The 110,000-nt window shown below is 63.1% G+C and carries 103 protein-coding genes, 1 tRNA gene, 2 rRNA genes and 9 pseudogenes (1 of these 115 running past the window's edge); 43 read left to right on the forward strand and 72 right to left on the reverse strand.

Annotation, left to right across the window (positions count from 1 at the left end):
- The 7 genes and pseudogenes from AUC69_RS06135 to AUC69_RS06165 form a co-directional block, all read left to right on the forward strand.
- Nucleotides 1-3,027: error-prone DNA polymerase (locus AUC69_RS06135; protein WP_069441380.1), on the forward strand; the 3,027-nt coding region annotated here is incomplete at its 5' end.
- Between the two features lie 278 nt (nt 3,028-3,305).
- A pseudogene (locus tag AUC69_RS06140) lies at nt 3,306-4,729 on the forward strand (gamma-glutamyltransferase family protein).
- 156 nt (nt 4,730-4,885) lie between these two features.
- The gene (locus tag AUC69_RS17890) at nt 4,886-5,893 is read left to right on the forward strand and encodes an FAD-dependent oxidoreductase (RefSeq protein ID WP_069441381.1); all 1,008 of its coding nucleotides are present in this window, start codon (nt 4,886-4,888) and stop codon (nt 5,891-5,893) included.
- Nucleotides 5,871-6,068: a sulfur carrier protein ThiS gene (thiS, locus tag AUC69_RS17895; RefSeq protein WP_069441382.1), complete on the forward strand. Its 198-nt coding sequence runs from the start codon at nt 5,871-5,873 to the stop codon at nt 6,066-6,068. The genes AUC69_RS17890 and thiS overlap by 23 nt, the downstream gene beginning before the upstream one ends.
- Nucleotides 6,068-6,856: a thiazole synthase gene (locus tag AUC69_RS06155; RefSeq protein WP_069441383.1), complete on the forward strand. Its 789-nt coding sequence runs from the start codon at nt 6,068-6,070 to the stop codon at nt 6,854-6,856. Before thiS ends, AUC69_RS06155 begins: the two co-directional genes overlap by 1 nt.
- A 31-nt stretch (nt 6,857-6,887) precedes the next feature.
- Nucleotides 6,888-7,517, forward strand: a complete 630-nt coding sequence (locus AUC69_RS06160) for a thiamine phosphate synthase (RefSeq protein WP_069441564.1) — start codon at nt 6,888-6,890, stop codon at nt 7,515-7,517.
- An 81-nt stretch (nt 7,518-7,598) separates the two neighbouring features.
- Complete coding sequence (locus AUC69_RS06165) at nt 7,599-8,579, forward strand: CHAD domain-containing protein (RefSeq protein ID WP_083239157.1); 981 nt, start codon at nt 7,599-7,601, stop codon at nt 8,577-8,579.
- Here AUC69_RS06165 and pqqB read toward each other — a convergent pair.
- The 12 genes from pqqB to AUC69_RS06220 all read right to left on the reverse strand — a co-directional run bounded on the left by pqqB (nt 8,576) and on the right by AUC69_RS06220 (nt 24,714).
- Nucleotides 8,576-9,514, reverse strand: coding sequence for a pyrroloquinoline quinone biosynthesis protein PqqB (gene pqqB / locus AUC69_RS06170; protein ID WP_069441385.1), 939 nt, complete (start codon nt 9,512-9,514; stop codon nt 8,576-8,578). The two genes, AUC69_RS06165 and pqqB, sit on opposite strands and share 4 nt — an antisense overlap.
- A 76-nt stretch (nt 9,515-9,590) precedes the next feature.
- On the reverse strand, nt 9,591-10,568 hold the full coding sequence (locus AUC69_RS06175; RefSeq protein WP_069441386.1) for a PQQ-dependent catabolism-associated beta-propeller protein: 978 nt from the start codon (nt 10,566-10,568) through the stop codon (nt 9,591-9,593).
- Nucleotides 10,569-10,583: 15 nt separating this feature from the next.
- Nucleotides 10,584-11,711: an ABC transporter substrate-binding protein gene (locus AUC69_RS06180; RefSeq protein WP_425283510.1), complete on the reverse strand. Its 1,128-nt coding sequence runs from the start codon at nt 11,709-11,711 to the stop codon at nt 10,584-10,586.
- A 140-nt stretch (nt 11,712-11,851) separates the two neighbouring features.
- Nucleotides 11,852-13,708, reverse strand: a complete 1,857-nt coding sequence (locus tag AUC69_RS06185; protein ID WP_069441387.1) for a quinoprotein dehydrogenase-associated putative ABC transporter substrate-binding protein — start codon at nt 13,706-13,708, stop codon at nt 11,852-11,854.
- Nucleotides 13,709-13,836: 128 nt separating this feature from the next.
- A complete protein-coding gene (locus tag AUC69_RS06190; RefSeq protein ID WP_244500123.1) occupies nt 13,837-15,105 on the reverse strand; it encodes an outer membrane protein assembly factor BamB family protein in 1,269 nt (422 codons plus the stop codon).
- On the reverse strand, nt 15,027-15,767 hold the full coding sequence (locus tag AUC69_RS18380; protein WP_244500124.1) for a PQQ-binding-like beta-propeller repeat protein: 741 nt from the start codon (nt 15,765-15,767) through the stop codon (nt 15,027-15,029). The genes AUC69_RS06190 and AUC69_RS18380 overlap by 79 nt, the downstream gene beginning before the upstream one ends.
- Nucleotides 15,768-16,142: 375 nt before the next feature.
- Nucleotides 16,143-16,838 carry a response regulator transcription factor gene (locus tag AUC69_RS06195; RefSeq protein ID WP_342018540.1) on the reverse strand — a complete coding sequence of 232 codons (696 nt, stop codon included), beginning with the start codon at nt 16,836-16,838 and terminating at the stop codon, nt 16,143-16,145.
- Between the two features lie 6 nt (nt 16,839-16,844).
- Nucleotides 16,845-18,218, reverse strand: a complete 1,374-nt coding sequence (locus AUC69_RS06200) for a histidine kinase (protein ID WP_069441388.1) — start codon at nt 18,216-18,218, stop codon at nt 16,845-16,847.
- Between the two features lie 315 nt (nt 18,219-18,533).
- Nucleotides 18,534-18,788 (reverse strand): hypothetical protein, encoded by a 255-nt coding sequence (locus AUC69_RS06205; protein ID WP_069441389.1) that lies wholly within the window; start codon nt 18,786-18,788, stop codon nt 18,534-18,536.
- Nucleotides 18,789-19,047: 259 nt separating this feature from the next.
- Nucleotides 19,048-21,147, reverse strand: coding sequence for a TonB-dependent receptor family protein (locus AUC69_RS06210; RefSeq protein WP_193427405.1), 2,100 nt, complete (start codon nt 21,145-21,147; stop codon nt 19,048-19,050).
- A gap of 23 nt (nt 21,148-21,170) precedes the next feature.
- On the reverse strand, nt 21,171-21,812 hold the full coding sequence (locus tag AUC69_RS06215; protein WP_069441391.1) for a TonB-dependent receptor plug domain-containing protein: 642 nt from the start codon (nt 21,810-21,812) through the stop codon (nt 21,171-21,173).
- 586 nt (nt 21,813-22,398) lie between these two features.
- On the reverse strand, nt 22,399-24,714 hold the full coding sequence (locus AUC69_RS06220; RefSeq protein WP_141700633.1) for a TonB-dependent receptor: 2,316 nt from the start codon (nt 24,712-24,714) through the stop codon (nt 22,399-22,401).
- 770 nt (nt 24,715-25,484) lie between these two features.
- Between AUC69_RS06220 and AUC69_RS06225 the strand changes: the two genes are divergently transcribed.
- The 4 genes and pseudogenes from AUC69_RS06225 to AUC69_RS06240 all read left to right on the forward strand — a co-directional run bounded on the left by AUC69_RS06225 (nt 25,485) and on the right by AUC69_RS06240 (nt 27,947).
- Complete coding sequence (locus AUC69_RS06225; RefSeq protein WP_244500125.1) at nt 25,485-25,970, forward strand: hypothetical protein; 486 nt, start codon at nt 25,485-25,487, stop codon at nt 25,968-25,970.
- A gap of 77 nt (nt 25,971-26,047) precedes the next feature.
- A pseudogene (locus AUC69_RS18965) lies at nt 26,048-26,705 on the forward strand (MotA/TolQ/ExbB proton channel family protein).
- Complete coding sequence (locus tag AUC69_RS06235; protein ID WP_083239161.1) at nt 26,705-27,160, forward strand: ExbD/TolR family protein; 456 nt, start codon at nt 26,705-26,707, stop codon at nt 27,158-27,160. The pseudogene AUC69_RS18965 and the gene AUC69_RS06235 overlap by 1 nt, the downstream one beginning before the upstream one ends.
- Nucleotides 27,161-27,182: 22 nt before the next feature.
- Nucleotides 27,183-27,947 (forward strand): energy transducer TonB family protein, encoded by a 765-nt coding sequence (locus tag AUC69_RS06240; RefSeq protein ID WP_083239162.1) that lies wholly within the window; start codon nt 27,183-27,185, stop codon nt 27,945-27,947.
- A gap of 16 nt (nt 27,948-27,963) precedes the next feature.
- Here the strand turns inward: AUC69_RS06240 and AUC69_RS06245 are convergent, their stop codons facing one another.
- Both AUC69_RS06245 and AUC69_RS06250 read right to left on the reverse strand, forming a co-directional pair.
- A complete protein-coding gene (locus AUC69_RS06245) occupies nt 27,964-28,830 on the reverse strand; it encodes a hypothetical protein (RefSeq protein ID WP_069441394.1) in 867 nt (288 codons plus the stop codon).
- 2 nt (nt 28,831-28,832) lie between these two features.
- The gene (locus tag AUC69_RS06250) at nt 28,833-29,597 is read right to left on the reverse strand and encodes a hypothetical protein (RefSeq protein ID WP_069441395.1); all 765 of its coding nucleotides are present in this window, start codon (nt 29,595-29,597) and stop codon (nt 28,833-28,835) included.
- 380 nt (nt 29,598-29,977) lie between these two features.
- Here AUC69_RS06250 and AUC69_RS06255 point away from each other — a divergent pair, with 380 nt between their 5' ends.
- The 5 genes from AUC69_RS06255 (at nt 29,978) to AUC69_RS06275 (ending at nt 35,001) form a co-directional block, all read left to right on the forward strand.
- Nucleotides 29,978-31,573 (forward strand): sensor histidine kinase, encoded by a 1,596-nt coding sequence (locus AUC69_RS06255; protein ID WP_069441396.1) that lies wholly within the window; start codon nt 29,978-29,980, stop codon nt 31,571-31,573.
- A complete protein-coding gene (locus tag AUC69_RS06260) occupies nt 31,570-32,250 on the forward strand; it encodes a response regulator transcription factor (RefSeq protein ID WP_069441397.1) in 681 nt (226 codons plus the stop codon). The genes AUC69_RS06255 and AUC69_RS06260 overlap by 4 nt, the downstream gene beginning before the upstream one ends.
- 603 nt (nt 32,251-32,853) lie before the next feature.
- A complete protein-coding gene (locus tag AUC69_RS06265) occupies nt 32,854-33,495 on the forward strand; it encodes an ABC transporter substrate-binding protein (RefSeq protein ID WP_244500148.1) in 642 nt (213 codons plus the stop codon).
- Nucleotides 33,496-33,554: 59 nt separating this feature from the next.
- A complete protein-coding gene (locus AUC69_RS06270) occupies nt 33,555-34,289 on the forward strand; it encodes an ABC transporter permease (RefSeq protein ID WP_069441569.1) in 735 nt (244 codons plus the stop codon).
- A gap of 25 nt (nt 34,290-34,314) precedes the next feature.
- A complete protein-coding gene (locus AUC69_RS06275) occupies nt 34,315-35,001 on the forward strand; it encodes an ABC transporter ATP-binding protein (protein WP_244500126.1) in 687 nt (228 codons plus the stop codon).
- A gap of 19 nt (nt 35,002-35,020) precedes the next feature.
- Here AUC69_RS06275 and AUC69_RS06280 read toward each other — a convergent pair whose 3' ends face one another.
- The 3 genes from AUC69_RS06280 to AUC69_RS06290 all read right to left on the reverse strand — a co-directional run bounded on the left by AUC69_RS06280 (nt 35,021) and on the right by AUC69_RS06290 (nt 38,275).
- The gene (locus tag AUC69_RS06280) at nt 35,021-35,839 is read right to left on the reverse strand and encodes an ABC transporter permease (protein ID WP_069441399.1); all 819 of its coding nucleotides are present in this window, start codon (nt 35,837-35,839) and stop codon (nt 35,021-35,023) included.
- Nucleotides 35,836-36,615 (reverse strand): ABC transporter ATP-binding protein, encoded by a 780-nt coding sequence (locus AUC69_RS06285; RefSeq protein WP_069441400.1) that lies wholly within the window; start codon nt 36,613-36,615, stop codon nt 35,836-35,838. The genes AUC69_RS06280 and AUC69_RS06285 overlap by 4 nt, the downstream gene beginning before the upstream one ends.
- A 268-nt stretch (nt 36,616-36,883) precedes the next feature.
- A complete protein-coding gene (locus AUC69_RS06290) occupies nt 36,884-38,275 on the reverse strand; it encodes a porin family protein (RefSeq protein WP_069441401.1) in 1,392 nt (463 codons plus the stop codon).
- Between the two features lie 598 nt (nt 38,276-38,873).
- On the opposite strand from AUC69_RS06290, the gene AUC69_RS06295 reads away from it, so the two are divergent.
- The 3 genes from AUC69_RS06295 to AUC69_RS06310 all read left to right on the forward strand — a co-directional run bounded on the left by AUC69_RS06295 (nt 38,874) and on the right by AUC69_RS06310 (nt 41,490).
- Nucleotides 38,874-39,260 carry a response regulator gene (locus AUC69_RS06295; protein WP_069441402.1) on the forward strand — a complete coding sequence of 129 codons (387 nt, stop codon included), beginning with the start codon at nt 38,874-38,876 and terminating at the stop codon, nt 39,258-39,260.
- A 643-nt stretch (nt 39,261-39,903) separates the two neighbouring features.
- A complete protein-coding gene (hemA, locus tag AUC69_RS06305) occupies nt 39,904-41,136 on the forward strand; it encodes a 5-aminolevulinate synthase (protein WP_069441404.1) in 1,233 nt (410 codons plus the stop codon).
- A 147-nt stretch (nt 41,137-41,283) separates the two neighbouring features.
- A complete protein-coding gene (locus AUC69_RS06310) occupies nt 41,284-41,490 on the forward strand; it encodes a hypothetical protein (protein WP_069441405.1) in 207 nt (68 codons plus the stop codon).
- 21 nt (nt 41,491-41,511) lie between these two features.
- Here the strand turns inward: AUC69_RS06310 and AUC69_RS17750 are convergent, their stop codons facing one another.
- Nucleotides 41,512-41,673 (reverse strand): hypothetical protein, encoded by a 162-nt coding sequence (locus AUC69_RS17750; protein ID WP_193427406.1) that lies wholly within the window; start codon nt 41,671-41,673, stop codon nt 41,512-41,514.
- Nucleotides 41,674-41,893: 220 nt separating this feature from the next.
- On the opposite strand from AUC69_RS17750, the gene AUC69_RS06315 reads away from it, so the two are divergent.
- Nucleotides 41,894-42,649 (forward strand): LOG family protein, encoded by a 756-nt coding sequence (locus AUC69_RS06315; protein ID WP_244500127.1) that lies wholly within the window; start codon nt 41,894-41,896, stop codon nt 42,647-42,649.
- A gap of 104 nt (nt 42,650-42,753) precedes the next feature.
- Here the strand turns inward: AUC69_RS06315 and AUC69_RS06320 are convergent, their stop codons facing one another.
- A complete protein-coding gene (locus AUC69_RS06320; RefSeq protein ID WP_069441407.1) occupies nt 42,754-43,671 on the reverse strand; it encodes a DUF4339 domain-containing protein in 918 nt (305 codons plus the stop codon).
- A 131-nt stretch (nt 43,672-43,802) separates the two neighbouring features.
- On the reverse strand, nt 43,803-45,233 hold the full coding sequence (locus AUC69_RS06325; protein ID WP_069441408.1) for an FAD-dependent oxidoreductase: 1,431 nt from the start codon (nt 45,231-45,233) through the stop codon (nt 43,803-43,805).
- A gap of 184 nt (nt 45,234-45,417) precedes the next feature.
- Between AUC69_RS06325 and AUC69_RS06330 the strand changes: the two genes are divergently transcribed.
- The 3 genes from AUC69_RS06330 (at nt 45,418) to AUC69_RS06340 (ending at nt 50,473) form a co-directional block, all read left to right on the forward strand.
- The gene (locus tag AUC69_RS06330) at nt 45,418-46,185 is read left to right on the forward strand and encodes an SDR family NAD(P)-dependent oxidoreductase (protein WP_069441409.1); all 768 of its coding nucleotides are present in this window, start codon (nt 45,418-45,420) and stop codon (nt 46,183-46,185) included.
- 4 nt (nt 46,186-46,189) lie between these two features.
- The gene (locus tag AUC69_RS06335) at nt 46,190-48,049 is read left to right on the forward strand and encodes a glycoside hydrolase family 15 protein (protein WP_069441410.1); all 1,860 of its coding nucleotides are present in this window, start codon (nt 46,190-46,192) and stop codon (nt 48,047-48,049) included.
- Between the two features lie 96 nt (nt 48,050-48,145).
- The gene (locus AUC69_RS06340) at nt 48,146-50,473 is read left to right on the forward strand and encodes a fatty acid cis/trans isomerase (protein ID WP_158008038.1); all 2,328 of its coding nucleotides are present in this window, start codon (nt 48,146-48,148) and stop codon (nt 50,471-50,473) included.
- Between the two features lie 255 nt (nt 50,474-50,728).
- On the opposite strand, the gene AUC69_RS06345 is transcribed toward AUC69_RS06340, so the two are convergent.
- Complete coding sequence (locus AUC69_RS06345; protein WP_069441412.1) at nt 50,729-51,298, reverse strand: TetR/AcrR family transcriptional regulator; 570 nt, start codon at nt 51,296-51,298, stop codon at nt 50,729-50,731.
- A gap of 162 nt (nt 51,299-51,460) precedes the next feature.
- On the opposite strand from AUC69_RS06345, the gene AUC69_RS06350 reads away from it, so the two are divergent.
- From AUC69_RS06350 to AUC69_RS17905, 7 genes and pseudogenes are all read left to right on the forward strand, one after another.
- Nucleotides 51,461-51,844 (forward strand): carboxymuconolactone decarboxylase family protein, encoded by a 384-nt coding sequence (locus tag AUC69_RS06350; RefSeq protein WP_342018543.1) that lies wholly within the window; start codon nt 51,461-51,463, stop codon nt 51,842-51,844.
- The gene (locus AUC69_RS19295; protein WP_342018544.1) at nt 51,841-52,008 is read left to right on the forward strand and encodes a carboxymuconolactone decarboxylase family protein; all 168 of its coding nucleotides are present in this window, start codon (nt 51,841-51,843) and stop codon (nt 52,006-52,008) included. Before AUC69_RS06350 ends, AUC69_RS19295 begins: the two co-directional genes overlap by 4 nt.
- A gap of 31 nt (nt 52,009-52,039) precedes the next feature.
- On the forward strand, nt 52,040-52,417 hold the full coding sequence (locus AUC69_RS06355; protein WP_069441413.1) for an SPW repeat domain-containing protein: 378 nt from the start codon (nt 52,040-52,042) through the stop codon (nt 52,415-52,417).
- An 82-nt stretch (nt 52,418-52,499) separates the two neighbouring features.
- Entirely contained in the window at nt 52,500-53,069 is a 570-nt protein-coding gene (locus AUC69_RS06360; protein ID WP_069441570.1) for a cytochrome P460 family protein, read from the forward strand.
- A gap of 88 nt (nt 53,070-53,157) precedes the next feature.
- Nucleotides 53,158-53,337: pseudogene (locus AUC69_RS19865) on the forward strand (hypothetical protein); the annotation flags it as partial.
- Between the two features lie 119 nt (nt 53,338-53,456).
- Nucleotides 53,457-53,873 (forward strand): annotated as a pseudogene (locus AUC69_RS19870) (glycoside hydrolase family 15 protein); the annotation flags it as partial.
- A 164-nt stretch (nt 53,874-54,037) separates the two neighbouring features.
- A complete protein-coding gene (locus AUC69_RS17905) occupies nt 54,038-55,486 on the forward strand; it encodes a glycoside hydrolase family 15 protein (RefSeq protein ID WP_204377279.1) in 1,449 nt (482 codons plus the stop codon).
- A gap of 8 nt (nt 55,487-55,494) precedes the next feature.
- Here AUC69_RS17905 and AUC69_RS06370 read toward each other — a convergent pair whose 3' ends face one another.
- Nucleotides 55,495-55,884: a YidH family protein gene (locus AUC69_RS06370; protein ID WP_069441414.1), complete on the reverse strand. Its 390-nt coding sequence runs from the start codon at nt 55,882-55,884 to the stop codon at nt 55,495-55,497.
- A 294-nt stretch (nt 55,885-56,178) separates the two neighbouring features.
- Between AUC69_RS06370 and AUC69_RS06375 the strand changes: the two genes are divergently transcribed.
- Both AUC69_RS06375 and AUC69_RS06380 read left to right on the forward strand, forming a co-directional pair.
- Nucleotides 56,179-56,832, forward strand: a complete 654-nt coding sequence (locus tag AUC69_RS06375) for a DUF2189 domain-containing protein (RefSeq protein WP_204377280.1) — start codon at nt 56,179-56,181, stop codon at nt 56,830-56,832.
- 280 nt (nt 56,833-57,112) lie between these two features.
- Nucleotides 57,113-58,615, forward strand: a complete 1,503-nt coding sequence (locus AUC69_RS06380; RefSeq protein ID WP_069441416.1) for a PAS domain-containing hybrid sensor histidine kinase/response regulator — start codon at nt 57,113-57,115, stop codon at nt 58,613-58,615.
- A gap of 45 nt (nt 58,616-58,660) precedes the next feature.
- On the opposite strand, the gene AUC69_RS06385 is transcribed toward AUC69_RS06380, so the two are convergent.
- A complete protein-coding gene (locus tag AUC69_RS06385) occupies nt 58,661-59,338 on the reverse strand; it encodes a response regulator (protein WP_069441417.1) in 678 nt (225 codons plus the stop codon).
- A gap of 273 nt (nt 59,339-59,611) precedes the next feature.
- Here AUC69_RS06385 and AUC69_RS06390 point away from each other — a divergent pair, with 273 nt between their 5' ends.
- From AUC69_RS06390 to AUC69_RS06420, 7 genes and pseudogenes are all read left to right on the forward strand, one after another.
- Nucleotides 59,612-59,929, forward strand: a complete 318-nt coding sequence (locus tag AUC69_RS06390) for a hypothetical protein (protein WP_069441418.1) — start codon at nt 59,612-59,614, stop codon at nt 59,927-59,929.
- Nucleotides 59,930-59,942: 13 nt separating this feature from the next.
- Nucleotides 59,943-60,326 carry a hypothetical protein gene (locus AUC69_RS06395; protein WP_069441419.1) on the forward strand — a complete coding sequence of 128 codons (384 nt, stop codon included), beginning with the start codon at nt 59,943-59,945 and terminating at the stop codon, nt 60,324-60,326.
- Nucleotides 60,327-60,335: 9 nt separating this feature from the next.
- Nucleotides 60,336-60,533: a hypothetical protein gene (locus AUC69_RS06400; protein ID WP_069441420.1), complete on the forward strand. Its 198-nt coding sequence runs from the start codon at nt 60,336-60,338 to the stop codon at nt 60,531-60,533.
- Between the two features lie 5 nt (nt 60,534-60,538).
- Nucleotides 60,539-61,946: pseudogene (locus AUC69_RS06405) on the forward strand (APC family permease).
- Nucleotides 61,943-62,374, forward strand: coding sequence for a universal stress protein (locus AUC69_RS06410; protein WP_069441421.1), 432 nt, complete (start codon nt 61,943-61,945; stop codon nt 62,372-62,374). The pseudogene AUC69_RS06405 and the gene AUC69_RS06410 overlap by 4 nt, the downstream one beginning before the upstream one ends.
- 20 nt (nt 62,375-62,394) lie before the next feature.
- Nucleotides 62,395-63,078, forward strand: a complete 684-nt coding sequence (locus AUC69_RS06415; RefSeq protein ID WP_069441422.1) for a hypothetical protein — start codon at nt 62,395-62,397, stop codon at nt 63,076-63,078.
- Entirely contained in the window at nt 63,062-63,367 is a 306-nt protein-coding gene (locus AUC69_RS06420) for a hypothetical protein (RefSeq protein ID WP_244500129.1), read from the forward strand. The genes AUC69_RS06415 and AUC69_RS06420 overlap by 17 nt, the downstream gene beginning before the upstream one ends.
- 94 nt (nt 63,368-63,461) lie before the next feature.
- On the opposite strand, the gene AUC69_RS06425 is transcribed toward AUC69_RS06420, so the two are convergent.
- The 27 genes and pseudogenes from AUC69_RS06425 to AUC69_RS06535 form a co-directional block, all read right to left on the reverse strand.
- Nucleotides 63,462-63,881 carry a CBS domain-containing protein gene (locus AUC69_RS06425; RefSeq protein ID WP_204377281.1) on the reverse strand — a complete coding sequence of 140 codons (420 nt, stop codon included), beginning with the start codon at nt 63,879-63,881 and terminating at the stop codon, nt 63,462-63,464.
- 47 nt (nt 63,882-63,928) lie between these two features.
- Nucleotides 63,929-64,797: pseudogene (hypB, locus tag AUC69_RS06430) on the reverse strand (hydrogenase nickel incorporation protein HypB).
- Entirely contained in the window at nt 64,797-65,135 is a 339-nt protein-coding gene (gene hypA, locus AUC69_RS06435) for a hydrogenase maturation nickel metallochaperone HypA (protein WP_069441423.1), read from the reverse strand. The pseudogene hypB and the gene hypA overlap by 1 nt, the downstream one beginning before the upstream one ends.
- 7 nt (nt 65,136-65,142) lie before the next feature.
- Complete coding sequence (hypE, locus tag AUC69_RS06440) at nt 65,143-66,210, reverse strand: hydrogenase expression/formation protein HypE (protein ID WP_069441424.1); 1,068 nt, start codon at nt 66,208-66,210, stop codon at nt 65,143-65,145.
- Nucleotides 66,207-67,340, reverse strand: a complete 1,134-nt coding sequence (hypD, locus tag AUC69_RS06445) for a hydrogenase formation protein HypD (protein ID WP_069441425.1) — start codon at nt 67,338-67,340, stop codon at nt 66,207-66,209. The genes hypE and hypD overlap by 4 nt, the downstream gene beginning before the upstream one ends.
- Complete coding sequence (locus tag AUC69_RS06450) at nt 67,324-67,635, reverse strand: HypC/HybG/HupF family hydrogenase formation chaperone (protein ID WP_069441426.1); 312 nt, start codon at nt 67,633-67,635, stop codon at nt 67,324-67,326. The genes hypD and AUC69_RS06450 overlap by 17 nt, the downstream gene beginning before the upstream one ends.
- On the reverse strand, nt 67,605-68,576 hold the full coding sequence (locus tag AUC69_RS19655) for a Kae1-like domain-containing protein (RefSeq protein WP_425283511.1): 972 nt from the start codon (nt 68,574-68,576) through the stop codon (nt 67,605-67,607). The genes AUC69_RS06450 and AUC69_RS19655 overlap by 31 nt, the downstream gene beginning before the upstream one ends.
- A gap of 3 nt (nt 68,577-68,579) precedes the next feature.
- A pseudogene (hypF, locus tag AUC69_RS19660) lies at nt 68,580-70,057 on the reverse strand (carbamoyltransferase HypF); the annotation flags it as partial.
- On the reverse strand, nt 70,054-70,863 hold the full coding sequence (locus AUC69_RS06460) for an NHL repeat-containing protein (protein WP_244500130.1): 810 nt from the start codon (nt 70,861-70,863) through the stop codon (nt 70,054-70,056). The pseudogene hypF and the gene AUC69_RS06460, both read right to left, overlap by 4 nt.
- 409 nt (nt 70,864-71,272) lie before the next feature.
- Nucleotides 71,273-71,932, reverse strand: a complete 660-nt coding sequence (locus AUC69_RS06465) for a NifU family protein (RefSeq protein ID WP_244500131.1) — start codon at nt 71,930-71,932, stop codon at nt 71,273-71,275.
- Nucleotides 71,929-72,141, reverse strand: coding sequence for a hypothetical protein (locus tag AUC69_RS18390; RefSeq protein WP_244500132.1), 213 nt, complete (start codon nt 72,139-72,141; stop codon nt 71,929-71,931). The genes AUC69_RS06465 and AUC69_RS18390 overlap by 4 nt, the downstream gene beginning before the upstream one ends.
- 7 nt (nt 72,142-72,148) lie before the next feature.
- The gene (locus AUC69_RS06470) at nt 72,149-72,364 is read right to left on the reverse strand and encodes a hypothetical protein (protein ID WP_069441427.1); all 216 of its coding nucleotides are present in this window, start codon (nt 72,362-72,364) and stop codon (nt 72,149-72,151) included.
- A 20-nt stretch (nt 72,365-72,384) separates the two neighbouring features.
- Entirely contained in the window at nt 72,385-72,597 is a 213-nt protein-coding gene (locus tag AUC69_RS06475) for a hypothetical protein (RefSeq protein ID WP_069441428.1), read from the reverse strand.
- A 31-nt stretch (nt 72,598-72,628) separates the two neighbouring features.
- Nucleotides 72,629-73,285 (reverse strand): hypothetical protein, encoded by a 657-nt coding sequence (locus AUC69_RS18395; protein ID WP_244500133.1) that lies wholly within the window; start codon nt 73,283-73,285, stop codon nt 72,629-72,631.
- 38 nt (nt 73,286-73,323) lie between these two features.
- Nucleotides 73,324-73,641, reverse strand: coding sequence for a hypothetical protein (locus AUC69_RS18400; RefSeq protein WP_244500134.1), 318 nt, complete (start codon nt 73,639-73,641; stop codon nt 73,324-73,326).
- A gap of 100 nt (nt 73,642-73,741) precedes the next feature.
- Nucleotides 73,742-74,062, reverse strand: a complete 321-nt coding sequence (locus AUC69_RS06485; RefSeq protein WP_069441429.1) for a hypothetical protein — start codon at nt 74,060-74,062, stop codon at nt 73,742-73,744.
- Entirely contained in the window at nt 74,059-74,199 is a 141-nt protein-coding gene (locus AUC69_RS18405; protein ID WP_244500135.1) for a hypothetical protein, read from the reverse strand. Before AUC69_RS18405 ends, AUC69_RS06485 begins: the two co-directional genes overlap by 4 nt.
- On the reverse strand, nt 74,199-74,546 hold the full coding sequence (locus AUC69_RS06490; RefSeq protein ID WP_244500136.1) for a hydrogenase maturation protease: 348 nt from the start codon (nt 74,544-74,546) through the stop codon (nt 74,199-74,201). The genes AUC69_RS18405 and AUC69_RS06490 overlap by 1 nt, the downstream gene beginning before the upstream one ends.
- 49 nt (nt 74,547-74,595) lie before the next feature.
- The gene (locus AUC69_RS06495; RefSeq protein ID WP_069441573.1) at nt 74,596-74,907 is read right to left on the reverse strand and encodes a hypothetical protein; all 312 of its coding nucleotides are present in this window, start codon (nt 74,905-74,907) and stop codon (nt 74,596-74,598) included.
- A gap of 29 nt (nt 74,908-74,936) precedes the next feature.
- Nucleotides 74,937-75,248 (reverse strand): hypothetical protein, encoded by a 312-nt coding sequence (locus AUC69_RS06500; RefSeq protein ID WP_069441430.1) that lies wholly within the window; start codon nt 75,246-75,248, stop codon nt 74,937-74,939.
- Nucleotides 75,249-75,342: 94 nt separating this feature from the next.
- Complete coding sequence (locus tag AUC69_RS18975; RefSeq protein ID WP_280136627.1) at nt 75,343-75,594, reverse strand: nickel-dependent hydrogenase large subunit; 252 nt, start codon at nt 75,592-75,594, stop codon at nt 75,343-75,345.
- On the reverse strand, nt 75,483-76,943 hold the full coding sequence (locus AUC69_RS06505) for a nickel-dependent hydrogenase large subunit (RefSeq protein ID WP_244500137.1): 1,461 nt from the start codon (nt 76,941-76,943) through the stop codon (nt 75,483-75,485). Before AUC69_RS06505 ends, AUC69_RS18975 begins: the two co-directional genes overlap by 112 nt.
- A 57-nt stretch (nt 76,944-77,000) precedes the next feature.
- The gene (locus tag AUC69_RS06510; protein ID WP_069441431.1) at nt 77,001-77,963 is read right to left on the reverse strand and encodes an NADH-quinone oxidoreductase subunit B family protein; all 963 of its coding nucleotides are present in this window, start codon (nt 77,961-77,963) and stop codon (nt 77,001-77,003) included.
- Nucleotides 77,964-78,225: 262 nt separating this feature from the next.
- Nucleotides 78,226-78,822, reverse strand: a complete 597-nt coding sequence (locus tag AUC69_RS06515; protein ID WP_069441432.1) for a HupE/UreJ family protein — start codon at nt 78,820-78,822, stop codon at nt 78,226-78,228.
- 218 nt (nt 78,823-79,040) lie between these two features.
- Nucleotides 79,041-79,544, reverse strand: a complete 504-nt coding sequence (nikR, locus tag AUC69_RS06520) for a nickel-responsive transcriptional regulator NikR (protein ID WP_069441433.1) — start codon at nt 79,542-79,544, stop codon at nt 79,041-79,043.
- Between the two features lie 111 nt (nt 79,545-79,655).
- Nucleotides 79,656-80,888 (reverse strand): sigma-54 interaction domain-containing protein, encoded by a 1,233-nt coding sequence (locus tag AUC69_RS18410; RefSeq protein ID WP_244500138.1) that lies wholly within the window; start codon nt 80,886-80,888, stop codon nt 79,656-79,658.
- A 742-nt stretch (nt 80,889-81,630) separates the two neighbouring features.
- Nucleotides 81,631-82,119: an Lrp/AsnC family transcriptional regulator gene (locus tag AUC69_RS06535; RefSeq protein ID WP_083239166.1), complete on the reverse strand. Its 489-nt coding sequence runs from the start codon at nt 82,117-82,119 to the stop codon at nt 81,631-81,633.
- Nucleotides 82,120-82,254: 135 nt separating this feature from the next.
- On the opposite strand from AUC69_RS06535, the gene ald reads away from it, so the two are divergent.
- On the forward strand, nt 82,255-83,373 hold the full coding sequence (gene ald / locus AUC69_RS06540) for an alanine dehydrogenase (RefSeq protein WP_069441575.1): 1,119 nt from the start codon (nt 82,255-82,257) through the stop codon (nt 83,371-83,373).
- Nucleotides 83,374-83,445: 72 nt separating this feature from the next.
- Here ald and AUC69_RS06545 read toward each other — a convergent pair whose 3' ends face one another.
- From AUC69_RS06545 to AUC69_RS06595, 11 genes and pseudogenes are all read right to left on the reverse strand, one after another.
- Entirely contained in the window at nt 83,446-84,942 is a 1,497-nt protein-coding gene (locus AUC69_RS06545; RefSeq protein WP_069441435.1) for a CoA-acylating methylmalonate-semialdehyde dehydrogenase, read from the reverse strand.
- A gap of 6 nt (nt 84,943-84,948) precedes the next feature.
- Nucleotides 84,949-86,271, reverse strand: coding sequence for an omega-aminotransferase AptA (gene aptA, locus AUC69_RS06550; RefSeq protein WP_069441436.1), 1,323 nt, complete (start codon nt 86,269-86,271; stop codon nt 84,949-84,951).
- A gap of 50 nt (nt 86,272-86,321) precedes the next feature.
- Nucleotides 86,322-87,479, reverse strand: coding sequence for an ABC transporter ATP-binding protein (locus tag AUC69_RS06555; RefSeq protein ID WP_069441576.1), 1,158 nt, complete (start codon nt 87,477-87,479; stop codon nt 86,322-86,324).
- A 75-nt stretch (nt 87,480-87,554) separates the two neighbouring features.
- The gene (locus tag AUC69_RS06560; protein WP_244500140.1) at nt 87,555-88,268 is read right to left on the reverse strand and encodes an ABC transporter permease; all 714 of its coding nucleotides are present in this window, start codon (nt 88,266-88,268) and stop codon (nt 87,555-87,557) included.
- Nucleotides 88,269-88,316: 48 nt separating this feature from the next.
- Nucleotides 88,317-89,186 (reverse strand): ABC transporter permease, encoded by an 870-nt coding sequence (locus AUC69_RS06565; RefSeq protein WP_244500141.1) that lies wholly within the window; start codon nt 89,184-89,186, stop codon nt 88,317-88,319.
- Nucleotides 89,187-89,278: 92 nt separating this feature from the next.
- Complete coding sequence (locus AUC69_RS06570; protein WP_069441438.1) at nt 89,279-90,379, reverse strand: ABC transporter substrate-binding protein; 1,101 nt, start codon at nt 90,377-90,379, stop codon at nt 89,279-89,281.
- Nucleotides 90,380-90,524: 145 nt separating this feature from the next.
- A complete protein-coding gene (locus tag AUC69_RS06575) occupies nt 90,525-91,976 on the reverse strand; it encodes an NAD-dependent succinate-semialdehyde dehydrogenase (protein WP_069441439.1) in 1,452 nt (483 codons plus the stop codon).
- Between the two features lie 12 nt (nt 91,977-91,988).
- Entirely contained in the window at nt 91,989-93,479 is a 1,491-nt protein-coding gene (locus tag AUC69_RS06580; protein ID WP_069441440.1) for an aldehyde dehydrogenase, read from the reverse strand.
- Nucleotides 93,480-93,486: 7 nt separating this feature from the next.
- On the reverse strand, nt 93,487-94,836 hold the full coding sequence (locus tag AUC69_RS06585) for a glutamine synthetase family protein (protein ID WP_069441441.1): 1,350 nt from the start codon (nt 94,834-94,836) through the stop codon (nt 93,487-93,489).
- Nucleotides 94,833-95,570 carry a gamma-glutamyl-gamma-aminobutyrate hydrolase family protein gene (locus tag AUC69_RS06590; RefSeq protein ID WP_069441442.1) on the reverse strand — a complete coding sequence of 246 codons (738 nt, stop codon included), beginning with the start codon at nt 95,568-95,570 and terminating at the stop codon, nt 94,833-94,835. The genes AUC69_RS06585 and AUC69_RS06590 overlap by 4 nt, the downstream gene beginning before the upstream one ends.
- Nucleotides 95,567-96,985, reverse strand: a pseudogene (locus AUC69_RS06595) (aspartate aminotransferase family protein). Before AUC69_RS06595 ends, AUC69_RS06590 begins: the two are co-directional and overlap by 4 nt.
- 281 nt (nt 96,986-97,266) lie before the next feature.
- Between AUC69_RS06595 and AUC69_RS18415 the strand changes: the two are divergent.
- The gene (locus tag AUC69_RS18415) at nt 97,267-97,953 is read left to right on the forward strand and encodes a TetR/AcrR family transcriptional regulator (protein WP_069441443.1); all 687 of its coding nucleotides are present in this window, start codon (nt 97,267-97,269) and stop codon (nt 97,951-97,953) included.
- A gap of 1 nt (nt 97,954) precedes the next feature.
- On the opposite strand, the gene AUC69_RS06605 is transcribed toward AUC69_RS18415, so the two are convergent.
- From AUC69_RS06605 to AUC69_RS06620, 4 genes and pseudogenes are all read right to left on the reverse strand, one after another.
- Nucleotides 97,955-98,031: transfer RNA gene (locus AUC69_RS06605), tRNA-Met, on the reverse strand.
- Between the two features lie 218 nt (nt 98,032-98,249).
- Nucleotides 98,250-99,047 (reverse strand): phosphatase PAP2 family protein, encoded by a 798-nt coding sequence (locus AUC69_RS06610; RefSeq protein WP_069441444.1) that lies wholly within the window; start codon nt 99,045-99,047, stop codon nt 98,250-98,252.
- A gap of 48 nt (nt 99,048-99,095) precedes the next feature.
- Nucleotides 99,096-99,421, reverse strand: a pseudogene (locus AUC69_RS06615) (lipid-A-disaccharide synthase N-terminal domain-containing protein).
- 26 nt (nt 99,422-99,447) lie between these two features.
- Complete coding sequence (locus AUC69_RS06620; RefSeq protein ID WP_069441445.1) at nt 99,448-100,236, reverse strand: glycosyltransferase family 2 protein; 789 nt, start codon at nt 100,234-100,236, stop codon at nt 99,448-99,450.
- A 206-nt stretch (nt 100,237-100,442) separates the two neighbouring features.
- Between AUC69_RS06620 and AUC69_RS06625 the strand changes: the two genes are divergently transcribed.
- A complete protein-coding gene (locus tag AUC69_RS06625) occupies nt 100,443-101,966 on the forward strand; it encodes an ArnT family glycosyltransferase (RefSeq protein WP_069441446.1) in 1,524 nt (507 codons plus the stop codon).
- Here AUC69_RS06625 and AUC69_RS06630 read toward each other — a convergent pair.
- The 3 genes from AUC69_RS06630 to AUC69_RS06640 form a co-directional block, all read right to left on the reverse strand.
- Nucleotides 101,963-102,433, reverse strand: coding sequence for a copper chaperone PCu(A)C (locus tag AUC69_RS06630; RefSeq protein WP_158008039.1), 471 nt, complete (start codon nt 102,431-102,433; stop codon nt 101,963-101,965). The genes AUC69_RS06625 and AUC69_RS06630 overlap by 4 nt on opposite strands.
- Before the next feature lie 216 nt (nt 102,434-102,649).
- Complete coding sequence (locus AUC69_RS06635; RefSeq protein WP_069441447.1) at nt 102,650-104,002, reverse strand: L,D-transpeptidase family protein; 1,353 nt, start codon at nt 104,000-104,002, stop codon at nt 102,650-102,652.
- Nucleotides 104,003-104,259: 257 nt separating this feature from the next.
- On the reverse strand, nt 104,260-104,721 hold the full coding sequence (locus AUC69_RS06640) for an NUDIX hydrolase (RefSeq protein ID WP_069441448.1): 462 nt from the start codon (nt 104,719-104,721) through the stop codon (nt 104,260-104,262).
- A 116-nt stretch (nt 104,722-104,837) separates the two neighbouring features.
- On the opposite strand from AUC69_RS06640, the gene AUC69_RS06645 reads away from it, so the two are divergent.
- On the forward strand, nt 104,838-105,569 hold the full coding sequence (locus tag AUC69_RS06645; RefSeq protein WP_083239195.1) for a cell wall hydrolase: 732 nt from the start codon (nt 104,838-104,840) through the stop codon (nt 105,567-105,569).
- 33 nt (nt 105,570-105,602) lie between these two features.
- On the opposite strand, the gene AUC69_RS06650 is transcribed toward AUC69_RS06645, so the two are convergent.
- The 4 genes from AUC69_RS06650 to AUC69_RS06665 form a co-directional block, all read right to left on the reverse strand.
- Complete coding sequence (locus AUC69_RS06650; RefSeq protein WP_083239169.1) at nt 105,603-106,646, reverse strand: PLP-dependent cysteine synthase family protein; 1,044 nt, start codon at nt 106,644-106,646, stop codon at nt 105,603-105,605.
- Between the two features lies 1 nt (nt 106,647).
- A complete protein-coding gene (locus tag AUC69_RS06655; protein WP_069441450.1) occupies nt 106,648-107,196 on the reverse strand; it encodes a formaldehyde-activating enzyme in 549 nt (182 codons plus the stop codon).
- Nucleotides 107,197-107,658: 462 nt separating this feature from the next.
- A 5S ribosomal RNA gene (gene rrf, locus AUC69_RS06660) occupies nt 107,659-107,773 on the reverse strand.
- Nucleotides 107,774-107,877: 104 nt separating this feature from the next.
- Nucleotides 107,878-110,000 (reverse strand): 23S ribosomal RNA (locus tag AUC69_RS06665); it runs 625 nt beyond the window's last position.

Here is a 110,000-nt window from a genome sequence, read left to right on the forward strand (position 1 = left end):
TGCGACGACGACAACACCCCCACCCGCCCTCCCCCTTCCAGGGGGAGGGAGAATGAGTCACGTACGTTTGAAACTGAACTCCACCGCATCGAAGACAGGCTGCCGCCGCGAACGCCGCTCTATCTCGCCGCCCGCCATGCTTATCGCGGCGATGATCGGGCCCGCATCGAAGCGCTGGCCCAGCTTGCGGTGCGCATGAACACTCCCCTCGTCGCCACCGGCGGCGTGCTCTATCACGCGCCCCACCGCCGGCCGCTGCAAGACGTGCTCACCTGCGTGCGCGAGAAATGCACGATCAACGACGCCGGTCTCCGCCTCGAAGCCAATGCTGAGCGACATCTGAAATCGCCATTGGAGATGGCGCGCTTGTTCAAGGGCCATGAGGACGCACTCCACCGCACCATCGAGATCGCGGACGCCTGCCGTTTCTCGCTGGATGAGCTGAAATACGAATATCCGGACGAGCCGGTGCCGCACGGCAAGACCCCGCAAGCGCATCTGGAGACCCTCACCTGGGAGGGCGCGGCCTGGCGTTTTCCGAACGGCATTCCCGATCATGTGCGCGACACCATCCAAAAGGAGCTCGTCCTCATCGCCGAGCTCGACTACGCGCGCTATTTCCTCACCGTCCACGACATCGTCCACTACGCGCGCAGCCTCGGCATTCTCTGCCAGGGGCGCGGCTCGGCGGCCAACTCCGCCGTCTGCTATTGCCTCGCCATCACCAATGTCGATCCCACCGAGATCGACCTTCTGTTCGAGCGTTTCGTCTCGCCCGAGCGGCAAGAGCCGCCCGACATCGATGTCGACTTCGAGCATGAGCGGCGCGAGGAGGTGATCCAATATATCTACGCCCGCTACGGCCGCGACCGCGCCGGCTTGGCGGCCACCGTCATCTCCTATCGCGGCCGCTCGGCGGTGCGCGAGGTCGGCAAGGCGCTCGGCCTCTCCGAAGACACCGTCGCCGCGCTGGCCACCACCATCTGGGGTTTGAGCAATTCGTCGCTGCCCGAGAAATATGTGCGCGAGGCGGGGCTCGATCCAAGCGACCCGCTGCTCGCCCGCTGTCTTGAACTTGCGCACGAGCTGATCGGCTTCCCCCGCCATCTCTCCCAGCATGTGGGCGGCTTCGTGCTCACGCGGGGACCGCTGTCCGAGGTCGTGCCCATCGGCAACGCCGCCATGGCGGACCGTACCTTCATCGAATGGGACAAGGACGATCTCGACGCGCTGGGGCTCTTGAAGGTCGATGTGCTGGGACTCGGCATGCTCACCTGCATCCGCAAGGCTTTCGCTTTGCTGAAAGCACATTACGGCAAGGACATCGCACTCGGCACCGTGCCGCACGACGATCCCGCCGTGTACGACATGCTGTGCCAGGCCGACTCCATCGGCGTGTTCCAGGTGGAGAGCCGCGCGCAGATGAACATGCTGCCGCGCCTGAGGCCACGATGCTTCTACGATCTCGTCATCGAGGTCGCCATCGTCCGCCCAGGGCCGATCCAGGGCGACATGGTGCATCCTTATCTGCGTCGCCGCTCCGGCGCCGAGCCGGTCGACTTCCCCTCGCCGGACCCGGCCCATGGGCCTGCCGACGAGCTGCATCAGGTCCTCGGCAAGACCATGGGCGTGCCGCTGTTCCAGGAGCAGGCCATGCGGCTCGCCATGGTGGCGGCGAAGTTTTCCGGTCCCGAGGCCAACGAGCTGCGCCGCGCCATGGCCACGTTCCGCCGCCGCGGCACCATCGGCACGCTGCAAGATAAGATGGTCGGCCGCATGACCGCACGCGGCTATCCGGCCGATTTCGCCGAACGCTGCTTCAACCAGATCAAGGGCTTCGGCGAGTATGGCTTTCCCGAAAGCCACGCCGCGAGCTTCGCCCATCTCGTCTATGTCTCGGCCTGGCTCAAATGCCATTACCCGGCGGCGTTCGCCTGCGCCTTGCTCAATTCCCAGCCCATGGGCTTTTACGCGCCGGCGCAGATCGTGCGGTGCGCCCGCGAGCATGGGGTCGAGGCTCGCGAGGCCGACATCAATCACAGCGCCTGGGACTGCACGCTCGAGCCAACTCGTGACGGTGCCTGTGCGCTGCGTCTTGGGCTTCGTCAGATCGACGGCCTGGGCGAGGCGGACGCCCAAAGCATCGTCGCCCATCGCGATGGCGGCGCTCTCTATAGCGATGTGCGCGACCTGTGGCGGCGCGGCGGCATGGGGCGCGCCAGTCTGGAGAAGCTCGCAAGCGCCGATGCGTTCCGCTCGCTCGGGCTCGACCGCCGCCAAGCCTTGTGGGAGATGCGCGGCCTGCCGCAGGACATTCCGCTGCCGTTGTTCGATCATGCCAACGCGGTCGAGACCGGCGAGGAACCGCGCGTCGCCCTTCCCCTCATGCCGCTGTCGGAGCATGTGGTGAACGACTACCGCACGCTTCGTCTCTCCCTCAAAGCCCACCCCATGAGCTTCCTGCGCGCCCGTGCGTCCGCCGCGCGCATCGTCTCTTGCGCCTCACTCAAGCAAGCAAGAGACGGCGCCCGCGTGCATGTCGGCGGCGTCATCCTCGTGCGCCAACGCCCGGGCTCGGCGGCCGGCGTGGTGTTCATGACCATCGAGGATGAGACCGGCGTCGCCAATGCGGTGATCTGGCCCAAAGTGCTGGAGCGGGAACGCAAAGTTGTGATGGGCGCGCGGCTCGTCGTGGTGCATGGCCGCGTGCAGCGACACGAGGATATCATCCATGTGGTGGCGGCCCGGCTGGAAGACCACAGCGATTGGCTGCATCTCCTCAGCGAGGATGGCGAGGCCATGGAGGCGGCGCTCGCCAACGCTGACGAGGTCCGCCGCCCCGATCCCGGCTCTTGGCGTGGCGGCGAACGGTACGATCTACCGCTGCCTCTATCCCCCGCCGATCACGTCAAGCACCCCGAGGGCGGCGATGCGCGCATGAAGGGGGAGCACCGTCATCCGCGCTGGCACCCACGCTGCCATCCGCGCGAGGAGCGCGTCATTCCGAAATCACGCGACTTCCATTGACTGGTGGATGACTGGTCAGCCTGGCGAAACCGGATATGCTGCGCCGCATGTCACGCGCCCCTTTCACCGTCGCGTTTGCCGCCGCGCTCGCGCTGCTTCTGCTGGCTGCGCCCGCAAAAGCCTTCGACATGCCGGAGGGCGAAAGCGGCCTGAACCCCAAGCCTCTGGTCAAGGCGAAGGAGCACATGGTCGTCGCCGCCCACCCGCTCGCCGCGGAAGCCGGGCTTGCCATGTTGCGCAAAGGCGGCTCGGCCATCGACGCCGGCATCGCCACCCAGATGGTGCTCACTCTCGTCGAGCCGCAGTCCTCCGGCATCGGCGGCGGCGCCTTCATGCTCTATTGGGAGGCCGCCACCGACACCCTGACCAGCTATGACGGCCGCGAGACCGCGCCGGCCGGCGTCACGCCACAACTCTTCCTCGACGCGAACGGCTTGCCTCTGTCGCGCGACGCGGCCATGCATAGCGGGCTCTCCGTCGGCGTGCCGGGCGTGCTCGCCGCGCTCAAGCTCGTGCATGACGAATACGGCAAGCTCCCTTGGGCGGCGCTGTTCCAGCCCGCCATCGACCTTGCGCGCGAAGCTTCGCCGTCTCCCCGCGCCTGGCCAAGATGCTTGCGGGCGCCGACCCCCAGACCTTCGCGCCTGCCGCCCGCGCCTATTTCTTCGATGCGGACGGACGCCCCTGGCCCGTCGGCTACAAGCTCAAGAATCCGGCGCTCGCCGAGACCTTCGAGACGATCGCCAGAGAAGGGCCCGACGCCTTCTATGAAGGCGCGCTTGCCGCCGAAATCGCCCAGGCCGTTGCAACCGATCCGCGTGCGCCCGGCACCCTGTCCGAAGCCGACCTCGCGAACTACCGCGCCAAGAACCGCATCGCCGTTTGCGTTCCCTATCGCGGCCGCAAAGTCTGCGGCGCCGGGCCACCGTCCTCCGGCGCGGTGGCCGTCGGCCAGGTGCTGGGCATCGTCGAAGCTTTCGATCTCGGCACGACCACCTTCGAGCCCGAGGCGGCTCACCTGATCGCCGAGGCCGAGCGCCTCGCCTACGCCGATCGGGCGCGCTATCTCGCCGATCCCGATTTCGTGACGGTCCCAGTCGCAGGTCTCCTCGACAAGGACTATCTAGCGACGCGCCGCGCCCTGATCGATCCGACGCGCGCCCAACGTAAGGTGACCGCGGGCACGCCGCGCACCGTGCCGCCCAGCGCCTTCGGCCGCGATCACACCAAGGAGCGTGGCGGTACGAGCCAGGTCTCCGTGGTCGACGCCTGGGGCGACGCCTTCTCCATGACCACCAGCATCGAATACGCTTTCGGCGCCCGGACCATGGTGCGCGGCTTCCTGCTCAACAACCAGCTGACGGATTTCTCGTTTCTGCCGGCCGATGCCGACGGCCGCCCGGTCGCCAATCGCGTCGAGCCCGGAAAGCGGCCGCGCAGCTCCATGGACCCGACCATGGTCTTCGGCGAAGACGGCAAGCTCGATTACGTGCTGGGATCGCCGGGCGGTCCCGGCATCATCATGTTCAACCTCAAAGCCCTGTTCGCGCTCATCGATTGGCGGATGGACGCGGCGCAAGCCGCCGCGCTGGTCAATTTCGGCAGCACCGAGGACGTGCTTCTCCTGGAGCCCGCGCCCGTTTGGGACCCGCTCGCCGAGAAGCTCGTGGCCAAGGGCACGCGGTTCGCCGCCGGGACATGACGAGCGGCCAACACATCATCGCCGTGACGCCCGACGGGCTCGAAGGCGGTGCCGACCCCCGCCGCGAAAGCATGGCTGTCGGCGACTAGCCGCCTTACCTGACAGCGTCACCCTGGGGGCTAGACAGGCGCGGCCGTCCCAGGCACCCAATAGCGCATGAGCCAGCCTCTCTCCATCGCCATCCGCGGCGCCGGCATCACCGGCCTTTGGCAGGCGCTCACCCTCGCCCGCCGCGGGCACACGGTGACGCTTCTCGAGCGCTCCGCCGCGCCCTTCGCGCAGAGTTGCAGCCCCTATGCCGGGGCCATGCTCGCGCCCCGCTGCGAGGAGGAGAGCGCCGAGCCGATCATCCGCGAGCTCGGCGAACGCGGGATTGCCCTGTGGAAGGCGGCCTATCCGGGCCTCATGACCAAGGGCAGCCTCGTGGTCACGCCGCCACGCGACCGCGTGATGCTCGACCGCTTCGCGCGCATGACCCAAGGTGCCGAGCGCCTCGACGGCAACGCGCTGGCCGCGCTCGAACCGGAGCTCGGCCCACGCTTCGGCACCGCTCTCTATTATCCCGGCGAGGCCCATGTGAACCCGAACGCCGCCCTCCTCTTTCTCCTAGGAGAAGTGGAGAAGGCCGGCGTGGACGTGCGGCTCGGCGTGGACGACGTTCCGCAAGGCGCAGATCTCGTGATCGATTGCCGGGGCCTGGCCGCCAAGGATGCGTTGCCCTCGCTGCGCGGCGTTCGCGGCGAACGGATCGTGGTGCGCGCGCCCGACATCGCCATCGCGAGACCCATCCGGCTGCTCCATCCGCGCTTCCCCCTTTATCTCGTGCCCTGGGGTGACGGTCTATTCATGGTCGGCGCCACGGCCATCGAGAGGGAGGATGCGGGACCCGTCACCTTACGCTCCGCACTCGAGCTGCTGAGCGCCGCCTATGTGCTCGACCCCGCCTTCGGCGAGGCGGAGATCCTGGCGCTTGGCGCCGGCGTGCGCCCGGCCTTTCCGGACAATCGACCTAGGATTATCGTCGCGAAGGGCTATATCTACGTCAACGGCCTCTACCGGCACGGCTTTTTGCTGGCGCCGGTCATGGCCGAGCTCCTCGCCGGCTATCTGGAGACCGGCGCCATCGAACCGGAGGTCTTCGTTGCAGATCCTGCTCAACGGTGAGCGTTTCGCCACCGATGCCAGCAATCTCGATGAGCTTTGCGCCACGCTGGGCTTCACCGACGCCAAGGTCGCGACCGCCGTCAACGGCAGCTTTGTGGCCTCCGCCAAGCGTAGCGTGACGCCGCTCGCCGAGGCCGACGAGGTCGAGATCGTGGCCCCGAGGCAGGGCGGCTGATGCTCCAGCTTTACGGACAAGAATTCACCTCGCGGATGCTGCTCGGCACGGCGCAATATTCATCGCCGGATATTCTGCGCCAGGCGGTCGAGGCGTCGGGTGCCGAAATCGTCACGGTCTCGCTGCGCCGGGAATCGGCGCGCGCCCGTACCGGCCAAGCTTTCTGGGGTTTGATCGAGGAGCTCGGCTGCCGCGTGCTGCCCAATACAGCCGGCTGCCACACGGCGAAGGAGGCCATGGCCACCGCGCAAATGGCCCGCGAGCTGTTCGGCACGTCTTGGGTCAAGCTCGAAGTCATCGCCAACGCCGATACGCTACAGCCTGACCTGTTCGGATTGGTCGAGGCGGCCACCGTGCTCTCCGCCGAAGGGTTCGACGTGCTGCCTTACACCACGGAAGATTTGAGTGCCGCCGAGCGCCTGCTCGCCGCGGGCTGCAGCGTCCTCATGCCCTGGGCATCGCCCATCGGCTCGGCGCGCGGGCTCATCAACAAGACCGCGCTTCAATCGATGCGGGCCTATTTCCCCGACACGCCGCTCATCATCGACGCCGGCATCGGGTCGCCCTCGCATGCCGCCGAGGCCATGGAGCTCGGCTATGACGCGGTGCTGCTGAACACGGCGGTCGCCAAGGCGGACGATCCGGTCAAGATGGCGCGCGCCTTCGCACAGGCGATTGAAGCAGGCCGGCTCGCCTTCGAAGCGGGACTTGTCGAGCCGCGCGACATGGCGTCCCCATCCACGCCGGTGGCCGGCACGCCCTTCTTCAAGATCGATCACGCCTCCTGACCGCGCGCCCGACCTTTGAGGTGTGACCGTGATCCATCTCGATCCGTTCTATCCCATCCTTCCCGATACCGGCTGGCTCGCCCGTCTTTTGCCGCAGGGCGTCAAGCTCGTGCAGCTCAGGATCAAGGACCAGGACGCCGAAACAGTCCGCGCCGAGATCGACAAGGCGCTGGCGCTATGCACGGCGCACGATTGCCAGCTCGTGATCAACGATTATTGGCGCGAGGCGATAGCCGCCGGCGCCGACTTCGTGCATTTGGGCCAAGAGGATTTGGCTGCCGCCGACCTACCGGCGATCCGAGCGGCGGGTATCAAGGTCGGGATCAGCACTCACAGCCATGAGGAGCTGGAGACGGCCCTTGCCGCGGGCGCGGACTATGTGGCGCTCGGTCCGATCTACGCCACCACGCTGAAAAAAATGCCCTGGCAACCGCAAGGTCTGCCTCGCCTCGCCGAGTGGCGGGCAATCGTCAAATGCCCTCTCGTTGCCATCGGCGGGATCACCCTTGAGCGGGCGCCGGTCGTGCTCGCGGCCGGCGCCGACACCGTGGCTGTCATAACCGATATTGTGACAAATCAAGACCCTGAGAGCAGAGCAGGAAACTGGGTCGCTGTCACACAGCCGTGGCGCGGCTTATCAACAGGGTTTCCACAAGGTTGAGGGCCCAGTTTGGGGTTGACCCTGTCCGCCCCGGCGGGAATCATGACACGGGGACTTTGAAGAGATTAGAGTGGGGCCGCGATGAGTTACCGGCTTGATCCAGCCTTGCCGATGAGCGAGGCGCTGAGAAGCGCGGCCCTCGCCGAAATTGAGATCGCCCATAGCTCCCTGTCGGCCACGCCCGACCGCCATACCGGCGTCCACAGCGCCCGTAAGTGCTTCAAAAGACTGAGATCCCTCCTTCTGCTCGCGCGGCCGGGCATGCCGGAGCCTGTGTTCAGCAACCTGACCGCGCGCGTCGCCAGTATCGGCAAGGGCCTCGCCGCCGCACGCGATGCTCAGGCGCTGCTTGATGCCGTCGACAAGCTGGAGCGCAATACCCAGCCGGGCGACGGCGAAGGACCGATCCAGTCCGTGCGCGGTTGGCTCCACAAGCGCCGGCAGGCTGCCGAGCAAAATCTCGAGCACAGCACCGCGTCGGACGCCTTGCGCCGGTTGCTCGAGTTGCGACCGGCCTTCACCGGCCTCGCGGTCTATCCCGACGATTTCAACCCGCTCGCCAAGGGCCTTGAGCGCTGCTACCGCACCACGCGCAGGAGCTTCAAGATCGCCGCGGACGTGGGCGAGGCCGACGAGCTGCATGAGTGGCGGAAGGGCGTGCAGCATCACTGGCGGCATATGCAGTTGCTCGCCCCGTGTTGGCCGTCGGAGCTGACTGCCCGCGCCGAAGCCGCGCACGCCTTGTCGCAACTGCTCGGCGACGACCACGACATCGCCATGCTCATCCACCTCGTCTCGACGCCGACCATGACATTCGGCAGTCCCGAGGAGACGCGCGCCTTCATGAAGCGTTGCCGCAAGCGGCACAAGGCGCTGCGCAAAGAGGCGAGGATCAAGGGCGAGAGATTGTTCGTGGAGAAGCCGGGTCCGTTTACCGAGCGGATTCACGCTTATTGGACAACCGCCGCAGTGGGCGCGGACAAGCCGGTCATCCAGCCGCCGCAGCCCGGCAATGTCGTGGCGATCGGCAACGCCCGCACCGGACGCGCCGGCCAGAGCTAGGACGTCACAACCATCCCATCGTAGGAAACTTCCCAACCGGCCGCCTCCACCGCCGCCCGCTCGGGCGAGTCGTCGCGCAGCACCGGGTTGGAATTGTTGATATGGATGAAGATCTTGCGCGCAATGTTGAGCGGCGCGAGCTGCGCGAGCGTACCTTCCGGCCCGGACATATTCATATGGCCGATCCGGTCGCCGGTCTTGCTCATCAGCCCCTGCTCGATCATCTCCTCATTGGTGTAGAGGGTGCCGTCGAAGAACAGGAGCGGCGCCCCTGAGAGACGTGCGCGCAAGACATCGTCGACCCGCGAGCAACCAGGAATAAAGAAGAAGTGCTCGCCACTCGAATCCTCGGTGACTTTCAAGCCGACCGTATCGCCTTCCTCGGTGCCGAAGCTGCCGCCGGTGCCCTTCTCTTCGTCCTCGAGATAAAGCGGAATCTTTCCAGGCACGGTGAAAGCCTCCACCGTGAGGCCAACGGGGCCTTCGGGCCCCACCACGGGGAACGCCTTGCCGAGCGCCATGGGCACGCGCTTGACGAGATCGGGATTGAGCACGTCAAAGATACTATTGCCGGCAAGCACGTCGAGCACGCGGTCGCTGCCATAGACCGTGAAGGGTTGTCCTTCGCGCAAGCACAGCAAGCCTGCGACTGCGTCCACGTCGCCATTGGTGAGCACGACGGCCTTGATCGGGCTATTGCGGGGCGGACCGTCGGGATTGGGCTGCAGTTCCGGCGTCGCGTTGATTTGCTGTCTGAGATCGGGCGCCGCGTTCAGCAGAACCCACTGGCGGCCGTCGGCGCTCACCGCCACCGAGGCCTGCGAGCGCGGGCTCACGGTCGGCACCCCTTTGCGCGCGTCGGCCGAGTTGCGGCCGTTACAGTTCCACTGCGGCAGACCGCCGCCTGCTCCCGCGCCGATGACCTTGATCAACATATGAAGGTCAATGGCTTCTGTGCCCCCGTTCAGTCAAGGCAAAAAGTCCGGTGTTCATCAGTCCCCCGCTCACGACCTATGGCTTGACGGCGACGCCCCATGGCAGACGTCCGACGGGAACGGACTTTTCCGCCTTCAGGCTGGCGGTGTCGATCACCGTCATGTCGTTGGTCAGGCCGTTGGCCACATAGAGCTTGCTGCCGTCGGGCGACATTTCGAGATGCCAGGGCCGCTGGCCGACAAGAATGTAGTCTTTGACCTTGTATGTGGCCGCGTCGATCACCGCCACGCGGTTGGCAGGACCCAGGGCAATGAAGACGAGCTTGCCGTCCTTGGCGAATTCCACACCCAACGGCTGAATGAGCTCGGCGGGCACGCCGGGGATGGCGAAGCCGATCTTCTTCAAGACCTCGAAGCTCTTGGCGTCGATCACCGCGACGGTGCCGCCCACTTCGGCAGAGACCCACACCGTCTTGCCGTCGGGCGCGAAGGTGGCCTCGCGCGGCCGCGTGTCGACAAGAACATTCGCCAGCAGTTCCAATGAGTTGTTGTCGATGAAATGAGCCATGCTGGTGGTCTCGGACGTTGCCACAGTGACCTTGGAATCGGGGCTAACGCTCATGCCCTCCGGCTCCAGCCCAACGGAAACCTCACCTACCGTCTCGCCGCTCTTGCGGTCCACGACCGTGACCAGCGAATCGTCCTCGTTGGCGATATAGAGCCGCTCCCCTTTTGGATCGACGGCCATCAGCTCCGGATCGGGACCCGAGGCGATGCGCCGCGTTACTTCGAGCGTGTCCGTATCGATGACGGCGACCTGCTCGTCGTCACCGAGACAGACATAGACCTCCTTGTGGTCGGGCGAGATGATGACGCCGCGCGGGCGCCGGCCGACCTCGATGGTCTTGACGATCTCCAGCGTATCGCCGTCCACCACGGTGACGGTGTTGTCCCGCTCATTGCTGATGAAAATGCTGACGGCGGATGCCGGTATTGCCGGGATCGCGACGGCGGCGGCAAGGGACAGAACGGCGAAGGCATGTTTCATGATCATGAACTCTCAGTTGTCTCAACTGGCTTTGCCGCCGAAGCGGCATTGACTCTCGGGCTCGTCGAACCCGAGCGTGTCGGTCAGATATTTCGGATGCAGGAACCCCTCTTGCGGTGACATGGAGACCAATGCCTGCGGACCGATGATGAGGAGCGGCTGACGGAGCTGGTGGTTCCAGGGGCGGAAGGTCAACTGCTGACCCTTGAAGCCAGCGACCTTGAAGTCATCGGACAGGATATGCGCGCGGAGGGTGGGGATATCGGTCTCCCGTGTGCGCGTCGCCGCCTCGCCGAAAACACGGACCGCAAGCCACGCCTCGTAATCACGCTCGGTCATGATCCGGTGTGCGGCCTCCTCGAAAGCGTTCTGCAATTGCGTGCCGGCATATTGCTCATAGGCCCGGTGCCACGCCGCCGCCTGTAGTCCTTGTGTCCCCACCACCGGGTCTGCGTCATACGTGCGGAACAGCAGATAGGTGCCGAACGCATCGCCCACATCGGCCGCCCAAACCACGTCATGGGTTGCCGCGCCTTGCGTCAGCTCGGGCATCTTCGTCTGGATCTGCTGGTGGCCGGAATCCGTCCGGCGATAGCCGGCGTCGAAGTCGAAACGTCGCTCCTCGACCACCTTGCCGCCAAACCGCTTGGCGGCGCGTTTCACGGCTGCCGCATAACGCGCGTCCTCGTCGGTCTTGCCCTGGACCAGGAACCACCGGCTCCAGCGCTTCCACACGAGATATTGCGCCAGGGCATCGGCCCGCATCGCGTAGCTCGGCGAGATGTGGAACACGTTACGGCGGCAATCTTGCTCACGCAGCTCGTCGCGGTCGCTGCGGATGTTGAGGATCACCGAGCCGGCGGCCTCGGGCAGGTCGGCCACGGCAAGGAGATCGTCCGGCTCGAGATCGGCGACGATCAGCGCATCGCCGCCTTTCAGAATCTCCTTGGCCTTAGCGACCACATCGCCCTTTTCCGGCACAATCGCTTCCTCGATGACGAAAGCCTGATCGAGGAAATTGCCGGTCGTGTTGTTGTCGCGAATGCCGAGCCTCGCCCCGGCTATGCCTTTGTCGCTCAATGGCTTCTCAAGCAGGGACAAGGGCGGCGGCTCTTTATAGGACTTGCCGAGATAGTAGATGGTGACGATCTCGGGCGCGGCATCGCCGGTCGCCTTGACCGCATGTGCCGAACCGGCAACGCCGGAGACAATGGCGCTGAGAAGGCCCCAGTTCAGTACAAAGGCGGCGAGCCCGAGCCAAATACGGGCCCGCCGGAACGCGTCCATCGTCATTGTCCGACGCCAGGCTGCCCGTTGGGTGTGGTCTTCGTCTCGGCCGCCTGAGGCGATTTTGCCGGTTCGAGCAATTCGAGCTGCTGCACGGCGGCGGCGTTCTGATTAAAGGCGGCGATCTCCAAAGCGGTCTTGCCGTCGCGCGCCTTGGCCGTGACGTCGGCGCCGGCCTGCACCAGAACGCCGATAACCGGCGGGTTGTCGTGCGCCGCCGCCACCATGAGAGGCGTCACGCCCTTGCTGCTCTTGGCGTTCACGTCGGCGCCCCTGTCGATCAACATCCTGGCGATCTCAACCGAGCTCGGCCCTTGACTGAGGCTCGCGGCGCGGCCCTCGACTTGGCGCAGACTGGCGATCAGCATCAGCGGCGTTAGCGCGTCCTCGCCGGACGCCTTGTCGACGGATGCCCCGACGTCAAGCAGACCCTTGGCGGCAAAGAGCTTGCCCTCGGCCAGGGCAATCGACAGCGGCGTGAAGCCGGGCGCCCCCGCATCGACATCGGCGCCGGCGGCGGCAAGCACCTCGATCGAGGGCACATGATTGCGGAACGCGGCATGAGCGAGCGGCGTCCAACCGTCGCTGTCTCGCTCATTGACGTCGGCGCCATGAGCGATCAGGAACTCGATCATGCTGGAGTCCCGCTGACGCGCCGCGCCGTGCAATGGTGCCAAACCCTGAATGTTGCGCTTGTCGATGTCGGCACCCTTGTCGAGCAAAAGTTCGACGCGGGCCTGGTCGGAGGCCAACACCGCGTTGGCAAGCTCCTGGGTTAGATCCGCACCCTCCTCCAGCCAATTCTCGAGCCGCGCGGCCGTGACGATCTGATCGGCGCTCGCTTGATCCTTGTTGATCTGCGAGCGCTCGGCGGAGAGCGGCTCAAGAAACAGCTGGCGGACCGCCTGTCGGCCGCGCTGGAAGTAGCTGCCGTGAGAAGGGATGTCGCCGGGCACCACGCATTTGCTGCATGCCACCAGCGGTACGCCATAGTCAGTTAGAACCTGCTTGATCTCATCCTTCGATTGCTCGAGCGCATCGTCCAATCGGTATTTCAGCACGGCCTCGGTGTTGCGCATCCCGATGGCAAGATCGAACTCGAGTGGGATCTGATCTTCCATCAGATTGGCCGGCTGAATCGCCAGCTTCTCGCCTTTCGTGGTCTTTACGAAACCGGCGAAGGGTCCCCAGACAGCGGCCACATCGAGCTTGCCGTCGACCACCTCCTGCACCTGCCGCCACGGCTGCTTCTCAGGCGAAAGGTCGGCGTCATGGCTGATCACGTGAACACTGACATTGTCACGCACGCCGTGCTTGGCCAGCGCTAGGCGGATGCCGGAATGCTGAAAAGCGCCGACCCGAAGCTCTTTCAGCCGCGGGTCGTCAAAATCCGTAAAGGTGAGATCGTCTCCCTCACGCGTGGCCAGGACATAGGCGCTGCGATAGATCGGGACTGTCGTCAACAGGCCTTGATAGTCCGCGGGCATGTCGAGGAGTACATCGCACTCGTCATTGGCGAAGGTTTCGCGCGTGAGTCCCCGCTCGAGATAAGGGCGCCAGAAATACACCACCTTGGTACTCATGGCCCGGCCCAGAATCTCGATGATCTTGTTCTGGTAGCCCTCACCGTTAGCGCTGGAGAGCGGCATGTTGCCGGGATCGGCGCAGACCCGCAGTTGCCTCAGCTTCGTGCTGCGCGCGAGCGTCTTGGCGACCGTCTTTTCGGCATGGGTGAGTTGATCGAATCCCTTGGTGTTGTCGAAAGTCTTCGTGCCGGCGGCGCTTGCGAGCGAGGCACCAAAGCCAAGACTAACGCAGACGACGGTCAGCGATAGCAGACCGGTTACACGGAATGTCACGTCACCGAACTCCCTAGGTTTTTCTTGTTTGGGCCGCACCAGAGATCTTCGTGGCGGGCAATTGCCTCCTGGAATCGGACGACGCCAGGTGCGAATTCTCGCACCTGACGCCGTTGGACTAGGGAGAACTAGTCTTCGGAGACCCTGAACGTGTAGACGTTGGCACCCTGCGGGATCAGGTTGAGCCCCGCGGCCTTGGCCATAGCGGTGGCGCCGATGGCACCGAACTTGTCGTTCAGGTCCAGACCGGCGGTCACCGGCAGGCCGATCCAGCCACCGATGCCTGAGTGCACCGACACATACTGCTTGCCGCCCACCTTGTAGGTGATCGGGTTGCCGATGATGCCGGAGCCCAGCTTACGGCTCCACAGGATCTTGCCGGAGTTGCGATCTACGGCGCGGAAGTCGCCATTGAGGCTGCCGTAGAACACCAACCCGCCAGCGGTGACCATGCCCCCGCCCCAATTCGGGTACGGGTCCGGAATTTCCCATGCGGTCTTGCCGGTAAGAACATCGAACTTCTTGAACTTGCCGGTGATGCCTGGCTTCTCAGGATACATGTACACGTTGGCGAACACATAGACCGTGCCCTGTTGCGTGTGCGAGCGTTCCTGCGGTTCGTCCTCCATGCACCAGTTGTTGGTGGGGCAATAGAACATGTTCGGCTCGCCGGGATCGACAGCGCAGGGCTGCTGATCCTTGCCGCCCATGGCCGACGGACAAGCCGATGTGTTCACGCCGATGTCGAAGGGCGAATGCGCCTTGACCTTGATGGGACGGCCGGTCTTGAGGTCGACCTTCTCGGCCCAGTCCACGGTCACGAACTTGTTGGCCCGCAGCAGCGTGCCATCCTCGCGATTGAGAACATAGGCAAAGCCATTCCGGTCAAAATGCGTGAGCGCTTTGACCGTCTTGCCGTCGATCTCCATGTCCGTGAGGATATTCTCGTTGACCCCGTCATAGTCCCACTGGTCGAAGGGCGTCATCTGATAGGCCCAAACGACCTCGCCGGTGTCAACCTTGCGGGCGAAGATCGTCATCGACCATTTGTTGTCGAACGGGCCGGAGCCTAGCTTTTCATCATACTCGTTACACTTCTCGTGCGTATGGTCGTCGCCCGTTAGCCCGCAACGAAGACCCGGGCTCCAATGACCGGGATTGCCGGTCGAAGCATAGATCATCCTCAGTTCGGGATCGTAGCTGAACCAGGCCCAAGGAGAACCGCCACCGATCTTCCACTCGTCCTTCGGATAGGTCTTGATGCCGAGATCCTGACCGTAGGTACCGTAATGGGGATTGGCCTTGTTGGACTCGGGCGTCAGGCAGACATCCTTGTCGGAGCCGGTCGAGTGACAGGTCCAGACGAGTTTGCCGGTTTCGATATCGTAGGCGTCCAAGCGGCCCCGCGCGGCGAACTCGTCACCACCAAGCCCGCGATCACCAGATTGTCGGCGATCATGGCCGGCCCGGTATGGGTCTCGCCTTTCTCCGGATACGCATGCTTGACGACCCAGAGTTCCTTGCCGGTCTGGGCGTCGAGCGCGATGACGAAGCCATCAAGCGTATGCATGATGACTTTGCCCTTGGCATAGTTCAGGCCGCGATTGACGGTGTCGCAGCAGGCGCGAGGGATAGCCGACTCGTCACGGTCGGTCTGCTTTACGTAGTTCCAGACCTCTTTCGGATTGTCCGGATCGCTAAGGTCCAAGGCCTGGACCCAATTGCACAAAGCCATACTGGGGCAACCACTGACGAAGAACATCATCGGCTTGCCGCCAACGTCATCGATGACGATGGGTTGACCCTCTTGGCCGCGCAGCGAGTTCATCGACTGCGACCAGATCATCTCCAGCTTATTGACGTTGCCGGTGTTGATGTCCTTCAGCGGGCTGAAGCGCGTGAGCAGATTGTCACGCCCCGGCGCGGGCCACTGGTTGGGGTCTTGCGCCCGTTTGTCGATCTCGGCCGAGGCGGACTCATCCGCCATGACCGGTCCCGACAACATTAATAGAGCGGCGAAAACGCCGCCCGCAAGCAATGCATACTTTTGGAACCTCATCGTTCGCTCCTCCCGAAGGACTGCAAGTGAATGCCTGTTTGGCTTGACCGCTATTGGCGCCAACGGCACGGATTCTGAGGAGGAGTTCCATCGAAGCCGGCAAATCGTACTAACGCGCTTCGTGGCTTGTTGGTGCCGAGACACCGATGAACCACCCTCCACGAGGCCCTGAAGCGGAACTCGATGCATGGGAAGCTAGCTCATGGATTGTTGGAACTGTTACCAAAGCTCGGTGGGAAGTGGTTGCCGCTCTCGCATAGAGGCTAATCAAGCGCGAGGGAGATCGCTTTCCGCTATCGGTACCGTCAAACGGTAAGATCTATTGCAACCGATTTGCGTCAGCCATCACGCGCGGTGCGGGATTCTGCACGGTCGTCAAGACTCGTCGCGCGCGTCCTCCCGCCGCCGATCTTTGATCGCGGCCTCGAGCCTAGCCGTATCCGGCAGGTGTTGGAGGGCAATACGCATCAATTCCGGACGCGTCCGCGCGCCAAGCTTGGCTTTGAGCTGAGTGCAGATATTGGCAACCGTCTTGTAGCTCACCCGCAGTTCCTCGGCGATTTCGCCATAGGGCTTGCCTTCGGCCACCAAGGCGAGAGTTTGCAGCTCGCGGGGTGTCAGGCGGTCGAGCTTGTTCTTGTTGTCCCTAATGCGATTGAAGACCACGTCCGAAGCCAAGTCGTGACTGAGATAGGGTTTGCCATCGCGCACCTTCTCAAATGCCAGGACGAACTCCTCGGGCGGCGCGTCTTTGAGAACATAACCGCTGGCGCCGAGCTCGAGCGCACGGCTTACGACGACCGGATCGCGATGCATCGTCAACACCAGCACCGGGGTCTCCGTATCGATCCGCCGCAAGCGTCGCACAAAGGACAGACCGTTCAGCGCACCCGCCTGCATCGCCAGATCAACCACGATCACGTCTGGCTTACGCCGGCGGTAAAGTCGAAATCCTTCGGACGCACTCTGCGCTTGGTCGACATCGTCGGCGCCGGCGCTTTCCAGCAGCTTCTTGCAGCCCTGTAGGACGATAGGGTGGTCGTCGATGAGAAGAACATGCGTCACGGCCATTGCCCCCTAGCTCAGAGCCAGCGCACGCTGCGCCGTGGCGCGCTTGATCGGAATGTCGATGCGGATCGTGGTGCCCTTGGCCGGCGGGTTCCTGAATGTGTATGAGCCGCCAAGCGCGCGCACCCGCTCGGCCATCGTAGCGAGCGTCAGGTCCTGCGGCTTCGATACGCGAAACCCTTCGCCGTCGCAGCGCAGCGTCAGGCGCAGGATCTGCCGGCTCTCCTTGCGCGCCCCACGGCCGGCGAGCCGCCGCTCCGAGACATCGAGATAGACGGTCTGCGCCTTCCCCGTGCGAATGGTCGCGGTGATTCCCTCTTGAATGCAGCGATAAAGCGTGAGGTCGACGCCCTCCCCGTAGGAACTCGCAAGCTCGCCGATGGTCGCCAATATCTGCGTGTCGGGATGGTTGCGTTGCAGCCCGCTAACGAGCTCGTTGATGAGCTGGGCGAGCTGCACCTGACCGAGCGGCCCTGGCCGAAGCTGCTTCAGAATTGTCCGGTTCATCGTCTTCAGCCGCTCCGCGTTTCCCAGGATCTCTCCGACATGCTCGCCAATCTCGGTGCTGTGCGTTTCATCCAATTGGTTGGCGAAGCTCCGGATCGACGATGCGTTGGCTGACAAGCCGAACAAGCAGGCGCCGGCTTCGTCATGGAGCTCGTGGGCGATTTCGCGCCGGACCTTTTCCTGCGTGGTAATGAGCTGGCGATAGAGCTGGCTGTTCTCCTCCCGCGCTCCGTCGAGACTATGGGCCAGCGCGTTGAAGCGATCGGTGATCAGCGCAATCTCGCGCACCCTGGACGGTTTGAGCCGCGTGGCGTAGCGGCCGCCTTTTAGGCTTTGCATCCCGCGTGCGAGGCTCGCCAGCGGATCGAGAACCCGCCCGAGTACGATGTAAAGGATGACGACGATCAGCGCGTCGAGGGTGATCCAGATAATGGCAAGCGACGAGAAATCCCGCCAAGCCTCGGCGATCTCATCGGCGGGCTCGCCGATAATGATCACGGGATCGGCCCGGCTTGCCGATACGACCCTGATGGACCGGCCGGAGAGTGTCGGGCCAACCAGGGCGGCAAACCATTTAGGCGCCCAACGAGACTCATACTCCTCGCCGGAGCTGGACCGCGGCGACAGCATTGTGAGTTTGCCATCGGCCATAAGCAGGATGCGCACGTGGCGCAGACTCCTGAGCTCTTGGGGCAGCCGTTCGGACAACCACTCCATGCGGCCCTGGCTCGCAAGGTCGCGAATGGTGGTGGTGGCGAAATGTTGCGCGACCTCGAGGGAAGCCTCGATCTCAACACGCGTGGCGGAGCGCGTATTGAGAATCCAAACCGCCCCGGCCGTGGCGGCGGCCAGGAGATTCACGGCCCCGATGATCACAAGGAGCTGAGTCCGAACCGAGCGACCCTGCCAAAGGGTTATCGGACTGAGCATCCTGACGATCTGCCAGGCGCGGCTTTTCCCTGCTTTGAGCATGCGTTTGGGCTCTTGCGTGGTGGGGATAGTAGGTAGCCCAGTTAGGAAACTTGGGCAAACCGCCGGGGGAGCCTTCAGCCCCTGAAATATCCTTCAGCGGCTCATTCCGGCCAAAGCAAAGGGGGTGCAAGCGATGCTGCACCCCCTTGGCCGAACCGGATCATGCTTGCACAAAGGATCTTGACGCCCCCGTAGCAAGCGTATCGCAACGGTGTTCGCCTAGTCTTTGGTGATCACGAAGACTTTGAAGTCTTTGTCGAGACGGAAGTCGTACTGGCCGGACTTGCACTTCACGTCCTCGGCCTCATACACGCCCGTACCCTCGGACTCCTTCTCGTACTCGCCGCCTTCGCAACCCCATTCGGCGACGGCGGCCTTGATCTTGGCGGCCTCGTCGGCGCTCGGATCGTCGTCCGCAATCGCAGGAACGGCAGCGAATGCCAAAGCAACAGCAGCAATTGATAGCCTATTCATAGGATGAGCCTCCTTTGACGATGAGATGAATTGTAGACATTGGTCGCAGTGAACGGCCCGTCCTGGCGTTTCCAAGCGGGAAACTTACCCCTTCGCTGTGGGAGTACGTAGGAAAAATACGACGGGATAACTAGGCAACGATTTTGCCAGCTTCAAAATCTTGTCATGTCGCTGCGAAATTGGAGATCAACTGAAAGGAAGGGGACGAGACGACATGCGCCCCGTCCCCTGAGCTTTGTCACAATACCGGTCGCGACAATCACCACTTAAGCCTGGCACCAGCCATCAAGGTACGGCCCAGGCCAGGCTTCACACCGTCCTCACGGTCGGTGATATACAGCTTGTCGGCAAGGTTCTCACCGGAGACGAAGAACACCAAATCGGCATTGGGCATCAAGTTCTGGGGGACCGTGTAGTTGGCCCGCGCGTTGAGCAGCCAGACGCTCGGCACAAAGCCATTCTCGCCTGAGAAATCACCGCCGTACGGCGTGTTCTGCTCATCGGTGAAGAATCCGCCCCGATAGACCCAGCTCACACTGGCGTTCCAACCCTTCACGCTCTCGATGCCGGCGGTCAGATAGGCCACCTCACGCGAGACTTCCGGGATGAGGTTCCCCACTAGCGAGGTGCCATCTGCATCGGCGCCTTCCGTGATGGTGCCGTCGTTGTAGGTGAAGGTCCCTTCAAGGAACGGATTGAGGTTCCCGCCGATAAAGGGCCTGGTGTCGAGTCGCGCATACATCTCCACGCCGGGGATCTCGACCTGATCGAGGTTTGTGTAGACGTTGTTGCCCGCAGCATCCGTCGACGAGCCCTTTACCTGGAAATTTTCTATCAGCTTGTAGAAGCCCGCGACGTCCAACGTCACACCTTTGATCCCCGTCGAGCGAATGCCGACTTGGTAGTTGTCGCCGAGCTCGCTGGGCGGTGGGAAGCGAACGTTCGACTCACGCAACACGTTCATGGTCAGACCACGGTTATAACCGCCATACATCGTTGTGTGATACGTGGTCTTGGGCAGTTCCAAGGATTTGCCTGTCGGGACGGTATGCTTGCCGAGCAACCCCCATGAGAAGCCGATCCCCGGCAGCACGTGCGTCTCGGTGAACGCCTCGGAGAGAGGATCCCGGTCGACCTCGAACACCGCGCATTCTTCGCCGTCAAAGAATTCCCGGCCACCGATCTCGCATTCCTCGAGTTCCTCGCCCTCACCCTCTTCCTCGGACCCGACCCGGATATCCCGCGAGATGCGGTAATGATCGAGACGCGCGCCCGGCACGATGCTGAGCGCCGGCGTAACCGGGATCGAGGTCTGCAAGAAGAACGACCACGCATCCGCCTGGGTGTCCACATCGAATACGTAAGCGCCCTTCTCATCACCGTCCTCCAGGATCTGCCCCTGCCGCCCGAAGAAGTTGGCATTCGAGAAGTTGTGGTGCTCGTAGCGAACGCCCGCCTGGATGTCCTGCGTAAGACCGAAGGCGAGCGGGCGATTGGCGAACTCCGTCTGAAGCGCCGTGCCCACGAAATTGTAGGTCCGCAGGCGGCCGAGCATCACACCTTCCGGGATGACGACTTCGTCATCAAGGAAGAGCGCGGTGAAATCGCCCTCTGCTGCAGCTGGATTCGCTCCCTCGAAGTTCTGATACCGGTCGCGCCTGTGGTGTTGCCCGTAGATGCGATAGTTCAGGGTCGTGTCGGCGTTGAAATAGTAATTATAGACGCCCTGCAATAGCAACACGTCGGCGTTGTAGGTGTTGTAGCTCGAGCCTGGGTTGTAGCACGTCTTACAGTGCCCGATTTCTTTGAAGAAGGCCTCTTCGACGGTGTCGGAGCGAAAAGACGTTTCCTCCTCCTCCTCAAGCTCTTCGTCCTCGGCCAAGTCGCCGCCTTCCTCGTCGCCGTCTTCTTCTTCCTCTTCAAACTCGAGATTGGCTTCATCGTAATTGTCACGCTGGCGGAAATAGACTGCGGACACGGTCGCGTCCGACTTCACACCCTTCCAACCGAGCGCTGCATAAAAGTCGTTGTAGCGGAGCCGCTCGCTATCCCAAGCGCCTTGCGCATTGGCGCCGGTATAGGACACGACGGTGCCCCAATTGCCCGACGTTTTCCGCGTGTGCACATGCCACTTAGCCGCCGAGCCGGCGTCGTCAAGGCTAGGGCCATCCAACGACACCGCGCCGCCTTCACCCGAGATCACGGTCTCGTCGGGGCCGAACGGCTGGAAGTTGCGGAAGTTGATCGCGCCGAAATTATTGTTCGGTCCGTAGATCACCGAACCACGCACAACCTCGACGGCTTCGAGACGCTCGGGCGGCGGTGTATAGTGCGTCGATGGGTCGAGCCACAGGCTCATATTGATAGGACGCCCGTCTTCCATCACGAGCACCTTGCGCGAACGCCGGGGGGCGATCCACGCACACCGATACCGCCGTGACGCGCCAGTCCGTCGTCGGCGACGATATTGACGCCAGGCACTCGGGTCAGGATATCGTTGGTGGTCAGCGGATCTTGCTCATCGATCTGCTGCCGCGTCACCCGGCTCGCCGCGCTCGAAAAGTCCTGCAGATTCCCCGGCGCGATGCCATTGACTGGATTGATGGGCGACTGAGGCGAATCCATCGCCCGCTCATACGCCGCTTCGCCGCCGGGCGGGCCGTAATAGCCGGGCAAGGGCTGCACGATCTGGTTCGGAATGTCGAACTCGGGCTCGAGGGGTTCCGCAGGCGGAGGAGGAGGCGCTGCCACCACGGGCCGCGGCGCGGGACGGGCACGCGGCTTCGGCGCGGGCTTCGCCTCGGCCTGGGGTACGGGCACCGGTTCCACCTGTGGCTGAATAACCTCGACGGGGGGAATTTCATCGTCGTCGGCGGGCGATCCCCCGGAAGCGGGCTGATCCGTGACGGAAGACGCCGTCCCGTCGACAGTCGACTCGTCTTCGTTCGTTTGTGCGATGCTTTCCCCCGGCGCGAACATCGCCACCCCGAGCGCGAGCGCGCCCCCAAATAAGCGCTTCTTCATGTCAGCCCCCCAAGTCCTCTTTGACCTTCGAACATGCGAAGGCTCATTCCCTGTCGGCGGGGCGATATTTTTTTGGGCGAGAGAGGGAACGCGAGAGAACTGCGCCAGCCGATTCACTTGGTGGAGAGAAGTATGGCTGCCCGTCTTAATGTCCCCGCGCGAATCCCCCGTCTCGTCACTTGCCCCCAAGCGACCCTATTGATCGGAGGGGGCGGGGCGATCCAAAAGGCGCCGGGAACACTTTCCGCCACCGCGTTATCGGGGAGCCGGCTGTGGATTGCGGTCTTCGCTCGAGGCAAAACGGAATCCGTAGATTTCCGCCGTTAGACTCGACCAAACCGGAAAATGCCTCTTGGATTTCTTCCCGGTTTCGCGGAGTGAATCTTTCTCGCCGAGCGTCACTTCGCGGCGGGCTCTCCGTCGAGCGGCGCGCGTATTTCGGTTGCTGCGGCGCATTTGTCACAGAATTGCCACCACCATAAAAAACAGACGACGCGCCAAGAAGGCACGCCGTCTGCGGCAGTTTCAGGGTTTGGAAGAGAGACCGGAATCGCGGGCCCTGGGCACGCGATCCCCTAAGTAGCGTCTACCAGAGCTTCACCTTCACGCCGCCATACGCGACCGTCGGTGGCGCCGGCGTGATGGTGCGCGGGTTGGTGAAGAAGTCGTCTCCGAGCTGAGGATCGGCCGAGGCGCCGGAATTACCGGCAGCCAGATTGAAGAAGGTGCCGAACACGCCGTATTCCCGGTCAAAGACATTGTTGACGAGACCGAAGATCTGGATCCGTGGCGTAAGGTCGTAGCTCGTGTGCAGATCGACGGTCCAATACCCACCGAGTGGATCGTTCAGATTGGCTTCATCCTGGAAGAAATACTGGCTGCTGACAGCAAGAAGGTCGCCGCCGAATTTCCACTTCTTCGTGATCCAATAGTCGAAGCCGGCCTTAAATCGATGTTGCGGAATGCCGGGAATGCGATCGCCCGGCCGCACGAAAATGCAGCGGATCTCTTCCTCTTCGCCTTCCTCGCCGGCCTCGTCCTCGTCGCCGCCGCCACGCTCGAGACATTCGGAGGCACGAGGATTGTCAGGCGCCGCAAGTTCAAGCGGCGACTCGTAGGTCGCATTGATGAAGGCGTAGTTGGCGTAGCTGAAGAAGCGGTCATTGGTATAGGCGACGCTCGCCTCAACGCCCTGACGAAGCGTGTCGCCGCCGTTCTCGAAGACGCCGCGGCCGGCGATCGGCGAGTACACGGTGATGATATCGTCTGTGTTGAGGGTCCGGAACAGGCCGGCACTCCATTGCAGCGATTCATTGCCCCTCTTGTGCTCACCCCTGATACCGGCTTCCCAAGTATGGGACACCACCTGGTCCAGAGGAGGATCGGCGACGAGGAAGCTCTCGATCAGACAGGGGTTCTCCGGATCGGAACAGGCCAGCTCGGCCGCCACCGGCGCGCGGTTGGCTTCAGAGTAACCGCCATAGAGCGATAGACCGTTATTGAGCTGATAGGTGGCACCCGCCGCCGGGTTGAAACGCTCGTACTCGCTGGTACCGTCGAGTTCCGGCGCGTTGCCGCTCAGATCCCCAATTTCGATCGTGGCGTGGTTCCAGCGGCCGCCGGCGGTGACCGCCAACCGTTCCGTGAGATTGAATGTGTCGGAGAAGTAGATGCCGACATATTCGTTCTCCGTGCCAAGCTCCTTGTTTTCCACCTCGGTTGGTGCGGAGAGAACGATACCGGAGCCCTCGACCACGAAACGCGGCTTGAAGAAGCCAAGCTCGCTGGATGCGCCGTAGGTGACATCGCCCTTATCGTAGCTCGCGCCAACCAGGAATTGATTTTCGCGACCGAACAGATCGTTGGTGTTCACAGCCTGAAGCGAGCCGCCCCAGCTATTGGCCTTCTGTCCGGTGCGGTCGATCGAACCGATCGGCATGCGCAAGGAGTCGAACTCGATGGGGTTGCCCGTCTGATCGAGCGCCTCTTCTCCTTCGATACACAGGAAGCCTTCCAGGGTGGGATCTCCCTCGCATTCCTCGGCTTCCGAGATATTGCCGTCGTCGTGGCTTTGCCTGAAGTCTCTATAATAGGCCACACCACCCAGGGTCGTGGTCTCATTCAGCTTTACCGTGCCGTTGAAGGCCGGCATCAGCATCTCGTTCTTCGTCGTTTGCGGCGACGTGAACGTCCGCTGCGGGTCGAGCGCCAGGAGTTGGACCGGCGCCGACGCGGTCACGCCCACGAAATTGTCCGCGCCCGTCAAGTTGAAGTGGAGGTCGACGATGCTGTTCTTGTATCCGAGATCGAAGAACATGCGCTTGACCTCGGACGACGAGAAATCACGGTAGCCATTGTCGGTGATCCGCTCGCCGCCGAAATACACACCCCAGTTGCCGCTCCTCAAACCCGCCTGCACGTCGCCTTCCGCCCGCCCGAATGACCCGGCCGAGAAGACGACTTCACCGCCCTGGTAGGTGAAACCGCTCTTCATGTTGACGACGATGGCGCCGCCGAGGGCATTGAGGCCATAGACCGGGTTGCCGCTGACCACGGCGACGTTGTCGATGGCGATTTCCGGCAAGAAGTCCCAGTTCACGTTGTCGCCGAACGACTCGTTGATGCGCACACCGTTTTGGTAGACGGCGAGGCCCTGCGGCACGCCATTCACCGGCGAGGCCTCGAAGCCGCGATACTGGATATTGGTCTGGAACTCGTTGCCCTGGAGATCGCCGATGATGACGCCGGGAACGCGTTGCTGGAGGATGTCCTGGAACGTGTCGACATAGCCCTGACGCGCGAAATCACCACCTTGGAGAACGCTGACGCCACCCGGCACCTTGGCCAACGGAAGCTCGGCGCCGGGCACTGGCGACACGGGCACGCCGGTGGTCGCCGACATGACGCTGCCGTCGGATTGAAGGCCGAGTGGCGCGATCTCGTCGGCAAAGTTTTGCGGGGCGGGCGGCGCCGGGGGCGGGGCTCGCCTGGCCACGGGCTGGGGCCTGGGCTTGGCTTTCGGTTTGACGGTCTCTGCGACCGGCTTGGGCTTCGGCTGAACCACCTCGACCGCGGGGACCTCCTCTACGGCGTCCTCGGCGCTAGCCCCCGGAACCGCTTCTTCCCCAGTCGCCCCGTCCGCGGGTGCGGCCTCGGTCCCTGTGCTTGATTCGGAAGTGGTCGTGTCTTCTGTCTGTGCGCTGGCCCCGTTTGATCCAAAAAGCACCAAACTGAGCGCCAGCACGCCCCACAGGACGCGAATTGGCATGTTGTAGTCCCCCGTTAACCCCGTCCGTTTTCGGACTTATTAGGAATCTATCCTTGCAGAAGGCTAGCATCTACCCGGGGGCCGATCTACCCGGGGGGATCGTTTCTGCCAGGTACGTTAGTAATGTATTTTTGGCATGCCCATTACCAAAATGTCCGTGGGCAACATGCTTGAATGCACTTCGCCACCACGTTAAATAACCTTCGGCACTTCTAAAAGGGCCAGTTAGTCTTTGGTTTGTAGGTCGGTCCAACTCGTCGAGACGCCAGGTATGGGCCTGGTGCCCGCGCAAGGTGCCTTAAGCCAAGATCGACGAAAAAAGCAGGAGCGGCAAGAGCCGCCGGTAAGCCGTTTGGCAACCGAAACCTGATTATCTCGCGCCGGTTCGCTTAGGGAGGTTTTTTGTGCGCTCAACTGCCAGCAGGGTATCCCGGATCAAGTCCGGGTTCGATCTCTTCAATCTCAGGCACCGCAATATGGCAATGCCGCTTGTCGCCGCGGCGTTGCTGCTTCTGGGTCTAGGCACGGCGGTCGCCGAGGAGGGAAACATCGCCATTGAGCTGAACAAGCTCGAGGCGCATGACAAGGATTGCCGCGCCTATTTCGTCATCGACAACAAGAACGACAATTCCTACGAGACGCTGAAGCTCGACATCGTGCTGTTCCGGCCCGATGGGGTCATCGGCCAAAGATTTGCCGTCGAACTCGCGCCACTCAAGGCCAAGAAGCGCACAGTCAAGCTATTCGACGTTGCCGGGACCGCATGTGACGAGGTCGGCAGCTTCCTCATCAACGAAGTGCTGGAGTGCAAGGCCGATTCCGGCGAGGTGAGCGACTGTCTTCAGGACATCTCCGTTTCCAGCCGCACCGACAATCAATTGACCAAGTAAGGACGCGTTCCGTGGATCAAGAAATCGCAGTGACCGCCGTCGCCGCCGTGCCCGACTATTCGATCTGGGGCCTGGTCATGCAGGCCGACCCTGTGGTCAAGGGCGTGATGCTCATTCTCGTGCTGGCCTCGGTGGCCTGCTGGGCCATCATCTTCGAGAAGCTCGTCCGCATCGCTTGGCTCAATGCCGCCGTGCGCCGCTTAGCGCAAAGCGAGGACGGCAGAGCACGAGGCAAGCTCGCCAGCCGCATTCTGGAGGCTGGAGAGCGCGAACTCGAGACCGAGCAAGAAGACAGCCCCACCGAGAGGCGCTACCGCGTGGAAAACGCCATGCGCTTGGCGCTCAAGACCGAGATCCAGCAGATCGAGGTCGGATTGCCCTTTCTTGCCACGATCGGCTCCGCCGGCCCGTTCATCGGTCTGTTCGGTACCGTATGGGGCATCGTCAACAGCTTCACCGCTATCGCCCAGCAGAAGGACACCAGCCTTGCCCGTCGTGGCGCCGGGCATCGCCGAGGCTTTGATCGCCACCGCACTCGGCCTCGCCGCCGCCATTCCGGCAGTGGTGGCCTATAACCAGATCGCCGTGGCCCTAGGCCGCACATTCGCGCGTGGCAATGCCGCCATCATCGAGATTGCCCGCAGATTCGCCACCGAAGACGATCGCGAGACGCCCGCGGCACGCCGTTCGCGCGGTGCCAATGTCGAGCCGCTTCGCGCCGGAAAGCACTCCTGATGGGAATGGCCCTGGGAAATAACGGTGGCGGCGACGACGCCGAGTACCGGCCGATCTCCGAGATCAACATCACGCCGATGGTCGACGTGATGCTGGTGCTGTTGATCATCTTCATGGTCACGGCGCCGCTTCTCGTCGCCGGCGTTCCGGTGGAGCTACCGAGCACGGCCGCGGCCAAGGTCAGCCAGCCGAAGAAACCGATGATCGTTTCCCTTGCCGCGGACGGATCGATCTACGTGCGCGAGGAGCAGGTCGACGACACCACATTGGTGCCAACCTTGATCGCACTCCGTCAGGCCGAGGGCGACACCGTGGTCTATGTCCGAGGGGACAAGAAGCGCCCCTATGGCGAGGTCATGGAGATTCTGGGCCGGGTTGGCGAGAGCGGCTATTCGCGGGTTTCCTTGCTATCCCAACCGAAAGCCTATGGAAGCGCACCCGGACAGAGCCAGTAGGCATTAGGCAAAGCAAACCCTCATGCTCCGTATCGTAACATGGCTGGTCTCCCTCGGTGTTCACGCCGCCTTTGCGCTCGCCATGCTTCTGCCCGCCGGTGGCGCTGCCCTCGAGGAGGGAACCGGCGAAGACATCATGGTCGTCGAGAAGGGCATCGCCCTTCAAGGCTTCGCCAAGTTGGGCGAGGACTCCGTATCGGTCGAGGCCATCGAGGCGCCGCCCGTGTTGATGGCCGCCGCCCAGCCCCTCGAGCAGGTCGAGGCGATCGAGGAGCAGAAGGAACTTCCGGTCGAGGACGTGCCGGACGTGGAGCCGGTCGAGGATCGGGTTATCGCCTCCGACGCAGGGCCCGCGCAGGAGCTCATCGAGCCCACGCAGAACGAGATGAAGGAAGCCGAGCCCGAGGTGGTCGAGCAGCCCCTCCCTCAGCAAATTGCCACCGTGCAGCAAGAGAGCGTCATCGCCATGCGCGAGAGCTCCGGTGAAGAGAAGAAGGGCGGCGATGCCACGGCCCGCCGCGCGTATCTCGGTAAGCTCAGGACCCATCTCGAGCGCGCCAAGATCAACCCACGCACGAGCATCATCGGCACCGCGGTGGTGCGGCTGACCGTCAAAGCCGACGGCGAACTTCTCTCCCGCAGGATCATCAAGAGTTCCGGCTCGAAGGTCCTCGATAACGCGGCGATGGCGTCCATCGAGAAAGCCTCGCCCTTCCCGCCGATCCCCCAGAATGTCGGCCGCGACACGATCGAGGTCTCGGTCCCCTTCAAGTTCTCGGTTCGCTGACTGCGGGTCTGCCGGATCAGTTGAACTCGTAGCCGATGAACACCTTCAAGGCGACGTCGGAGGTTTCCTTGGTGAGCCCGAACTGCGCCCCGAGGCTGACCGTGAGCTCCTTGCTCTTCGCGTAGACATCGTCGTCCCCACCCTCGTCGTCATCGTCCTTCCCGAACGTGTAGTAGAAGGTCGGACCGATGCTGTGCAGCTGCTCATCGAAGGGCCCGGCATTGGCCATGTCGTCGATCTCACCAAACATCTCCACGGCGAGCCACAGCTTCGAGTCCATCATCTCGTATCGACCCTGCCAGCCATATTCGAAGCCGAACCCCTCCTGATCGGCCATATGCCCCTGCTCCTTGAAGAACAGCGGGTTCAGCACCAACACAAAATTCGACTTAGCCAGCTCGACGATCGGCCCGAAGTGGATGTCCGGGGGCGCCTCATCGCGCGCGGCGAACACCGGCGTCTCCGTGCCGCCCTGAAACGAGAGGCCCAGCCCCTCCCCATTCCGGGTGATGAGCTCCACCTGGCTCTCGAGCTCGATGGCACTCAGCCGGAAGTCGTCGCCGACCGGCTCGTCGAATGCATGGGTGACGGCAATCAGCCAATGGCTGGTGATGCTCATTTGAAGCTCGAACTCGTGACTCTGGTGGAGCGGCGCCTCCTCGTCGTCGGGCAGTACGTCCGCGTCGAGCTCCACCGGCGAAATTCCTGCCGGCAGTCCTGAATGCCAGGCACCGCGATATTGCAGCTGGACTTCGCCTGGATCGATCGTCGATTCCTGGATTTCGAACTCCGCGAGCGCAGGCGCGCCGGAGATGGCGAGGATTGCCGTAGCGCCGAGCAGCCGCCGGCTGCGAGCGAGGCGTTGGTGCAGCCCCCCCGCCATCGTCAGTACTCCACCGCAAAGGTGATGCGGAGGGAGGTGTCAGGCGAGGCGTCGGTCAGGCCGAAAAGCACGCCCGCACCGAGATTCCACTCGCGGTCTGCATCGGGCGCGGAGAACACATAGAGGCTCGGCCCGAGGACGTGACTTTGCGCATCGAAAGGACCGCTATGAACCAGCTCCTCGATCTCGCCGAACATCAGCACGGCAACGCCCCATCGCTCGGTCACGCTGTATCGCGCTTGCGTGGCGTATTCGAAGCCCAGCCACTCTTGGTCGGCGAACTCCCCCAATTGGTCGACGAGACGGGGATTGAACGTCAGCAGCCACGGGCCGGGCGCCAGTTCCATCACCGGGCCAAACTCGAACTCGTCCGGACGACCGTCTGCGACTAAAAATGAGTAAGGGCCGTAGCCTGCCATGAAGGCCAGACCGAAGACGCCATCATGGCGCGGAACCAGCACGAACTGCGTCTCAATGCCGAGCGAGGCCAATTCCAGCTGGTCCCCGGCGACCTGCTCCACATTCGGGGTCAGACGGAGCATCCACCAATCGGTGACCCCGTATTGGAACTCGATCTCGTGACTTTGGCGGAGCGCGTCGAGTTCGCCTTCCCCCGTCTCCTCCGCCGGCGGCAAGCCCCAATGGGAGGCGCCGCGATACTCGGCCTCGATCGCGCCTTTCTCGGCGTCGACTTCGGGAATTTCATACTCGGCGAAGGCCGGTCCGGGCGGCCGTGCGAGGGTCGCTACGGCGATCGCGGGAACCATTGCCGCAGCCGACAACACTCTGCAGGCAACGCCCCGTCTGCTCCCAACCCAACGCAAGAGCTGTCCCCCGCCAGCTTAAATCCCATGCGGTTTGCCCGCTTTTTCGAATTGCCCAGCCAATGACCGGCAAATATCCAATGCCAGCCATGCCATGTCTAGTAAGTGATGCGGGAAACAGTAGCAATCAGATCGGGAAAATCGGGGCTTGTTTCATCAAACAGGTGCCGGGCGGCCCCCTTGGAACCCCCGTCAATCCAGCAATAATGCAGTATAGGTAACGGGCCGCCCGAGGGTCGGGCGGTGGGAGGCTGGCCACACGAGCGGGAGAAGGGTCGCCTAGAGGCACCCACCTCGCGGCCGCCAAGGAGACTTGAAGGCGAATGCGTTATCGCACCAAGCTCATGATCGCGGCTGGTCTGCTGCTCGCCATGTCCCTTTCGGCGGCGGCCCTGGCTTATTGGGGGGTTGCTCAGTCGCACCGTTACCTCACGCGGTCCCGCATCGCCCATGAGCAGCTCGAGCGGCAGCTTCAGCTCTCCCGCCACAGCCAGCAATTGTTCAAGGCCTGGACGGATACCCTCCTCACCGGGATGACGGACCGGCCTTTGGGGGCCGCCTATCTCAACAAGGTCATAGAGTCGGACCTTTCGGCCCTTCAGGATCTTTCCGAGAAAGAACTCACCATCGCCGGCGGCGACGAGCAAAGAGCGGAATCCGCGGAGATCGACCGTCTCGCCGCCATCCGGCGCGAGTATCAGCACACCCTCGACCAGCTTGCCGAGGTCGAGCAATTGCGAAGCCGCGGCCGGCCCGACATCGCCTGGCAAAATTTGATCGGGCTGCTGAGGGGCGGCATCGACCAGCAGCTCAACGAGCTGATCGAGGTCGCCGTCGCCGACGAGACGGCCGAGGTCTTGCGCATCGACGCCGACGCCAGCGGCCTCTTGAGCCGGCTTGAGCGCATCAGTCAGATCCATGCGGCCCTCGCCACGTTGACGACGCTGGCACTGCTCTTCCTGCTGGTGCGGGGTCTGCGGGCGCCACTCGCCGAACTGTTGCAGGGGACGAGACGGCTCGCCGAGGGCGATCTCTCACACCGCATTACCGTCTCCGGCCGCGACGAGTTCGCCGAGCTGGGCCGGAGCTTCAACGGCATGGCCGCCGATCTCCAGACCCATCAGAAGGCCCTCAAGGACGCCCACGACAATCTTGAGGCGATCGTGCAGGAACGCACCGAGGAACTGCGCCAAGCCAACGAATCCCTGCGCAAGATCGACGAGACCCGCCGCGGCTTCTTCGCCGATATCAGTCACGAGCTGCGCACACCCCTCACCGTCATTCGTGGCGAGGGCGAGATCTCTTTGCGCGGCAAGAACAAGCGCGTCGCCGAGTACAAGCGCTCCATGGAGCGGATCGTCGAGCAGGCTAAGCATCTCTCCGTGCTCGTGAACGATCTTTTGTTCATCGCCCGCCAGGGCGCCGGCGCCGCCAAGCTCAATCTCAAGCCGATCGACTTGAGCGCTCTGGTGGAGAGGGTTTGCGGCGACGCAACGGTAATCGGCTACAGCAAGTCCATCGATATCTCCCTCGCCAACGGGTCGACCCATGAAATGGTTCGTGGCGATCCGGCGCGGCTCCGGCAATTGTTACTGGTGCTGCTCGACAACGCGGTGCGCTATTCGAACGCCAAGGGCGCGATCGAGGTCGAGGTGGGGCGGGCCGATTCAGAGGTGACCGTTCGCGTGTCCGACCACGGCGTGGGCATTGCGCCGGAAGAGCTCGAGGGCATTTTTGAGCGGTTTCGCCGGGGCGGAAACGCTTCAGATATGAACGAGGAAGGGCTGGGCCTGGGTCTCCCGCTCGCCAAGGCCATTGTCGAAGCGCACAAGGGCAGGATCGAGATGCAGAGCCGGGTCGGCGAAGGCACCACCGTGACCGTCGTCTTGCCGGCGGAAGCTGAAGGGGGACAGGCGTGAACGTGCTGCTGGTCGAGGACGAACCGCGAGTTTCCGATTTTATTGACCGCGGCCTGCGCGCCGAGAATCATGGAGTGACCGTCGCGGCCACAGGGGCCGCGGGCATCGATCTCGCCAAGACCGGCGAGTTCGACGTCATCATCCTCGACCTCATGCTGCCGGACATGCATGGCTACGACGTGTGTCAGCGGCTGCGCCAGGACGGCCAGCACACGCCGATCCTTATGCTGACCGCAATGGACGCGCTGGAAGACAAGATCAAGGGCATCAAGATCGGCGCCGACGACTACCTCACCAAGCCGTTCGACTTCGACGAACTTCTCGTCCGCATCGAGGCGCTCGTCCGCCGCTCGCACAATTTCGCCCAGAGCTCCAACGTGCTGAAGGTGGCGGATCTCGAGCTCGACCGGGATCTGCTGGAGGTCACGCGCGGCGGCGAGGCCATCAAGCTCACGGCAAAGGAGCTTGCCATCCTGGAGCTGCTGATGGGGGCGCCCGGCCGGGTGTTCTCCCGAACCAGGATCCTCAACCAGGTCTGGGGCTATAGCGAGGACCCGCTCACCAACGTGGTGGACGTCTATATCGCCCGGCTCAGACGCAAAATCGACACGGAAGGGCGGGAGCCCTTGATCGAAACGGTGCGTGGCCACGGCTATCGCCTGAAGGCGCCAAGCTGATGTTGGGAAAACGCAGTGCAACATTTTCCAGGCCGCCGTTTGATCACCGGCAGGCTGGGAATGGAACCTTGCTAAGTGGGGCGGGATCGGTAGATTATGCCCCGCCACTCTCGCTGATTACGCGCCATAAATCTTCCGGGCCTCGCCAGATGGCCACGGTTCCGCCTGCCCGTCAGCGACAGGAGTTACGGGCGCGCGCTGCCTGGCTAGTCCCAAAGACCTTGATTGACACCAACCCGTGGAGGAGTTCCAGTTGCGGTCACGTCTGTTAGCTTTCTTTTTCGTCATCCTGACGAGTGGCGCGATCGCGCACGCCGCGGAGCCAGCAAGCAAGCTCAAGATCGCCGTGCTCAAATTCGGCACGGTTAGCTGGGCGCTCGACACGATCCAAGCCAACGGGCTCGATAAAGCCGAGGGCATAGAGCTCGATATCGTGCCTCTGGCGAGCACCCAGGCGACCACGGTGGGGCTGCAATCCGGCTCCGTCGACCTCATTGCCACGGACTGGCTCTGGGTCTCCCGCGAACGCACCAACGGCGCCGACTTCACCTTCGTGCCATTCACCACGGCACTCGGCGCCATCATGGTGCGCCCGACTCGCCGATCAAAACCCTCGCCGACCTCAAGGGCAAAACCCTCGGCGTCGCCGGCGGCCCCCTCGACAAGAGCTGGCTGCTCATCGTGGCCTACGCGCTGCGCACGGCCAATATCGACCTTCGGACCGAGACGACGCAGGAATTCGGCGCCCCGCCGCTGCTCGCCGAGAGAGCCAAGCAAGGCGCGATCGATGCCGTGCTCAATTTCTGGCCCTATGCGGCGCGGCTCGAGGCGGAGGGCTTTACCCAGCTGATCGGACTCGAGGAAGTCGTCGGCGAGCTTGGCGCCAAGGGCGAGGTTTCCATGGTCGGCTACGTCTTCAACGAGAAATGGGCGGACAAGAACCTTGCCGCCACTCAGGGCTTCCTTCGCGCCGCCGCCAAGGCCAACGAGCTGCTCGCCACTTCCGACGCGGAGTGGGACCGGCTGAAGCCGCTGATGAGCGCTAACGACCCAACCTTCAACGAGGCAACCTTCGAAGCCTTGCGGCGGCGTTACCGCGAGGGCATTCCGGAGCGGTCGAGCGCCGCCGACGAGGCCGACGCCAAGGTGCTCTATCAGTTCCTGCGTGAGCTGGGTGGTAAGAAGCTGGTCGGCTCCGGCACCGAGTTGGCGCCCGGAACCTTCTGGCACGGTGCCGACAAGTGAGCGTTACCTTCGCTCGCACCGAGACCGGACGGAGCTTCCGCATGTCGCGTGGCGCCTGGATGCCGGTCATCTCGGTGGTGGGCTTCGTTCTCCTCTGGTATATCGGCGCCGAAATTGCACAGAGCCGTCTGCTGCCGGGCCCGGTCGCCGTGTTGCAATATATCTACGAGGAGACGCTGCACGGCAATCTCCTCACTCAGCTCGGCATTACCTTATGGCGCGTGGTCGCCTCCTTCGCCGTGGCTATGCTGATCGGCAGCGTCATCGGCCTAGCCATGGGCCAGATGCCCGCCCTCAACCGCGTGCTCGATCCTTGGCTGATCGTGCTGCTGAATCTGCCGGCCCTGGTGATCATCATCCTGGCATATGTCTGGTTCGGCCTGAACGAGGCGGCGGCAATCGGCGCCGTCGCGCTCAACAAGATCCCCAATGTCGTGGTCACCTTGCGCGAGGGTGCTCGTGCGCTCGACCCCGGTCTCGACGAGATGGCGCGGGCCTATCGCATGTCGCCCTGGAGCAAATTCCGCAATGTCGTCCTGCCGCAACTCCAGCCTTATTTCGCGGCCGCCTCGCGCTCCGGCATCTCGCTGATCTGGAAGATCGTGCTGGTGGTCGAACTCCTCGGCCGCCCGAACGGCGTCGGCTTTGAACTCCACCTTAACTTCCAGCTCTTCAACGTGACCGCGATCCTCGGCTATACACTCGCTTTCGTGGCGGTCATGCTGGCGATCGAATATTTATTGGTGCAGCCCCTTGAACGACATTCAACACGCTGGCGTAACAAGCCAGTTTAAGATCAGAGTCGAAGAAAAGACTCATGTGGGGGCTGACGGCACGGAGCTGACAGCCATCCGTGATCTGACCCTCGACCTCAAGCCTGAGAGCATGACCGTGCTCATGGGGCCGTCAGGCTGTGGCAAGACCACATTGCTGCGGATCGTCGCTCATCTTGACGATAGGTTCATCGGCGAGGTCGAGTTTCCCTCCGACGCGCGCATCGGCTTCATGTTCCAAGAGCCGCGCCTGCTGCCGTGGCGGACCGTCCGCCAGAATATCGAGCTCGTCGCCGCGCCGGGCTTCACCGAGGAAGAGCTCGACCGGCTGGCCCGTTCGGTTGGCCTCACCGAGATGCTGCCGCGCTATCCTCAAGAACTCTCGCTGGGCTTGGCCCGTCGCGTGGCCTTGGCCCGGGCCTTCGCCACCAAGCCGGACCTTCTGCTGTTGGACGAGCCTTTCGTATCCCTCGACGAGAAGACCGCCGATCGCCTGCGGCGTCTCTTGCTCGACGTGTGGTCGGCACGGCCAACGACCGCCGTGATGGTCACCCATAATGCCCGCGAGGCGATCCTTCTTGCCGACCAACTCGTGCTGCTGGCCCCGCGGCCGACCCATGTGGTGGCCATCGAGACCATCGATGTGCCGCAAGCGGAGCGCGACCCCAAGATGATCGAGGCGCTCCACAGCGATCTTCTGCAGCGCTTTCCAGCCAATTTCTCGGGCCTTTAGGCCCGCGAGACGGCTCGGCTCAGCCGGCGGCGGCCGGCGCCGTGGCTTTGCGCTGGAGGATGCCCCGCGAGGGATCGTAGGCCCAGACGGACAGCGCCAGGAACACCACGGTGCAGCCGGCCACGATCCCCAGCGCCTCCCAATTCACCTTGAGATAGAAGGCGAAGCGGATCAGCTCCACCGCCCAGGTGAAGGGGTTGTAGAGGCAGACGTAATAGAGCGTCAGACTGCCCTCGCGCATCTTCCACAGTGGGTAAAGAGCCGACGAGGCGAAGAACATCGGGAAGATCACGAAGTTCATGATGCCGGCGAAATTCTCAAGCTGCTTGATGGTCGAGGACAACAGCATGCCGAGCGCCCCGAACATCATGCCCGTCAGGATCAGCGCCGGGAGAGCCGCCAGATAGCCCCAGGCCGGCAACTCCACGCCGCAGAGATAGGCGACGAGGAGGAAGGTGTAGACTTGGAAGAGTGAGACGAGCACGCCGGCGAACAGACGCGACACGAGCAGGAACCAGCGGGGCAGCGGCGTGGTGAGCAGTACCCGCATCGACCCCATCTCCCGGTCGTAGACCATGGAGAGCGAGCTCTGCATGCCATTGAAGAGCTGGATCATCGCCAGCAGGCCCGGCGTGATATAGACGTCGTAGGTGATGTAGGTCTCGTAGGGCGGAATGATCGAGATGCCCAGCGCCGCCCGGAAACCGGCGGCGAAGATGATCAGCCAGATCAGGGGCCGCACCAGGGCGGCGAAGAACCGCTCCCGCTGCTGCAGGAAGCGCAACAGCTCGCGCCACACGATGCCCCGGAAGGCGCGGAAGAAGTGCATGAACGTCATACGGCCACATCCTGCCCGGCGCTTCGGATCAACAGCCTGAAGGCGTCACCCAAATCCTTGGCGCCGGTCTCGGCCACCACGGTCTTGGCCTCGCCGCGTGCCACGATCCGCCCACGGTCGAGGACAAGCAGATCGTCCTCCGGCTTGATCTCATCAAAGAGATGGGTGGCCCACAGCACGCCGATATTGTCGGTGCTCGCGAGCGCATGGATATGCCTGACGATGGCCGCCCGCGTCGGGTCATCGAGCCCGATCGTCGGCTCATCCAGCAACAGCAGCTTGGGGCTATGCAGCAGCGCTCTGGCGATCTCCACCCGGCGGCGATGGCCGCCATTGAGCGAGCGCACCTTCTCGGTGATGCGCTCCTTCATGTCGAGGGCATCCAGCGCCCGGTTCATGCGCTCGTCGGCTTCCTTGCGCTTGAGCCCCCTGAGCGATGCGAAATAGCGCAGATTCTGTTTCACGGTGAGGTCGAGATCCAAGGTCGGCTGCTGGAAGACCACCCCGAGCGGCCCCAGGGCCTTGAATCCCTGCTCCGCTGCCGAACGCCCATCGATCTCAATGCGGCCCGTAGGCGCGTCGAACAGCCTTGTGATCAGGGAAAACAGGGTGCTCTTGCCGGCCCCATTGGGTCCAAGCAGCGCCGTGACCTTGCCCGGGTAGACATCGAAGCTCACATCGTCGAGCGCACGCTTCTCACCATACCAATAGGACACGTCCTGGACCGATAGGACCGGCTCGCGCGGCGATCCATCCTTGGAAGCTTCCTTTTGCATGGCGGTCTTAATCAGCAATCGGGGGCTATTGCCCCTCTCCTTAAGCGTCCTCGTCCCAGAGATAGCCTTGGTGGGGCGCTTTCACAAGCCTCAGCGGGCTTGGACCGCGGCCGTCTTGCGGCAAATGCCGCCGTCTCGGCGTAGGGGTCAGTACATAAAAAAGAAGCCGCCCCGAAGGGCGGCTTCCGTAGTCTGTCGTTCCGAGTGGTGGATTAGAAGAAGATCACGCCACCAACCTGGAACAGATCCCAGTCGTCGAAGCCCTGGTTCAGGTTCGCACCGGTTGCCGTGTCCTGAAGGTCCACGTCGAGCTCGAGGTGCTGCCAGCGAGCGTAGAGATGCATCGCAGCAGAGTCGATCTCTTGGACGCGCCGAGGCCGAAACGATCGACCTGGGAGCCAGTCACGATGGCACCGGTGGCGCCGCCGTTGCAGACGTTGGCACTAGAGATAGCACCCACGCCAGCGGCGCAGACATTGGTTCCGGCGATGCCGCCGAACATGTCGTGGTACTCGCCATACTCACCGAACAGCACGGTCGCGCCGAGCGGGTTCCAGGTGCGCTTGATACCACCCTTCAAGTACCAGACGTCCGTGTTGTCGGCGGCCGCAGCGCCCGCGACGGACTGGCCAAGAGCGCCAGTTTGACCCGGGTTATAGCCACCCTGCTCGTTCTGATACATGCCGTAGATGAACAGGCCCGAAGGAACGTGCATCGCGGATGCGCCAACCTGGTAGAGGTCGACACTCTGCTTGAAGCCGGCGAGACCGCCGCCGCCACCGAGGTAGCGTTCGTCCGTCGAATGGGTGTAACCACCAGCGGCCGACACCTTGATGTTGCCGAAGTCACCCGCATACTTCAGGGCGACGTCGTAGATGTCGTCCTCACCGTATGAGGTCGAAACGCTGAAGCCACCGAAGGTCGGCGTGTCGTAGCGAACGGCACTGTAAGGAACGCCGTTGCAGTCCGCGCCGATACCGGCTTTGGCGGTCTGGCAGAAGAGGAACGAGCCCCAAGCTGCGTTCGTCAGGCCAGCAGTATTGCGGTTACCGTTCGGGTTAAGCCGGAAGCCGATGCCCTCGAAGAGCACCGCATTCGACTCGATGATGGTGCCCGACAGGTCAGGAAGCAGGGCCACGTTATCCGTCGCCTGGCTAAGCACGCCCCAGTTCAGGGTACCGTACTTGTCGCTCTTGACCCACATGTAGGACAGCAGCGTGTCGATCACCTGGACGCCGTCGTCGTCGCCAGGAACGAACTGGTTCGAGCCGAAGCCGAAGGCCGTACCCGGCGCTTCGACGCTCATCGTGTAGCCGCCAGACCAACCCGGAGCGATCGTTGCGGAGCCAGAGAGCTGGAAGTGAGACGAAAGGGTCGTGCCCTTGTCACCCACGTAGAAGTTGCTCTCATTACCGTCGTCCCACCAGTTGGCCGACTTGGTGACCCAACCAGAAATGGTCAGAGACACCTTCTTGTTGCCCTTACGGACCGTCGTTGCTTCTAGTTCCGCAACTCGCTCCTCGAGATCGGCGCAGCAGTCGCCCCCGAGGTCCGCAGCCTTGGCCGGGGTGCTCATCGCATATCCCCCGAACGTCACGCCAAGTGCGGCTGCGATGGCGATGCGGCTGGATGTTTTTGTCAGTCCCCCAAACATGTCCATCTCCACCTTCCCTGATAAATTGCCTAATCCAAACTCTCGCTTCGAATTTTGCCTTTCGGCTCCGTATCGGCGAAATTCTATCGAAACGGGACAGAAATCCCCGACAGAGAGTTCTAGGTTCCGGTTATACGCGTTCCCGCTAGAAGGTAAATTGCTATCAAAGCGTGCGGGGACGTTTTTGGCCTTCTTGTGACATTTCCGCCACGAGCCTCCCCTCCCCCCGAGCTAGGCCGATAGCAGCCCCGATCGTGCCAAAACATGCTTCTTTGTCAATGATTTAGTGCGGGCCATCCCCTGCGGCATCATGGCTTCCGAGGGGGCCTAAATAGGAGGCAAAGAGGCGGCAAGGGGTCCGGGAGAGGGCGCTGGAACAGCCTACATTTGCTTAATCTCTGTCCAGCTTTGGCGCATTAAACATGCACCTGGCGATTCTCCCTTCTGCCCTAGTCCTTTAGGCCCCTGGAAGGCGAATTAAGGCTCGCGGAGGACCCGCTCCTGGTCTAGAAAACGCCTCCCGTCGAGCCGCGCCTACCCGCGTTCGAGCCTACGTTTTGGCCTTATCCGAAGCCCGCGAGTCGCGGCCAGAGGCGGACAGACCGTGAACGATTCTCTCCAGCCCCCGAAGCTCAGCGGCCTCCGGGTCCTCGTCGTGGAGGACGAAGCGCTCGTCGCGCTTCAACTCGAGGATATGTTGACCGGGCTGGGCTGCACTGTCGTCGGGCCGGCAAGCCGAGTCGGCCAGGCCCTTCAGCTCTTAAGCGGGCAACAGGTGGATGCCGCCGTGCTCGACGTCAATATCGCCGGCGAACTCGTCTATCCGGTCGCCGACGAGCTTACAAACCGCGGTTTGCCTTATATTTTCGCGACAGGCTACGGCGCCTCCGGCCTGACCGAGGCCTATCGCGGCCGGCCGGTGCTGGAGAAGCCCTTTCCGAAGAAGGCACTTCTGCATGCCATGCTTGAGAGCCTTGAGCGCCTGGAATAGCGAATCGATGCCCGGCCTTAGGGCCTAGGCAACATCATCGGCGGCGAGTCGAGGCTGAGGGACCCGGTGCAGGCGCAATTCATTGAGCCCCTGCCTGCGAGGCTCGAAGCCGCCGCTCGAGAGGGCAAGGGTCGCCCCAGCGAAGGACAGCACCAGCATCGCCGCGCAGACAGCGCCGAACAGGAAGCTCGGAGCCGAGCTCCTGGCGGAGCGGTAGGATTGGTTAGAGAACATGGACGCGCTTCCCGTTTTGCTGCGGGCCGACTGACGCGGCCCGTCAGGAAGCAGAACTACCAGCGAGTCCTTTTGTTTCCGTAAAATGCGTACTCGGCGCCCCCACGAGCGCCCCGCCAACCGCGCCGATGGTTAAGGAGAAGGGTCCCCGGCCGCGCGCAGGCAGTTTGAGCCAGGTCAAAGCTTGACCGCCCAGAAAGACGCTAATGCGACAATAGAACTGCTCTAGGAAGTCTTGTGACTGCCGACCTATTGGGCTACTTAGCGGGGTAAGAACCCGGTCCAACATGAACTTTAGCAAGTGGTACAAGAACTTGCGCAATCCGGGCGGGCACAACCATATCCATTCTGTTCAGCCAATAGCTGGGTGCCATTGGCGGACGCCAATGGTCTAGGGGAACGGAGACAGATGGATTACGAGGATCGCTTCCGCCGGCATTTGGAATCGCTTCACAGCGAGGGCCGTTACCGCGTTTTTGCCGACCTGAAGCGCCGCTGCGGCGCCTATCCGACCGCCGACCACTTCACCGAAGAGGGCACCCGGGACGTCACCGTGTGGTGCTCCAACGATTATCTCGGCATGAGCCAGCACCCGAAGGTGCGCGCCGCCATGCACGAGGCGATCGACGAAGTGGGCGCCGGCTCCGGCGGCACCCGCAACATCTCCGGCACCACCCATTATCATGTGGAGCTCGAGGCCGAGCTCGCCGACCTGCACGGCAAAGAGGCGGCCCTTCTGTTCACCAGCGCCTATATCGCCAATGACGCGACGCTCTCCACGCTCACGCGCCTCATTCCCGGCCTCGTCATCTTTTCCGACGCCAAGAACCATGCGTCCATGATCGAGGGCATCCGCCATGGCGGCGGGCCGAAGCACATCTTCCGCAATAACGACCTCGGCCATCTCGAGGATCTGCTCAAGACAGTGCCGCTGGACACGCCCAAGATCATCGCCTTCGAGAGCGTCTATTCCATGGACGGCAATATCTCGCCGATCGGCGCCATCTGCGATCTGGCGGAGAAATACAACGCGCTGACCTATCTCGACGAGGTGCACGCGGTCGGCCTGTACGGCCCGCGCGGCGGCGGCATCGCCGAGCGCGACGACGTCATGGACCGCGTCGACATCATCAACGGCACCCTGGCCAAGGGCTTCGGCGTCATGGGCGGTTATATCGCTGCCTCGCGCGCCTGCTGCGACGCCATCCGCTCCTATGCACCGGGCTTCATCTTCACCACGTCGCTGGCCCCGGCCATCGCCGCGGGCGCCCTCGCCTCGATCCGCCATCTGAAGGGCAGCGATTTGGAGCGCGCCCGTCACCGGGAACGCGTCCGCACGCTGAAAGGTCTGATGACGAACGCGGGCCTGCCGGTGATGGACAATCCGAGCCACATCGTGCCGGTCATGGTCGGCGATCCGGTCCACTGCAAGGCCGTCACCGACACGCTGCTGACCCATTACGGCATCTATGTGCAGCCGATCAACTATCCCACGGTCCCGCGGGGCACCGAGCGCATGCGCTTTACCCCCTCGCCAGTGCACACCGATGCGCAAATGTCCTATCTCATCAATGCGCTCGAGGAGCTGTGGGCCGCCTGTCCGGTGGCCAACGGCCAGTATGTCCGGCTCGCCGCCGAGTAGGCCGACGGCCTGATCGCCCATTTGCCGGGCCTTATTCGCGCCGACTTGCTCACTATCTCTTGTGGGCCGAAGCGCAGCGCGAGGAGGCGATCCGTGCCAGCCCGAAATCTTTTCCTATCTTCGATTCTTTGCCTGGGCTTTGTCGCCATGGCCATGCCGGCGTCCGCGCAAGACGCCGATCTCTGCCTGACCACGGCGGAGCGGGCGGCAAGCGGCGAGGAGCTGGACGGCGACGAGAAGACCAAGGCCCACGAAGCCTGCCTGCGCGCCCTCTCCGACACGGCGAGCGTCGTTCAGAAATACCAGTTCCAGGAGGCTGACTTCGCCATCATGGGGACCCATCACAAATTCTGAGGGCCGTCGTGGCGGCGGGAGCTAGCGGCGGAGCAGCCAAGCGGCCAGGAACGAGGCCGTCAGGACGGCCAAGAGGCAGAGCAGCACAATCACGCCGATAGCACCGAGGATTCCTTTCAGCGTTCCCCAGAATCCGAACGTGGCCACCAGCGCGGCAAGCAGCAACAGAATGATAATCGGCATGTGAATTTCCCCTGCTCGTCTTTCGGTGCGGAGACTCAATCTACTCATGCCATGCTTACAGAATATGGCGCACGCGGAAAAGATACGGCGACATACGCTTTGAGCCGCCACCCGAAGCCTCCGAAATAGGACACGGCTAAAGGGAGTAAGACATCGTGGATGCTGATCAAGACAATCCGGAATCGCGCAGCTATTTGCTCGCCTTCGAGGACGCGGATTCTTGCAGAGCGACGAGATGCGCGCGATGCGCCTGGCGCTCGAGTTCAGCAAGGCCGACCTCGCCCTGAACGAGAAGGGCATCGTCTCGACCATCGTCGTCTTCGGCAGCTCTCGCATTCTCTCGCCGGAGCAGGCCGAGGAAGCCCTAAGCCGGGCACAAGATTCAGGTGCGGTGGAACGCGCCAAGAAGCAAAAGCAGCTTTCCGCTTGGTATCAGGAAGCCCGCGCGTTCGGCCGCATCGTGTCGGAGCGCGGCGGCGCGCTTACCGGCGACGGACAGCGCCAGAACGTCATCGTCACCGGCGGCGGACCGGGCATCATGGAGGGCGCCAATCGCGGCGCGGCGGAAGCCGGCGCACCGAGCATCGGCTTCAACATCGTCCTGCCGATCGAGCAGCCTCCAAATCCCTACACCACGCCCGACCTCACCTTTTGCTTCCACTATTTCGCCATCCGCAAGATGCACTTCGCCATGCGCGCCAACGCGCTCGCCATCTTTCCCGGCGGCCTCGGCACCATGGACGAGCTGTTCGAGATCCTCGCGCTGAAGCAGACACGGAAATGCGCGCAGATGCCCGTGATCCTATTCTCGCGCGAATATTGGCGGACGGTCGTCAACTTCACGGCGTTGGAGGACCTCGGCATGATCGACAGCCAGGATGCCGGTCTCTTCGAGATCGTCGATTCCGCGGAAGAGGCCTGGGACGCGTTGGTCCGCCGCGGCCTCACCGTCCATACCCCGCTCCGCGAACCGTAAGGCTCGCTAGCTTCGTCCAAACAGCAGCTTCAGGAAGGCGGCTGGCCCGACCACGCGTTCGAACTCCTTGAAGGCGAAGAACGGGACGAGCGCGATACAGAAGATCAGCACAAGCCGAAGGCGCCGCCGAGGCCGCCGCCGACATTGGGGACGCTGGCGAGGACGCCTTTGCCGAAGATCCCGCCAATCAACATTTCCTCCAGCACATAGGCGGCAAAGAGCAGCGTGGTGAAGGCGACCGCCTTGTAGATGATCGGATAGATGAGCGGCATGCCCTTGAGCCGCTCGGCGAAGCGAAAATTGTCGGCGATCAGCATGATCTTCGCCAGCACCAGGGCATTGATGGCGGCGAGCCCATAGAATTTGAAGTTGATATGGTTCTCGGACAACACGATCCACTCGTGCAGCAGGAGCACGATGAAAACGACCCAGAGATAGACGAAGATTCCCGCGAACTTTTTGATCTCTTGGAGAACGCGGGCCTTGAGGGTCGGCTTGGCCGGCTCGCCGCGCCCCGTGAGGGCCTGGATGAGCGCGTCGACATCCTCTCCATTCGGTTCGGCAGTGGCGTGGGCCGCATCGTCGAACCCATGCGCGGCGTCATCGAAAGCCGGCCCCGCGTCGAAGACCGCGTCGCCCACATCGCCCAACGAGGCAGGGATATCGACAGGCTCGGCCTCGGGCGCAGGCAGCAGGCTGAACGTCACTGAGTCGGAAGCCCCGTCCCGCTTGGAGGCGCCGTCCTGCTCGGAAGTCTCGCCCTGCTCGGAGGTCTCGTTGACCGGCTCGGGAGCAGCTTGCGTGGTGGCTTCGGGCGAAGGGGAAAGGCCGAAGACATCGTCCGCGGGTTTCCACGCGTCGAACCCGGCCGTCCAAACCAGATCGCCAGGCTTGAAATTGCCACCCTCGGCAAACAGCGACAGCTCCCGGCCCGTCAGGGGTCCCAGCTGCTCTCCGCCCCGGGTCAGATACCAAGTCGGCTCGCTATCCACCGCCTCGGGCTTGGCCACGCGCTCCTGCATTCGTCCCCCCAACGCCAACGCATTCTAGCGAGTGCTTAGCTTACCTGGGAATTGCCGTCGAGATGGGACAGGTGGCCGCAGCCACGGAGCGGAGAGCAGACCAGGGGCCAAAGCCCAGGCCAAGTCGCAGTCTAGGCGCTCATCCTCGCGAGGTGATCCCCCAGCCTCAGCCCCCAGGCATAGATCGTGAGCGAGGGATTCACGCGGCTGGCACGCGGCAGCGGGCTGCCGTCACCGACATAGAGATTCTCCATGCCATGCACCTTGCCGTGCGGATCGACCACCGACGTCTTGGGGTCGTCGCCGGTCACCATGCTGCCGAGCGCATGCGCGGTGCCGGCCATGCCCATATATTTGTCGAAGCCCACAAGGCCGGCACGGAGCAGATTCTCGATCCAGTTGTCAATTAGCGCGTCGTGCTCCTTCGTCGCCGTTTTGATGCGGTCGAGGCTGTAATCCATGATCGGCTTACCGCCGGGGGCGCCCGAGATGATGCGGTTCTCCGGCGACGAGGCATCCTCGGTCGTCGCCCAGAAGCCGATGGCGCGCTTGCCGAGGAACTTGTCGAGGAAGCCCGGCATCTCTTTCGGCGCTTGCGTGGCGAGGATCTCGGCGTCGATCCAACCCAGGCACTGCATCGACGAATGCGGAAACTTGTCATTGTAGAGCACGGCCGTCTTGCGCAACACATCGTGGTCGGTGAACGGCGAGAAGCCGAGCACGGCCGAGTTGATGTGCATCTTGAAGTTGGCGCCAACCAAATCCCCGCACGGCAGGTTGATCCCGCTCCCATGCAAATGATCTTGGAGAATGCGCGGACTTGTCATGGCGCCCGCGGCGAGTACCACCGTATCCGCCTCGTAGGTCGAGCCGTCGGCGCATTTGACACCGATGATGGTGCGAGGATCTCCCGGCGCGGCGATAAGCTCGGAAACCGGGTCCCCAGCGATCAGCGTAAAGTTCGGCTTGTCGCGAATATGGTCGATCAGGTTGCGCTCGGAATCGGACTTCAAGCCGGCCGGTGAGGCAAAGCCATCGAAATGCTTCGCTTCCTCCGGGTGATTGACGATGTCCTTCGACAGGCCAAGCGGCAGCGGATGCAGCTTCCACTCGGGGTCGGCGGTGGTGATCTTGTCGAGCAGCGCCTGGAGCTGCGGCTCGTTCTCGAAGCTGGTGATGGCGAGGAGATCCGTCGCCTCGTCGTAGTAAGGCTTCAACTCGTCGTAGCCGAACGGCCAGCCAAGCAAGCCGTAGTCGGGCTCCGCCTCGAACTCGACCGGGCGGAAGCGGAACAACGCGGCGCCGTACCACTTGGTCTTGCCGCCCACATTGTAGAATTCGCCGGGCACGAAATCGCGGCCCTTGCTGTCGAGCCAGACGACGTGATTCTTGAATACGCCGTCGACGAAGACCTGTCTGACTTCGAGGGTGGAAGCGTTGCGTGGAAGGAACGGGCCCTTCTCGATCAGCAGGACGCGCTTCCCGGCATTCGCGAGCTTGTAGGCAGCGCTGGCGCCGCCGGCGCCGCTGCCGATAATGATCACGTCATGCTGCGCTGTCATGATGTGCTCCCTGTGAGTGGCGGCCAGGGCGTCATGAGAACTCATGAAGTTAGGACGTTAGCAAGGTTGCCGATGCTATGGCCAATGTCTAGGCTTATCCGTCGTCAATTGTTGTCGAGGTGAGTCGAATACGCTTGCAGCGTTAGTGGAATATGAAAATCGTCCACTAGATGGAGCACCACGCATGACTTTGAAGAACAAAGTTGCGATCGTCACAGGCGGCAACAGCGGAATCGGTCAGGCGATCGTTCTCGAGTTGGCGCGGCAAGGTGCCAACATCGTCATCGATTATGTAGCTCACCCGGATGCGACGGTGGAGCTCGAGCGTCAGGTCGCGGCTCTCGGTGACCAATGCATCGGCGTCGACGCGGATGTGAGCCAGATCGCCGATCTCCAAAAGCTCGTCGATGCGGCAGTCGCTAAGTTCAAGCGGCTCGACATCATGGTGAACAATGCCGGCATCGAGACGCGCACGTCGGTGCTCGATACTACCGAGGATCAATATGACGCGGTTTTGAAGATCAATCTCAAGAGCGCGTTCTTCGGCACCCAGATCGCGGCCCAGCAGATGATCAAGCAGGGCGGCGGCGGACGCATCATCAACATCACCTCGGTGCACGAGGACTGGCCGATGCCCGGCAATACTGCTTATTGCCTCTCCAAGGGCGGCATGCGGATGCTGACGCGCACCGCCGGCGTCGAGCTTGCGCCCCATGACATTCTTTGCGTCGGCGTTGGTCCGGGCGCGGTAGCGACGCCGATCAACACCGGCACCATGGACGACCCCGCTAAGCTTAAGAAGCTGGACGACGCCATCCCGCTCGGACGCATGGCGCAACCGGGCGAGATCGCCAGCGTGGTCGCTTTCCTGGCCGGCGACGGCGCAAGCTATCTCACCGCCACCACGATCATCACGGACGGTGGCCTCATGCAAAGCAGCCCCGGTCTCTAGCGCCATGGCGCTCCCCATCGAAGACTATGCTCTGATCGGCGACTGCGAGACCGCGGCGCTTGTCGGCCGCGACGGGTCGATCGATTGGTTCTGCACGCCACGCTTTGACTCGGAGGCCTGCTTCGCCGCCATTCTCGGCACATCCGAGAATGGACGCTGGCTTCTCGCGCCGACCGATCCGAACGCCAAGATCACGCGTCGCTATCTGCCCGACACGCTCATCCTCGAGACGCGGGTCGAGACCGCCACCGGGACCGCGACCCTGGTCGATTTCATGTACCCGACCGAGCCCCACCCGCACATCGTGCGGATCGTGACCGGCGACAGCGGCACGGTCGAGTTCGAGACCGAGTTCGTCGTACGCTTCGGCTATGGCGAGCAAGTGCCCTGGGTCACCATGCTGCCGGACCGGCGCCTGCGTGCGGTGGCCGGCCCCAACAAGTTGATCCTGCAATCCACCATCGAATTGCGTGGCGAGGACTTTAAGACCAAGGGCAAGTTCACGGTGAAGGCCGGCGAGACAGCGTCTTTCGCCCTCACCTACGGGGAATCTTTTCTGCCGGATCCCCCGGCGGCCGACTTCACGAAGCTGCTCCCCAAGACGGAGCAATATTGGAAAGATTGGGCGTCTCGATGCAACGTCGAGGGGCCTTATGCCAATGCGGTGAAGCGCTCGCTCATCACGCTCAAGGCCATGACCTACGCACCCACCGGCGGTGTGGTGGCCGCCATGACCACATCGCTGCCGGAGCAATTCGGCGGCCCCCGCAACTGGGACTACCGCTATTGCTGGCTGCGCGATGCGACCCTGACTCTGCTCGCGTTGATGAACACCGGTTATTTCGACGAAGCGCGCGCCTGGCGCGAATGGCTGCTCCGCGCGGTCGCCGGCAGTCCCGATCAAATGCAGATCATGTACGGCATCGCCGGCGAACGCCGGCTCTACGAGGTCGAACTGCCCTGGCTCCCCGGCTACGAGAAATCGGCGCCCGTGCGCATCGGCAACGGCGCCCATCAGCAAACGCAAATCGATGTCTATGGCGAGTTGCTCGACGCGCTGCACCAAGCACGTAAAGGCGGGTTGGCGCCGGAGAAGTCGGGCTGGGACCTGCAGCTCGCCATCCTCGAACATCTCGACGACGTTTGGCAGAAGCCCGACCAGGGCATTTGGGAGGTGCGCAGTGGACCGGAGCACTTCACCTATTCCAAGGTCATGGCCTGGGTCGCCTTCGACCGCTCGATCAGGAGCGCCGAACGTTTCAAGCTGAAGGGCCCCATCGATCATTGGCGCGACATACGCAAAACCATTCACGCTCAGGTCTGCGAGAAGGGCTACGACAAGGAGCTCAATAGCTTCGTCCGCGCCTACGGAACCAAGGTGGTCGACGCCAGCCTCTTGCTGCTTCCCGCGGTCGGCTTCCTGCCGGCGAGCGACCCGCGCATTGCTGGCACCGTCGAGCAGGTCGAGAAGACATTGATGAAAGACGGTCTCGTGCAGCGTTACGACACGTCGAAGAGCAATGACGGCCTGCCGCCCGGCGAAGGCATGTTCCTCGCCTGTAGCTTCTGGCTGGTCGATGCCTACACGATGCTGGGCCGTCGCGACGACGCGACGAAGCTATTCGAGCGGCTCCTGTCCTTGCGCAACGATCTCGGCCTGCTCAGCGAAGAATACGACACGACCACCAAGCGGCTATGCGGTAACTTCCCGCAAGCCTTCTCGCATCTGGCTCTGGTCAACAGCGCCTGCAATCTCGGCCGCGACGGACGTCCGCTCGAGCAGCGCACCGACTGCGAACCGGATTCAAAGACCGCAACGCCAGGCAAGGCCGCGTCGGGCAAACCGGCGGTTTCGACTCACTAGCAGCCCGGCAAACCGATCATGTCAGACCGAACCCCTGGAACTGGACCATCGAACTGGCTGCGCTCGGGGGCAAAGGTCCTCGGCGGCGCAAGTTTCGTGCTTGTGATCTTGCTCCTTGCAGTTGCCCTATCCGGCCCGACCGAGGCGCCCGCACAAGAGCCCGACCAGGCCGGCAGCCCGGTACCGAGCTACACCGCCGATATCCAGCCCATCTTCAACAAGCGCTGCATCGCTTGCCACGGCTGCCTGGGGTCGCCGTGCAACGTCAAACTCACGTCGTTTCGGGGGGTCGAACGCGGGGGCTTTGGTCAGAACCCCTATTCGAGCCACTTCTTGGCGTCACCGCGCACCGGCATGGACGTCGTCCAGACGACGGCGGAGTGGCGCGCGCGTGGCTTCTATCCGGTGTTGTCCCGCGGCGGCTCCAAGATCGAGAACCAGTATCTCTCGCTGCTTTATCAGATGGTGGAGAACGGAACCCGCCACAACAGTCCGGGCTTCTCGCGCCAGGCGCTCATGCCGCTCTACACCAAGCGCTACGCCCATCAATGCCCGGCCACGCCCGATGCGCTCAGGGCCCAGCTCAAGCAGAACCCCGCCGCGGGCATGCCTTTCGGCCTGCCGGCGCTCGACAACAAGGACTTCAAGACCTTGCAAGCGTGGGTCAGGGGCGGATCGCCGGGACCGACGGAAGCGGAGCTGCGCGCCGCCGAGACGCCGAACAACCCGGCCGCCGTCCTCGCCTGGGAAACTTTTTTCAATGCCGAAGACAAGCGGTCGCAGCTCGTCGCGCGCTACATCTTCGATCATCTTTTCTTGGCGACCATCGTGCTCGAGGAAAGCCCCAGGGACTATTTCCGCCTTGTGCGCTCGAAGACGCCCCCGGCCGCCACGCCCGCGGCCGCGCCGGCACCCGTCGCGGTCATCGACACCCCGCTGCCTTACACCAACCCGTACAAATATGCCGGCGTCGACCGCGTCTATTACCGCCTGAAGAAGCTCACCACGGCGATGCTGCAGAAGAACCATTTTGTCTGGCGCCTCAACCACGGCGACATCGAGCATCTCAAGGCACTCTTCCTGGAGCCGGATTGGGGCGATAATGCCAAGCTCGACGCGCCCTGGGACATCGGCAATCCCTTCCTGGTCTATCAAGCCATTCCGGTCGAGGCGCGCTACCGCTTCCTCCTGGAGAATTCCGAGCTGATCGTCTCCGGCATCACCTACGGCCCGGTGTGTCTCGGTCAGACGGCGACCTACGCAGTCAAGGATCAGTTCTGGGTCTACTTCGTCGATCCCAAATACGACGTCTCGGTCCTCGATCCGAAACTCGGGCTCGACACCTGGAACACGTTCATGGACCGCTCGCTGCTCGGCAACGACAGCTACGAGGCCGCCTACGGCCAAGCCCTCAAGAAGCTCCAGCCCAAGGGTTACACCATCGACGCCATCTGGAACGGCGACCGCAAGAACCCGAACGCTTGGCTGACGGTGTTGCGCCACGAGAGCAATGTCTCGGTGATGAAGGGCCGGCAGGGCGGCATCCCGCGCACCCAATGGCTGATGGATTATAGCGGTTTCGAGCGCATCTATTACGACACCGTCGCCAACTTCGAATATTGGTCCGGTGACATCCCAAAGCTCGAGACCTTGGTGTTCTTCAACTATCTGCGCCAGGAGTTCGAGGACAACTTCCTGCTTCTGCTGCCCGAGGGCGACCGCCAGGCGATCCGCGACGACTGGACCCAAGGCATCGGACAAGCTGCCCTCGCCCTGGAGCCCTTCGCCGGCGCCGATCAACCCACGCAAATCGAGACGTCGAAGCACGATCCCATCTTGAGCCTGGTCGGGGATATCCAAGAGCACATGGGCGAAGCGGTCAGCGGACCGGTCGATCTGCTCAATCCGCATATCAAGCCCAAAGTCTCCTTGAGCGACCCGATCAAGAGCTATGACGATTGGGTCAAGGCGGCGTCGCTCTTGACCCAGACTCACGCCTACAAGTTCCCGCGTTACCTGCCGAGCGTGATTCTGTTAAAACTCACCGACGGCGACGATGACGCGCGCGTCTATTCGCTCATCGCCAACCGCGTCTACGCCACCCAGGACACGCTGCTGTTTCAGGACGGTCAGGAGCTTCCGCATCTCTACACCATGAGCATCTACCCGACGGTGATCGGCGGCTTCCCCAATTACTTCTTGGAGATGGACCTAAAGCAAGCAGGCGACTTCCTGCGCCGCTTGCGCGACGTGCAATCTCTCGCCGACTGGAATCGTTTGCGGGATCGTTACGGCATCCTGCGCAACGACGAGCGCTTCTGGCCGACCTATGACTGGTTCACCGCGTGGAACTTCGCCAATCGCGGCATCAAGGCCGGCTATCTCGACCTCTCCTATTACGATCTATTCGACTCGGTTTACTGAGCCGGCGCCTGCGTTAAGCGCGGTGCTCGGGATTGCCGTAGTCGAAACGGCACCCCGCCTTCCACGCCTTTCGATTGTTCCCGTGATTGGGATAACACCGCCGGCGTCCTTCAGCAGCGGCGAGACTTTCGCGCGCCATGATTGGCTGCGTCTCCCTGATGGCGCAGATGCGAGCGCGACCGCCGGGCCCGCCGGTGCGCGCGTCTGGGTCAAGACCGGACATTTGCGCTTCACCGCGAACAGAGACGCCGCGGGTTAAAGATCACGCAGGGCCGCGTCGATGATGGCTTGCAGCTCGCGGGTCGGATAGCCCGAGCGCGCCAGCACGCGTAACCCCATATAGGTGTTGAAGATGAAGCGCGCCGTCTCGGTGCGCCGCTTGGCCGACCACCGCCCGGCCCGTTTGCTCTGCTTCAAGGCCGTGGAGAAGGCGGCCTCCAAACGCCGCATCATGGCCGCCACCCTTGCTTCCACCTCGGGGTCGACCCGCGCCTGGTCGATCGCTGCGTTGCACAAAAAGCAGCCGCGCCGGTCCTCGTCGTCGCGCACGCCTTCGAGCAATGTGCGGATGCGGCTCAGCCCATCTCCGGCTTCAGGGTCGCTGAGGAGCGAAACACCCGTCTCCACCGTCGTCTTGTCGTAGAGATCCAGCGCGGCGAGATAGATGCTGCGCTTGTCCTTGAATGCTTTGTACAGGCTGCCGCGCGCGATCTTCATCGCGCTGAGCAGGTCTTGGAGTGAAGCGGCCTCATAACCCTTCGCCCAGAACACGCCCATGGCGTGGTCCAGCGCCTCGTCGATATCAAATTCCCGTGGCCGGGCCATCAGTCACCTCCTCGCCATTATGTGGTGTTCGCGACCGATCGGTCAACATCTCACCGACTCGTGATTCTCTGTTTATTGACCGTTCGGTCCATAACGCCATATCGATGGAGGACCGGCGTCCGTCGCCGGTGGCAAACCCTGAACCTCTCAAGGAGACTATCAATGCCCCGTATCCAACCTCTCGACCCGGCCGCGGCCGACGACCGAACCAAGACACTGCTCGACGGCGTTAAGAAGAAGCTCGGCACGGTGCCGAACTTCATGAAGACCATGGCGCATGCGCCCTCCTCGCTCGCCGCCTATCTCGCCTTCTCCGGCGCCGCCGCCGAGGGCAAGCTTCCCGTGGATCTTCGTGAGCGGATCGCGCTCGCCACGGCGCAAACCAATGGCTGCGATTATTGCGCCTCGCTCATCAGGCCCTGGGCAAGATGGCGGGCCTGGACGCCAGCGAGATCGCGTTGGGCTTCGCCGGTGACTCCACGGACCCGAAAGCGAAAGCGGCGCTTGCCTTCGCCAAGGCGGTTCTGGCCAAGCGCGGCGAGGTGAGCAATGCCGACCTGGAGACCGTCAAGGCCGCCGGCTTCACCAACGGAGAGGTCATCGAGATCGTCGCCAACGTCGCGCTCAACGTCTTCACCAACTACTTCAACAACGTCGCCGAGCCGGACATCGACTTCCCGCGCGCTCAGACCGTCAAGCGCGCGGCGTAACCCCCCTCACCCCAAACCGGAGAACCAACCTATGGATATTCGCTTCCTCACCCCGAGGCTCCACGGCATCGTCGACTATCTGGCGGCCGCGAGCCTCCTCACCCTGCCCGTCGTGCTTGGTCTCGGCGAGACGCATCCGCTCGCCAAGTGGCTGTCGGTCGGCACTGGCGCCGCCGTGGTGATCGTGTCGCTTCTGACCGACTACCGCTACGGCGCGTTCCGCGTGCTGCCCTTCCGGGGCCATCTCGCGATCGATGCGGCCGCCGCCAGCGTCTTCGCTCTGGCCCCTGCCGTGTTCGGCTTCACCGGCCTCGACGCTTGGTACTACTGGCTCAATGCCGTCGCGGTGTTCGCGGTCGTCGGACTCAGCACGATCGACGAACCCGAGCCGGCCATGGCGCGCGTCTGAGACCCTTGAATGCGCGGGAGCCTCGACACGCCTCGGGCTCCCGCGTGCACCTCCATTGGATAACGAACACGAGGAAATCACCATGAGACGATCGCTCTTCGCGGCTTTGGTGCTACTGCCAAGCGTCCTAACGTCGGCCGTTCTGGCTCAACTCGCTCCCGAGAATGATCCCGCCATCCCATTGGCGCTCGAGCGTTTGCTCCATGTGCCCGCCGCAAACTACAGGCGGGACTGGGTCTTGCTAGGCTCCTTCTCTGTCCGGGCCGACGATCCCGATGAGGGCGCCAAGGAACTGCACGTGGTCTATGCGAGCGGCGAGACCGTGGACTCCTACCGCGAGACCGGCGCATTTCCCGATGGCGCCGTTCTGGTCAAGGACGTGTTCGCCACCAAGACGGAGACCTTGACCACGGGGCTGGCAAGCTATGCAGACTCGCTAAAGGGGCGATTCGTCATGGTGAAGGATACGAGCGGCAAGCACGCGGGCAGATCGCCGCTTTGGGGCGATGGCTGGGGCTGGGCCTTCTATGAAGGCGGCGAGGCCGAGAAGACTGTGACCACCGATTACCGGAAGGACTGTCTCGGTTGCCACGAGCCTGCAAGAAAACAGGATCTAATTTACCTTCGGGGCTATCCGGTCCTGAGACCCTAGAGGTCTCCAGAAACCGTATTGCGCATGTCACGCGCTTCAATCACGATCCCCGGCGTTGGATCGCCACAGAGTTGAGACACCATCCCCGATGAAGGCACCGTCCGGGCCTTGCAACCCCACCTGGGCCCCGGCCCGCAAAGATATTGTCGGCGCCAGCCTCGGCTCGTCGCGGCTATGGTTCACCATCGCCCAAGGCATCGTCACCGAGGTCTATTACCCGCGCATCGACATCCCCCAGATCAAGGATCTCGGCTTCATCATCGCCGACGACGAAGGCTTCTGGGTCGAGCTGCGGCGGATCGAGGACTACACCGTCACCCTACCGAAGGCGGGCGCCCGGCGGCGACCATCGTTCATCGCCACCCCCGCTTCACCTTCACCACGGAGGTGTGTCCCTCCGAGCGCCGCGACACGCTTCTGCTGCGCTACAAACTGGAGGGCGACGCCGGCCTCAAGCCCTATGCCCTCCTCGCCGCACGCCTTGGCGACGATTCGCAGAACAACGTGGCCAGTGTCGCCAGCCATGACGGACGCGGGGTCGTGTGGGCCGAGCAAGGGCCGTTCGCGCTGGCGCTCTCGGCCATCGATCAAACCGGGACCGATTCTTTCGGCCGCCGTTCCGTCGGCTGCCTCGAGGTGAGCGACGGCTGGCAGGACTTCAGCCGCAACGGCCGCATGACCTGGGTGTATGACACGGCCGGCCCCGGCGCCGTGACCCTGATGGGCGAAGTCTCCCGGCAAGGCACGCTGGCTTTGGGACTGGCCGGAACCAAGGAGGCCGCCGCGACCCTTTCGGTGTCGGCGCTGATGGACGATTTCGACGAGGAGTGGGCGGCCCACTGCACCGCCTGGGAAGAATGGCTGGCCGGATGCCGGCGCGCCGCCTTCGGCGGCGAGATCGATGACCGTCTGGCCCTCTCGGCCACAGTGCTTAAGGTCCACCAAGACCGCACCTATCGCGCGCCGCGGTGGCCAGCCTGTCCGTGCCGTGGGGCGACACCAGCACCAGCCGCGGCGGATACCACCTGGTTTGGCCGCGCGACCTGGTGGAAACCGCCGGCGCGCTCGTCGCCATGGAATCCTACCGCGATGCCCGCGACGTGCTGCGCTACCTCATCGCCACCCAGCACCAGGACGGCCACTGGTTTCAGAACCAATGGCTGGGCGGCCGCCCCTTCTGGCAAGGCGTGCAGCTCGACGAGGCGGCCTTCCCCATTCTCCTCGCATCGCTGCTGCAGGAGCGCGACGCGCTGGACGGCATCCCGATTAAGGACATGGTCACGCGCGCGGTGGGCTTCATCGCCCGCTCCGGGCCCACCACGAGCCAGGACCGCTGGGAGGAGGACGCCGGGCTCAACACCTTCACCCTCGCCGTCGCCATCGCCGCCCTGGTCGAAGGCAGCGAGCATCTCGACGGGGCGGCGAAGGAACATGCGTTGAGGCTCGCCGACTATTGGAGCGCGCGCCTCGAGGCGTGGGCATTCGTGCGCGGCACGCCGCTGGCCGAGACGCTAGGTGTGAGCGGCTACTATATCCGCACGGTGCCGCTCGACATGCTCGGCAGCAATCGCGTGCTCACCGAGAGCGTGGTCATCAAGAATCTCGACCACGATCCGGATCTGCCGGCGAGCGGTCAAGTCTCGACCGATTGCTTGCAGCTCGTCCGTTACGGGTTGCGCGCGGCGGACGATCCTTTCATCACCGACAGCATCAAGGTCATCGACCATTTGTTGAAGACCGACACGCCCTCGGGCCCGGTATGGCATCGCTATAACGACGACGGCTATGGCGAGCATGACGACGGCTCGGGCTTCAACGGCACCGGCCACGGACGCGGCTGGCCGCTTCTCACCGGCGAGCGCGGTCACTACGCGCTAAGCGCCGGGGCGGACGTCACGCCTTATGTCGACGCCATGATGGCCATGAGCAGTCCACTTGGATTGATCCCCGAGCAGGTTTGGGACACCGCGCCCATTACCGCCGACGACCTCGTGCCCGGGAAGCCGAGCGGCTCGGCCATGCCGCTGGTCTGGGCCCATGCGGAGTTCGCCAAGCTGTGCCATAGCCTGGCGCTCGGCCGTCCCGTGGACCGGCCGAAGGCCACCTGGGCCCGCTATGGCGGCGTCCGCCCTGCGATCGACTATGATGTCTGGGGACCGAGCTTCCGGCCGTCGCACATCCAAGCAGGCCATACGCTCATCATCGCGCTCACCGCTCCGGCGCAGGTCCATTTCGGCCTCAATGGCTGGAAGGACATCCAAGACCTGGACACGACCGATACGGGTCTCGGCGTGCATGTCGCCGAGTTGCCGACCGAGGCACTGAAAACCGGCGACAGTGTCCAGCTCACCTTCCTATGGCGCGACTCGCAAACCTGGGAAGGCCGAAACTACGAGGTGGCCATCGTCGCCCCATAACTTGACCGTCAGAAAGACGGTAGGATGAGCGGCACGCTCACGATAAGGACGAGAATGGCCAGGACCACCGACAGGCTGAGATCGGCGACCATGCCGGGGGCATGAATTTTCTGATCGTCGAGCAGCCATCCGGTGCGCACGAAACGCACGGTCGCCACCAGAATAAACACGATGCCGACGACGATGAACCCACGTCCGGCGCCCGCGCTGAAAGAATGAGACAGCGTTTCGAGCTCGGCGCGATGGTCCGGACGGACCGAGACGGCGTCGGCCATGGTCAAGATGAAGAGATCGAACCGCTCCATCAGGAAGCCGAACGCGATCACCGCAACGCCAGTGCGAAGCCAAGCGAGGAAGGTCCGCTCGTTGGCGGCGTGGTCGGTGTAGGACTTGATCATGGCAGGCCTCGATCAACCGTCTAAGACAGGCGATCTTCGCAGACCCGACCCAAGAATGACTTAAGACAGGGTTTTTTTGCCGCGCCCAGCGTGGCTTGCCCATTCCCGGCATGGTAATTTTCCCGGCCCAGCCTTGGAATATTGGGCAAATAGCATGGGGGGGATGCTGTGGACTCTTCTGGGGGGCTGCCTGACGTAAGCACGATCACGATGAGGACACCGTTCAGGTGGCTGGGAGCCGGCTGGCGCGACCTATGGAAGGCGCCCGGCCCTTGCCTCGCTTACGGACTTATCGTGGCCCTGCTCAGCTTCTTGCTTTGCTACGCGCTCGTTGTCTCGAACGCGGCGTTCTGGGTGCTCGCCCTGACGGTCGGTTTTGTGTTCATTGCCCCCATGCTGGCCATGGGCCTTTACGAAGCCGGGCGATTGATCGAGCGCGGCGAGAAACCCACGCTTGGACGCATGCTTTATGTGCGCCCAGCCCTTAGGCAAGACATTGCCTATCTGGGTCTGGCCCTGGTGCTGATCTATCTGTTTTGGGGACGCATTGCGCAGATCGTCTACGGCTTGTCGACCTATCACCTGCACCGGACGGTCAACGACTTCGTCACCTTCGCCACCAGCACGTCGGACGGGCAAAGCATGCTGCTGACCGGCTCAATCGTCGGTGGCGTGATCGCCTTTTTCACGTATTGCCTGGTGGTCGTGTCCGCGCCGATGTTGCTCGATCAGAAGACAAATGTTTTCGCCGCGGTCGCCACCAGCGTCAGAGCGGTGATCGAGAATTTCTGGCCGATGGTGCTTTGGGCAGCGATCCTCGGCGTGCTCACGCTCGCCACCGCGGCAACCGGTTTCCTCGGTCTCGTGATTGTCTTCCCGTGGCTCGGCCTCGCGAGTTGGCACGCTTACCGGGAACTCGTTCCCGAGCATGCGCCGTCATCGCAATGACCGAACGAGCGCGTAGCGCGCTACGGCGAGGCGGTTTCTCGAAGGCCGTCTAGAGGCGCCCCGCGTCCGTCATGGACAAGACCTCGCTAAACATGGCTGCGGCCAAAGAGACGCTGTCAGAGTGTCGCGAGACTCCGACAGCGCCAGTTTCCTTTGGGTAGTTACGTGGCTAGCATGGGCGCGGCGCCCGCACCGGGCAATTGGCGCAACTGGGCGATCTCATGGCCCCGATGGGGGAGGACTCCTCCAATCTGGGTAACTTCCGCTAAGGAGTTGAGCATTGAGAAGCGACCTATTCGAGATCGTCGCCAATTACACCTACGACTGGGAAAGCTGGTTCTTGCCGGACGGTCGGGTCCGCTGGATCAATCCTGCAGTCGAGCGCATGACCGGCTTCACGGTCGACGAATGCCTCGACATGGCGGACTATCCCCTCGATATCGTGCACGCGGAGGATCGGGCGGCGGTCAAGACGCTGCTCCAATCGGCGCTTTCGGGCACCAGCGGTAATGACGTCGAGTTCCGCATCAGCCGCAAGGATGGCAAGACCGGCTGGGCGGCCGTTTCGTGGCAGCCGATGGTCGATGCCGACGGTAAGCAGCTCGGGATCCGTACCAGCGTGCGCGACATCTCTTGGCGTAAGCGCGCCGAAGAAGCTTTACGCTTGGCCAAGAGCGACGCAGAGCGCGCCGACAAGGCCAAGAGCCGGTTCCTCGCCGCCGCAAGTCACGACCTGCGTCAGCCACTTCAAGCCATCGGCCTGTACATCGCTGCCCTCGCCTGCCACCCGTTAGATGACGCCAGTCAGAGCATTCTCGACGATATCCGGAAATGCCTCGGAGCCAGCAGCGAGCTGCTCGAGGATCTCGTCGACATCTCGCGTCTCGATGCCGGCGTCGTGGTGCCCGAATTCGCCGACGTCGCGATCGCCGACGTATTCGAACTGCTGGAGAAAAGCTTTCAACGGGAAGCCGACGCACGGCACATCGAGCTCCGCTTCGTCCCGCGGAGCCTTTTTGTCAGAGCCGATCCGGGCATTCTCGGCCGCATCCTGCAGAACATCGTTTCCAACGCGCTGCATTACACCGCCAAAGGCCGCGTACTGGTCGGCTGCCGGTCGCGCAACGGCGCGGTAGCTATGGAGGTGTGGGATACCGGCATCGGAATCGCGCCCGAGGAGAAGGAGCACATCTTCGAAGAGTTCTACCAAGTGGACAACCCGGCGCGCGACAGGCGTCGCGGCATTGGACTTGGCCTGGCCATTGTCCGCCGCCAGGCGGCACTCATCGGGGCGCGAGTCTCGGTTCGATCGACGCCCGGTAAGGGATCCGTGTTCTCGATCACCCTGCCGCTAGCCGAGAGTCATGACTGTGCAGCGCCGGCGGCCGAAGACTCCGAGTTCGATTTCAAGGGCCGCATCATTGCCATCATCGATGACGAACCTCTTCAGCTCAATGCGCTCCAGTCGTTCCTCAGTCTCCACCAAGCGCGCGTCATCGCCGGAGAATCGATCATCGACATCCTAAAGCAACTCGATAACGCCTCGGTGCAACCCGAGTTGATCATCGCGGACTATCGGCTCGAAGCTGGTATGACCGGCGCTGACGCCATCGCCGCCGTGCGCTTCAGGATCGGCAAGCCGGTACCAGGCATTCTCGTCACGGGAGATACCGAGCCGCAGCGCATCGCCGAGGCCGAAGCCAGCGGCTGCTGGCTGCTACATAAGCCTGTGGATCCCGGCAAGCTGGCCAAGACAATCGACCAAGTGCTGATCGGGCGGTGACGACTCGAGCAGCCGGAGGCTGCGCGAGCATCAGCGGCCGCACCTCTAAGATGTGCGGGTCCTTATCCGGCGAGGCCAACCGAGATCGGCGGCGATCAGAGCGGCCTGGGTGCGATTGTGCGCCGAGAGCTTGCGGAGGATGACCTTGACGTGCGCCTTGACCGTGCTCTCGAGGAGATTGAGGCTGCGGGCGATCTCCTTGTTTGACCGTCCTTCGATCATCAGCGCCAGCGTGCTGCGCTGGCGCGGCGTGAGTTGCCGCAAGGGATTGCCCTCGGGCAGGCCTTCCAGATCCTCGGCCACATCACCGTTGCCCTCGGACAGAATTTGATTGATCGCGTTGACCGGAACGTAGATTTCGCCGGCCAGCACCAACGACACCGCGTTCTGCAGCACGCCCTCGCTTGCGGACTTCGGGATATAGCCGCGCACGCCCAGTCCCATGCATTCGACGATCTCGTCCGGCTCCGAATGCGCGGAGAGAATGACCACAGGCACGGCAGGCCGGCGCTCAACAAAGCGCCGCACGCCGGCAATGCCATTCATGCCCGGCATCGCGAGATCCAGAAACACCAGGTCAAAGGCGGATTCCGCATTGAGCACGTCCCAAGCCTGGTTCGCGTCGCTGACGTCCGAAAGTGACGCTCCAGGGAAGAGCCGCGACACAAGCAGCTTAAAGCCGGACCGAAACAGCTCGTGATCGTCGGCTATCAGGAGGTGCATGGGCGTCCGACTCCCGGGGCCCGGGAGCTTTCCAGTCCCGTGATCCGTTGATCTATGGGCCTTTGAGGTTCCCCCGTTCATTGGCGAAGCAACAAGCTCTATTTGGGACGAAGCCTCCCCCGGAAGGGGAAGGAACACCCTCCTTTACCCCATCGACAGTGTCGAAGTCTCGCACGAAGCTGACGATCAGGAAAAAATATTTACCCAGCGGAAATGAATGGGCCTCGCCGAATCGAAGGCCCCCGCCGCAAAAGGGCAAAGGGAGGAGCGACAATGAGAAGCTTAAACGAGCGTATCGACGCGATGTATCGCAGAGATCGGCTCAGCGCCTGGACGTTCGTCGCGGTGCTTTGGGTGGTCATCCTCTTCGTTCTTTTCATGGTCTGGCAGGTCACACCCGACCCAGCCATCCGGCTGGTACTCGCCGTCGCCGCCGGCGCCGTCCTCCTGTTCAACACCGCCTCAATCGGCGCGATGGTGAAGCACTACCGGGAGGACAAGGAGTTCATCTACGGCTTGGACATTCGTCATCTCGACGCCGCACGCGAACTGCGCGCGGAGGCATCCAAGCAATCGGCACAAGAGGCCTAGGGGGAGAGCGACGATGAGCAAAGCTTACAAACCACCAGAGCAGAGCAAGGCCGGGCAGATTTTTGATTCTGTCTTCCTTCTCGCGCTCGTCTACATCGTGCTGTTCGCCCCCCTGGTTCTCGGCCTCACGGGCGGTGGCACCACGACGACGCCCGTCGAGCAGCCCACCTGGGAAGCCCTAAATCAGAATCCGACGATGGCCGCTCAGTGGGAGAAGCTCGGATACACACCCGAGACCGCCAGCGAGCTCATCACCACTCGCTTCGACTATTCGATCAATCCCTGGGCGCTCCTCGTCACCGCCATCGTGATCTTCGGTTACTTCTTCTTCGTGATCCGTTTTTCCGACCGGGAGTATCGGGACGTCATCGACGAGCGCTTTGGCCGGAAGAAATAGGAGGCGGATATGGATTGGTGGAACGTCCTCGAATACGGCGCTTGGGCAGTGTCATTCTGCGTTCTGGCCTGGATGCTCTTCGACGCGATTCAAACGAACCGCGACTACAGCGAGGATCTTCTCACCTCGTCGCGTGAGGGTGAGCTCGAAGGCATCAGCGAAAAACACGACATCTCGGATGTACATAAGACACCAAAGGGGGGTTGAGGGTCATGTCCATGACGGGAGCTGCCGGGCAGGGCGGGCAAAGAATTTCGCTTCTGCGCGTATTGGGACCTGCGCATGTGTGGGCACTTGGTGTCGGCATCGTGCTGGTTGGAGAGTTCATGGGTTGGAACTTCTCCGTCGGCAAGGGCGGCGCCATGGGCTCGCTCATCGCCTGCTGGGTCATCGGCCTTCTCTATACCTGCGTCGCCATGATCGACTCTGAAGTGACGTCGACCGTCGCGGCGGCCGGTGGGCAATACGCGCAAGCCAAGCACATCATGGGGCCCTTGATGGCCTTCAACGTGGGCCTCTATCTCGTCATGGCGTACACCATGCTCGAGGCGGCCGACGCTCTTGTGGTGGGCGATCTCCTGACGGCAGTTGCCGGCGAGATGGGCCATTCGGCTCTCGATCCGCGACCATTCGTGGTGCTGACGATCGCGTTGCTGGCGTTCCTCAACTATCGCGGCGTGTTGATGACCTTGACGGTGAACTTCGTCATCACCGCCGCCGCCTTTATCTCAATCATCGTCTTGTTTATCGGCGTACAGCCGTGGCACCCCGGCGCGATATTGCAGCATCGCGAGTTGCTCACCGAATTACCATACGGCTGGATCGGCGTCATCGCCGCCTTCCAATTCGGCATTTGGTACTATCTCGGCATCGAAGGCACCTGTCAGGCTGCCGAGGAGGTTCGCTCTCCTTCGCGCTCCCTGCCTTACGGCACCATGAGCGGCATCATCACCCTGCTCATCGCCGCGTCGCTCACATGGTACGTGGCCACCGGCTTGCTGCCCTGGGAGTTCCTCGGCCAAGCGGCAACGCCGCTCTATGATGCCGCGCGCGTGACGGGCAGTACCGCTCTTCAGGTGTTCCTGTTCGTGGGCACGATTTTCTCGGCGATCGCCTCGGCCAATGGCTGCATCAACGACGCATCGCGTTCCTGGTTCTCCATGGGTCGCGACCGCTACATGCCGCTGTGGTTCGGCGCGGTTCATCCAAAGTACCGCACGCCATACCGCGCCATCCTCTTTCTTATCCCCATCGCGGTGAGCTTCTCGTTCACCGGCCTTCTCGACCAGGTCATCACCTTCTCGATCTTGTCGGGACTGCTCGGCTACACGTTCATGCCGATCAATATGTGGATGTTCCGGAAGAAGTGGCCGCTGGGTTCGATCCGGCGCGGCTATGTGCATCCCTTCCATCCCTTGCCGGCAATCGTGCTCCTGGCGCTGTGCATCACGACCTACTTCGCCACGTTCCTCGGCTACGGCACCCAACTGCTTGCCATGATGTGCTTCTACATCGTCGCTTCGCTGTGGTTCGCCTTCCACCGCTACAAATACGTTCGCCGCGGCGACCAGTTCACCATGCTGGCAACGGCCGATTCGCTACGTAAGGGGGGCACGATGATCAAGAACATTCTTTGCGCCACAGACGGGTCGAAAATCTCGGCCAAGGCCGTGGACTTCGCGATCTCCCTGGCTCGAGAGATCGGCGCCAAGCTGACCGTCCTGACGGTGGAACGGGTCTCCCGTGCCGAGGCTGCCAAGTCGGCCTTCTGGGACTCGACGGTTCTCAACGCAGCAGATGCCATCACCCGCGCTGAGTTCCGCTCGGTCGCCGATAAGGCGAAGAAGGCGGGCCTCGCCAAGGTCCAATGCGTCACGGTCAGCAGCCGCGACATTGCCGGGGCGATCGCCGCCTACGCCAAGAAGCAGAAATGCGATCACATCATTATCGGATCGCATGGTCATAGAGGCGTGCAGCGATTGGTCCTCGGCTCCATTGCCGAGGCCGTCGTGGCTGAGGCGCACTGCCCGGTGACGATCGTTCGCTGAGCAGCAAGACGGGATATCAAATGCTGCCGACGCTGACAGCCATCGCCGGACTTATCCTGCTTATCGTGCTCTACCGGCGCGACCAGCGGCGAGTCCGGGAGCAAAGGGCGGAGTTCTTCGCCGACTGCCTCGACGTGCTCGACAAGCCGAAGCTCGCCTTCGATCACTTCGGCTATCCCTATATGACGGGATCTTTCGACGGCGTCCCCGTCCGGGCTGACGTCGTCGTCGATGCTGTGGTGTTGCGCAAATTGCCGTCCCTATGGCTGAGAGTGACCGTGGAGGCGCCGGTCGCTACCAAGGCGATACTGGACGTCATGATGCGGCCGTCCGGTTCCGAGTTCTTCTCGCCGTTCGCGGGATTGCCGGACCGCCTCGACACGCCGGCCGATTGGCCGGAGCGCGCCATCATCCACACCGACCACCCCGACAGGTTGCCGCCCCCCGAAGCATTCACCCCTCACATTGCCGTCCTCGACGAGCCAAAGGCCAAGGAGTTGATTGTTTCTCCCAACGGCGTGCGGATCGTCTGGCAGGCTGACGAGGCCCGGCGATCGAACTATCTTTTGCTGCGCCAAGCGAATTTCGAGGTGGTGCGCTTCGATCGCGAGCGCTTGCACGATCTCGTCAGGCGCTGCGTCGAGCTCCGGAACACGCTGGCCAAAAATGCGCCCAAGGAGATCCGCCGTGAAGCAGCCGCCTGAGATCGCCAATCGGCCGATACCGGATCAGCGGCCGGTCAACCCCTATGTCGTTCTGGCGATTGCCATCGTGCTTCCCGGGGCGGGCCACGTGATCGCGGGCATGCCTGCCCGCGGTCTCGTCTTCGTGTTCTTCATGCTGCTGTTCGGCTGGATCACGTTCCACCTCACCACGCCGGACCAGACACTCCTCGGCCGCTACGCGGGTGGCGTCTTCATCTACGCGATCTCGATTACCGATGCCTACAAATGGGCCCGGCTGCGCTGGGAGCAATACGCCGCGTCAAAATAGTGTGGCTTCAGGATGTGAAAGACCTCGCGACCCGCGCTAGCGCGACCGTCTTCTCGGCGAGGTGATGGGCCGTTTCAAGCCTCGTTCTCTTGACCTAGCGGCCCATATGAGCGGCCATCAGTCTGCCGGTGAGGTGCGCCTTCACCACGTCTCCCATACTGATAATGCCGACGAGCTCGTCACTGTCCTTCACCGGCAAATGGCGAATGCGGCGCTGAGTCATCAAGTTCATGACATCGTCGATGCTGTCCTCGGTCGTGCAAACAATCACGACTTTTGTCATCAGCTCGGACACTTTCATGTTCGGTAGCTTATCTCCAAACTTGGAGAGACCGTATGCGATGTCGCGCTCCGAGATGATGCCGTCGAGTGTGTACCCGTCATGGGTGACGATCATGGCTCCAATTCGCTCATCCTTAAGGTGTTTCGCGAACTCCTGCACGGTCTCGTCAGGTCTCACGGTCTTATAGATTCGCCCTTTGATCTTAAGGACGTTGGCGACTGTCATGACCATTGCCACAACTCCTCTATAAGCGCCGGCTGCACCAGCGCGCTAGCCTCTCAGATCTGCATGGCGGCGCGGGCGGCTGCGGTGCGCTGCTCACGCAGCCAGCCGTACCAGCTGTCCAGCCCTTCACCGGTGCGGGCCGACAGGCGGAGCACCGCGATATCCGGATTGACCTCGCGCGCATTGGCGATTGCGCGATCGACGTCGAAATCCACATGCGGCAGGAGGTCTGTCTTGTTCAGAACCATGATTTCGGCCGCCCGGAACATATGCGGATATTTCAATGGCTTATCCTCGCCCTCGGTGACCGAGAGAATGACCACCTTGGCGCGCTCGCCGAGATCGAACATGGCGGGACAGACGAGATTGCCGACATTCTCGATCATCACCACCGACCCTGCCGATGGGCGGAGTTGGCTCAGGCCGCGCGCCACCATATCCGCCTCCAAATGGCAGCCGGTGCCGGTGTTGACCTGCACGGCCGGCGCACCCGCCGCGCGGATGCGCTCCCCGTCATTGGCCGTGGCTTGATCGCCTTCCAGCACGAAGAGCGGCACCTCGTCCTTGAGGTCCTTGATGGTGCGCTCCAACAGCGTGGTCTTGCCCGCGCCGGGTGAGCTCACGAGGTTCAGCGCCAGAATCTCCCGGCCTGCGAGCCAGGCCCGGTTCTTCGCCGCGCCGGCGTCGTTCTTGGCCAGGATGCGCGCCTCGAGCGCGACCACGGCATCGCCGTTGCATTCTGGTGATGATGCTCGTGCTGATGCCCGTGATCATGGTCGTGGGAATGGCTGTGCCGCGTCCCGTCGGCATGCACATGCTCATGCCCATGTTCATGACCATGTTCATGGGGCTGGGTGGCGCCGTTCTGCATATCGAGCAAGGTCGTCTTAGCCTCGCTGCCACATCCGCAATGCCCACACATCAGGCTGCCTCCTCTAGCTCCATGGTCTTGATATTCAGCTCCTCGCCCGCGAGTCGCTCGATCCGGTGCGAGCCGCAAGCACAAGGGGTGTAAAGCGTGGCGGTGGCGAACTCGGACCCGCAAGAGGTGCATCTGGCGCGGCCCCTGACCGTCCGAATATCGAGCGTGGCACCTTCGAGGGCTGTGCCTTGCGCCACCACATCGAAGCAAAAGGCGATGGCATCGGTCATGACGCCCGACAATTCGCCAACCTCGAGGGTCACGCGGCGCACCTTTCGCCCCTTCGCGGCGTCGGCCACGATAGCAACAATGTTGCGGGTGATGCCGAGCTCGTGCATGGCGGCCTCAACAAATCCGCGGCAATTGCTCGCCGACCAGCATGTCGACGATACGCCGCCCGCCAAACCCGGTGCGCATGGTGACGCGGCCAGGCTCACCCTCGTTCACCGTGCCGATGGCGCTTGCCCCGGCCCCCAGCGGATGCGCCAGCATGGCGGCGAGCGCCGCCTTGGCTTCGTCCGCGGGCACGACAGCGACGATCTTGCCCTCATTGGCAAGATAGAGCGGGTCTAGGCCCAAGATCTCGCAGAAGCCTTTGACTTCTTCGCGGATCGGCGTGTGCGTCTCGTCGATCTCGATGGTCACTTCGGAGGCCGCGGCAATCTCGTTGAGGACGGTGGCCAACCCGCCGCGCGTCGCGTCGCGCAGCGTGCGCGCATTCGGCGAGGCGGCAAGCAGGGCCTCGATCAGTTCATGCAAGCAGGCGCAATCGCTGTCGATGGGCGTCTCGAGCGCCATGTCGCCCCGCGCGCCTAGAATCGCCGCGCCGTGGTCGCCCAGCAACCCGTTCACCAGAACCACATCGCCCGGCCGCGCCAGATGCGCGCCGAGTACCCGGCTGTCGGGGATGACGCCGATGCCGGTGGTGGTGATGAAGAGCTTGTCGCAAGCGCCCTTGTGCACGACCTTGGTGTCGCCGGTGACGATCTGGCACCCCTGCCCCGCGCGCGTCTCCGCCATGGAGCGGGCGATCTGACGCAACAGCTCGATAGTGACGCCTTCCTCGATGATGACGGCGCAGGACAGATAAAGAGGCCGGGCACCACCCACGGCGAGGTCGTTGACCGTGCCGCACACCGCGAGCTTGCCGATGTCGCCGCCGGGGAAGATCAACGGATCGACTACGAAGCTGTCGGTGGTAAAGGCAAGCCGGTCGCCATGGGCGGCAATGTCGGCCAGATCAAATCGCGCCTGATCTTCGAGCGGGGCGAGCGTGGCATTGTCGAAGGCCTCGACAAACACGTCGTCGATCAAATCCTTCATCGCCTTGCCGCCGCCGCCATGGGCGAGCGTCACCGTCGGCACGTTGACCTTGCCGAGCCTCCGTGGGCGCATCATGGGGACGATGTTCATATCGCCCCCGCCCGTTCTGCTTTGAGGCTGCCATATTGATAATAGGCGGAGCAGGCGCCCTCGGCGGACACCATCAGCGCGCCGAGCGGCGTCTCGGGCGTGCAAGCAGCCCCGAACAGCTTGCATTGCCAAGGCTTGATCATGCCTTTCAGCACCTCGCCGCATTGGCAGGCCGTGGGGTCGGCGATCGTGACGTTGGGCAGGGCGAATCTCCGCTCGGCGTCGAACCGGGCGTAAGGCTCGCGGAGCCTCACGCCGGAATGGTCGATGGAGCCGAGGCCCCGCCACTCGAAGAACTCGCGCAGCTCGTAGACTTCCGCCACCGCCGAAAGGGCCGCGGCATTGCCGTCATCTGGCACCACGCGGGCATATTGGTTCTCGATATCGGCACGGCCTTCCTTGATCTGCTTGAGCACCATCCAGATCGACTGCAGCACGTCGAGCGGCTCGAAGCCGGCCACCACCATGGGCTTCTTGTAGAACCGCGCGATGAACTCGTAAGGCGCGGTGCCGATGACCATGGACACATGGCCTGGGCCCAAGAAGCCATCGAGATGGAGGTCGGGGCTTTCGAGAATAGCCTTCAGCGTGGGGACGATGGTGATGTGGTTGCAGAACACCGAGAAATTTGTGACGCCCTCGCTTGCCGCTTGAAGGATGGTGAGCGCCGTTGAGGGCATCGTCGTCTCAAAGCCGAGGCCGAAGAACACGATCTCGCGATCCGGGTTCATACGGGCGATGGTGAGCGCGTCCATCGGTGAATAGACCATGCGGATGTCGGCGCCATCGGCCTTGGCCTGCATGAGGCTCTTCTTGGAGCCCGGCACGCGCATGGCGTCGCCGAAAGTGGTGAAGATCACCTCGGGGCGTTCGGCGATGGCGACGCAATCATCGACACGGCCCATGGGCAGCACGCAGACGGGACAGCCAGGCCCATGCACAAGATCGATCTCTTTCGGCAACATGCCTTCGATGCCGTAGCGAAAGATCGAGTGCGTATGGCCACCGCACACTTCCATGATGTTGAGCGGGCGTTCCTTGGCGAGCGGGATGGTCGAAACCAGAGCCTCGATCTCCTTGATCAGGACGGCGGCCTTCTCGCGGTCGCGGAACTCATCGATATATTTCATGACGCTGCCCTCCCAATCTCCGCCGCGGACGTCGCATGGCCTCAATCTCGGCCTGTGCCTCACCGAGCTCGGTGAGAATCTTGAGCGTTTCCGCCGCCTCCTGCGCGTCGATGCGGCTCATGGCGAAACCGACATGGATGAGCACCCACTCGCCGACGCATGACGCGACGGGATGCTCGTCGTTGACGATGCAGGCGATGTTCACCTGGCGCTTGACGCCGCTCACATCGACGGTGGCGAGTTTCCTCGCTTCGTCATCGATCTTTACGATGCGGCCTGGGATCCCGAGGCACATGGCGTATTTCCTTCCCTTGCAGCATTGTTGGCGTCGATGGCCCTGGCGGCGCCGATTGCCGCCTGGCCGAGCGCCAGCCCGCCGTCATTGGCGGGAACCCGCGCATGGCTGAGCACCGTGAAGTCTTCCGCTTCTAGACGGCGCACGACCTGTTCAAACAAAATGCGGTTCTGAAAGCAGCCGCCGGACAGAGCGACCGTGGTGAACAACGGTTCCCCGGCGCTGTCGCGGCCCGAGAGCTTCCGCGTCATGGCCACGATCGCTTTGGCGAGGCCCTTATGAAAGCGCGCCGCCATGACCGGGACGGGCGTCTCAAGGATGAGGTCGCCGAGGATCGCATTCCACATTGCAAGCGGCTCGATATAGGGAAGACCGTAGCCGCGCAGATTTGGAATGTTGAGAGGATATCCGAGCGTTTCGTCCTCGTGCAGCAGCGTGTCCTCGTCGACGATCGCTTCGAGCTTGGCGGCGGCCTCGCCTTCATAGGCTTGAACGTCGCAGCAGACTCCGAGGGCCGCGGCAACGGCGTCGAACAGCCGCCCGCAGGACGAGCCAAGCGTTGCATTGACGCCGTTCTTGATCATGGCGTCCAGCGTCGCTCGCGGCTTCGCATCCAAATAGGCGTGGAGCGAGAGCTCGTTGAAATTCATGGCGAACTGCGCCCAGCCCATCTCCGCCATCAGATGGGCGTAGAGATTCCGCCAGGGCTCGCGGACCGCCGATGCGCCACCCGGCATGGCGACCGGCTTGAACGTGCCGCGCCGCTCATAGCCCCGATAATCGGCGAGCAGAAACTCACCGCCCCAAATCGTGCCGTCGTCGCCGAAGCCGAGACCGTCGAGCACGATACCGAGCACGGACGGCGCATCCAGTGCATAGCCATTCTCGGCGAGGCACGCCGCGATATGGGCGTGATGATGTTGCGTCTCGATAAGGGCCACGCCTTCGTCGCCGGCGCGTGCGCGGCCAAGCTTGGTCGAGAGATATTCCGGGTGCTTGTCGACGACGAGTGCTTCAGGCGCGTGGCCGAACAAGGTGGCGTAGAGCCCGAGATTCTTGCGGTAGTCGTCGTAGGTCGCCGCATCCTCGAGGTCGCCTGGTGCTGGGAGAGGATGGCTTCGCCGTCCTTCACCAAGCAGAACGTGGCTTTGAGCTCGCCGCCAAGGGCCAGCAGCTCGGGCGCCCCCTCGAAGCCAGCCGGAAGCTTGATCGGGGCCGGCGCATAGCCGCGGGCGCGGCGCAGCAGCCGCGTGCGGCCCGCCATGACGCGCACCACCGAATCGTCGATGCGGTTGGCGATCGCCCGGTCATGGATCAGCGCATAGGGTGCGATGGCAGGCAGCCGTTCGCGGGCGTCGTCCTCGGTGATGACTTGGGGCTCGTCGGAAAGATTGCCGGATGTCATCACCACTGGCCGGGTCATGCGGCGCAGCATGAGGAGATGGAGCGGCGTCGTCGGCAGCATGAAGCCGAGCGTCCCGAGGCCGGGCGCGACAGTCTCGGCGAGATGCTCAGGTCCGCAGGCGGGAAGAAGGACGATGGGCCCCTCAGGCGCCGAAAGCACGCGCTCGGCCTCGTCATCGACGGTGCAATAGTGCCGGATGATATCGAGGTCTCGGGCCATCAGGGCGAAAGGCTTGGCGTCGCGGTGCTTGAGCTGGCGGAGCCGCGTCACCGCCTCCTCCTTGGTGGCATCGCAAGCGAGCTGGTAGCCGCCGAGCCCTTTAATGGCGACGATCTCACCCTTCTGAAGCAGACTGCACACCGCATCGACGTCGTCGAGCATGGAATGCTGGTCGAAGCTCACCGCGCGCCCGTCGAACCGGATCAACTGCGCCTTGGGCCCGCATACATGGCAGGCAATGGCCTCGGCATGAAACCGGCGGTCGGACGGCTCGCGATACTCGGCCAAGCAATCCTTGCACAGCGCGAACGGCGTCATGGTGGTCTGGGCCCGGTCGTAGGGAATGCCGGTGACGATAGAGAAGCGAGGCCCACAATGGGTGCAGTTGGTGAATGGGTAGCGGTAGCGCCGCTCGAACGGGTCGAGCATTTCCTTCGCGCATTCCGGGCAGATCGCGGCATCGGGGGTGACTTGGGTATGGGCCGCCCCCCCGACGCTCTCGGCGATGGCGAACTCACCGGGCAGATCGCCGTCATATTCCATGATCTCAATGCGGTCGATGTGCCCGAGCGGTGGTGGCTCCTGGCGCATGCGGGCGACGAAATCGGCGATGTCGCGGGTCGTGCCGGCAACGCGGACGAGCACGCCGTCGGCGTCGTTAAGCACCTCGCCGGGCAGGCCGGCGTCGCGCGCGTAGCGCCACACGGTCGGGCGAAAGCCCACGCCCTGCACACGGCCGCGCACGCGTATCTCGACGGCGGTGATCTGCTCGCGGGCCAGCGGCGGATGCAGGCTCATGGCGCCGCCCCCCACAGAAGTACGCGATTATTGCCGGAGTCGGCGACGACCAGCGTGTCCGCGCAAGCCGAAACGTTGTAGGGCCAGCACAGGCTATCGCGGACAGGCGCGCCCCAACGATTGTCACCCTTGTCGGCAAATCCGCGCTGCCCCGCGAGCCGAGAGGCCGGCGCTCCCATGCCGAGGTCTGTCAGGTCGAAGCCGAGCAGGCGCGAATTCGCCGTGTCGGCGACCGCCAGACGATCTCCCAGCACGGCAAGCCCGTAAGGCATGTTCAGGCCGCGCGCCGTCGGGTAATAGGCCGCCTGATTGTGATCGACATGCTCCATGTCGTCCTGGCCGAGGACGAAATCGCAGGGGCAGCCATTGGCTGCGGGCAGGCCACGCCAGACCATGACGCGGTTGTCGCCGGCATCGGCGACGAACAGCCTGCCGTCGTCCATGGCGATGCCATGGGGCCAGCGCATGCCGAGCGCACCCGGCGCACCGCCGGCATTCTCATCACGCGTGATGAAATCAAGCTGGCCGAGGACCAGATCGGCAGGAGTCCCGTTCCGGGTCGGAATCCGGTCCCACACCAGCACGCGCCGATTACCGGTATCGGCGACCATGAGACGGCCACCGATGATCGCAACGCCATAGCACCAGAACATCGTATCGGCGTCAGGTCGGTCGGTGCCGCGATTGGCCAGCGCGCCGGAAAAATCGGCCTGGCCGAGCACCACGTCGGCGGGACGGTTGGTCTCCTCCGGCAGCCCATGCCAGATGAGGACGCGATGGTTCCAGGCATCGGCGACCGCCAGCACATCGTCGGCGGCGCAATCCCGGTCGGCACGTTGAGCGTCGCCGCCCCGGGCTCGCCCTTAGCATTGCGGCCTTCGCGCGAGAAATCCGGCTGGCCGATAACGACATCGGCGGGGACATGATCCTCGGACGGGACTTTGGTCCACACCAGCAAGCGATGGTGACCGGTGTCGCACACAATGAGCGGCCCGCCGGGACCGGCGAGACACGCGCCGCGGGGCCCGAACAGGGTCGTGGCGCTCGGCACGATCGGCTCGGCAAGCCCGCTTGCGGCAAGCTCGCTGCCGAGAACCACATGCGGGCCCGTCTCGGCCAGCAACCGGTCTTGCGGCGCCCTCTGGTCGGCGCGAGCGGCCACAGTGTCGGCCGGCCGGGTGCGCAAATGGATGGGAGCGAGTGAGACGCGCATGATTAAACGACAAGCCTCACTTCGACCTTGCTGCCGGTCACGCGCACGGCGTGGGACTGCAATTGGACCTCGGGCGCCGTCAAACATTCGCCGCTCCCGAGGTCGTAGCGAAAACCGTGATGCGGACAGGTGATGATGCCGTCCTCGACCTCGCCGTCCTGAAGGGGGAAGCCGAGATGGGCGCAGGCATTCTGGAAACAGGTGACCATCGTGCCGCGGCGCGACAGGAGCAGCTTCTCACCGCCAACGACCATGGAGCGCACGCCGCCTTCTGGGATCTCCTCAAGGGTGCCGGCGTCGACCCAGTTGTCGGTAGCGGCAGCGGCAAAGGGGCTGACGAAATGAACGGCGTTCTCGTTCACGGCGCCCGACCCCTTCACTTGACGAACCTCGGTGATCTCGGGACACGACTCCTCGACCGCCTTCTTGACGCCGGCATGGAAGGTGAGCTGCGAGGCGGGGCAGCCGTCGCACGCGCCAAGGAAGCGGACTTCAATGACGGGCGGTGCCACCTTGACCAGCTCCACATCGCCGCCATGAGAGGCGAGCATCGGGCGGATGCCGGCAAGCGCCACCTCGACCCGCTCGGGCAAGCTTGCCTTCAGGATGCCGTGGCGCCGCAGCACGGCGTAGACGATCTCATCGCCGATGGCCCGCTTCATCGCCGCAAGCGCGGCCGGGTCTCCTTCAGCGCCCGCACGAGACGAGTGAGCGCTTCGCCATGCAATGTCTCGATGGCCGTCCGATAGGCCGCCACGACATTGCGCGGCGTCTCTTCCCATGTCGCGAAGATCGACTCCAGCCGTTCGACATCGCTCAGAAACTCGGCGAGGTCGTTGCGCTTTGTTGGAGTCGTGTCGACGACGTTCATACTGCCCTCAGCGGTATTTGAGATCCTTGAAGAGGTAAGGCTGGATCGCGCCGCCGATCAGCCCGCCGACGATGGCGGCAAGCCAGACCGGTGCGCCGATCAACGATAGGACGACCAAGACGACGGCGGTGACACCGCCACCGACGGCAAGCTGGCGATAGGCCTTACTCGGATCGGCGAACAACTTGCCTTGGAAGAAGAGCGTCATGGAGTTCGTTGCCATGGACACATGATGCGCCTCCCTCAGCCTATGAGTGCGAGCACGATGAGCCCGACCACGAGGCCCGGCACACCCGCGAGTGGTCCGTAGAAGCCGCCCATCAAAGCGGCTAGCTCGTTGCCGAGCGCCTTGCCGCCGACCAAGACGCCGCCGATCGCGCCGCCCACGAGGGACGCGGCCGCTCCCGCGATGAGAGCGACTGCCGCTCCGACAATGGACAAATCCCCGCTTTCCACCCTTCCGTTCTCCTTCTCGCTCAAACTTCCGTCAGTTCATGGCTTCCGTGGCGGCGCCCTTGCCGCTGGCCTCCGGCAGCGCCAAGATCTCGCGCTCGATCTGGGTCACCGCCTCGGCCACGATGCGGGCTTTGTCGGCTTCGCCATTGGACATGAAAATTTCCCGCGCCTCGGCGTAGTAGGCGCGCGCTTTGGTGAGGTTGGCGCGGTTGCCATGGGTCGGCGCCGCCGGATCGTCGGGCAGGTTCCACAGGCAGTTCGCCTTGTTGGCGATGGTGTTGGCGTATTCGAGGGGAGCCGCCTCGCGCGTGCGGACTTTCAGCGCCTCGTCATAGGCGTCGAGCGCGCGGAGATTGTTCTCGATCGCGTGGCTCGATGACGCGTATTGCAGCGCGTTGCCGAGATTGTTCTGGAGCATCGCGTATTCGGACGGGTGATCGACGATGTTGACCACCTTGAGGCCCTCCTCGAAGGCCTGCACGGCGAGCGCTTCGCGCATCTTCCCCCGATCGTCGGTGAAGGGCATCGACAGAAAGGCGGTGGCGAGATTGTTCTGGAGAATGGCGAATTCTTCGGGATGGTTGGCACCGTTGAAGGTGCGCAGCGCGCGTTGATAGGCGGAGATGGCATCGGTGATGCGGGCGCGGTTCATGCCAGCGAGAGCCTGCACGACGACACCCTGATTCATTTCGGCCTCGGCCACCTCTTCCGCGCTCCCGGATCGCATTAGGATCGGGATCGCCGCATCGAGGCCGACCGAGCAAGCTCCAGGGACTCGGTGCCTTGCTCGGGGATGGCCTGGAGCGCGGTGCCCTTACGTGCCGTGATGCGGGCCCGCAGCAAGTCTTGGTTTTCGGGACAGACAGACAGCGCTTTGTCGTAGAGCTCGACGGCGGCGTGCAACTGGTCGGGGGTCTTGGGACGCTGCTGCAGACCGAGCGCGATTTCCATCAGCATCTCGGCGCGCTCGACCGGGCTCGCCGCCTGATCGTCGGCCACCGCCAACGCCGCCCGCACCTCTTCGGTGACTCGCTGAGCCAACACTCCAGGTACCCTCCCAACTCCACCTTGAGGCGCGTTTTTCTGATTGAAGTCATGCTAACGGAGTTGAGAAAAACTGTCTAGATCATTCGCGAACTGCAAACTAAGTTGGCAGTTTAAAGATATCGACCGCGCACAAAGCCGCCTTTTCCGGGCTCCACGTCACGGGAAGGCAGAGTTCCATGTCCTCGCCGATCCCCTGCTCACGGAAGAAGTCCGGTGCGCTCACCACCCGGTCGCCGGCGCCGTTACGGAGCTTCAAGAGATAGCCGCCGGATGCGGCGTGCCGGACCGGCAGGATCAGCAGATCGTCCTCGCGCCGTAAGAGGACGACCGCATCGAGCCCCGGAAAATAGCGGTCGTAAACTTCGCGGGCGAGATAGAGGCTGCCGCGCCGCACGGACACGCTGGCCGGATCGCTCATCCGTCCGCCGTCATCTTGGCCATGCGCGCCTCGACCAGTCCTTCGATGCGAGCCGCGACCTTGGTCACCGCCGCGGCGACTCGCGGGGTGAGCCCGAGGCCGAGATCGACGTCGGCCGCCTCGATCAACAGCACCATCACGTCGTCAGGGAAATCCGCGCCGTAGATGCTGCGCCCCGCATGAAGCGCGTGGTCCCAGCGAAAATCGTGCAGATTGAGCGAGGGCTGGTAGCGCTGTTGCAGCTCGCGCCCGGCACCTCGAAGACGGCACCGGGTTCGGAGCCCGAACGGCAGGCGTCGATGACGATGAGGGAGCGGCAACCGCGGGCCGCGAACATCACCGCCATGCCGTCGGTTCCCGCGTCGAGCAGGCGCACATCGGGACCCTTGCCACCAAGGGTCCCGGCTTTGAGCGCGCGCATGACCTCGGGGCCCGCACCATCGTCGCGGCGATTGGCGTTTCCACAGGCGATGACAGCGATCATGAGCGCCGACCGGTGCGATGAAGGGCGAGAAGAGTTGGGGACATGCGCATCAAATGCGCCAAAGCCGGCAGGACCACTCCGGCTCCACGGGAACTTCAAGCTCCGGCAGCTCGCAATAACGGCGATGGACCTTGTAATACATGCAGGTCTCGCAAGATTGCTCGATGCCGTCGTGCTCGATCGGGGTGAGCGTAAAGCCACCAATCGCGAGACGCGCCTTGAGATCGCCCTTGGCGGCTTGCAACTGCGCGACGATGGCTTGCACCGCCTCATGCGTGTCGGCGCGCGGGAACGCCTCGATCTTGAGCCCCCCCGTCAACAGGGCTTTGATTTCCTCGCGCTTTCCATCGTCATCATTCACGGCGCACTCCCGGGTCTCGGCAGACGCTGTCAGATCCGCCAGAGCCGGCACCACCATTCGGGCTCGACTGGCACCGCCAGTTCCGGCAGATCGCACCACTTGCGGTGCACGAGAAAATACATGCACTCCATGCAGCGCTGCTGCTCGGGACCGTAAGGGTGGTCCACGAAGCCGCCGATGACGAGCTTGCCCTCCAAGTCATCCGGGCCGAGCTGCCGGAGCTTGATGAGGATATCGCCGAATTCCTTGTCGGTCTCCGGAAACGGCTCGACCTCGGTCTCGAGGCCAGCCGCAAGCATCTCGGCAATGGTCTTCAGCACATCTTCCCGGTCCGACCCCATTGGCGACCCTCTGAGCTCCATGGCCTGGCCGGACTCCGCAGTCCGGCAGGCAGACGTTTCACCGGGCCCGTCTGGTTCGCCCTGTGGTCTCGGGTCAGGCTGTGCGGAACCGCGCAAGTTCTTCTCCGGTCCGCGCGTCGTGCGCGTGAACGGTGCAGACGAGGCACGAATCGTACGAGCGACAGACATGGCCAACCTCCACCGGGTCGTGCGCATCCGCAATTGGGGTGCCGATCAACGCCTCCTCAATCGGGCCCCTCTCCTCGTCCGCGGCGCGAGGGCCGACATTCCAGGTCGTGGGAGCAATGATCTGGTAGTTCTTGATCTTGCCGCCCTCGACTTCGATCCAGTGGCACAGCGCGCCGCGGGCCGCCTCGGTGCGCCCCAGCCGCGACCGTCCTGCTCCGTCGGTTTGATGTACCAGGGATCATTCAACTTGAACTCACGCAGGCAACGCTCGGCTTCACGATATAGCTTAGCGCCTTCATGCATGCGCGCGAAGTGCCGAAGCAACACGCTCGGACCGCCCATCTTACGATACATGTCGAGCACAAGCGGGCTGTGATACTGCCAGGACTCGCCATGGGTGCCGCCGGCGATGAGCTGACGCGACAGCGGGCCGGCCTCGAGGCGTCCGTTCTCGTCATGCCGCACAGCGGTGGCCCAGGAATATTTCCCGGCCGGATCGACCGTATTCTTCTGCACCGGATTCGTTGTGCGGTCGAAGGGATGCAAGCCGCCCGGCTCGTCGTACCAAGCGTGCTTGATATCCTCGCGGGTGAACACTTGATCCATGGTCTTGTGGGTGTCGGCCTTGCCGTCATAGACACCGGATTTCATGATCACCGCAGCATTACGGCCTTCGATGGTCGGCTTGTTGTACTTGTCCTCGTGCGGCATGTAGCCCCAGCTCACATACTTGCCGAGACCCTCGCCGTATTTGTCGAGGCCGATGTCCTGGCTCATCCGCCAAAATAGACCGAGATCGGAGTTGGCATGCTCCGGGCGCTCGTCGAGCCAAGCCAAGAAATCGTCGTAGGACTGGATCTCCTCGTAGCGCTCGAGCGAGCAGCCGTACCACACGGGCTCCATCCAGTTGCGCCGGAAGTGCTCGAGGATCGACCAGGCGCGGGTGACGTCGGTGAGCGTCGGCGCGCACATCACGCCGCCCGGTACCATGTAGCTCGAATGCGGCCACTGGCCGCCGAGCAGAGCGTAGATCTCGACTGGCCGGCCCGAGATGGTCACGCCAAGCTCGTAGTTGGTTCCGGTGAAGGGCGCCCAACGCTTCACGGCCTCCTGATAATATTGCGACTTCGCATAGTTCTTATGCGTGTAGTCGATCATGAACAGGCCATAGTGATGCCGTGGCAGGCTCTGGATCGTCTCGACGATCTGGCCGAGATTGCGCGCCAGGATGGCATTGCGCGGCACTTCGGTTCCCCAGGCGGTGTCGAGCGCCCAGGCGGCGCAGGTCAGATGTGAGGCGCCGCAAATACCGCAGGCGCGCGGCGTCACCACGAGGCCGGCTTGTGGGTCCTTGTCGCGCAAAATGACCTCAAAGCCGCGGAACAACTCGGCTTGCGTCCAGGCATTGATAACGACGCCGTCCTCGACGTCGACCCGCACGTCAAGGTCGCCTTCAACGCGGCCGACCGGCGAGATGTCGAGAGTTTGTACTGCTGCAGCGGACATGGGGACCTTCCTCCCTGAAAGTGATGGCGTGGCCAGAGCCAGCGCTCTTGAGCCAAGTCAAACGACGAACAGATCTTCCTCGGCCCAAGCCGGAGAGGCCGCCTTGGCGGCAGCGGTGAGTTTGATGTAGCCGGCCTTGTCGACGCCTGTCGGCATGTCCTTCGGCGCGCCCATGACCGTCTGAGTCTTGAACAGCGTTCCGGGTTCGAGATCGAAGAACGGGAACTCGGGCTCGGTGCAGCCAAGGCACGGCATGCCGGCACGGGTCTTCGACGACACGCGGTTCCACAGGATGCGGTTGCAGGGCGAGTGGGTCATCGGTCCGCGGCAGCCGAGGTCATAGAACAGGCAGCCCTTGCGCTGGCCGAACTCGGTCGCCGAGACCTTGTAGGCGAAGTGCATGTTGCGGGTGCAGCCGGTCTGCGTGAAGCTCGTGAAGAACGTCTTCGGCCGCTGGAACTCATCGAGCGTGAGATCGCCACCGCGCCCGGTGGCCACGGCCACGACGATCTGCGTGATCCAGTCGGGATGAGCGGGGCAGCCGGGGATGTTGATCACCGGCAGTCCGGCCTTGGACGTGTATTCCTTGCCGAGGAAGCCACCGTGCTCGCGCTTGAGGAATTGCAGGCCTTCGCTCTCGGACGGGTTCGGCGCCGTCGCCGGGATGCCGCCCCAGGTGGCGCAATCGCCGACGGCGACGGTGAAGGTCGCGACCTTGGCGAGGTCGGCCACCCAATCCTTCATCGGCCGCCCGCAGAAGCGGTTCCACTCGCCGGTGCCAGCTGGCGCGTTCACCACCGTGCCTTCGAAGACGAAGATATCCAGCGCCACCTCGCCGGACACGATGGCGTCGAGCAGCCGCTTCAGATTCTCGCCGAGTTCGACCCCAAGTGAGGGGTGCCACAGGACATTGATCCCGAAATCCGTAACGAGATCGCAGGCGCTGGGCTCCTCCGCATTGAGGAACGACATGGTGTTGCCGGAGCAGGCCCCGCCCTGGAGCCACAAAAGATTGGCCATCTGCTTCCTCCGCAAACGGCGGCTTGAGTGCCGCCATTGGTTAATCGGAAGAGCAAGCGACGTGCCAGGGCGGCTTAGAATAAGAACAATTCAATGATGGCAAGATGTTAGGGCGAAGCGAAATATTGTTGCAACGCAATAATTTAGCGCGATGGCAAGCCAACTATCTTTGCAGTTGAATAGTTGCTTTGCAGGTGACCTCACAAAAAAAAATCGGCGCCAGAACGGCGCCGATCATTTTCTTCGCGTCTTGAATGCGCGGCTAGGCGTAGCCGATCAGGAGAGCGACACCCGCGACGGAGGCCACGCCACCGGCGACGCGATAAACCGTCTTGCCGTAGGTCTGGCTCATCGTTCCGGCAAGAATCCCGAGGCCGATGCCGGCCGCGTGCAGCGTTGCGGTGGCAAGCATGAACCCGGCAGCGTACATGGCGCCCGAGACAGCCATCGGCATCTCCGAGCCGTGAGCATGGCCATGGAAGATAGCGAATAGTCCCGCAAGCCCCATGGCCACAGCGACCGGCGCCTTGATACCAAAGGCGACAATTGCTCCGAGTACGATGACCGACAGCGCGATACCGATCTCGACGAACGGCACCGGCACGGCCGCGACACCGAGAAACCCGCCGAGCGCCATGACGGCAACGAATGTCAGCGGCACGAGCCAGAGCGCGCGGCCGCCGAGCTGGTAGGCGAAGATGCCCACCATGACCATGGCGAGCAGATGATCGAGACCACCGAGCGGATGCATGAAGCCGTGCATGAAGCCACTCGCGTCACCCACGCCCGTGTGGGCGAGAGCGGCGGTAGGAACGAGACAAAGCGCCGAAACTGTCAGCTGAAGAATGAACCGCTTCATGGACAACCTCCCTCTTATGTCGTGTGTCTTTCTTAGCGGTAAGCACTATCAGAATAGACATCATACCATGCAGCGACAACTACTCACACGGACCCACACGCAAGAAAATTGCGCCTGCATACTTGGTATGCAGATCGCGGCGTCTTCTCTTATCGACTGGTCTCGATGATGACGGCACGCGATTTCGGCGAGATGCGCGCGGGCGCCCTGCTGCCAATCTACCTGCCGCGCGTTACGGCGCGTTTGCGCTTCGCGCGTGCCGGCGTCTTGCCTCCATGGCCATGACTATGCGCGGAATGTTTGCGTGCCGGCTTGGCAGGCTGCTCGACCGGCATGCGGACGATCTCGCCATGGCGAACGCCGCGCTCGGCGATGACATGCTCGCCAAAATGCTGGACGTCGTCCGACTTGCCGCGCAGCACCGTTACCTCGAGACAGGTGTCGTGGTCGAGATGCACATGGAGAGACGCGAGCGACATCTCGTGATGGTCGTGAAACGCCTTGGTCAGACGCTTGGACAGCTGGCGCGCGGCGTGGTCGTAGACATAGACGAGCGCCGCTACGCAGTCACGCTGCCCGTGGACATGCTCGGCCGCCTCGCGAATGCCGGCGCGCGCCAGGTCGCGGATCGCCTCGGAGCGGTTCTGGTACCCCCGAGCCGCGATGATGGTGTCGAGCTCGTCCATGAGGTCGTCGTCGAGGGTGATGGTAACGCGTTGCATTTATTGGGTCTCTCCAATGGAAGTCGGCGTGTCCAGACAGCCCGCCGCGAGGTTTGCCGCGCCGGTCAACAATCGCAATCTAGGCATGATTTTTCGTTTGAAGCGACCGGCTCAACCGTGACGATTTCCACAAGCCGGGCACGTCACATCGAGCAGGTAGCCGTACCAGATGCCGCGGCAACGGCTGCACCAATGCCCCGTGGTCTGCTCCGACGGCGCGCCGAGAGTGCCCGCAAGCGCGCGCGTGCCGATGAGCTTCACGGGCTCCTCGCTACCGGGCAGACGCACGCGCGACTGAGGAAAGCGGAGGACCGCGGCGTCGGCAGGGGGTTTGTTATTGTCGTCGTCAGAGTCCGCCATGGCACTAGCTCGTTTCGGCAAGCCCGTAGCGCTTGATCTTGTTGGCAAGACCAACGCGAGAGAGACCAAGTTCGTGCGCCGCCTGCTCTGGTTCCATCGATGCCGCGATAGCACTTCGCCGACGAGTTGCTTCTCCAAACTCTCGACCTTCTCTTTGAGAGTAACCCCTTCCGGCATAAAGCCACCGGCGCGAGGCACACGCGGCGCTGTCGCCAATATGGCAGGCGAAAGCGTTTCCGTCGTCAAATATTCGCCGTCCTTGGCCAGCGCAACCATGCGCCGGATCTCGTTTTCCAGCTCGCGCACATTGCCGGGCCAATCGAAATGAAGGAGCTTCTCGAGCACGCTCGCCGAGATGCCCAGCACCTTCCGACCGATAGCATTGCTGTGCTTGGCGGCGAAAAACTCCGCGAGCGCCGGTATGTCGTCGGGCCGGTCCCGCAGGGGTGCCACTTCGAGCTCGAAGCCCCGCAAGCGGAAATAGAGGTCCTTGCGGAACTTGCCCGCCTCGGCCATCGCCTTCAACGGACGGTTCGACGCGACGATGACGCGCACATTGCATGTTTCCGTCTTGTCGGAGCCGAGCGGCTTCACCTCGCCCTCCTGGAGGAAGCGCAACAGACTCACTTGGAACGACGGCGAGACCTCCGAGATCTCGTCGAGAAATACGGTGCCATTGTCGGCGGCCCGAAACAGACCGAGCCGGTCGGAGATGGCGCCGGTGAAGGAACCGCGCTTGTGTCCAAATAGCTCTGACTGCAAGAGCTCGTCAGGCATCCCTCCGCAGTTCTGGATCATGAGCGGGCTGGTGCGCCGGGCCGAGTTGTAGTGGATGCCGCGAGCGAGCAACTCCTTGCCCGTGCCGGTCTCGCCCTGGATCAGGATGGGGAGTTCCGTCTTGGCGGCCTTCCGCGCGAGGTCGCAAAGCTCAGCCATCTTCTCGCTCACATAGACCAGCTTCTCGAACCGTTGGCTTTCGGGCACGAGGGGAAGACCTACCCGGCCGTCGACGCCAAGAGATTCGCCGGAGAATTTGACTCGCGAGACAAGAGGCGATGACGGCGGGCCAACTCACGGGTCTCCAGCGCCCGCTTGACCACCAGGCCAACCTGGTCGGCATCGAGGGGCTTGCGCAAGAATTGATAGATCGCCGCCGCCGACAAGGCTGGGGCGCAAGGTCTGATTGCGGGTCGAGCGCGAGGATGCGAATGACATCTGGATGGGAGATACGCAGGGCGGATAGGAGGTCGAGCCCCTCGCCGTTTCCGTCACCGTCGGCGATCACCAGGTCCACATGGGCGTCGGCGAGCGCAGCTTGGGCATCTGCCGTCGATGGGACGGCAAGAACGCGATAGGCATATAGGCTCGAAAGAAGCTTCAGCGCATCGGCCCACGCGTCAGGCGTCCGGGAGACCGCCAATACTGTCCCGAGCTGTTCCATAGCAACTCGCTTGTCAGTTAGAATACCTTCTTAGCAGTTGCCGCCGGTTCAATCAATTTGCGGCGTGCAGCCGACCTCGCACGGGGTCGCCTCGGGTCCATGCGGCCCGAATGCCTAAATCGCACTCCGAAGATCGTGTCGGCCGTTGGGGCAGGAAGCGGAAGTCGGACCGACTCTGTCGCCCTGGAACGAGGCTGCGCTGAACGTCGCGCCGGTGTGGTGTCAGGTGTCACAAGCCATGTCGTTGCAGAAGCGCAGACTGCAGGGGTTTGGGTTCCGCCAGCGTCACTTTCGCGCTGGGAGCAGGCAAGACGCCGGCAGAGGACGGCTGGCGACCTCCCGCAGGGCGAAGCTTGACTTCAGTCGGGCGACGCCGGGGAGTCGCGACAGCTCCTCTTTATGGATGCGCTCGAAATCGTCGAGGTCGCGCGCCAGGACCGTGACGAAATAGTCGTCCTCGCCTGACATCAAGTGGCAGGAGACTACCGACGGCGCCAGCGTGATGGCCTCCTCGAAGGCCTTGAGAAGATCTTCATTCTGGCTCTTGAGGCTGATCTGCACGACGACGGTCATGCCGAGACCGAGCGCATGGCGATTGAGGCGCGCCTGATACCCCTCGATGACGTCTTTCTCTTCGAGCGCCCGAATGCGCCGGGCGATCGCCGTGGCCGATAGCGGAATGCGTTCGGCGAGATCGACTTGGCTCTGACGCCCGTCCTCCAGGAGGGCTCCGAGGATCGCGCGATCCAGCGCATCTAGGTCCATTTCTTTCATTTTTCTGCGCCTTGTGGCGATTTGAACAAGCTTTATAGCACAAAAGGCCGGATGTGGCTGAGAAAACGCCGGGTAACCTAGCGCGCAAAATGCCAATATTCTGCACCAAAAACCGCATCCCTGATGGAGTGGATCATGCGCATCGGTGTACCGACAGAGATCAAGAACAACGAGTTTCGCGTGGGGCTCGTCCCCAGCTCGGTTCGTGAGCTGACGGCGCGGGGCCACGACGTCGTGGTCCAGGCCGGGGCCGGCGCCGGAATTTTCGCCGATGACGCGGCCTACGAGAAGGCCGGCGCGCAAATCCTGCCAACGGCCGACGCCGTGTTTGATGCCGCCGACATGATCGTCAAGGTGAAGGAGCCCCAGGCGGTCGAGTACCGCCGGCTGAAGCCGCACCAGATTCTCTTCACCTATCTTCACCTCGCTCCCGATCCGGAACAGGCCCAGGGGCTTATGCAGTCCGGCGCGACGGCCATCGCTTATGAAACAGTGACCGATTCCGCCGGGGGTCTACCCCTCCTTGCTCCCATGAGTGAGGTCGCCGGCCGACTGGCCATCGAGGCCGCCGCGATTGCACTTCGTCGTCCAACGGGCGGCCGTGGTGTGCTCATGGGCGGCGTCCCGGGCGTGCGTCCCGCCAAGGTTGTGGTGCTAGGCGGCGGTGTCGTTGGCACGCATGCCGCCCGCATGGCCGCCGGCCTCGGCGCCGAGGTGTCGATCATCGACCGCTCGCTGCCGCGCCTGAGGCAGCTCGACGAGCTGTTCAAGGGGCGCGTGCGCACGCTCGCCTCGACCTTGGACACCGTCGAGACCGAAGTCCTAGGCGCCGACGTGGTGGTCGGGGCGGTGCTGATCGCCGGCGCCAGCGCGCCGAAGCTCGTCCGCCGCGACATGCTCGCCCAGATGAAGCGCGGCGCCGTGCTCGTCGATGTTTCCATCGATCAGGGCGGCTGTTTCGAGACGTCGCGACCCACGACGCACGCCGATCCGACCTTCGAGGTCGACGGCATCATTCACTACTGCGTGGCCAACATGCCTGGCGCGGTCCCGACAACGTCCGCCCAGGCGCTCAATAACGCGACGCTTCCGTTCGTCCTCAAGCTCGCGGACAAGGGCTTGGCCGCGCTCGACGATCCTCATCTGGCCGCGGGAGTGAATGTCCACGGCGGCCGGATCACGCACCCAGCCGTCGCCGCCTCGCTCGGCTTTGGGCACGCCCCGGCGGAGCGGTTTGCGCTAGCAGCCGCTTAAGTTTTCCCCCGGACGCAAATCCCCCCGCGTCCGTTGCCGGTCCGTTTCTCCCCCTCGAAGCGGACCGGCATTTCACTTCAGACTAGGAAAATCGAACTGCGCGCCGCCACGAATGCCGGTTGGCCAGCGCGCGGTCACGGTCTTGAGGCGCGTGTAGAAGCGCACGCCTTCCGGACCGTAGACAGCAAGATCGCCGAACAGAGACCGCTTCCAGCCGCCGAAGGAATGATAGGCGACAGGTACGGGGATCGGCACATTGATGCCGACCATGCCCGCCTCGATCTGATCGGCAAAGGCGCGGGCGACGTCGCCGTCGCGGGTGAAGATCGCGGTGCCGTTGCCGAACTCGTGGCTGTTGACCAGATGGGCGGCTTCTTCATATCCCCCGGCTCGGACGACGGACAGCACGGGGCCGAAGATCTCGGTCTTGTAGATGGCCATGTCCTTGGTCACGCGGTCGAACAGCGACCCGCCAAGAAAGAATCCGCGTTCGTAACCCTGCAGCTCGAGCCCGCGGCCGTCGACCACGAGATCGGCGCCTTCCGCGACGCCCTGGCCAATAAGACCCGCGATGCGGTCCCGTGCCGCTGCCGTGATGACGGGACCCATCTCGGAATCGGAATCAGTTGCGGGCCCGACCTTCATCATGCGAATTTTTGGGGCGAGCGCTTCGACCAGTCGGTCCGCAGTCTTCTCGCCCACGGGAACCGCCACCGAGATGGCCATGCAGCGTTCGCCGGCCGACCCGAAGGCCGCGCCCATCAACGCATCGACGGCCTGGTCCATGTCAGCGTCCGGCATCACGATCATGTGGTTCTTGGCGCCGCCGAGGGCCTGCACGCGCTTGCCTGAGGCGGCACCCTGCCGGTAGACGTGCTCGGCGACCGGGGTAGAGCCGACGAAACTCACCGCCTTGACGTCGGGATGATCGAGAAGCGCATCGACCGCCTCCTTGTCACCATGGACGATATTGAGCACGCCGGGCGGGAAACCCGCCTCCTGGAACAACTCCCAGATGAGCATCGGCGCGGACGGATCGCGCTCCGACGGTTTGAGCACGAACGTGTTGCCGCATGCGACAGCGACCGGATACATCCACATCGGCACCATGGCGGGAAAGTTGAACGGTGTGATGCCGGCGACCACGCCGAGCGGCTGGCGGTCCGACCAGCTGTCGATCTCGGGCCCGACATTGCGGCTGTACTCACCTTTGAGCAGGTGTGGAATGCCGCACGCGAAGTCGACGACGTCGATGCCGCGGGCGAGTTCGCCGAGCGCGTCCGCATGCGTCTTGCCGTGCTCCTTCGATATGGCGCGGGCGATGTCGTCGGCGTGGCGCTCCAGCAGCTCTCTGAACCTGAACATGGGCTTGACCCGCTTGAGCGGCGGCGACGCAGCCCATGGACCAAAGGCCCTCGCGGCGGCCGCCACGGCACCGGACACTTCCTCGGCGGTCGAGAGCGGCAGGCTCGCGATCTGCTCCCCGGTGGCAGGGTTATAGACGGGAGCGACACGGGGGGCGTGGGACGTCACATTACGTCCGTCAATAGCGTTCTGGATCGTTTCCATCGACGCTCAAGCGGCCGCTTTGAGAACGCCGGAGAGAATATCGATCAACTGATCGATCTCCTGCTTCTCGATGATCAGCGGTGGCGACATTGCGATGATGTCGCCGGTCGAGCGGACGAGTAGGGCCTCGGTTGACGCCTCGACAAAGGCGTTATAAGCGCGCTTCGACGGCTCGCCGGGAATCGGCTCGAGCTCGATGGCGCCGATCAAGCCGATATTCCGAATATCGAGGATATGAGGGCAGCCCTTTGAGCGAGTGGATGCCTTCCTCCCAATAGGCGCGAGCTCGGCCGCCCGCGTCAGCAGCCCCTCCTCCTTATAGGTTTCGAGCGTGCCGATGGCCGCCGCACAGGAGACGGGATGGCCGGAATAGGTGTAGCCGTGGAAGAAATCGATCACGTCCTCGGGCCCTTGCATGAAAGCCTCGTGGACCTCCTTTTTGACCAGCACCGCGCCCATGGGAACGGTGCCGTTGGTGAGGCCCTTGGCCGTGGTGATGAGGTCGGGGAACACGCCGAAATAATCGGCGCCAAAGGGCGTGCCGAGGCGTCCGAACGCGGTGATGACCTCGTCGAAGATCAGCAGAATATCGTGCTTGGCGCAGATCGCCGCCAACCGCTTGAGATAGCCCTTGGGCGGTATCAGCACGCCCGTGGAGCACGCCACCGGCTCGACGATGACGGCGGCGATGGTCGAGGCGTCGTGGAGCGCCACGAGCCGTTCCAGGTCGTCGGCAAGCTCCGCGCCGTGCTCGGGCTCGCCGCGGCTGAATGCATTGCGCGACAGGTCGTGGGTATGACGGATGTGATCGACGCCGCTCAGGAGCGGACCGAACATCTTGCGATTGTTGGCAATGCCGCCGACCGACGTGCCGCCGAAATTCACGCCGTGATAGCCGCGCTCGCGGCCGATCAGCCGGACCTTGGTCGCATTGCCCTTCGCCCGATGATAGGCGATCGCCATCTTGAGCGCGGTCTCGACCGATTCCGATCCCGAGTTGGTGAAGAACACATGGTCGAAGCCCGGCGGGGCGATATTGACGAGTTTCGAGGCGCATTCGAACGCCTTGGGATGGCCGATCTGGAACGAGCCCGCGAAGTCGAGCTCGCCGACCTGAGCGCGGATCGCCTCGATGATCTTCGGCCGGCAATGGCCGGCGTCCACGCACCACAGACCCGACGTGCCGTCGAGAATCCGGCGTCCGTCGTCCGAGGTGTAATGGGTGCGTTCGGCGCTCACGAGAAGGCGCGGCGCCTTCTTGTATTGGCGGTTCGCCGTGAACGGCATCCAATAGGCTTCTAGATCGTTGGTCGAGAGCCTGGCGCTCATGTCGATGCCTCGCAGCCGTGAAATTCAGATGATGATTTGAGTCTAAGGCCTCAGCCTTGAAGCACGACCGGGCTCGTACCGCTCCAGCTGACCCAGACCTTCTCACCCCAGCCAAAGTCATCCTGATCAAAGCGGGATCGGTTGGGACGCGATATCCGGACCAGCGTCCCATTGGCAAGCTGGACGTGGAAGATGGAAATATCGCCGAGATAGGAAATCTCCTTGATCTCTCCCTTGGCGACGTTGTGCGCCGCCGGGCACTCTGGCACCGAAGGCGGCGCGTCGGTGTCTTTGTGCAAGTTCATTTTTTCCGGGCGGATCGCGACCCAGACCTTGGACGACTCCTGGCCGAGGACGGCGTGGGGCACATGGATGCGATGTGGTTCGAGCTCGGGGCAAGCGACAGTCGCTTCGTCCGGCTTGTCGTCGATCAGCGTGCCTTCGAACATGTTCACCGAACCGATGAAGTCGGCGACAAAGCGCGACGCCGGGAATTCGTATAGATCCGAAGGCGTACCGAGCTGCGCGATCGAGCCCTTGTTCATGACGGCAATGCGAGAGGCAATCGCCAGGGCTTCGTTCTGGTCGTGGGTGACCATGATGAAAGTGATGCCCACCTTCTGCTGCAACTGGGAGAGCTCGAAGCGCATGGCTTCGCGCAACTTGGCGTCGAGCGCCGAGAGCGGCTCGTCGAGCAGCAGCACCTTCGGCTTCTTGACCAACGCACGGGCCAGCGCCACGCGTTGTCGCTGACCGCCCGAGAGTTGGTCGGGCTTACGGTCGGCAAGCTGACCGAGCTGCACCAGTTCTAAGGCTTCCTGCACGCGGTCCGCCCGTTGCGGCTGAGGCACGCGGTCGATCTTGAGCCCATAGGCGACGTTATCTGCCACCGTCATATGCGGAAACACGGCGTAGGACTGGAACACCATATTCACGGCGCGCTTGTTTGGCGGGATATCGCCCATGTCCTGACCGTCGATCAGGACATGCCCCTCAGTCGGCACTTCGAGCCCCGCAAGCATGCGCAGAAGGGTCGTCTTGCCACAGCCGGACGGCCCGAGCAGCGCGAAGAACTCGCCAGGCTCGATGTCGAGGCTGACATGGTCCACGCCGACCGTGGATCCCCATCGCTTACAGATGTCGCGGAAGCTGATGATAGGTTTGACGGCCGCTTCAGTTCCGCCGGGTGACACTTGGTCCACGTTCATCATCCCTCTACGGCTTTTTCTGCCCCCTGCCCTGCATCAGCATCATCAGAGCCATGAGCACAATGGTCACAAGGATCAGCATCGTCGATGCGGCGTTGACTTCGGGCGCACCGAGAAGCGCAGCATCGAGTAGACCTTCACCGGAAAGGTGACCGTGTCGGGGCCCGAGGTGAAGAACGTGATCACAAAGTCGTCGAGTGACAGCGTAAATGCTAACAGCGCGCCCGCGATCAGCGCAGGTTTGAGATGAGGCAACAACACGTCGCGGAACGCCTGCCAATCATTGGCGCCGAGATCGCGCGCAGCCTCTTCCTGCTCCGTGTTGAAACTGGCGAGCCTGGCACGGACCACCAGCGCGACGAAGGGAAAGCAGAACGAGACATGGGCGATGATGATCGAGCCGAGGCTGAACGGCCATATCAGATCGTTGGGCCAGGGCAGAACGCGGGTGAAGAATAGGAGCATCGAGACGCCCATGCAGATTTCCGGCACGACGATCGGCAGGGTAAAGGCGCCCTCCACGGCCGTCTTGCCGAAGAAGCGGTAGCGCCACAACAGAATGCCGGCCAGCGCCCCGATGACGAGGGAAATCAGTGTCGCGAAGAATGCGATCGTCAGCGAGTTGGCGAAGGCGATCAGCAGGTCATCGTTGTTGAAGAGCTTCTCGTAGTATTTAAGGGTGAAGCCGCGCCAGACGATGTTGCGTTTGCTGTCGTTGAAGCTGAAGACGATGAGCGCGAGGAGCGGCGCATACAGGAAGAAGAACACGACGAGGAGCCAAAGCTTCATCTGCCATGCGCGATTGTATTCGAGGGGTGCGCGTCGTGTGGCCATGTCCTAGATCCCGTGACCGTCGGCGGTGGGCTTGCCGCGGGTGAGATAAACGCGCAAGGCGATCGCGGCGAATGTCGCGTACATCAGCAGAAACGACAGCGCGGCGCCAAACGGCCAGTCGTTGGCCTTTTTGAACTGGCGCTCGATGACATTGGCGATCATCTGGCTGTCCGGGCCGCCGAGCAGATCTGGCGTCAGATAGGCGCCGAGCGCTGGCACGAAGGTGATGATGATACCCGAGACGATGCCCGGCAGCGCCAGCGGCACCACGATCAAGAACAGGGTCCGGATGTGGCCTGCGCCAAGGTCGAGGCTCGCCTCAATGAGAGATTTGTCGAGCCGGTCGAGCGCCGCGTACAGCGGGAGCACCATGAAGGGCAGATGCACGTAGACCAGCCCGAACACGACGGCAAAGTTATTGTAGAGCAACTGCAAGGGTGTGAAGTCGCCCAGCGGCTCCAGCCCCACCAGGGTCATGAGCCAACTGCCCTGATTCCAGAACCATTCCAGCGTGAAGTTGACGTAACCTTGAGTCCGCAGCACGGCGATGAGCGCATAGGTGCGGATCAGCAGATTGGTCCAGAACGGCAGCATGATCAGCAGCAAGATCCACGCACGCCAGCGCTCGCTGGCGAAGACGATCGAGAGCGCGACCGGGAAGCCGATGACGAGACACAGGAATGTCGTGATCCCGGCGACGAAGATCGACTTGGCGAAGATGCCGAGATAGAGCGGCTGAAGCGCCCGCGCGTAGTTGGCGAAGGTGCCGCTGATGTCGACTTCGGTCAGACCTTGATTCTGACCGAAGCTGTACGCCCATACGATCGCGAGTGGCGCGAGGAAGAACACGACCACCCAAGCGATGGGAGGCAATGCTGTCGCCAAAAAGGCTAGCCGACGCTCTTGTGTCCGGGTTGCCATGGCGGCTGTCTTGTCCCTCCCCTATGCCACTCGCGTTCCTGACTTTATGCCGCCCGCAGCCGGGTCATCGCCTCGTCAAGCAACCGCGTGAACTCGGGGCCGAGGTAGCGCGGGTACTCGCATTTGGCCATGACATCGGCCGGTGGGAAGATGACCTTATTGTCCTTGTAGGAGTCCGGCATCAGCGCGACGGCTGCCGCGTTGGGAGACGGATAGAGAATGGTCTTGGTGATCTCGGCGCCGACCTCGGGCTCGAAAATGAAGTTCAAGAACTTGAGCGCGTTCTCCGGATGCGGCGCGCCCTTCGGGATGGCCAAGGTGTCCTGCTGCTTCATGGCGCCTTCCTTTGGCACGATGAAGTCGATGTCGTCATCCTCGGTCATGATCTGCGCAATGTCGCCGTTGTACTCCATCACGAGGTCGACCTCGCCGGACAGGAGAAGGTCTTGGCCGTTGTCCTCGTGGAAGGCCTTGATGTTGGGCTTCTGCTTGATGAGCATGGCCTCGGCCTCTTTGATCAATTCGGGCGAGTCGTCGTTGATGGATTTGCCGAGATACTTGAAGCAATTGCGGAAGAGCTCGCTCGCGTCGGACATGACGGCGATGCGGCCCTTATACTGGTCGGAGTTGAAGAGGTACTCCCAGCTATCGGGCACTTCCTTGACCTTGGACTTGCGGTAGCCGATGCCGATCACGAGCCAGGTGTAGGGCAGGCTGTATTTGCGGCCTGGATCGAAGGGCGCGTCCTCGATGAACTCCGGGGCGATGTTCTTCATATTCGGAATCTTGGCGTGATCGAGGGGCTCGAGCAGATCGGCCTGGATCATCCGCTCGACGAACTCGCTACCCGGGACGATCACGTCGTAGCCAGGATTGCCTGCGCGCAGCTTGGCGAACAGCTCGTCGTTCGTTGCGAACAGGCTCATATTGACGTCGATGCCGCTCGCGTCCGCGAAATCTTCGAGCGTGGTCTCGCCGATATATGTGTCCCAGTTGTAGAAGTTCAGCTTCTTCTCTTCGTCGGCGGCCCAGGCAGAGTAGTTCTTGCTCGTAAGGGTGATGCCGACTGCGGCAGCGCCGAGTCCCTTAAGAATTGATCGGCGGGAATGGGGTCCGAATAAAGATTTGGTGCGCTCGTCCGACATGCTCACTCTCCCTATGATTACTGACCGTGCTGTCCGTTCCTACTTACAAGTCCTTGCCGCCGGTGGTTTCTCGCTTCGAAGTATGACTGCTTGCAGTCTTCCCCACCAGCCCAATTGCTAGCCAACTTTCTCTGAACCTGATCAATCATGCATCGATGGCGCCCAGGCAGATATATTTGACCTCTAGGTACTCCTCTAAGCCCTCCGCCCCGCCTTCGCGGCCCAGGCCGGATTCCTTGACGCCGCCAAATGGAACGACTTCGTTCGAGAAGATGCCCTCGTTGATGCCCACCATGCCGGCATCGAGCTTCTCAGCGACGCGCCAGGCGCGGCTGACGTCCCGGCTGAATAAATAGGCAGCGAGCCCGAACGGGGTATCGTTGGCGAGCGCGATGGCGTCGGCTTCAGTCTCGAACCGAACCAGGGCGGCGACGGGTCCGAAGATCTCCTCGCGCACGATGCTCATATCGGACGTGACGTCGCCCACGACCGACGGGCGGTAGAACAGCGGACCGGCAGGAGCCACCTCGCCGCCGGTCAAGACTTTGGCGCCCTTCTTCACGGCGTCGGCGACGAGCGTCTCGACCTTGTCGATGGCCTCTCCACTGATCAGCGGGCCCACGGCGTTGCCGGTCTCCAGACCGGGACCGACGGCCAGATCGTTCACGCGCTCGACCATGGCCGCCGCGAAGCGGTCGTAGATGCCAGATTGCACGAGAATACGATTCGCACAGACGCAAGTCTGGCCGGCCGTGCGGTATTTTGATGCCATGGCACCCGCGACGGCCTGATCGAGATCGGCATCGTCGAAGACCAAGAGAGGCGCGTTGCCGCCAAGCTCTAGGGTCAACTTCTTCACCGTATCGGCGCACTGCCGGTAGAGGATCTTGCCGACCTCGGTGGAGCCGGTGAACGAAAGTTTGCGCACGCGCGCGTCTTCGCAGAAGACCTTCCCGATCGCAGGGGCATCGGTGGTCGTGACGATGTTGAGCACGCCAGGCGGCAAGCCTGCGTCGGCCGCCAGCTTGGCGAGCGCAAGCGCGCAGAGCGGCGTTTCGGCCGCCGGCTTGACGACGATCGTGCAACCCGACGCGAGCGCCGGCGCTACCTTGCGGGTAATCATGGCCACCGGAAAATTCCACGGCGCGATCGCCGCGACGACCCCGATCGGTTGCTTGATGGTGATGTACCGCTTGGAGGCGGCAGTCGTCGGGATCGTCCGCCCGTAGGCGCGCTTGCCCTCCTCGGCGAACCACTCGATGAAGGAGGCTCCATAGGCCACTTCGGCGCGGGCCTCGGCGATGGGCTTGCCCTGCTCCGTGGTCATCAACTGAGCGAGGCTATCGGTCTCCGCCGTGACCAGGTCGAACCAACGTCTCAGGATAGCCGCCCGCTCCTTGGCGGTCTTCGCCGACCAGTCCGGCAGAGCGCGGCTCGCGGCGTCAATGGCGCGGCGGGCATCCTCGGCGCCAAGATCGGGGACGGCCGCCACCTCGGCGCCCGTCGCTGGATCGGTGACCGCGAACGTCTTTGCCGAACTGATCCATTCGCCATCGATGAAGGCGGTTGTCGGAAACTTCTTGACGATCATGTTCATCGCGAGCCTCCGTCAGCGTATCGTGATCGAGACCGATTTCAGATCGGCATATTTGTGCAGAGCGTGCAGCGAGCGGTCGCGGCCGAAGCCAGACTGCTTGAAGCCGCCGAAGGGCATGGTGATGTCGCAGGCATCCCACCCGTTGATCCACACGAGGCCCGCCTTGATCTCGCGGGCGGCCCGGTGGGCCAAATTGATGTCGCGCGTCCACAGGCCGGCGGCGAGGCCATAGACCGTATCGTTGGCAAGGCGGAGGGCCTCGTCCGGCTCCTTGAATCGGCTTACGGCGAGGAACGGTCCGAAGACCTCCTCCCGCGCCAGTTGCGCATCGGGCGCCACGGCGTCGAACACCGTCGGCTCGATGAAGAAGCCGCCGCTATCGACCCGAACGCGGTTACCGCCGAGACGCAAGGCGGCGCCGTCTCGAGCGGCATCCTCGATATAGCTCAAGGCCGTCTGCATCTGCTCTGCGGACACCATGGCGCCGAATTTGGTCGCCGGCTCCAGCGGGTCGCCGGGCACGATCCGCTTTGCAATCATGAGGAGCTTGTCGAGGAAGGCATCGGCGATGTCTTCCTGCACCAGGAGCCGCGACGCAGCTGTGCAAACCTCACCCTGATTGAAGAAAATTCCCCAGGCCGCGTGGAACGCGGCTGCATTGAGGTCGGGGCAATCCGCGAACACGATCTGCGGCGATTTTCCGCCGAGTTCAAGGCTGACGCGCTTCAGGTTGCTCTGCCCTGAATATTGCATCAGCAGGCGGCCTACGGAGCCGGAGCCGGTAAACGCGATCATGTCGACGTCCATGTGGAGAGCTAGCGCCTTGCCCGCGGCGGCGCCGAATCCCGGCACGACATTGAGCACGCCCGGAGGAAGCCCGGCCTCCAACGCCAACTGACCGAGCTTGAGCGCGGTCATCGGCGACTGCTCGGCGGGCTTAAGCACCACCGAGTTGCCCATTGCCAGCGCCGGCGCAACCTTCCACATCGCCATATGCAGTGGGAAGTTCCAGGGCACGATGGCGCCGACCACGCCAAGCGGCTCTTCGACTGTGAATGAGAAACGGTCGCCGGTACCGGGCCCTACCTCGCCATAGATCTTGTCGAGCGCCTCGGCGTAGTAGCGAAGCGTGCGAATTGCGCCCGGCACATCGACGGACAACGCGTCGTTGATCGGCTTGCCGACATCGAGGCTCTCGAGTACCGCGAGGATCTCGGCATCGCGCTCCATGAGATCCGCAAGCGCGAAGAGGATGCGCTTCTTCTCGCGGTAATGGAGGTTGCGCCAGCGTCCGTCCTCGAAGGCCCGCCGCGCGGCGCTCACCGCGGCATCAATGTCGGCGGCATCGCATTCGGCGACCCGGTTGATCACGGTCCCGTTGCGCGGCGTAACGTTCTCGAAGCTGCGTCCCGTCGCGCTCGGCTGCAGCCGTCCATCGATCACCGCCTGGTGAGGCAGCTCGATGACGCTGGCAATCTGTTCGAAATGAGCGAGGGATGTCATTGATGCTTCACGCGCCTTGTGCGTACCAGAGATGGTCGAGGGGGGTCACGATACGCTCGAAATTGCTGCGTTCGACGTGCTTCAGGCGCGAGAAGGCATCCTGAAATGTCGGGCCGAATGCACCGCGCACGATCTCGGAACTTCCAAAAAGGTCGAGTGCGTTGATCCAAGATGTAGGCAACGGCGGCGCCTCAACCGTTTCCGCATGACCTTCAACGGCTGGCCCCGGATCGAGTTCATGGGCGAACCCATGGCTCATGCCTGCAAGCATTGATGCGATCACGAGATAGGGGTTGGCGTCGGCTCCGGCAACCCGATGCTCGACGCGGGTCGACGCGCCGTTGCCGTGGGGCACGCGCAAGGCGACGGTGCGATTGTTGAAGCCCCATTGAGCGGCCATCGAAACATAGGACTTGGGCACGTAGCGGCGATAGGCATTGGCCGACTGTGCCCAAACGGCCATGAAATCCGCCATCGTCTCGCACAACCCGCCAAGCGCATGCCGAAACAGCGGCGAAATGGGATCGCCGGCAAAAACGTTCTGTCCGGTCTCATCGAGGAGACAAAGATGGACATGCATCCCGGAGCCGGCCCAATCATGGTGCGGCTTCGCCATAAATGTCGCATCGAGCTGGTGTGCGTGCGCCGCGGCCTTCACCGCCCGCTTCAGAAGCAAGCCGTCGAGCGCAGCCGCCATCGCATCCGGACGGTGCTTCAGATTGATCTCGAACTGCCCGGGCCCGGATTCCTGAATGACAGCATCGACGGGAATCCCCTGCGCCTCGCAGACACGGAAGATGTCGTCGATAAGCGGCGACAGTGCATCCATGTCCTCGAACCCGAAGGTCAGGGGCCGCTCCGGATCGTCTGCGACGCCTTCGGGTGTCTCGAGCACGAACACGCCAGCAGCATTCCGCTTCGTGACGTAAAACTCGAGCTCCACGGCGACAACGGGCGTACGGCCCGCGCGCGCGAAGCGCTCGATCTGATTGGCAAGAACCGTACGGGGATCCAGCTCATCCCTGACGTCGGTCGCGACCACGGCCTGGCCGCGCTTGCCGTCGCCCACCGGGATCGGCGACAAGGTCCCGCTCAGCAAATGGCAGCACGCATCCGGGTCGCCGGTTTCCCACAGCCTTCCGGTCTCTTCGACGCTGTTGCCGAACGGGTCCATAATGAAGACCGAGCTTGGCATCATGAGGCCGCGCTTGGCGACGCCCAGCAGGTCCGGGCGGCGGATGCGCTTGCCCCGCGCGATGCCGTTCATGTCGAACATGAAGGCATCGATCCATTGCACTTGCGGATTGGCGTCTAGGAACGCTTGCGCCTCGTCAACGCTGAGCCGTGCGTCGGTCATGACGGTATGCGCCTCGCCGCGGCTCCGAAGCGCTGAAACAGGGCCACGGAAACATCATTGGACTTCGGCGCCCATTCGGGGTGCCACTGCACACCCAGACAGAACACCTCATCGTCAGGCCCCCGCACGGCTTCGATGAGTTGGTTTTCAGCAAATGCCTCCGCCTGCAGATCGGAAGCGAGGCGTTTGATTCCCTGCCCATGCAGCGAGTTGACCATGATCTCGTCGCGGCCGAGCCAATCGCGGAGTTTGCCGCGGAGAGACACGGGATGCACGGGACAGTATCTCTCATCGACCGGAAGGTTGGGCCGCTCGCGGTGATCACTTTGTCCGGTCACGTCATGCACCGCCTGATGCAGACTTCCCCCAAGAGCGACGTTCAGCTCCTGAAAGCCACGGCAGATCGCGAATAGAGGCTTTTTGTGCTCCACAGCGGCCCGGATCAGCGGGAGCGTAAGCGCATCGCGAAAGGGGTCCAGCGCCTCTGGCTTTACCGGAGGCTCGTCGCTGTAGTGGCTCGGCTCGACATTCGAGGGACTGCCCGACAACAGGATCGCATCGGCGACATCGAGCAGCGAGGCAATATCCGCCAGACCCGGTCCGACCGGGACCAGCAAAGGCTGGCACTCGGCGACGTCGGCGACCGCCGTGGCGTATTGGCGGCCCACCGCGTCAAACGTGTAACCGCCAATGCTCTTGGTGCAACACGGAATGATGACGACCGGACGGGTCATGCGGCGATCTCTCCCGCCACATCCGAAAGCGTGAGATCGAGCGCGCGGCCGATCGCGGCTTCCGCCTCGTCGAACTGCTCTTGCGTCCAAATCAGCGGCGGCGAGGTGACCATGGTGTCGAACACCGCGCGCATGATGAAGCCTTCGCGGAAGAAGTGGTCGCGGCAGATGAGCCCGACTCGACCCGGATCGGCGAAACGGCGGCGCGTGCGCTTGTCGGCGACGAGCTCGATGGCGCCGAGCAGTCCGATCGAACGGACTTCGCCGACGAGGGGATGGTCCTTGAATTTTGCAAGAACCTTGGCAAGTGCAGGTCCGGTGAATTCATTCACCGCGGGACGAGCCTCTCCTCTTCCATGATCTCGAGATTCTTGAGGGCCACGGCGCAGGCGACCGGATGGCCCGAGAAGGTGTAGCCATGATGGAAGTCGTCTTCATGCGCGAGCAGCGCAGCAACAATCTTGTCGTCGACGAGCACGCCCGAGAGCGGGATGTAGCCCGAGGTCACCGCCTTGGCGAAGGTGATGAGATTAGGCCTGATGCGGTAATGCTGTGAAGCGAACCACGTGCCGATCCGGCCGAAGCCGGTGATGACTTCGTCGGCGAGCAGCAGAATCCCATACTTATCGATGATGCGCTGGACTTCGGGCCAATAGGTCTCCGGCGGAATCTTGACCCCTCCGGCGCCTTGCACCGGCTCGGCGGCGAACGCCGCCACATTCTCAGGTCCCACCGCGAGGATCTCGTCCTCGAGCGCGCGCGCGGCGCGAAGGCCGAAATCGGCGAGCGACTCGCCGTCCTTCCCTTCCCCATACCAATAAGGATCCATGATGTGGCGAAAGCGCTCATACAGCGGATAGCTGTGCGCATGCATATGGGCCATGCCGCTCATCGAAGCGGCGCGATCGTCGAGCGTGATAGGCGCTTTTGCGCGAGATGATGATGCGCCGCTTGGGTTCACCCTTCAAAACCCAATAGTGTCGGATCAAGCGGATGGCTGTGTCGTTCGATTCCGAGCCAGACGAGCCGAAGAACACCTGATTGAGATTATCGGGAGCGAGCTCGGCGAGCTTGCGCGCCAAGGCGACGACGGGCGGATGCGTGGTGCGGAAGAAGGTGTTGTAGAACGGCAGCTCCATCATTTGCGCGTAGGCAGCCTCGGCCAGCTCGCGGCGGCTATGGCCTATATTCGCAGTCCACAAGCCGGCCATGCCGTCGAGAATGCGATTGCCCTCGCTGTCCCAGACATAGGGCCCGTCGCCGCGAACGATGACCCGCGCGCCGCCTGCCCGAAGCGACGTGTGATCCGAGAAGGGATGCAGATGATGGAGAGCGTCGAGCTCTCTTAGTTGCGTCGTCTGATATTGATTGGTCACCGATAAACCTCCAGCAGAACGTGACCCGAGGGCCGACATCGAGTTAGCGCTGGGAGCTTACGGGCGGGGTATAGCCAATGCGGGCGCAGAGCTGCAGCAGCCGCGCCTTGCGGTTCAGTCCGCTCAGAATCAGATCGCTTTCAGAGGCAAACCTGCGGTGCGGCTTCAGGCATGACCCAAGCGACCGTCGGGTTGTGGCGGCGAACGGCCTTGAACCGGGCACGCGACTCCTCCGCTGCCTAAGACCCGCCGGGTCATCCTTGACAGGAGCCTTTGAGCGGGTATGGCTAGGTCGAAAGCTTATTGGCTACGGTGTAGAATTGTCAACACGCTCGGCACGGAAAGCGCCGTCCCGGCCACGTGGACCACGCGGCCTGGACAAGGACGCGATCCTGGATACGGCGTTCGACATGCTGTCGCGCGACGGAGAAGCCGGGTTCTCGGTGCGCAAGCTCGGCTCGCGCATTGGCGTGGACCCGATGACGGTGCTGCATCACTTCGGCTCAAAGGACGAGCTGTTGCGGCGGATAGCCGATCTGGCTCTGTCGACGGTCGAGCCACCCGCCCCCAGCGGCGACTGGCGCGCGGACCTGCGCAAGGTCGCTGCCGCCTACCGGGATCTTGCCCACCGGCACCCGCGGCTGTTCCATCTCCACTTCCGGTTTCACGCCACGGGGCCCGCCGATCACGCCTCAAGCGAGGTGGTCTATCGCGCCTTGCGCATGGCGGGATTGCCCGACGCCGAGGCGGCTGGGCTGGGCCTCGCGTTTTACGCTTTCATTCTCGGCTATGCGCTGGCCGAGACCGAAGGACTGCTACACCCGATCAGCGATCAGGATGAAGCCGAACTCCAGGCCCTCGATCCGCTGGCCTATCCGGCGACGGTGGCGCTCATCCCCGCATTCAAGGCACTCGACCGCGACACGGCTTTCGATGCCTCGTTGGGCGCGTTTATCGACGGAGTGGCGTGCCGCTGCGACCGCGAGAGGATGGCGTGTCCGGAATAATTGGTTGCGGGGGCAGGATTTGAACCTGCGACCTTCAGGTTATGAGCCTGACGAGCTACCGGGCTGCTCCACCCCGCGCCAATTCGATGGGCCATGAATGGCCAAAACCCCTCAAGCAGCGCCGTCCTATTGCGTACACGGCGGGCCGCGAAGGGGGGGAACCTATAGCAGGTTCGAAGAAGAAGTGAAGCGCGACATCAGGGGCTCGCGAGCGCCCTGCGCGCTTGCCCCTATATGGGGATTTCCCTTGAGTTTGTAAAGCCTAAGCGCGCCCATGAGGCACACCCTGTGCGGCGTCAGGAGCGATCCTGGGCGATTTTCCCCGGATTGCGGCTGCCGTCGCCCAAAAGCTTTGGCCCATGCAGCGCCACGCGCACCCGCTCCGGCCAGCCGAGCCAGGCCTGGGTCCTGGGCCCGCGGATTCGGTAACCGCCCTCAGCGGTACGCTCGAATAGCCACCGCCGGGCCGCGAAGCGGTCACGCACCCAATATGGGAAGGCCGTGCCGAGCGCGGCGCCGAGCACCACGTCGGTGAAGTAATGGGCGCCGATCAGGACGCGGCTGGCCGCGATCCACGCTGCGGCCGTGTAGAGCATCACGCGTCCGCGCGGCCACAGAATGGCGATCACCGCGGCGAAGGCGAAGATGGTGGTGGCGTGGCCCGATGGCGTCGAGGCGTAGTCCGGGTCGAAGGCGAAGAGCTGAAACTCGAACTGGCTCACCGTCTCGAACAGCTTGGGGCGGGCTCTGCCGAGAATGCTTTTCAGAAGATTGGCGATCAGGCCCGCGCCGCCGACACTGACGAACACGAAGCCGATCGTGCTGGCGATCAGTCCATACGCCGCCCCGTTTCGGAATCCCGCGTGATTGCGCCGCAGAACAATGGCGAGCGCGATGGCCGCCCCGGTGGGAATCAGGATCCAGTTCGACCGGCCGATATGGGTGATGGTACGGAAGAATTCGCGGACCTCGGGCGGCAGCGCCCGCGCCCGCTCCAGCAGGAACGGGTCGATCACGAGGACCCCGACGGCGACAAGCGACAGCGCCAGGACCACCTGCTCGATTACCGTGAGGTCTTTAAGGCGCAAGGTCATGTATCCCGCCAAGAGGCGTCCGAGGGAAGGCCGAACCGGATCGCCCGCTTAGGCGACCTTGGCCGTGCCCGGCACCCGCTTTCCAAGCCAGATGAAGTAGATATTGCGCGAGTAAATCACGAGCCGGTGGCCTGGCCAAGGATGAAGACCGGATCGAGCCGGTAGATGGCATAGGCGAGCAGAAGCACGCCGCCGGCGAAGCTGAAATACCAAAATGTCTCCGGAATGATACTGGCGCGCGCCCGCTCCGTGGCGATCCACTGCAAGAGAAACCGCGCGGAAAACATGAGCTGCGCGACGAGACCGATCCCGAGCCAAACCAGCTCGACGGTCGGCGTCGTCTGCCACCACTGAACAAGACCTCCCCCAGACATTGCGGTTCATCCCCTCTGACTAATGACTATGCTCGAATTTCATGTGCTGCGGCATCCGCGCTCGATCGGGCCGGTGCAGCCGGCGCGGTCCCGATCCCCGGCGCGTCCTCCGCCACCGGTGGAATATGCGTCCGCTTGCGCAACCAGCTCACGCCGACCAGGTCGTAGAGCCCGATCAACGCCCGGCCGAGATTGGTGTATTTCGACGCGCCGCGCAGGCGCGGGCGGTCGTTCACCGGCTCGTAGACGGCTTCATGGCCGTAGGTGATGAAGAAGGCCGGCAGGTAGCGGTGCATGCTGGTGAAGTAGGGAAGCGCCAGATAGGCGTCCCGGTGATAGAGCTTGATCCCGCAGCCGGTGTCCGGACAGCCATCGGCCAGCACCGCGTCCCGCAGCCAATTGGCGAAGCGCGAGGCGAATTTCTTCGATCCGGTATCCTTGCGGGCTGCCCGCACGCCCCCGACCAGCGCCGGCTGCTGCCCCACCGCGCCGAGACGGCCATAGAGCCGCATGATGTCCTGGGGATCGTTCTGGCCGTCGCCGTCCATCGTGGCGATGGACGGGAAGCGGGCGGCCAGGACCCCGGTCCGCAACGCCGCGCTTTGCCCCGCCCGCTGCCCATGTCTGACATAGCGCAGCGCCGGATAGGTGGAAAACAGGGCCTTGATCTCGGCCCCGGTCCCGTCGTCGCTGGCGTCGTCGACCGCAATCACCTCGCCCAGCACCGAATCCGGCACGGCCGCGAAGGTCTCGGCGATCAGATTGCCGATATTGCCTTCCTCATTAAAGGCCGGAATGACAACGGAAAGGCGCATTGGACCCCCTGGGGACACTCGCTATGCTCTTTGGGGGCCGAGACTTAGGCCCAATTTTGACGCGCCGCCAAAAAATGAAAACCAGGTGACACGACTATGACAAACAAGCGTGTCAATTGGGCGCCGCGAGGAGCCCACGGGGGTGGCATTCGTGGGAGCATCGAGCCTTGTCCAGCCAGATTTCGTCTGCATCCCGGCAGCCTAGCATGCTGGGGGGGAGCCCGCCCTCCACTATCTCGGACAATGGCTACATCCTCCGCCTGATCCTCTGCCTGGGGGCACTTCTAGCCCTGCGCCTGGCGGCCGTCCACGCCTCGGCCGTCGATTTCGTCATGGACGAAGCGCAGTACTGGACCTGGTCGCGCGACCTCGCCTTCGGCTATTTCTCGAAGCCCCCGCTGATCGCCTGGATCATCCGCGGCGCCGGCGAGCTCTGCGGGCAGTCCGAAGCGTGCATCCGCTCCGCCTCCCCCGTGCTCTACACCCTCGCTTCGGTGATGCTCTTCGCCAGTGCCCGCGCCCTGTTCGATGCCCGTATCGGCTTCTGGTCAGCCATCGTCTTCGCCACCCTGCCCGGCGTGTCCTACTCCTCGCAGCTCATCACCACCGACGTGCCCCTGATCCTGCTGTGGACCGTCATGCTCTATTTCTGGGTGATGTTGGTGAAGCGGCAGAGCATGGGCTGGGCCATTCTGCTCGGGGTCGCCATCGGCATCGGCCTACTCGCCAAGCAGGCGATGATTTACGCCGCCCTATGCATGGCCTGCCACGCCGCCGTGTCGCGCGATGCACGCGACGCGCTGAAAGGCAGCCGCGGCATCGTGGCGGCCGTCATCGCGCTTGCGCTATTCTCGCCGAACATCGTGTGGAATGCGCAGAACGACTTCCCCACGGCGAAGCACACCGGCGCCAATATCAGCTGGCAATATCCCTACGTTCACCCTCTGGCCCTACTCGAATATGTCGGCGCTCAGTTCGGCGTGTTCGGTCCCATCCTGCTCGTCGTGCTGATCCGCGGGGCATGGCGCGAGATCCGCGAGCCGCGCGACGAGAACAAGATCCTGCTGCTCGCCTTCTCGCTGCCGGTTCTGGTTCTGCTGCTGTTGCAAGCCTTACTCTCGCGCGCGCACGGCAACTGGTCCGCCACCGCCTATCCGGCGGCCACGATCTTCGTCACCGCGGTCATGCTGCAGATGAACCGGCAGGTCTTATTCAGGATCTCTCTCGCCCTGCATCTCGCGGTCGCGGTGATCTTCGCCGCCGTGCCCGCCTTCGCCCGGCAATGGCCCATGTTCGAGCAGCTGCAATTCCTGCGAAGCGCGCTCGGCTGGCAAGACGTCGCCGGCGTGGTTCGCGCCAAGCTGGCGGCAGAGCCTTATGGCGCCGTCCTCGTGCGGACGCGGGATATGGCGGCGGAGATGCTCTACTACCTCCGCGACTCCGACGTCCCGCTCGTGATCTGGGCGCCGGGACCCGAACCGCACGACCACTACCAGATGACACGTCCCCTCACGGCCGCCACCCCGGAGCCGATCTTGTTCGTCTCGCTGCGGCCGTGCCCGACGACGATCCTCGACGCTTTCGACACGTCCGAATCTCTTGGGGTCGAGCGCGTGGACCTCGTCAAGGCGCAGGCGCGCGACGCTATTTCTGCAAGCTGTCCGGATACAAGGGCGCCAGGTGATCCGGCGCGAAGTGATCGGCGCGAAGTGATCGGCGCCCTGATCTAGTGGTGCGCGTCACCGCCGTCCGCCCCGGCAGCAGCGCTGGCCTGCACCGGCAGGACAATCTCGACCGGGCCGGCCTTGGCGAACTCGAGCGTTATCGCCAGCTCGCCGCCAGCGGCCAGCGCCTCGTCGAGCCCCATGACCATCACATGCATTCCACCGGGCGACAGCTTGAGGGTCCCGCCCACGGGGATCGGCAGACCGCCTTCGACCGGGCGCATCTGCATCACGCCATCCGCGGTCATCGTCGTTTGATGCAGCTCGACCGACTTCGCGTTTGCTGTCCGCGCCGCCATCAACGTGTCATCCACGTCGCCTTTGTTCGTGACGGTGAAGTAGGCCGCCGTGGCGCGGCCCTCCCCGATGGTCGGCCGCACCCAACCGTCAGAGACGGCGATCTTTTCAGGCTCCGCGGCCCAAACCGTCAAGGCGACGAAGAGGAGAGCAGCCACGGTCAGCACGACGGCCACGCAAATCTCGAACAGGCGTAGCCTGGATAGCCGAGCCCTGGCCTCCTCCGAATAGACTGTTCTCACCGCATCAATCCCTGGCCGCAAAACCTTCCCTCCTATTTATGACGCGCCATGGTTGGCGTCTTGCGCCCTGGTGTCGCGTGCGGCGTCGGGTCGCCGCCCACCGGGGGTCCTCCGGATTCCGCAGTATAATGGACGGCTTCGGGCCGAATTCTAGGGGGTGACCGCCCGGCTCTCCGAGATGACCACCGCATCCGGGCCGTCGTCGAAACCATCGTCACCCGCGTCCCGGCCATAGATATCGGGGCGGAACTGGGCCACGCCGCTGCCGTTGGCGAAGGCCGTCAGGTACACGAAGTGCACCGGCACCGCGCGCTTGAGTTTGACATTCTTCTTCTGACCGCTCGCGATCTGCGCTTCGACCTTGGACAAGTCCCAGCCCTGGTCGCTCAACAGCCAAGCGACGAGCTCGAACACGCTTTCCACCCGCACGCAGCCCGAGCTGAAGGCGCGCTGGCTCTGACTGAACAGACGCTTCAGTGGCGTGTCGTGCATATAGACGGCGTGCTTGTTCGGCATGTTGATGCGCACCAAGCCGAGCGCGTTTTGCGGGCCGGGATCCTGACGGAACTTGTAGCTGACCACTTGCGGCGACGCCCAATCCACCTGCGCCGGATCGAGCGGTGGCGACCCCCAGGACCGGCTGACATTGAACCTGTTGTCGTAGAAGTAGGACATGTTTTTGCGGATGGCGGGAATGAGGTCTTTCCGGGCGATGCTTTCGGGCACGCTCCATACGGGGAAGAAATTCACCTCGACGATCTTGGCCGAGACTTGCGGCGTCGCCCGTGACGGCTTGCCCACCACCACGGCGCTGTCGATTTGGAGCTGGCCCTTGGCCACCCCTTGCGCGGTGAAGGCCGGCACGTTGACGATCACGTAGCGGGGCGCCTTGTTGATCTTCATGAGCTCCTGGATACGCGGCACGTTGGTCTTGAGCTGCTGCAAGCGTTCGGTCGCCGGCACGTTGAGCGCCTTCAACGTCCGCCGATCGACGAAGCCGGAGACCCGCAAGCCGTTGCGAATCTGGAATCGGGTCAGCCCGTCGCGGAACTCGGCATCGAAATCTTGGGCTCGTGCCCGATCCGGGCGCAGATCGCCCTCGATGATGAGATGCTTGCGGATGGCGACGATCTCGGAGCCGGCGTCGCCCGGCCGCAGCGTCACGGTCTCGGGAACCCGAGGCCAGCCGCCCGCGGCGACGATCTGCTGATAGCGCTGGATGGCCTGTTGCAGCCCAGAAATGGCGGCCTCGCTCACGAAGGGCACGTCCATGCGGTATTGCGGGCTGAGCCTGTCGTAGAGCGCCTGGCGCTGCGCTTGGCGGCGATCCTTGTCTTCTTGCGTGACCGGGCCGCTATCGGTGAACACGCTGTAGGGATTGAGCGGGTCCGCGCGCAAGACGCCCGCAGGCGCGAGAGCGAGGAACGCGGCACCGGCAAGCGCCAGACCGCTGAGGAAGAGGGGAGATGTGAGGCGGCGGGGGAGAAAACGAGCGATGGGCATAAATCAGCGAATTTCCGGTTCTTGCCGGGCCACGCGAGAAAGCGGACCGGGCTGCCTGTTCATTCGTCGGGGGGCGAAGAAGCGCATGATTCCATGGCACAAAAGTGGACGCCACGGCGTCCTCTCTTGTCTTGCACGTACCCAACTTGCCGCTTGCCCCGCAACCAGATGGACGTGCCGCCATGGTATCGCGGAGACGACGCCGATGAAAGGCACGGACCGCTGCAACCTGGGCGCGCAGGGACCGCTTGGGAGGCTCAGGTCAATCGATCAAGCAGACGATCGATGAACGGGATCTGGCGCGCGAGAATCTTCGTGCGCGCCGCCTCGGGCGGGAACCACGCCACACGATCGACCTCCGGAAAGGACTGCATGCGGCCGCTTCGGGGAGGCCATTCCATCTCGAAAGCAACGGATTTCAGGGCGGCGGGCTCGAAATCGCCGGTGACGCCGAAGGCGGCGATGGTCTTCCGCCCCCTCTGCCGCACCTCGCCGAGATCGACATAGCCTCCTTGGGGCGGCGCTTGACCCAGCTCTTCGGCGAACTCCCGGCGGGCACAGGCGAGCGGCTCCTCGTCCGGCTGGTATTCGCCCTTCGGGATCGACCAGGCGCCGTCGTCCTTCTTGGCCCAGAACGGCCCGCCCGGATGCACCAGCAGCAGCTCGAGCGCCGTCCCGGCCCCGCGATACATCAAGATGCCGGCGCTCCGCTTTGGCATCCACGGAGCTTAGACGGAATTAAGGCCTGGCACGTAAATTTGCCGACTGACACGGGCGCGGCGGAGCCGTAGATGTGCTTGATCCGGCGAGGGACGCGCGCGCCGACGAGGGGGACATGAGGCGAGGGATTCCGGCAGGAGCGCTGATGGCGCTGGCCATGGCTGTGGCCGTGACCGGCTGCTCGGGGCGCCACGCGACGCGCCCGGCGGAGACGACCGCCATGGCCGGCAGCTCGCCAGAGCGGACCTGCCTCGTTCGCGCGATGTATTTCGAGTCCAACCGCTCGAGCCAGGACGGCCTGATGGCGGTCGGCACCGTGGTGATGAACCGGGTCTCCTCGCCCCGCTTCCCTAATACGATCTGCGGCGTGGTGAGCCAGCATCGCCAGTTCGCGCCCGGGGTCATGACGCGGCCTCTCGATCCGAAGCAACTGCCGCCGGCTCAGCGCGCCGCGGACGCGATCCTCGCCGGCGAGCGCTACGCGCCGATCGGCAAGGCGATGCACTTCCACATGGCGAGCTTCAAGAACCCCTACCCGGCCCGCTATGTGGCGGTGGCGGGCGGCAATGCCTTCTATCTCAAAGTCGGCAGGCGGTGGCGCGACGACGGCACCACAGGGGCCATTGCAAGTCGGACGCCGGCTCTCGTCCCGGTATCGACCGCGGCCGCCGAAACCAGCGCAACCGCCGAAAGCAATGCCGCCTTCGCCAGCGCCGCGCCGGAGACCTTCCTCCAGAGACTCTATAAGAATGCCACCGCGGGCGGTCCGGCATCGCCGCCCTGCGACAGCGCAACCGGATTTGGCGCCACCTCGCTTGCTTGCGAGACCGACGCCGAAGGGCGCTAGGACCTCCCGCCGATCGGCCGCCAGCGCTGCGACTTACGCGTCGAACTGCGCAGCTGGCGTCGAGCGTGAGATCTCGAGTTCCTCGTCGGTCATTTGCTCCGGCACGTCGGCGAAGAGCGGCGTGCTTAGATAGCGCTCCCCGGTATCCGGCAGCATGCACAGGATGTTGGCGCCGGCCGGCGCCTCGGCGCAAATCTGCAACGCGCCCGCGAAGGTCGCGCCTGAGCTGATACCGACAAAGATGCCTTCCTGCCGCGCGAGCTCGCCGCTGCATTTGAGTGCGTCGGCTCCCTTGATGGAGAGGATGCGATCGATGAGCCTCGAATCCACGACATCCCCGGAGCTTGGGGATGAAGTCCGGCGTCCAGCCTTGCATGGGATGCGGGGCGAAGGCCGGATGGGGCCCGCGGGCGCACCGTCGGGACGCCGCATCTGCTCAACGCCGCTCGCCAGAAGCTGCGCGTCCTCGGGCTCGCAGACGATGATCTTGGTCTCTGGCATCTCCGCCTTGAGGACCCGCGACACCCCCTTCAGCGTGCCGCCGGTGCCATAGCCCGTCACCCAGTAGTCGAGCGTCTCGCCGCTGAAATCCCGCACGATCTCCTGCGCGGTCGTGCGCGAATGCATATCCGGATTGGCCTCATTCTCGAACTGCCGCGTCAGAAACCAGCCATGGGTCTCGGCGAGCTCGAAGGCCTTGGTCACCATGCCCATCCCGCGCTGGGCGGCCGGCGTGAGGACCACCTTGGCGCCGAGAAACCGCATCAGCTTGCGCCGCTCCACGCTGAAGGTCTCCGCCATGGTCACGACCCAGCGGATAGCCCTTCTGCGCGCACACCATGCAAGGCCGATACCGGTATTGCCGCTCGTCGCCTCGATGACCGTCTGGCCCGGCTTCAGCTGGCCGGACTTCTCGGCCGCCTCGATGACACCGAGCGCCAAGCGGTCCTTCACCGAGCCGAGCGGGTTGAACGCCTCGATCTTCACGTAGAGGTTCACGCCTTCTGGCGCCAACCGGTTGATCCGAACGACCGGCGTGTTGCCCACCGTCTCCAGAATGCTCTGGAATTTGGCCATCTCAGCCCTCGCCTTTGAGACCCTTCTCGAAATATTTGTGGACGATCTTATCCTGGTTTTCGAGCAGCCAGTCGATTGAAGGCTCGAAATTCATCGCCTTATGGATGGCCTGCGTGGTGGCCTTGCGGTGAATGTCGAACAGAACCTGATGGTCGAGATCCTTGACGTCGACGATGCCGGGGTTGAGCCACACGGACACGATGATGCCGAGATCGTCGCACTTGTCCTTGGGGATGTCGCCCGAGCGTACCGCGTCCAGCACGCCCATGGCGGTGGCGTACTGCACCGTGCCCATGAGGATATTGGTGTAGCGGGTGTCCTTGACGGTGACCTTGCTGACGCAGAGCGTCGGCGGCCGCACCATGACGTCGGTGTTTAGCAGTGCCAGGACGCGTGAGTGCCCCTTGACCTGGTCGCCGAGAAGATTGGCGAAGGCGGTGCCGAACGGCCCGTCCATCTCGCCGATCGCGCGTTCCGGCTCCGCGGCGGTGCCGGGCGGTCCGCCGGCGACGAGGCTCTCGCCCACTCTCATGACAATACGATCAGCCATTTGCGTCGTTGTCCCTTGTGTCGTTTTCGGATGCGGGCGGACTATGGCCGCAGGGCTCCGACACCGCAATACTCCAAGGGCAATAGGCCGCTCTCGCGGGCGGGCCGGAGGCCGATAGCGCAAGCCAACCGCGCTCAAGTAGGCCGGAGGCCGATAGCGCGAGCCAAAACGAAAAAACCGCCGACGGATTTCTCCGGCGGCGGTTCTTGCTTCGTGGCTGCCAATCTCGTCGAAACAAGATTTGTGGCGAAACCAACTCGTGAAAGAGGGGAACGCGCTTCATGGAAGCGCGCAATCTCGATGAAGGCTCTGGGAGCCCAAGGCTGCGCCCAACTGACTTAGTGAGCGACAGCGCAACTAAGCTGCGCTCGACGCGATCCGCGGTAGCGCAGCGATCCGTCGCGTTCGAACAGGCCAAAGGCCAAGAACGCGACGAATGAGTTTTGAAACCGCCCTTGGCAAGCCTGGCGACGACCTACTCTCCCAAGCCTTGAGACTTAGTACCATCGGCGCTGGAGCTTTTCACGGCCGAGTTCGGGATGGGATCGGGTGTGGACACTCCGCCAAAATCACCAGGCCAGCGAAGGGCGGTTTCAAATCTGGTCTCAACATACTCATCCACTTGCCCTCAAAGTAGCGCGAAGCGCGGTAGGGCAAATCAGATGGGCACTGACAATGAAAGCAATCAAGCCAATCGAGCTATTAGTACTGGTTAGCTTCACGCATTGCTGCGCTTCCACACCCAGCCTATCAACGTGGTGGTCTTCCACGGCTCTCAAGGGAGAACTAGTTTCGAGGTAGGCTTCCCGCTTAGATGCTTTCAGCGGTTATCCCGTCCGCACTTAGCTACCCTGCTGTGCCGCTGGCGCGACAACAGGTCCACCAGAGGTGCGTCCATCCCGGTCCTCTCGTACTAGGGACAGCTCCTCTCAATTCTCCTACACCCACGGCAGATAGGGACCGAACTGTCTCACGACGTTCTAAACCCAGCTCACGTACCACTTTAATCGGCGAACAGCCGAACCCTTGGGACCTGCTCCAGCCCCAGGATGTGATGAGCCGACATCGAGGTGCCAAACGATGCCGTCGATATGGACTCTTGGGCATCATCAGCCTGTTATCCCCGGAGTACCTTTTATCCGTTGAGCGATGGCCCTTCCACTCGGGACCACCGGATCACTAAGGCCGACTTTCGTCTCTGCTCGACTCGTCAGTCTCGCAGTCAGGCGGGCTTATGCCTTTGCACTCGACAGCTGATTTCCGACCAGCTTGAGCCCACCTTCGCGCGCCTCCGTTACTTTTTGGGAGGCGACCGCCCCAGTCAAACTACCCACCATGCACTGTCTCGGACCCGGATAACGGGCCGCGGTTAGATATCCATAATCGTAAGGGTGGTATTTCAAGGTTGGCTCCCCTGGAACTGGCGCCCCAGGTTCAAAGCCTCCCACCTATCCTACACATGCCATCACGAATACCAGTGCAAAGCTATAGTAAAGGTTCACGGGGTCTTTCCGTCTAACCGCAGGAACCCCGCATCTTCACGGGGAATTCAATTTCACTGAGTCTGCGTTGGAGACAGTGGGGAAGTCGTTACGCCATTCGTGCAGGTCGGAACTTACCCGACAAGGAATTTCGCTACCTTAGGACCGTTATAGTTACGGCCGCCGTTTACCGGGGCTTCGATTCAGAGCTTGCACTCCTCCTCTTAACCTTCCGGCACCGGGCAGGCGTCAGACCCTATACGTCGCCTTGCGGCTTCGCAGAGCCCTGTGTTTTTAATAAACAGTCGCCACCCCCTGGCTTGTGCCCCCCACACCTGGTTGCCCAGACATGGGGCCCCCTTCTCCCGAAGGTTACGGGGGTATTTTGCCGAGTTCCTTCAACGCAGTCTCTCAAGCGCCTTGGTATACTCTACCAGTCCACCTGTGTCGGTTTAGGGTACGGTCTGATGTGGGGGCTATTTCCTGGAACTCCTTCGCGGCCAGATCAATCCGATAAGACCTGACAACTTTTGGAATTCGTCACACACCCACTGGCTGAGGAATATTAACCTCATTCCCATCGACTACGGCTTTCGCCCTCGCCTTAGGAGCCGGCTAACCCTGCGCTGATTAGCATTGCGCAGGAACCCTTGGACTTTCGGCGGAAGTGTCTCTCACACTTCTTATCGTTACTCATGTCAGCATTCGCTCTTCCGATACCTCCAGGCCACCCTCGCGGGGACCCTTCACTGGCTTACGGAACGCTCCGCTACCGCGCATACTTGCGTATGCACCCGCAGCTTCGGTGTATGGCTTAAGCCCCGATACATTGTCGGCGCAAGAATCCTTATTTAGACCAGTGAGCTGTTACGCTTTCTTTAAAGGATGGCTGCTTCTAAGCCAACCTCCTGGTTGTTTTGGGATTCTCACATCCTTTCACACTTAGCCATAACTTAGGGACCTTAGCTGGCGGTCAGGGCTGTTTCCCTTTTCACTACGGACCTTAGCACCCGCAGTGTGTCTGCCGGATAGTACTTCTCGGTATTCGGAGTTTGGTTAGGTTTGGTAAGCCGGTGAGGCCCCCTAGCCATCCAGTGCTCTACCCCCGAGAGTATTCGTCCGACGCTCTACCTAAATAGATTTCGCGGAGAACCAGCTATTTCCAGGTTTGATTGGCCTTTCACCCCTAGGCACAAGTCATCCCCCGTCTTTTCAACGACGGTGGGTTCGGCCCTCCAGTGCGTGTTACCGCACCTTCAGCCTGCTCATGCCTAGATCACCTGGTTTCGGGTCTAATCCGCCGAACTGAGCGCCCTATTAAGA

This window comes from Methyloceanibacter superfactus (genome assembly GCF_001723305.1).
GTDB lineage: Bacteria > Pseudomonadota > Alphaproteobacteria > Rhizobiales > Methyloligellaceae > Methyloceanibacter > Methyloceanibacter superfactus.

Bases quoted from the DNA above. Each gene is read 5' to 3' on its own strand.
- AUC69_RS17890 (WP_069441381.1), top strand. From the start codon at position 4,886: ATGAGCCAGCCTCTCTCCATCGCCATCCGCGGCGCCGGCATCACCGGC.
- AUC69_RS06155 (WP_069441383.1), top strand. From the start codon at position 6,068: ATGCTCCAGCTTTACGGACAAGAATTCACCTCGCGGATGCTGCTCGGC.
- AUC69_RS06165 (WP_083239157.1), top strand. From the start codon at position 7,599: ATGAGTTACCGGCTTGATCCAGCCTTGCCGATGAGCGAGGCGCTGAGA.
- pqqB (WP_069441385.1), bottom strand. From the start codon at position 9,514: ATGTTGATCAAGGTCATCGGCGCGGGAGCAGGCGGCGGTCTGCCGCAG.
- AUC69_RS06175 (WP_069441386.1), bottom strand. From the start codon at position 10,568: ATGATCATGAAACATGCCTTCGCCGTTCTGTCCCTTGCCGCCGCCGTC.
- AUC69_RS18380 (WP_244500124.1), bottom strand. From the start codon at position 15,767: ATGAGGTTCCAAAAGTATGCATTGCTTGCGGGCGGCGTTTTCGCCGCT.
- AUC69_RS06195 (WP_342018540.1), bottom strand. From the start codon at position 16,838: ATGGCCGTGACGCATGTTCTTCTCATCGACGACCACCCTATCGTCCTA.
- AUC69_RS06205 (WP_069441389.1), bottom strand. From the start codon at position 18,788: ATGAATAGGCTATCAATTGCTGCTGTTGCTTTGGCATTCGCTGCCGTT.
- AUC69_RS06210 (WP_193427405.1), bottom strand. From the start codon at position 21,147: ATGAGCCTGTGGCTCGACCCATCGACGCACTATACACCGCCGCCCGAG.
- AUC69_RS06215 (WP_069441391.1), bottom strand. From the start codon at position 21,812: ATGAAGAAGCGCTTATTTGGGGGCGCGCTCGCGCTCGGGGTGGCGATG.
- AUC69_RS06220 (WP_141700633.1), bottom strand. From the start codon at position 24,714: ATGTCGGCGACCACCGGCGTGCCCGTGTCGCCAGTGCCCGGCGCCGAG.
- AUC69_RS06235 (WP_083239161.1), top strand. From the start codon at position 26,705: ATGGGAATGGCCCTGGGAAATAACGGTGGCGGCGACGACGCCGAGTAC.
- AUC69_RS06240 (WP_083239162.1), top strand. From the start codon at position 27,183: ATGCTCCGTATCGTAACATGGCTGGTCTCCCTCGGTGTTCACGCCGCC.
- AUC69_RS06245 (WP_069441394.1), bottom strand. From the start codon at position 28,830: ATGGCGGGGGGGCTGCACCAACGCCTCGCTCGCAGCCGGCGGCTGCTC.
- AUC69_RS06250 (WP_069441395.1), bottom strand. From the start codon at position 29,597: ATGGTTCCCGCGATCGCCGTAGCGACCCTCGCACGGCCGCCCGGACCG.
- AUC69_RS06255 (WP_069441396.1), top strand. From the start codon at position 29,978: ATGCGTTATCGCACCAAGCTCATGATCGCGGCTGGTCTGCTGCTCGCC.
- AUC69_RS06270 (WP_069441569.1), top strand. From the start codon at position 33,555: ATGCCGGTCATCTCGGTGGTGGGCTTCGTTCTCCTCTGGTATATCGGC.
- AUC69_RS06280 (WP_069441399.1), bottom strand. From the start codon at position 35,839: ATGACGTTCATGCACTTCTTCCGCGCCTTCCGGGGCATCGTGTGGCGC.
- AUC69_RS06285 (WP_069441400.1), bottom strand. From the start codon at position 36,615: ATGCAAAAGGAAGCTTCCAAGGATGGATCGCCGCGCGAGCCGGTCCTA.
- AUC69_RS06290 (WP_069441401.1), bottom strand. From the start codon at position 38,275: ATGGACATGTTTGGGGGACTGACAAAAACATCCAGCCGCATCGCCATC.
- hemA (WP_069441404.1), top strand. From the start codon at position 39,904: ATGGATTACGAGGATCGCTTCCGCCGGCATTTGGAATCGCTTCACAGC.
- AUC69_RS06310 (WP_069441405.1), top strand. From the start codon at position 41,284: ATGGCCATGCCGGCGTCCGCGCAAGACGCCGATCTCTGCCTGACCACG.
- AUC69_RS17750 (WP_193427406.1), bottom strand. From the start codon at position 41,673: ATGCCGATTATCATTCTGTTGCTGCTTGCCGCGCTGGTGGCCACGTTC.
- AUC69_RS06320 (WP_069441407.1), bottom strand. From the start codon at position 43,671: ATGCAGGAGCGCGTGGCCAAGCCCGAGGCGGTGGATAGCGAGCCGACT.
- AUC69_RS06325 (WP_069441408.1), bottom strand. From the start codon at position 45,233: ATGACAGCGCAGCATGACGTGATCATTATCGGCAGCGGCGCCGGCGGC.
- AUC69_RS06330 (WP_069441409.1), top strand. From the start codon at position 45,418: ATGACTTTGAAGAACAAAGTTGCGATCGTCACAGGCGGCAACAGCGGA.
- AUC69_RS06335 (WP_069441410.1), top strand. From the start codon at position 46,190: ATGGCGCTCCCCATCGAAGACTATGCTCTGATCGGCGACTGCGAGACC.
- AUC69_RS06345 (WP_069441412.1), bottom strand. From the start codon at position 51,298: ATGGCCCGGCCACGGGAATTTGATATCGACGAGGCGCTGGACCACGCC.
- AUC69_RS06350 (WP_342018543.1), top strand. From the start codon at position 51,461: ATGCCCCGTATCCAACCTCTCGACCCGGCCGCGGCCGACGACCGAACC.
- AUC69_RS06355 (WP_069441413.1), top strand. From the start codon at position 52,040: ATGGATATTCGCTTCCTCACCCCGAGGCTCCACGGCATCGTCGACTAT.
- AUC69_RS06360 (WP_069441570.1), top strand. From the start codon at position 52,500: ATGAGACGATCGCTCTTCGCGGCTTTGGTGCTACTGCCAAGCGTCCTA.
- AUC69_RS06370 (WP_069441414.1), bottom strand. From the start codon at position 55,884: ATGATCAAGTCCTACACCGACCACGCCGCCAACGAGCGGACCTTCCTC.
- AUC69_RS06385 (WP_069441417.1), bottom strand. From the start codon at position 59,338: ATGCACCTCCTGATAGCCGACGATCACGAGCTGTTTCGGTCCGGCTTT.
- AUC69_RS06390 (WP_069441418.1), top strand. From the start codon at position 59,612: ATGAGAAGCTTAAACGAGCGTATCGACGCGATGTATCGCAGAGATCGG.
- AUC69_RS06395 (WP_069441419.1), top strand. From the start codon at position 59,943: ATGAGCAAAGCTTACAAACCACCAGAGCAGAGCAAGGCCGGGCAGATT.
- AUC69_RS06400 (WP_069441420.1), top strand. From the start codon at position 60,336: ATGGATTGGTGGAACGTCCTCGAATACGGCGCTTGGGCAGTGTCATTC.
- AUC69_RS06410 (WP_069441421.1), top strand. From the start codon at position 61,943: ATGATCAAGAACATTCTTTGCGCCACAGACGGGTCGAAAATCTCGGCC.
- AUC69_RS06415 (WP_069441422.1), top strand. From the start codon at position 62,395: ATGCTGCCGACGCTGACAGCCATCGCCGGACTTATCCTGCTTATCGTG.
- AUC69_RS06425 (WP_204377281.1), bottom strand. From the start codon at position 63,881: ATGGTCATGACAGTCGCCAACGTCCTTAAGATCAAAGGGCGAATCTAT.
- hypA (WP_069441423.1), bottom strand. From the start codon at position 65,135: ATGCACGAGCTCGGCATCACCCGCAACATTGTTGCTATCGTGGCCGAC.
- hypE (WP_069441424.1), bottom strand. From the start codon at position 66,210: ATGAACATCGTCCCCATGATGCGCCCACGGAGGCTCGGCAAGGTCAAC.
- hypD (WP_069441425.1), bottom strand. From the start codon at position 67,340: ATGAAATATATCGATGAGTTCCGCGACCGCGAGAAGGCCGCCGTCCTG.
- AUC69_RS06450 (WP_069441426.1), bottom strand. From the start codon at position 67,635: ATGTGCCTCGGGATCCCAGGCCGCATCGTAAAGATCGATGACGAAGCG.
- AUC69_RS06465 (WP_244500131.1), bottom strand. From the start codon at position 71,932: ATGAAGCGGGCCATCGGCGATGAGATCGTCTACGCCGTGCTGCGGCGC.
- AUC69_RS18390 (WP_244500132.1), bottom strand. From the start codon at position 72,141: ATGAACGTCGTCGACACGACTCCAACAAAGCGCAACGACCTCGCCGAG.
- AUC69_RS06470 (WP_069441427.1), bottom strand. From the start codon at position 72,364: ATGGCAACGAACTCCATGACGCTCTTCTTCCAAGGCAAGTTGTTCGCC.
- AUC69_RS18395 (WP_244500133.1), bottom strand. From the start codon at position 73,285: ATGAATCAGGGTGTCGTCGTGCAGGCTCTCGCTGGCATGAACCGCGCC.
- AUC69_RS06485 (WP_069441429.1), bottom strand. From the start codon at position 74,062: ATGAGCGATCCGGCCAGCGTGTCCGTGCGGCGCGGCAGCCTCTATCTC.
- AUC69_RS18405 (WP_244500135.1), bottom strand. From the start codon at position 74,199: ATGGTGCTGTTGATCGAGGCGGCCGACGTCGATCTCGGCCTCGGGCTC.
- AUC69_RS06490 (WP_244500136.1), bottom strand. From the start codon at position 74,546: ATGATCGCTGTCATCGCCTGTGGAAACGCCAATCGCCGCGACGATGGT.
- AUC69_RS06500 (WP_069441430.1), bottom strand. From the start codon at position 75,248: ATGGGGTCGGACCGGGAAGATGTGCTGAAGACCATTGCCGAGATGCTT.
- AUC69_RS06505 (WP_244500137.1), bottom strand. From the start codon at position 76,943: ATGTCCGCTGCAGCAGTACAAACTCTCGACATCTCGCCGGTCGGCCGC.
- AUC69_RS06510 (WP_069441431.1), bottom strand. From the start codon at position 77,963: ATGGCCAATCTTTTGTGGCTCCAGGGCGGGGCCTGCTCCGGCAACACC.
- AUC69_RS06515 (WP_069441432.1), bottom strand. From the start codon at position 78,822: ATGAAGCGGTTCATTCTTCAGCTGACAGTTTCGGCGCTTTGTCTCGTT.
- nikR (WP_069441433.1), bottom strand. From the start codon at position 79,544: ATGCAACGCGTTACCATCACCCTCGACGACGACCTCATGGACGAGCTC.
- AUC69_RS06535 (WP_083239166.1), bottom strand. From the start codon at position 82,119: ATGAAAGAAATGGACCTAGATGCGCTGGATCGCGCGATCCTCGGAGCC.
- ald (WP_069441575.1), top strand. From the start codon at position 82,255: ATGCGCATCGGTGTACCGACAGAGATCAAGAACAACGAGTTTCGCGTG.
- AUC69_RS06545 (WP_069441435.1), bottom strand. From the start codon at position 84,942: ATGGAAACGATCCAGAACGCTATTGACGGACGTAATGTGACGTCCCAC.
- aptA (WP_069441436.1), bottom strand. From the start codon at position 86,271: ATGAGCGCCAGGCTCTCGACCAACGATCTAGAAGCCTATTGGATGCCG.
- AUC69_RS06555 (WP_069441576.1), bottom strand. From the start codon at position 87,479: ATGAACGTGGACCAAGTGTCACCCGGCGGAACTGAAGCGGCCGTCAAA.
- AUC69_RS06560 (WP_244500140.1), bottom strand. From the start codon at position 88,268: ATGAAGCTTTGGCTCCTCGTCGTGTTCTTCTTCCTGTATGCGCCGCTC.
- AUC69_RS06570 (WP_069441438.1), bottom strand. From the start codon at position 90,379: ATGTCGGACGAGCGCACCAAATCTTTATTCGGACCCCATTCCCGCCGA.
- AUC69_RS06575 (WP_069441439.1), bottom strand. From the start codon at position 91,976: ATGAACATGATCGTCAAGAAGTTTCCGACAACCGCCTTCATCGATGGC.
- AUC69_RS06580 (WP_069441440.1), bottom strand. From the start codon at position 93,479: ATGACATCCCTCGCTCATTTCGAACAGATTGCCAGCGTCATCGAGCTG.
- AUC69_RS06585 (WP_069441441.1), bottom strand. From the start codon at position 94,836: ATGACCGACGCACGGCTCAGCGTTGACGAGGCGCAAGCGTTCCTAGAC.
- AUC69_RS06590 (WP_069441442.1), bottom strand. From the start codon at position 95,570: ATGACCCGTCCGGTCGTCATCATTCCGTGTTGCACCAAGAGCATTGGC.
- AUC69_RS06610 (WP_069441444.1), bottom strand. From the start codon at position 99,047: ATGACCTTGCGCCTTAAAGACCTCACGGTAATCGAGCAGGTGGTCCTG.
- AUC69_RS06620 (WP_069441445.1), bottom strand. From the start codon at position 100,236: ATGCGCCTTTCCGTTGTCATTCCGGCCTTTAATGAGGAAGGCAATATC.
- AUC69_RS06625 (WP_069441446.1), top strand. From the start codon at position 100,443: ATGCTGGGGGGGAGCCCGCCCTCCACTATCTCGGACAATGGCTACATC.
- AUC69_RS06635 (WP_069441447.1), bottom strand. From the start codon at position 104,002: ATGCCCATCGCTCGTTTTCTCCCCCGCCGCCTCACATCTCCCCTCTTC.
- AUC69_RS06640 (WP_069441448.1), bottom strand. From the start codon at position 104,721: ATGCCAAAGCGGAGCGCCGGCATCTTGATGTATCGCGGGGCCGGGACG.
- AUC69_RS06645 (WP_083239195.1), top strand. From the start codon at position 104,838: ATGAGGCGAGGGATTCCGGCAGGAGCGCTGATGGCGCTGGCCATGGCT.
- AUC69_RS06650 (WP_083239169.1), bottom strand. From the start codon at position 106,646: ATGGCCAAATTCCAGAGCATTCTGGAGACGGTGGGCAACACGCCGGTC.
- AUC69_RS06655 (WP_069441450.1), bottom strand. From the start codon at position 107,196: ATGGCTGATCGTATTGTCATGAGAGTGGGCGAGAGCCTCGTCGCCGGC.